We start from the raw sequence: 113,375 nt of genomic DNA on the forward strand, positions 1-113,375 counted from the left end.
CTGGCCGAAGCCACCGCTCGGCGGACCCTGCGGCGGGAAGCCGGGCTGCTGCCCCGGCGGCGGGCCGAAGCCACCGGGACCGCCGGGAGGCGGACCGAAACCACCGGGGCCACCGGGACCACCCGGGCCGCCGAAGCCGCCACCCTGCTGGCCACCGAAGGCCGACCCGTTCTCGATGCCGATCCACGGCTGGGTCTGCGGGAAGAAGCCGAGCACACCGGCACCGGCCGCGAGCAGACCGATGAACAGGTTGAAGACCAGACCACCGGCGAAGGTGTACATCGCCGCCACCACGATGGTGAAGACGATCAGCAGACCACCGGCACCGAGCAGCACGTACTGCGCGATCTTCTTCTTCATGAAGATCAGCGCCCCACCGGCGATCGCACCGGCCAGGCCGAGCAGCAGCACCACCCACATGATGATCACGCCGGCGCCGACCCCGTAGTCGACCGACATGTCCTCGCACCGCTGCTGCGCGGCACCGGACAGGCCGTCGCACGGGCTGGAGATCGTGGCCACGTCGATCAGGCTGATCAGGTTGAAGATCAGCGAGATCGCGGCCAGACCGGCCACCGCACCGGCGATGATCATGGAGATCATCTTGTTGTTGTCGTTGCCCCCACCGGGAGGCGGGCCGTAGCCGGGCTGGCCGAAGCCACCGGGGCCACCGGGAGGCGGCCCGAAGCCACCACCGGGCGGCGGGCCGAAGCCACCACCGGGGCCGCCCTGCGGCTGACCGAAACCGCCGGGACCACCCGGGCCGCCCTGCGGCTGGCCGAAGCCACCCTGCCCACCGGGCTGCTGCCCCTGCGACGGGTCGAACCCGCCCGGCGCGCCGAACCCGCCGGACGGCTGGCCGAAGGCGGCGTTCGGGTTGTCCGCCGCGCTGGGCGGCGGGGCGTACGGGATGGCGGGCGGCGGCTGCGAGCCGGGGGGCACCAGCTGGGTGGAGTCCGCACCGGGCTCACCACCACCCTGCACCGGGCTGACCACCTGGGTGGCACCGGCGTCGCCGGGCTTGGCCGGCTGGACAACCTGCGTCGGCTCGGGGGTGTCACCGAACTGGCCACCGCCGGCCGGCGGCTGGCCCGGCTGCACGACCTGGGTCGGCTCGGGCTGGCCGAACGGGTTTTCCTGTTGCGGGTTGGGACCACTCGGCGGGCCTTGAGACGGCTGCCCGCCGCCCCAAGGCTGGTCCGGTGGCTGCGGAGCACTCATGTGGGTCTTGAACCCCCTTGACGAGGACCTGGGCTATTCACTCAACTCGCGCACACGCTATCTGATGGCGGGGTGGAGTGCGCGTAACGCCCCAGCCCCGCCACACGATGGAATTCTTCTACCTACCGGCCAGGAAGGCGAGCAGGTCCTGCCTGGTCACGACCCCGGCGGGCTTGCCGTCCACCAGCACCAGCGCGCCGTCGGCGGCGGTCAGCGCGGTCATCGCCGAGCCGACCGGCTCCCCGGCGCCCATCGTGGGCAGCGGCGGGGACATGTGCGTCTCCAGCCGGTCGGCCAGCGCCGCCTTGCCGGTGAACAACGCGTCGAGCAGATCGCGCTCGTTGACCGCGCCGACCACCTCGGCCGCCATCACCGGCGGTTCCGCGCTGACCACCGGCATCTGGCTGACGCCGAACTCCCGCAGGATGGCCACCGCCTCGCCGACCGTCTCGTTGGGGTGGGTGTGCACCAGGTCGGGCAGCGAACCGTCCTTGCGCCGCAGCACGTCGCCCATGGTGGCGCCGGTGGAGTCCGGCGGCAGGAAGCCGTGGGAGGCCATCCACGGGTCGTTGAACACCTTGGTCAGGTAACCGCGGCCGCTGTCGGGCAGCAGCACCACGATCACGTCGTCCTCGGTGCCCCGCTCGGCCAGCTCCAGCGCGGCGGCCACGGCCATCCCGCACGAGCCGCCGACCAGCAGGCCCTCCTCGCGGGCCAGGCGGCGGGTGATGTGGAACGAGTCGGCGTCGGAGATCGGGATGATCTCGTCCGCCACCGACCGGTCGTAGGTCTCCGGCCAGAAGTCCTCACCGACGCCCTCGACCAGGTACGGCCGCCCCGAGCCGCCCGAGTAGACCGAGCCCTCCGGGTCCGCGCCGACGATCTTGACCCGGCCGTCGCTGACCTCCTTGAGGTAGCGGCCGGTGCCGGAGATGGTGCCGCCGGTGCCGACGCCGGCCACGAAGTGGGTGATCCGGCCGTCGGTCTGCCGCCACAGCTCGGGGCCGGTCGAGTGGTAGTGGCTGGCCGGGTTCTCCGGGTTCGCGTACTGGTTCGGCTTCCAGGCGTTCTCGATCTCGTTGACCAGCCGGTCCGAGACGTTGTAGTAGGACTCGGGGTGCTCCGGCGCGACGGCGGTCGGGCAGACCACCACCTCGGCGCCGTAGGCCTTGAGCACGTTGCGCTTGTCCTCGCTGACCTTGTCCGGGCAGACGAACACGCACTTGTAGCCCTTGCGCTGGGCGACCATGGCCAGCCCGACCCCGGTGTTGCCCGAGGTCGGCTCGACGATCGTGCCGCCGGGCTTGAGCTCGCCGGAGCGCTCGGCCGCCTCGACCATGCGCAGCGCGATGCGGTCCTTGACGCTCCCGCCGGGGTTGACGTACTCGACCTTGGCCAGCACCAGCGGCTTGAGGCCGTCGGCCAGCGCGTTCAGCTTCACCAGTGGCGTGTTGCCCACCAGATCGACGATGTGTTCGGCGTACTCCACACCCGGCTCCCTGTTCAGCGGAAAGGCACGCCCGGTCGGGGCGCGCCTCCACCCTAACCGCCGGTCGGGGCTTGCCCTGCGGCGCCGAGCGTGGAGGATGGGGTGAGCGCCCGCTTAGTTGAGATCGAAGGAGCCCCACGATGCCCGAAGCCGTGATCGTGTCCACCGCGCGTTCCCCGATCGGGCGTGCGAACAAGGGCTCACTGGTGAGCCTGCGGCCGGACGACCTGGCCGTGCAGATGGTGCGCGCCGCGCTGGACAAGGTCCCGCAGCTCGACCCCACCCAGATCGACGACCTGATGCTCGGCTGCGGCCTGCCCGGCGGCGAGTCCGGGTTCAACATGGGCCGCGCGGTGGCCGTCGAGCTCGGGTACGACCACCTGCCCGGCTGCACCGTCACCCGCTACTGCTCGTCGAGCCTGCAGACCACCCGGATGGCCCTGCACGCCATCAAGGCGGGTGAAGGCGACGTGTTCATCTCCGCCGGGGTGGAGACCGTCTCGCGGTTCTCCAAGGGCAGCTCGGACTCGTGGCCGGACACGCACAACCCGCTGTTCGCCGAGGCCGAGGCCCGCACGAAGGCGACCGCCGAGCAGGGCGCGGACAGCTGGACCGACCCGCGCGAGAACGGGCAGCTGCCCGACGTCTACATCGCCATGGGCCAGACCGCGGAGAACCTGGCGCGGCTGAAGAACGTCTCGCGCGAGGAGATGGACGAGTTCGGCGTCCGGTCGCAGAACCTGGCCGAGAAGGCGATCGCCGACGGGTTCTGGGCCAAGGACATCACGCCGGTGACGCTGCCGGACGGTTCGGTGGTGGCCAAGGACGACGGGCCGCGCGCCGGGGTCACGCTGGAGGGCGTGTCCGGGCTGAAGCCGGTGTTCCGCCCCGACGGCCGGATCACCGCGGGCAACTGCTGCCCGCTCAACGACGGTGCCGCGGCGCTGGTGATCATGTCCGACACCAAGGCGAAGGAACTGGGCATCACCCCGCTCGCGCGCGTGGTGTCCACCGGGGTTTCCGGGCTGTCGCCGGAGATCATGGGCTACGGGCCGGTCGAAGCGTCCAAGCAGGCGCTCGGCCGCGCCGGACTGTCCATCGGGGACATCGACCTGGTGGAGATCAACGAGGCGTTCGCGGCGCAGGTGATCCCGTCGTACAAGGACCTCGGGATCGACATCGAGCGGCTGAACGTCAACGGCGGCGCGATCGCGGTCGGGCACCCGTTCGGCATGACCGGCGCGCGGATCAGCTCGACGCTGATCAACTCGCTGCAGCACCACGACAAGCAGTTCGGCCTGGAAACCATGTGCGTCGGCGGCGGCCAGGGCATGGCCATGGTCCTCGAACGCCTCTCCTGACCTGAGCCCAATGCTATGAATGGGGCATTACTTGCAATCAACGCAAGTAATGCCCCATTCCTAGCGGTTGTCAGCAGATGGAGTCGGCGGGTTTCGGGTTGCCGAGGCCGAACAGCGGGCGCAGCTTGAGGCCGATCCAGGTGCCGCCGAGCGCGAACAGGCCCCACAGCCAGCCGTGCAGGCTGCCGACCGAGATGCCGCCGAGGTAGGCGCCGATGTTGCAGCCGCCGGCCAGCCGCGCGCCGATGCCCATCAGCACACCGCCCAGCACCGCGGCCAGCGCGGTGCGCCACGGGATCTGGCTGTGGATCTTCCACGCCCCGGCCGCCGCGGCGGCGATCGCGGCGCCGATCATGATGCCCACGTTGGTCAGCGTGGTCTTGTCCGTCCACACCGGACTCGCCAGCGCCTTGGCGTTGGTGCCGCTCTGCCAGAACTCCCACGCCTCCGGGTGCAGCCCGAACAGCTGCAGCACCTTCGCGCCCCACAGGGCGAAGGCGAAGGTGACGCCCCAGATCCCGCCGGACACCAGGAAAACCGCGCCGGCGAGCACGCCGAGCACCACCGCGCCGACCAGGATCGGCCACGAACCACGCAGGATCCTGGCGAAGCCGCGCGCGGTCGGCACCACGTCCACCGGCGGCGGGTTCCGCCGCGCCTGCACCAGTTTCGTCAGGTAGACGATGGCGACCAGCACGGCGATGGTGATCAGCCACGAGCCGAACCAGCCCACGTGGTCGGCCAGCAGCACGCCCGGCAGCGACGGCCAGCCGTCGAACAGCGGGAACGCCCAGGTGTAGAGCACCGAACCGGCGACGAACCCGCCGAGCGTGAGCACGATCGCCGACTGCCCGGAGCCGACCGCGAACAGCGTGCCGGAGGCGCAGGCACCGCCGAGCTGCATGCCGATCGCGAACAGCACCGCCCCGGCGAACAGGGCCAGTCCGATCGGGCCGCCGGTGGCCTTCGGCACCGAGCCGAACAAGCCGGAGCCGGTGGACACGATCAGCGCGATCAGCGTGGCCGCGGTGCCGAGCAGCAGGGTGTGCGCCCGCAGGCCCTGGCCGTTGCCGACGGCGATCAGCTGGCGCCAGGCCGAGGTGAAGCCGAAGCGGGAGTGGAACAGGGCCAGCCCGAGGCCGAGGCCGAGCGCCAGCAGGACCCCGTTCTTGGCGCCGAAGGAGGTCCAGACGTACCAGGTCAGCCCGATCGCGAGCAGCCCGGCGACGGCCAGCGGGACCACGCGGACCGGCTCCTCGGGCCGGGGTTCCGGCGCGGCGCAGGAGGTCGGGAAAGCGGGCAGGAACTTGGACTCGGTCTTGGACTCGGTCGCGGCCACCATGACTCCAGGCGATCTTCGGAGCAGAACGTCCCGAAGGTAGGCGGCGAGCCCGCCACCCGGCATCCCGTCCCACAGAGTGCGACGGACGCGCACGCGAAAAGGGCGGCACCCGGCCGGAGCCGGATGCCGCCCTTCCGAAGCGGGGAGCCGCTAGTCGCTCTGCAGGTACGAGAGCAGGCGCAGGATCTCCAGGTACAGCCAGACCAGCGTGGTCATCAGGCCGAACGCGGCGAACCAGGCCCACTTCGACGGCATGCCCTCGCGGATCATCCGGTCGGCCTGGTCGAAGTCCAGCAGGAAGCTGAACGCCGCGATGCCGATCACCACGAGGCTGAAGATGATCGCGATCGGGCCGCCGTCACGCAGCGGGTTGAAGCCGAAGAAGCTGGTCACCAGGTTGACCAGCATCAGGATCGCGGCGCCGACCACGGCACCGATGATCCACTTGGTCAGCTTGGGGGTGACCTTCACCGCGCCGGTCTTGTAGACCACCAGCATGGTGATGAACACACCGGCGGTGCCGATGATGGCCTGCAGCGCGATGCCCGGGTAGAGCATCTCGAACAGCCCGGAGATGGCACCGAGGAAAACACCCTCGGCGGCCGAGTAGGCCAGCGTCAGCGGCCCGCTCGGCTTCTGCTTGAAGATGATGACCAGCGAGATCACCAGACCGACGAGCATGCCGCCGATCATCGCGCCGAGGATCGGGCCCATCGCGTTGACCGCGGCCTGGGACTGCGCCCAGATCGCGGTGATGATCCCGGTGATGAGCGCGACGCCGAGGCTCATCCCGGTCTTGATGACGACGTCGTCGACGGTCATGGGCCGGTCGGCGGAGCCGGCCGGAGCCTGCGGCGGGCCGTAGCCCGGCACGCCACCCTGCGGCTGGCCGAAGCCCATGTTCGACCCGTACTGGGTTCCGTTGCCCACGGGCAAGCGCCGGAACGCGGGGTTGCTGCTGGAACGCACCTGATCCTCCTGGATCTACTGGCACCTTGCATCGGGTATAACGACCGCGCGTGCCGGCCGGTTCCCGTCGGGTAAAGACAACTTTACTCATACCGGACAGCGCCGGTGCACCACACACTAGGGACCTTTGATCACGGTTGTACCCCTGCCCAGGTGGCACAATGCACGTCCGGGGCGAATTCTGGAGGAAAAATGGCGACCTTCCTGGTGACCGGGGCGACCGGGCTGATCGGCCGCCACTTCACCCGGCTCCTGCTGACCCGCGAGGAGGTCGGCTCGGTCACACTCGTCGTCCGCGAGTCCTCCCGGGCCAGGCTGGCCGCGCTCGTCGACGGCTGGCCGCACGCCGAACGGGTGAAACTGGTCACCGGTGACCTCACCGAACCGCTGCTCGGCCTGGACGAAGCCACCCGCGACGAGCTCCGCGGCCAGGTCGACCACGTGATGCACCTCGCCGCGCTCTACGACCTCACCGCCGACGACGAGGAGAGCGTCCGCGCCAACGTCGAAGGCACCGCGCAGGTGCTCGCGCTGGCCGCCGACCTGCGGGCCGGCCGCCTGCACCACGTGTCCTCGGTGGCCGTCGCCGGTGACTACGACGGCGTGTTCACCGAGGAGATGTTCGACGCCGGGCAGCGCCTGCCCACGCCGTACCACCGCACCAAGTTCGAGGCCGAGCGACTGGTCCGCGAGCAGCACGAAGTGCCGTACCGGATCTACCGGCCCGCCGCGGTGGTCGGCCACTCGCGCACCGGCGAGATGGACAAGATCGACGGCCCGTACTACGTCTTCCCGGCCATCGCGCGGCTCACCTCGCTGCCGAGCCTGCCGCTGGTCGGCCCGGACATCGGCGACACCAACCTGGTCCCGGTCGACTACGTGGCCGACGCGCTGGTCGAGCTGAGCCTCAAGCCCGGGCTGGACGGCCAGGTCTTCCACCTGGTCAACCCGGAACCCCAGCCGGTCACCGACGTCTACAACGCCTTCGCCGGTGCGGCGGGCGCACCGAAGATCAGCACCGAACTCGACGAGCGCCTCTCGCGCGGGGTGCTCAAGCTGGTCCGGTTCAGCGAGAACATCCCCGGCGTGTCGATCGCGCGGGACGCGGTGCTCGAACGCCTCGGCATCCCGCCGGTGCTGCTGGACACGATGACCTTCCCGTCGGTGTTCTCCTCGGCGAGCACGCGCAAGGCGCTGGCCGGGTCCGGGGTGGAGGTGCCGCGGCTGGAGGACTACGCGCCGGCGCTGTGGCGCTACTGGCGCGAGCACCTCGACCCGTTCCGCGCGCGCAAGCACGGCCCGCGCGGGGAACTGGACGGCCGCCGCGTGGTGATCACCGGCGCGTCGTCGGGCATCGGCCGGGCGACCGCGCTGAAGGTCGCCGAGCAGGGCGGTGTGCCGCTGCTGGTGGCGCGGCGCCAGCACGAGCTGGAGGAGGTCCGCGACGAGATCATCGCCGCCGGCGGGCACGCCTCGGTGTACCCGGCGGACCTGACCGACGAGGAGTCGGTGCACAAGGCGGTCGACGCCATGCTCGCCGAGCACGGCCGGATCGACATGCTGGTCAACAACGCCGGCCGGTCGATCCGCCGGTCGATCAAGCTGTCCTACGACCGCATGCACGACTACGAGCGCGCGATGGCGATCAACTACTTCGGCGCGGTCCGGCTCATCCTCGCCGTGCTGCCGCACATGTCGGAGCGCAAGTTCGGGCACATCGTGAACGTGTCCTCGATCGGCGTGCAGGGCATCGCGCCGCGGTTCTCCGCGTACGCCGCGTCGAAGGCCGCGCTCGACTACTTCTCGCGCATCGCCGCCACCGAAACCCACGGCGACGGGATCACCTTCACCACCATCCACATGCCACTGGTGCGCACGCCGATGATCCGGCCGACCAAGATCTACGACGCGTTCCCGACGAAATCACCCGATCAGGCGGCGGACATGGTGCTCAAGGCGCTCAAGGAGCGGCCCAAGCACATCGGCACGCCGATCGGCCAGGCCATCGGGCTGGCCTACACGCTCACGCCGGGACTCACCGATGCCGTGGCGTACCAGGGTTTCCGCATCTTCCCGGACTCCGCGGCGGCCGGCGGCGAGGGCGGGCTCAAGATCGGCCGTGGCGAACGTCACCTCTCCAGGGCGGCCACCGCACTGGCGAAATTGACCAAGGGATTCCACTGGTAGGGCAGGTCGAACGCGGACGCGGTCGGCGGCGCGGGTAACGTCGAGGCCATGGCTGGAAGTGCTGGACGGTCCTCCGAACGCGAAACCGGATTCCTCCCCCTCCGTCGTGAATACGGACAGGCGTGGCACGGGTTCGATCGCAGCCAGGTGCTGCAGTACCTGGATCACGTCGAGGCACAGGTGCGCCGGGTCATGGCCGATCGCGATTCGGCCATGGCGCAGGCCAGCACGCTGTCCAGGGAGCTGGAGAACGCCCGCCGGGAGATCAGCAACCTGCACGCCAGGGTGGAGGAGCTGAAGAAGCCGCCGGAGCGGCTCGAGGACCTCGACGAGCGGATGCAGCGCTCGGTCAAGCTGGCCCAGATGCGCGCCGAGGAGATCACCCAGCGCGCGAAGGTGGCCGCCGAAAGCCACTGGACGGCCACCACCGAAGCCGCGGACAAGCTGCGCGAGCGCTACACCAAGCTGCTGGCCGAGGTGGACAAGCAGGCCGACGCCATCCAGCGCGAGCAGCGCGCCGCGCTGGACGCCACCCGCGCCGAGGTGCAGCGCCTGACCGTGGACGCCACCCGCCACCGCGAGCGGCTCGACATCGAGGCCGAGCGCAAGCGGCGCTCGCTGGAGATGGAGTTCGACGCCAAGCACGCCGCCGACCACGCGGCGCTGGAGAAGCACGTCGCCGATCAGCGCCAGGCGAGCAAGCAGCAGGCCGAGCGGCGGCTGTCCGAGGCGACCGCGGAAGCCAAGCGCCGGGTCGAGGAGGCCACCGCCGAGGCCAAGCGCCTGGTCGACGAGGCCACCCGCGACGCCGAGCGCCGCACGAACGACGCCACCACCAAGGTGAACAAGCTCTCCGAGCTGCAGCAGCAGGCGCTGGCCCGGCTGCGCGCGGCCGACGAGGTGCTCAGCCGCAACGCCGAGGCGCTCGACCCGATCGAGGACGAGGCCGACGAGTCGATCACCGCTCCCGCCGACGCGGCCAAGGACACCCCGCCCGCTCCCGCCGAGAAGAAGGAAGCGGAGAAGCCGTCGTCGAACGGGAACGGCAACGGCAACGGCAACGGCGTCAAGCCGGAACCGGAGAAGGCGAGCGCGTCGTCGTGACCGCCGGGAAGTCGACGTAACCGTCCAGCGCGGAGCCGTAGTGCTGGTGCTTGTCGACCTCCACCAGCGGCGCGCCGGAGGCGAAGCGGCCCGGTAGGTCCGGGTTGCCGATGAACAGCCTGCCGAAGGCGACCACGTCGACCAGTCCGGCCTCGACCAGCCGTTCCGCGTCCTCGCGGGTGGACGGCGGGCCCAGGTGCAGGTTGCCGATCAGCGGTCCGTGCCAGAGCGGCCGGATCACCGGGAACACCGCTTCGTCGGTGGCCACCACGTGCAGGTACGCCAGCCCGAGCCGGTTGAACTCGCGCAGCAGGTCGCCGTACACCGCCGGCCAGTCCGCCTCGACCAGGTCGTTCTCCGGGTTGCCCGGCGAGATCCGGTAGCCGACCCGGTCCGCGCCGATCGCGGCCACCACGGCTTCGGTGACCTCCAGCGGGAACCGGATCCGCTCGCCGTGGCGGTCGGTGCGCAGGTTCGTGTTGTCGGCGAGGAACTCGTGCAGCAGGTACCCGTTGGCGCCGTGCAGTTCGACGCCGTCGAAACCGGCGTCGATCGCGTTGCGCGCGGCGGTGACGAACTCCTCGGTGATCCGCGCCAGGTCGTCGGCGGTCAGCGCCCGCGGCGTGGTCGTCTCGGTCCAGCCGCCCTTGACGTAGACGCGGCCTTCGGCGCGCACCGCCGACGGCGCCACGGTCTGCTCGCCGATCAGCGACGGGTGGCTGACGCGTCCGGCGTGCCACAGCTGGGCGAAGATCCGCCCGCCCGCCGCGTGCACCGCGGTGGTCACCTCGCGCCAGCGCTCGACCTGCTCGGTGGTCACGATCCCGGGCACGCCGGGCGTGCTCTTGCCGGCGAGCACCGGCCAGATCCCCTCGGTCACGATCAATCCGGCGGAGGCGCGCTGGGCGTAGTACAGGCTGGTCAGCGGGTGCGGGACGCCGGTGGTGTCGTCGGCGCGGCCGCGGGTCATCGGGGCCATCGCGACGCGGTTCGGCAGGGCGAGCGCGCCGGTCCGGTAGGGGCGCAGCAGGGGGCTTTCGGTAGGCATGCCGCGAAGCTAAACCCTCACATCGGCGTGAGGGTCAAGCTAATCTCTCCCCATGAGGATCGGTGACCTGTCGCGGCGCACCGGGGTCAGTGTGCGGGCCCTGCGCTACTACGAGGAAGAGCACCTGCTCAAGCCCGGCCGCGACGCCAACGGGTACCGCTGCTTCCAGGAGAGCGACGTCGCCAAGGTGGTGCAGATCCAGCTGTTCTACTCGGCCGGGCTGTGCAGCAGCAAGATCGCGCAGTTGCTGCCGTGCGTGGACGGCACGGCGGAGTACATCGTGCCGGGGCCGGGACTGGCGAAGGACCTCGAGGTGGCGAAGCAGCGGATCCGCGGGCAGATCTCCGAACTGGAGACCTCGCTCGGCATCCTCGAACGCGTGCTGGCCGCGTCGAACGGTTCGGCCGACCGCTGCGTGCCGGTCACCCGCGGGCCCCGTGGCGCGGTCGACCTGAACATTAGTTGAGCTACGCTGCCCGCATGGCCGTTGCCCAGGAACTGACCATCGGGGAGATGGTCGAGCGGTGCGGGGTGCCCGCGTCGGCACTGCGCTTCTACGAGCGCGAAGGGCTCATCCGGAGCCGGCGCACCAGCGGGAACCAGCGGCGCTACGGCAGGCACGTGCTGCGGCGCGTGGCGTTCATCCGGGCTTCGCAGAGCGTCGGCATCCCGCTGGCGGTGATCCGCGAGGTGCTCGACTTCCTGCCCGCGGATTCCCCGCCCACCAAGGAGTTCTGGGAACGGGCGTCGGAGTGCTGGCGCCGGGAGCTGAACAGCCGCATCGAGAAGATGGAGCGGATGCGCGACCGGTTCACCGAGTGCATCGGCTGCGGCTGCCTGTCGTTCGACCAGTGCCAGCTGATGAACCCGGAGGACAAGCTCGCCGCGCTCGGCCCGGGTCCGCGCCGCCTTTAGGCGTTCGGGAAGAGCTGCTGGAGGGTGACCTCGCGGTTGGTCCGCACGTGTTCCAGCGCGCAGGTCCTGGCGCGTTCGGGATCGCCGGAGGCGATGGCCTCGTACAGCTCGCGGTGCTCGGCCAGCAGGTCGGACCAGTGCTCGTTCTGACTGGTCAGCCAGTGCAGCCGGTCGGCGAGCGGCTGCATCACGGTGGAGAGCAGGCTGTTGCCCGCCAGCGCGATGATCTCCTCGTGGAACCGGCTGTTCAGCTCGGCGATGCGGGCGGGCTTGTTCGCCGCGGTGGCGCGACCCGCCTGCACCAGGAGTTTTTCGAGGGCCCGCAGCCCGGCCCCGTCCGCGCGCTCGGCGGCGCGCGCGGCGGCCATGGACTCCAGCGCCTCGCGCACGTCGAACAGCTCCTCGACGTCCACTTTGGACAGCTGGCGGACGACCACCCGGCGCGGTGACTGCACCACCACGAAGCCGTCCGCCTCCAGGCTGCGGATCGCCTCACGCACCGGGACCCGCGAGACGCCGAGGTCCTCGGCGAGGTCGCGCTCGACGAGCCGGTCCCCCGGTTTCAGGCGGCCGTTGAGAATGCGCTCGCGCAGCTCGTCGCGCACGCGCTGCCGCACCGCGGCCAGCGGCTGCCGCGCCGTGTCGGTGTCCACTCGCTCCCCTGCCCCGCTCAACACGGCCGTAACCGGCCGTTACCAGAGTTTATCGCGGCGCCCATTGACGGCAGGCTTGTCGTGCGTCACATTTGGGATACCAAAGTTTGGGATACCAAACGCCCATCCGGGAAGACCGGGAGGCACTGTGACCGCTGTCGGCACCCCCGCGCCGGACCTCCGGCAGGACCCCCGCCTGTACAACGAGGACCTCGCTCCCGCCCGCGAGCGGAAGTGGAAGGTCTACGACATCTTCGCGCTGTGGATGTCGGACGTGCACAACCTCGGCAACTACACCTTCGCCGCCGGGCTCTTCGTGCTCGGCCTGTCCGCGTGGCAGGTGTTCACCGCACTGCTGTTCGGCTTCGTGATCATCTACTTCGGGATGAACCTGATGGGCCGGATCGGGCAGCGCACCGGGGTGCCGTTCCCGGTGGTGGCCAGGATCAGCTTCGGCACCTTCGGCGCCAACCTGCCCGCGTTGATCCGCGCGGTCATCGCGATCTTCTGGTACGGCATCCAGACCTATCTCGCCTCGGTGGCGATCACCGTGCTGGTGCTGGCGATCGATCCGGCGATGGAGTCGTGGACGCGGGTGAGCTTCCTCGGCCTGCACGCGCTGGGCTGGGCGTGCTTCATCGCGCTGTGGCTGGCGCAGGCGCTGGTGCTGACGCGCGGCATGGAGTCGGTGCGCAAGTTCCAGGACTGGTGCGGGCCGGCGATCTGGGTGGTGATGATCGCGCTGGCGGTGTGGATCCTGTTCGCCGCGGACTGGAACATCTCGCTGACCTCCAGCCCGACGCCGCTGTCGGTGGGTGAGCAGTTCCGCCAGTGGTTCGGCGCGGTGGGGCTGATCCTGGCCATCTACGGCACGCTGATGCTGAACTTCTGCGACTTCTCGCGGTTCACCCCGGACCAGAAAACGGTGCGGCGCGGGAACTTCTGGGGCCTGCCGATCAACTCGACGGCCTTCGCGCTGCTGTCGGTGATCGTCACCGCGGGCAGCCTGGAGGTGTTCGGCGAGGCGATCACCGACCCGGCCGCGCTGCTGGCGCGGGTGGACAACACGGCGGTGCTGGTGGTCGGCGCGCTGACCTTCGCCATCGCCACCATGGGCGTGAACATCGTGGCGAACTTCGTCTCGCCCGCCTACGACCTGGCGAACATGTGGCCGAAGCGGATCAGCTTCAAGGTCGGCGGCATGATCAGCGCGGTGGCCGCGTTGTGCGTGCTGCCGTGGAAGCTGTACTCGTCGCCGGCCGTGGTGAACTACTTCCTCGGCGGGCTCGGCGCGTTCCTCGGGCCGTTGTTCGGCATCATGATCGTCGACTACTACCTGATCAAGCGCGGTGCGGTGGACGTGGCGAAGCTGTTCGACGGATCGCCGGATTCGCCGTACCACTACCGCGGGGGCGTGAACCCGGTGGCGCTGTGGGTGTTCGTGCCGACGGCGGCGTTGAGCGCGGTGATCGCGCTGGTCCCGTTCTTCGCCCCGGCGGCGCCGTATTCGTGGTTCATCGGCACCGCGGCGGCGGGGGTGGCCTACCGGGTGCTGGCCCGATGAGGATCCTGGTGACCAACTGCAACACCACGGAGAGCATGACCAAGGAGATCGAAGCCGGGGCGCGCGCGGCGGCGAGCCCCGGTACGGAGATCGTGGCCATGACCCCGTCGTGGGGCCCGGAATCGGCGGAAGGCTGGCTGGACAGCTTTCTCAGCGCGGCCGCGGTGCTGGACCTGTTGCGGGGCATCGACGAGAGCGCGTACGACGCCGTGGTGCTGGCGGGTTTCGGTGAACACGGCCGCGAGGGCGCGCGGGAGTTGCTGGGCATTCCGGTCGTCGACATCACCGAAGCCGCCGCACACCTGGCTTGCCTGCTGGGGCGGCGGTACGGCGTTGTGACCACTTTGGACAGAACGGTGGGGATGATCGAGGACAGCCTGCACACCGCGGGCGTGTTGTCGAACTGCGTCGGCGTCGAAGGCACGGGCCTCGGGGTCCTGGAACTCGGGGATTCCCAGCGCACGACCTCGGCCCTGATCACCGCGGCGCGCCGGGTGCGCGACCGGGGCGCGGAGGTCGTGGTGCTCGGCTGTGCCGGGATGACCGGAATGGACCGCCGGATCAGCACGGAACTCGGCGTCCCGGTGGTGGACGGGGTGGCCGCCGGGATCCGCCTCGCCGAGTCGTGCGCGGCTTTGTCCCTGCGAACCAGCCGGATCGGCTCGTATGCGCCGCCCCTCCCCAAATCCCGGCGGTGGCATCCCTAGCGGCGAACCGAAAAATGGGCGTCGCTCGCGCGAGGGGTGCGAGCAACGCCCATTTTCTCGGGGCGGTGACAGCGAATCAGGCTCCGGTGCAGACAGCCACCGCGAACGGGCCGGAGGCGGTGTTCTCCGCGACCACGGCACCGTCGACGGTGATCTTGCAGGTGATGTCCCCACCGTTCTCGTCCGCCATCACGGTGAGCATGCCGCCCTTGATGATGCCCTTGTTCTCGGTCTGCTTGCTCCACGGCAGCGTGGAAACCGTCTCGCTCTGCGGGTTCAGCGCCTCGCCGTAGGTGACCTCCACATTGGACCCGGTACCGGTCACGTCGTAGGTCACCGCGGCGGTGCGGTTGTACTCGTCCTGCACCTCGTTGACCGCCGAGTTGAAGATGAAGATCCAGGCGATGCACACACCGAGGCCGAGCACCGAGGCCACGATGCCCACAATGGACAGCACCTTGTTGGTGGCCACGCCCTTGTTGACCCGCACCACACCGAGGATCGAGAAGATCAGGCCGAGGATCACCAGCGGCCAGGCGATCACGCCGATGAACGGGATCGGCGAGAAGATGAGCCCCACCAGGCCGAGCACGAAACCGGTGATGCCGATGCCGTTGCGCGGCGGCTGCTGCTGCGGCGGCTGCCCCTGGTACGGCATGGCGGGCGGGTAGGGGGTCTGCTGGGTCACGGGGATGTTCCTTTCGAATGAACTGGCGAAAAGGATGCAATCACCCGAACGGACTCCACCGCGTCGTACTGGAGCCTAACCGCGTTACGACAAAAGTCGTCACTTCTCCGCCCCGGGTAAGCCCTTTCGCTGATGAGCGGCCGCGCTTTCCCTGCGTACGCTTGATTTCATGGCCCGGCGTGTACTTGGCGTGCTGATCACCGTGCTCGCGGTGACCGCGAGCGTGATCAGCAGCATCTTCGTTTTCGCGTCGACCGGTTACCTGCCCGATGCCGACACCTTCGTGCCGAATACCTGGTCGACGCTGAGCTTCCTGACCGCCATCGCCGCGGCCGTCATGCTGTGCTGGCGGCACCAGTGGCCGCTGGTGGTCACCGGGATCGCGCTCGTGCCGTCACTCCTGCTCGGTGCGGACGCCCTCGCCGCACTGATCGCACTCGCCGCACTGGCCGCCGCCCGCCGAGACGTCTGGCTGTGGGCCGGTGCCGGTTCGGTGTACTCGGCGACCGCGCTGGCGCTGGCCAGGGACGCCAACCGGCACGAGGAGGTGTCGATCGCCGGCGCGATCGTGGGGACGCGGCACAGCCTCGGGCAGATCATCGGCATTCTCCTGCTGGCCGCGTTCATGACCGCGATCGCGCTCACCGTGGGGATCGTGCGCGGGGTGCGCGGTGATCTCGCCCGGCGCGAGGCGCAGGAACAGGAACTGCGCGCGGAAATGACGCGCCGGGCCGAGCGCACGCGGATCGCCCGCGAAATGCACGACGTGCTGGGACACCGGCTGTCCCTGTTGTCACTTCAGGCGGGAGCACTGGAAGTCAGCTCGGACGCCGAGTGTTCGAGCGAAGTCGCGCGCACCGTCCGGACCACCGCCCGACAGTCCCTTGAGGACCTTCGGCAGGTGATCGGCGTACTGCGCGACGGCCAGGGTTTCGGCGAGCAGGAGCCCGGGCCGCAGGCGCCGGAACGTCCACAACCGACACTCGCCGACCTGCCGGAGCTGATCGCCGGGGCCCGGCAGTCCGGCCTCGCGGCGAGCGCCACGATCATCCTCGACCAGGCGGCGGCCGCCCCCGTGCAGTTGGGCACCACGGTCTACCGGATCGTCCAGGAAGCACTCACCAACGTCCTGCGGCACGCGCCGGGCGCGCCCGCGGACGTGACCGTCCGTGGTGAACCCGGTGTCGGCCTGTCGATCGAGGTGGTGAACCCGCTGCCGACGGCCGCCCCCGAACCGTCGCCGGGCTCGGGGACCGGGTTGACCGGGGTGAGCGAACGGGTGTCGCTGCTGGGCGGGAGCGTGAGCGCCGGCCCGACCGAGGAGCGCCTTTTCGCCCTCCGGGCGTGGCTGCCCTGGGAGCCGCACTAGTGGTTCCGACCGCGCCCACTAGCATGACCGGGTGACCCAGCGCCCCTTACGTGTGCTGCTCGTGGACGACGACGCGATGGTCCGCACCGGGCTGTCCATGATCCTGGGCAGCACCGGGGACATCACCGTGGTCGGCGAGGCCGGGGACGGGGACGAGGCGGTCGCGAAGGTGACCGCGCACGCGCCGGACGTGGTGCTGATGGACATCCGCATGCGCCGGATGGACGGGCTGGCCGCGACCGCCGCGGTGACCGCGCTCCCCCGGCCGCCGAAGGTGCTCGTGCTGACCACCTTCGACCTGGACCAGTACGTGTTCGACGCGCTCGGCGCGGGGGCGAGCGGGTTCCTGCTGAAGGAGTGCTCCCCGCAGGAGATCATCGACGCGGTGCGCGTGGTCGGCGCCGGTGAGGCGATGCTTTCGCCGCGTGCCACCAAGAAACTGATCGGGCACTTCGTCTCGGCGCAGTCCAACCCGCGGCGCCACCGGGCGATGACCGGGTTGGGCACGCTGACCGAACGGGAGCGCGAGATCGTCACCGCGGTCGCCCAGGGAAAGCCGAACTCGGTGATCGCCGCCGAACTGCACCTGAGCGAGGCGACGGTGAAGACGCACATCACCCGCATCTTCGCCAAGATCAACGCGGCGAACCGGGTGCAGCTGACCATCTTCGCCTACGAAGCCGGGCTCGTGGTGCCCTAACCCCAGAACACGCCGTTCGGGTTGCGGTCGATCTCCTCGAGGAGCGGCACGGGCGACTCGGCCGTGGGCGCCCCGGGATAGGACAGCCACCGACCGTCGCGGTCCGCCCAGCGCACCGACCACGTCCCGGTCTCGTCGAGCCGGAGTTGCGCGATCTTCTGCTCGACCCACTCGGCGCCGGGTTCGGACCGCCACGGCGGCCGCTGCTCCACGATCGTCACCGAGCGCCCGCGCCGGGCGCACCGCACCCGGACCTGGTCCCGGACCGCGGCCGGCACCCGTTCCGCGCACCAGCGTTCGACCTGCCGGAAAGCGAAGTCCGGAATTCCAGCCATGTCCGCCCTAGTCGATCTTGGGGAGTTCCACCGTGCGCCGGCGGGGGCGGTCCCGCAGGCCCACCACCATCACCGCCAGGCAGGCGACCCCGGCGGAGATCGCGGCCTCGCCGCTCCAGCGATAGGACGGGCCCGGCCCCTGGGTCACCACCAGCACGCCGATCCCCAGGAACGCCAGCCCGAGCACCGCCGCGGCAAAACAGCGCACACCCACCATGGGCCGCATTCTCCCGACCGGGCACGGCCGGGGTCAACCAGTGCCCCCGACGGGGTTCGAACCCGCACTGGGTCGATTTTAAGTCGACTGCCTCTGCCGATTGGGCTACGGGGGCACGGCCCAGCCTAGGCGGCCGGGCCCGGCTCCCGCAGCTCAGGTCAGGACTTCGTGGCCCTGGTGAACTCGTCCTTCGGGTTGTTGATCTGCCCGAGCGACACGACCTCGCGCCGCAGGAGGCCGCCGAAGACCCAGTCGAAGAAGATCCGGATCTTCCGGTTCCACGTCGGCATCGCCTTGACGTGGTACGCGCGGTGGAAGACCCAGGCCGGGAAGCCCTTGATCTTCAGGTTCAGCGCGTCGGCCACACCCTTGTGCAGGCCCAGCCCGGCGACCGCACCGAGGTTCTTGTGGTAGTAGTCCTTCGGCTGACCACCACGCAGCACCTTGATGATGTTCTTCGCCATCAACCGCGCCTGGCGCACCGCGTGCTGCGCGTTCGGCGGGCAGGTGGCCGAGGGGTCCTCCTCGGTGCGCGCGAGGTCCGGCACCGCGGCGTTGTCGCCCGCGGTCCACACGTCGGGGTGCCCGACCACCTGCAGCGCCGCGGTCGCTTCGAGCCGGCCGCGCTTGTCCAGCGGCAGGTCCGAGTCGGCCAGCACCGGGTTGGCCTTCACGCCGGCCGTCCAGATGATCGTGTCGCTGTCGAACTCGGTGCCGTCCGAGAGCACCACGTGCCCGTTCTCGAACGACTTCGCCGCGGTCGACAGGTAGACCTCGATGCCGCGCTTCTCCAGCTGCTCCACGGTCCACACCCCGAGCGTCTCGCGGACCTCGGGCAGGATGCGGCCCGCGGCCTCGACGAGCACCCACCGGATGTCCGACGGCTCGATGTTCTCGTAGTACCTGGTCGCGAAGCGGGTCATGTCCTCGAGCTCGGCGAGCGCTTCGATGCCCGCGAACCCGCCACCGACCACGGTGAAGGTCAGCAGTCGCTTGCGCAGCTCGGGGTCGAGCGTGCTGGCCGCCTGGTCGAGCTTGGTCAGCACGTGGTTGCGGAGGTAGATCGCCTCGCCGATGGTCTTGAAGGCGATGCCCTCCTCGGCGAGCCCGGGGATGGGCAGGATGCGCGCCACCGCGCCCAGTGCGACCACCAGCACGTCGTAGGACAGCTGCTCGATGTGGCCGTCGGCCGCCTCGACGGTGACGGACTTGCGTTCGTGCTCGATCTTGGTGACGCGCGCGGTCAGCACGTGGCACCGCTTGAGCACGCGCCGCAACGGGACCACCACGTGCCGCGGCTCGATCGCACCGGCCGCCGCCTCCGGGAGGAAGGGCTGGTACGTCATGTGCGGCTGGGGGTCCACAACGGTGACGGACGCTTCGTTGGCCCGCAGCATCTTCTGGAGCCCGAACGCCGTGTACAGACCGACATATCCGCCGCCGAGGACGAGGATCCGAGCCGGTTCCGACTTCGCTGCCATGAGTCCATGGTCGCACCCATCCGGGGCCCTCGCTCGTGTACCCCGCGCTGCTGTGACCAGCGTCGCCACCGAAGATTGAACGATTCAGCACGTCGGGGCTCCGGGTAACCGGGCAACCACGGAGCGTAGATCGAGTAAGACCAGAATAAACCCGTACCGGGTGTTTTCGGGCGGTTTCACCACTCTCCGCTATCGGGTGAGCGAACTCACCCCCAGCTCCCAGACCACGTCCGTACCGGCCATCCCCGGCCGCGGTTCCTCCCTGGGCGGACGGTGCCGCGCGACCTCGGTGAAGCCCAGCCGCTGGGGTACGGCGCCGCTGTCTTCGTTGGCCTCGTCGTGCCAGATCTGGATCCGGTCGACGTCGGGCAGCGCGAACGCGACCGGCACCAGCGCCGCCACGGCCTCGGTCATCAGGCCGCGGCCGGTCCAGTCCGGGTGCAGCCAGTAGCCGATCTCGATGCCGCCGGGTCCGATGCGGCGCTCCATCCCGATCGAGCCGACGATCCGGCCGTCGACGCGCAGCGCGTAGGGATAGGCCGTACCCGCTTCCCACTGCTCGTCGACCTTGTCGAGGAAGTCGGCCGCGCGGTAGTCGCCGTAGGCCCAGACCAGCCAGGGCTTCAGGTGCTCCTGGGCCTCCTCGACCACGCGCTGCAGTTCGGTGGCGTCGCCGGTGGACCAGCGCCGCAGGTGCACGCGCTCGCCGGCGACTTCTTCCGGCGGCCTCACGGGATGCCCGCCGCGGTCTTGGCGCGGGTGAGCACCTCGCGCACCATCGCCGGGGTGAGGCGGCCGGTGAAGGTGTTCTGCTGCGAGACGTGGAAGCAGCCGAACACCTGCAGCTCCGTCGGCCCGTCCAGGACGACGCGCACGCCGTGGCCGAACTTCGGGCGCGGGCGCGGGACCTCCCACCCGGCGGCGGCCAGCACCGGCATCAGCGCCTGCCAGCCGAAACCGCCGAGCACCACGATCGCGTGCAGGGTGGGCCGCAGCAGTTCCAGCTCCCTGGCCAGCCAGCGCCCGCAGGTGTCGCGCTCGGCCGGGGTCGGCTTGTTCGCGGGCGGCGCGCAGTGCACCGGCGACGTGATGCGCGTGCCGATCAGCTCCAGGCCGTCGCCGATGTGGTGCGCCTCCGGCTGGGTGGCCAGGCCGACGTCGTACATCGCCCGGTACAGCACCTCGCCGGAGCGGTCGCCGGTGAACATGCGGCCCGTCCGGTTCGCGCCGTGGGCGGCCGGCGCCAGTCCGACGATGCCCAGCGACGCGTCGGCGGGCCCGAACCCGGGTACCGGGCGGCCCCAATACGTCTCGCCGGCGAAGGCCGCGCGCTTCGTCTCGGCCACTTGCTCGCGCCATTCGACCAACCGCGGGCAGGCCCGGCAGTCGATCAGTTCGGCGTCCATCTCGGCCAGGGTCATCCCACCATTGTGATCTAGATTCGAAGCATGCCGGAAACAGATAAAACCGAAGAGGAAACCAAGCCGCCCGAGCCCAGCGACGACCTGGTCACCACCACGCACACGCTGGGGGACCTGGCCTACACCGCCCAGACCGGCCGGATCGTGCTGAAGAAGGAGGTGCTCACCGACGGCAAGTTCGACGGGCACCTGGCCAAGGCCGAGGTCTTCCTCACCGCCTACACGCTGGACGACGCCGATCCGGCGACCCGCCCGGTGACCTTCGCGTTCAACGGCGGACCCGGTTCTTCGAGCGTCTGGCTGCACCTGGGGGTGCTGGGCCCGCGCCGGGTGATCTCCGGAGACGTCGACTCCCCCGCCCCGCCGCCGTACGGCCTCGCGGACAACCCGGAAAGCCTGCTGCGACACAGCGACCTGGTGTTCATCGACCCGGTCTCCACCGGCTACTCGCGCGCGGCGACCGGCGAGAAGCCGAAGGACTACCTCGGCTTCACCCCGGACGTGGAGTCCGTCGGCGAGATCATCCGGCTGTGGACCTCGCGCAACGGGCGCTGGCTCTCGCCGAAGTTCCTGGCCGGTGAGTCCTACGGCACGCTGCGCGCCGCGGCGCTGGCGGCGCACCTGCAGGACCGCCACAGCATGTACCTGAACGGGCTGCTGCTCATCTCGTCCGTGCTGGACATGGGCTCGATCCGGTTCACCGAGGGCAACGAGCAGGCCTACGTCAGCTTCCTGCCCACCTACGCGGCGATCGCGCACTACCACGGGTTCCACGGCGACCGGCCGCTCGACGAGGTGCTCGCCGAGGCCGAGGCGTTCGCCGCCCGCGACCTGCCGTGGGCGCTGCAGCGCGGTGCCCGGCTGACCGCCGACGAGCGGGCAGGCGCGGTGCGCGAGCTGGCCCGGCTGACCGGGCTGAGCGAGTCCTATGTGGACCGGGTCAACCTGCGGATCGAGCACGTGCGGTTCTTCACCGAGCTGCTGCGCGAGCGCGGCCTGACCGTCGGCCGGATGGACGGCCGGTTCACCACCTGGGAGCCGGACGGCGGCCGCGAGAGCATGAGCGACGACGCCTCGATCTCACGGATCATCGGCGCCTACTCGGCCGCGTTCAACCACTACGTGCGCGCCGAACTCGGTTACCAGAGCGATCTGCCGTACGAGATCCTGTCGATGAACGTGTTCCAGCAGTGGTCCTACAGCGACTTCGAGGGCCGCGCGGTGTCCGCGGTGCGCTCGCTGAGCGCGGCGATGCGGGCCAACCCGCACCTGAAGGTGCACGTCGCCTTCGGCCACTACGACGGCGCGACCCCGTACTACGGCTCGGAGAACGTGCTCGCGCACCTGGAGATCCCCGAGGAACTGCACGCCAACATCGACCGGGCGTACTACCCGGCCGGGCACATGATGTACGTGCACGAACCGTCGCGGGTGCGGCAGGCGGCCGACCTGGCCGCGTTCATCCGGTCGGCCGTGCCCGGCACCGACTAGGTGGTGGTCTTCCAGCCGACGCCCGCCAGGCCGCGGGACTTCTCGGGCTGGTTGGCGAAGAGCTCGTCCCCGTCCGGCTGCCACTGCGGCAGCCAGACGAGGCCGGGGTCGGCGAGTTCGAGGCCCTGGAAGAACGCCTCGATGTCCGGCCTCGGCCGCGGGACGGCCGGGTTGTTGGTCTGCTTGCGGTAGGCCGCCGCGACCTTGTCCCCGGCGGCGATGGTGGCCAGGTCCTTCGGGTCCACGTGGATGTGCGAGATCGCCACCATGCTCCCGGCGGGCAGCCGGTCGAGGTAGTAGCGCAGCGTCTCGTGCGGCTTGGTGTCGTCCGGCATGAAGTGCAGCAACGCCACCAGCAGCAGCGCCACCGGCTGGGTCTCGTCGATCAGCCCGGTGTTCTGCACGCGGCGCCACAGCTGCGGCCCGTCGAAGAAGTCGGCGTCGATGGCGCGGTGGCGCTCGGGGTCGGCGGTGCGTTCGAGCAGGATCTCGGCGTGCGCGCGGGCGATCGGCTCGTTGTCGATGTAGACCACCCGGCACTCGCCCGGCGCCGCCTCCTCGGCGACCTCGTGCACGTTGCCCTGGGTGGGCAGGCCCGAGCCGATGTCGACGAACTGCCGGATGCCCGAGTCCACCGCGTACCGCACCGCGCGGCCGAGGAAGGCCCGGTTGGACCTGGCGAAGCGCTTGATGTCGGGCAGCGCCTTCATCTGCTCGTCGGCGAACGCGCGGTCGGCGGCGTAGTTGTGGCTGCCGCCGAGCAGGTAGTCGTAGACGCGGCCGACGGAGACCTTGTCGATCGAGTCACCGAGGCGGGCGGCATCGCTGGCGGTCATCGGACTCCCATCCTGGACGCGGTGTGGGGACAGTTCTACCCCACAACCGGACAAAAGTCGTGGGTGCCAGTACTTCCCCGGCACCCACGACTTCTGGGGAATTCCTTACCCGCGGAGGTGCTCCTTGCCGTGCGTCACCGCGGTGTAGGCGTCGACGGCGCCGTGGCCGTAGAAGCCGTTGAACGCCGTGTCACCCGTGCAGGTGGCGGTGAAGCTCGCGTCGCGGCCCTCGTCCAGGTAGTCCACGGTCCGCGGCACCGGGCAGGCGATCTTCGCCGCGGTGCCCTCGAGCACGCGCTGCACGGCGTCCGGGTCCATGCCGAACCCGCCCCGGCCGGGCTTGCCGTACTGGGAGACGATCAGCGCGGCGACCCCGGTCGCGTGCGGTGAGGCCATCGACGTGCCCTGCAGCCACTGGTAGTAGCCGACCCGGCCGTCCGCCGCGGTCGCCTTCCGCACCCCGGCCTTGACGCCGTCCTCGGTCAGGTTGCCGTCCGCGTCGATCATGCCCTCGGCGGCCCCGACGTTGCGCGGGTAGGTCGACAGGATCTGGTTCTCCACGGTGGAGAACCACGGGGTGCCGAAGTAGTCGCGGTAGTAACCACCCGGCGCGGACACCGAGATCTGCTCGACGCCGTAGTTCGAGTAGTCCGCCTTCGCCTGCGATGGGCCGAACGCGGAGACGCCGATCGTGTGGTTGCCCTCGACCGGCAGCGTGACGCACGACGCGTTGTCGATGTCGCGCTGGTAGTTGGTGTTCGCCGGGAAGTTCGGGCTGACCTTGTCCGGCTGCGGGGCGCCGAGGTCGCTGTGCTGGTTGCCGAGCGAGACCACCTGCGTCACGCCCTTGCCGTGCGCGTAGTCCAGCGCGCGGTTGACCGCCTCGGTGATGGTGCGCTGCTCGCGCTGGCGCTCCGGCGAGTCGGCCGGGTTGGCCTGGCAGTTGTACAGCCACGGGTCCACGAAGAAGCTCATGTTGACCACGTCGAGCCGCGCGTCACCGGCGTAGGTGATCGCGTCGACCACCGGCTGCAGGAAGAAGCTGCCCGAGTCCTGGCCGGCGCGCACGTTCACGATGCTCACGTTCGGCGCGACGCCGGAGAGGCCGAAGCCGTTGGCCGCGGCGCCGATGGTGCCCGCCACGTGGGTGCCGTGCCCGCCGTCGTCGTGGTTGACCGGGTCGACGCAGCCGCGGAACTCGCACGGGCCGTCGACCACGTTGCCCGCCTCGTCGGCCGGGATGTCGCGGACGAAGTTGCGGGAGAGCGCCGCGTCGAAGTTCGGCGCGATGTCCGGGTGGGTGCCGTCGACGCCGGTGTCCAGCACGCCGACCTTGACCCGCTTGTCGCCGGGCTGGACGGTGCGCGCCAGGTCGGAGCGGACCGACTTCAGGCCCCACAGCTGCTCGTCCAGCGGGTCGGTGCCGACCGGGGCGGGCGCGTTCGGCTTGCCCTTCTTCGCCGGCTGGCCGCGCTGGGCCTCCTTCTCCACCACGTCCGCCTTGGGCGCGGCGTCGCGCACCGGGGCGTGGCCGATGGCCTGCGCTTTGGCCGCGCCGTAGACCGCGGGGTCGGCGGAAACCCGCTCGCTGAAGCCGTTCACCGGCGCGCTCGCGGTGACCAGGCCGATCGCGGCGTTGGACTTCACCACGGTGCCGCCCGCGTCGCGGACCGCCTGCTCGGCGTCGGCGGCGCTCTGCCCCGGCGCGGCCAGCACGGTGAACTCGGTCGCGGCGCCGGACAGCTCCGGCTGCGCCGAGACGGCCGGCGCGGCCAGCACCCCACCGGCCAGCGGCACGGCGAGCGCCGCGAACAGGAACTTGCTTCTCTTCACGCTGAATTCCTCCTACACAGGGAACAGGCGGAATCTACGGCGTGCAACCGAATTCGAATACCGACGAAAGTTAGAGGGTGCGCGCCCTCTCAGGGAACGACGTGGCGTTCTTCGGCGAAATGGCAGGCGCTGGAATGGCCGCCGGTGCGGAGTTCGAGTGCGGGTTCCTCGGTGGCGCAGACGTCCTGCGCCTTCCAGCAGCGTGTCCGGAATGGACAGCCGGAGGGCGGATCGACCGGGCTGGGCACATCGCCCTCCAGCCGGATGATCTGGCGGTGACCGCGCAGTGACGGGTCGGCTACCGGAACGGCGGACAACAGCGCCTGGGTGTACGGGTGGGACGGCCGGTTGTAGATGTCGTCCTCGGTGCCGATCTCCACGATCCGGCCGAGGTACATCACCGCGACCCTGGTGGACAGGTGCCGGACCACGGAAAGGTCGTGGGCGATGAACACATAGGACAATCCGAATTCGGCACGCAGGTCCTCCAGCAAGTTCATCACCTGCGCCTGGATGGACACGTCGAGCGCCGAAACGGGTTCGTCGCAGATGATCACCTTGGGCCGCAGGGCGAGCGCGCGGGCGATGCCGATGCGCTGGCGCTGACCGCCGGAGAACTGGTGGGGGTAGCGGTTGAGGTGCTCGGGGTTCAGCCCGACCACCTCCAGCAGCTCGCGCACCTTGGCCGGCCGGTCGCCCTTCGGGGCCACCTCGGGGTGGATCTCGAAGGGCTCGCCGACGATGTCGCCGACGGTCATGCGCGGGTTGAGCGAGGTGTACGGGTCCTGGAGCACGATCTGGATGTTGCGGCGGAGCCGCCGGAGCTCGGCGCCGCGCATGGCGAAGATGTCGCGCCCCTCGAAGAAGGCCTGGCCCGCCGTGGGTTCTTCGAGTCGCAAGAGGACCTGGGCGAGCGTCGACTTGCCGCAACCGGACTCGCCGACGATGCCGAGCGTCTCGCCGGGGGCGAGGTCGAAGGAGACGCCGTCGACGGCCTTGACCTGCCCGACGGTCCGCTTGACCACGACGCCGGTGCGGACCGGGAAGTACTTGACCAGGCCGGAGACCCGGAGGATGGGCTCAGTCACCGTGCATCACCTCGGTGGCGAAGTGGCAGGCGCTGTACCGGCCAGCCTCCGGCTCCGCCACGGGCGGCAGGTCCGTCGAGCACACGTGCTCCGCTCGTTTGCAGCGCGGGTGGAACGGACAACCCGGCGGGATGTCCAGCAGGCTCGGCGGCAGCCCGCTGATCGTCTCCAGGCTCTGCCCCTTCAGGTCGAGGCGGGGCAGCGAGTTCATCAGCGCCGCGGTGTACGGGTGCGCCGGGGCCCGGAACAACGTGTGCACGTCGGCCTGTTCGACGATCCGCCCGGCGTACATGACCGCGATCCGGTCGGCCACCTCGGCGACCACCCCCAGGTCGTGCGTGATCAGCACCAGGCCCATCCGGCGCTCCGCCTGGATCTCCGCCAGCAGGTCCATGATCTGCGCCTGCACGGTCACGTCCAGCGCGGTCGTCGGCTCGTCGGCGATCAGCAGTTCCGGGTCCAGCGCCAGCGCCATCGCGATCATCGCCCGCTGCCGCATCCCGCCGGAGAACTGGTGCGGGTACTCCCGCACCCGCGCCGCGGCGTTCGGGATGTGCACCTGGTCCAGCAGCTCCACCGCCCGCGCCCGCGCCGCCCGGCGGCTCAGGCCCTTGCGCAACCGCAGTTGCTCCTCGATCTGGAAGCCCACGGTGAACACCGGGTTCAACGCGGACAGCGCGTCCTGGAAGATCATCGCGATGCCGCCACCGCGCACCTCCCGGCGGCGACGGGCACCCACCGCCAGCAGGTCCTCGCCGTGGAACCGGATCGCGCCACCGGTGACCACCGCCGGCGGCGTGTCCAGGATCCCCAGCACCGCCTGCGCGGTCACGCTCTTGCCCGACCCCGACTCCCCCAGCACGGCCAGGGTCTCCCCCGCGTCCACGTGGTAGCTCACCCCGTTGAGCACGCTCGCCACCCCGTCGGGCGTGCGGAACTCCACGCGCAGGTCGTCGATCTCCAGCAGTCTGTCCATTGTGGATCACCGGGTCCGCGGGTCGAGGGCTTCGCGCACCGCGTCGCCGAGCATGACGAAGGCCAGCACGGTGGTGACCAGGAAACCGGCCGGGAACAGCAGCAGGTGCGGGGCGGCGCGCACGTAGTTCCGCGCGTCGTTGATCATCACGCCCCACGAGACCACCGGCGGCCGCAGCCCGATGCCCAGGTAGGACAGCGTCGCCTCGACGCCGATGAACGCGCCGAGCGCGATGGTCGCGTAGACCAGCACCGGCGCCAGGCAGTTCGGCAGCAGGTGGCGGAAGATGATCCGCCCGCCGCTCGCGCCCAGCGCCCGCGCCGCCTTCACGTAGTCCTGCTGCTTCGCGGTGATCGCCGCCGAGCGCATGATCCGCAGCGACACCGGCCAAGACAGCAACGCGATCGACAGCACCACCTGCACCACGATCCGCACCGCGCCGGCGTCCCCGGCGGAGTTCAGCGTGGTCAGGATGACGATCGCGCCGAGCACGAACGGCAGCCCGAAGAACACGTCCGCGATCCGCGAGATCACCGTGTCCAGCCAGCCGCCGTAGTACCCGGCCAGGATGCCGAACACGCCGCCGAGCAGCACCACGCCCAGCGTGGCCAGCACACCGACCACAATGGACGCCCGCGCGCCATGGATCACCCGCGCGTAGATGTCGTAACCCTGGTTGTCGTAACCGAACCAGGCCGCCGACGAGGGTGCCTGCCGCTGCCGCCCCAGATCGCCGAGGTTCGGGTCGGCCGAGGTGAACAGCGTCGGGAACAACGCCATCACCACGATCAGCAGGATCACCGACGAGGAGATCCAGAACATCGGCCGCCGCCGCAGTTCGCGCCACGCGTCGCTGAACAGGCCGCGGGGGCGGGACGACACCCCGGTCGCCGCGGTGGCCGGGTCAGTCATAGCGGATCCTCGGGTCGAGCACGCCGTAGAGCAGGTCGACGAGCAGGTTCATCACCAGGTAGACCAGCACCAGCAGGACCACCAGCCCGGTCACCGTGGCGCCCTCCTTGGACTGGATGGACTTGAAGATCAGCCCGCCGATGCCGGGGATGTTGAAGATGCCCTCGGTGACGATCGCGCCGCCCATGAACGCGCCGAGATCGGTGCCGAGGAAGGTGATCACCGGCAGCGCCGCGTTGCGCAGCATGTGCACACCGACCACCCGCGACTGCGGCAGGCCCTTCGCCACCGCCGTGCGCACGTAGTCCGCGCGGCGCGTCTCGGCGATGCTCGCCCTGGTCAGCCGGGCCACGTAGGCCATGGACAGGCTGGCCAGCACGAACCCGGGCACGATCAGCTCACCGAAACCCGCCTTCGACGAGACGGTCGGGTTGATGATCCCCCACTCCAGCCCGAGCAGCAGCTGCAGCACGTACCCGGTGACGAAAACCGGGATGGAGATCAGGAACAGCGTGGACACCAGCACCAGGCTGTCCAGGAAACCCCGCCGCCGCAGGCCGGTGACCACGCCGGCGGTGACCCCGATCAGCGCCTCGACCGCCAGCGCCACCAGTGCCAGCCGCAGCGTCACCGGGTAGGCGTTGGCGATCAGCTCGCTCACCGGCACCCCGGAGAAGGTCTCGCCGAAGTCCCCGCGCAGCAGGTTCCACAGGTACTTCCCGTACTGCACGAAGATCGTGTCGTCCAGGTTGTACTTCTCGTTCATCGCCGCGACGAAGGAGTCCGGGCAGTCCCGTTCCCCGCACTTCCCGGCGAACGGATCGCCGGGAAGCGCCCACACCAGCAGGTAGATGCCGAAGGTGGTGCCGAGGAACACCGGCACCATCTGCAGCAGCCGCCGCAGCACGTACCGGCCCAACTCAGGCCACTTCGACGCTGGTCAGGTCCAGCTTCCGGAACGCGCTGAGCTTGGCCGAGGACAGCCGGTCGCTCTTGCCGCCGATGGTGTTCTGCGTCCACAGTGGAACGAACGGCAGGTCGTTCAGGATCATCTTCTCGGCCTCGAGGTAGAGCTTGATGCTCTCCTCCTCCGAGGACGCGGTGTCCGCGGCGGCCAGTTTCGCGTCGACCTCGGGGTTCGAGTACTCGCCGTCGTTCGACGAGGCCCCGGTCCGGTAGATCGGGTTGAGGAAGTTCTCGATCGACGGGTAGTCGGCGACCCAGCCGGCGCGGTACATGTCGGTCATCTCGCGGGCGTTGATCTTCCCGCGGAAGTCGCCGAGGCTGGTGGCCGGTTCGAAGACGCACTCGATGCCGAGCGTGTTCTTGATGCTGTTCGCCGCCGCGGTGGCCCATTCGCTGTGCCCGCCGTCGGAGTTGCTGATGATCTTCAGCGTGCCGGTGAAGCCGGACTTCGCCAGGTGCTCGCGCGCCTTCTCCGGGTTGAACGTGCACAGCTCGCCGCACTGGCCCTTCTGGTACCCCTTGAGCAGCGGGTGCACCAGGCCGTCGGCGGGCTGGCGGCTGCCCTCGTAGATGCGGGTGGTGATCTCCTCGCGGTTGATCGCCATCGAGATCGCCTTGCGCAGGTCGGGGTTCTTGTACTTCTCCTGGTACAGCGGGAAGGCCAGCGTCTGGTTGATCAGCGAGTCGCGCTCGACCACGCGGTCGCCGAGGTCGGTCTTGTGCTGCTGCCCGGCCAGCGCGTTCGGCGGCAGCTCCTCGATGAAGTCGAGCTGGTTGCCGACCAGGTCCGGGTAGGCGGCCTCACGGCTCTGGTAGACGCGGAAGGTCAGGTCCTTGAACTTCGGCTTGTCCATGCCCGCGTACTCGTCGAACCTGGTCAGCTTGACGTCGGCGCCGACCTGGCGCGAGACGAACTTGAACGGCCCGTTGCCGATCGGCTTGGCCTCGAAGGCGGCCTTGTCGGCGAAGAACGAGTCCGGCAGCGGCGAGTACACCTCGTAGCCCAGCTTGACCTTGAACACCGGCGACGAGTTCTTCAGCGTCACCTCGAAGGTGGTGTCGTCGATGACCTTGAGCCCGGACATCTTGTCCGTGGTCGGCGCCGGGGCCGGCTGCGGGCCGCTCTTGCCGTCCGGGTCGGCCGGGTTGACCTCGTCGTAGCCCTGGATGTCGGAGAAGAACGGCGCGCCCTGCGTGGCGTTGGGGCCGTAGGCGGTCCAGTTCCACGCGTCGACGAAGTTCTTCGCCTTGACGTCGGTGCCGTCGTGGAACTTCCAGCCCGGCTTCAGCTTGAAGGTGTAGACCTTCGAGTCCACGTCGGTGATCGAGTCGGCGACCGCGTTCTTCACCTCGGTCGTCTGCTGGTCGTAGTCGATCAGGCCGGTGAACATCGCGTCCATCACCTGCCCGCCACCGAATTCGGTGGTGTTGCCGGGAACCAGCGGGTTCTCCGGTTCGGTGTTGAACACCGAAATCGCCCCTTCGGTGTTCCCCGTGCCCGGCGCGTCGTCCCCGCCGCCACCGCACGAACTCAGCAGCAGGGTCGCCGCCGCCAAGACCACCGTCGTCCGCATTCGCGCCTTCATGAACCGGCAGGCTAGCCCGGTGGGTGAGCCAGACCACAGACGCAAATCATTGCGAAAGAATCACGATGATCCACATTGCTCCGTCAGCATTACACCAACGGAGCAACGTGAACCCGCTGAATGCCGTAAACCGTTTACCGCACTTGTCACACCAGCGAAAGCGCGATCCCGTCGAGGATGTCGTGCTCGCTGACGACCAGCTCGGCCGGGCCGCCGCGGGCGGCGAACTGCTCGGCCAGCGCCCGCACGATCACCGCGCCCCCGCCGATCACGTCCACCCGGCCCGGGTGGATCACCGGGTTCGCCGCCCGCACCGCGTGGTCCACGCTCAGCAGGTTCTCGGCGAGGCGGTCGATGTCGGCACGGGACAGCTTCGACAGGTGCACGCGCTCGTTGTCGTACTGCGGGAGTTCCTGCGCCACCGCGGAAAGCGTGGTGACGGTGCCCGCGACGCCGATCCAGGAGTTCGCCCGCGACACGTCCACCGCTTCGAACGCCTCGGTGAGCACCTCGGTGGCCAGCTTGTGCGCCGCGGTGATCTCGTCGGCGGTCGGCGGGTCCGACTTCAGCGTGCGCTCGGTGATCCGCACGCAGCCGATGTCCACCGAACGCGCGGCGAGCACCTCGGCGCGCTTGCCGTCCCAGGTGCCCAGCACCAGCTCGGTCGAGCCACCGCCGACGTCGACCACCAGGAACGGGCCGTCCTCGGGGTCCTGCTCGCCCACCGCGCCGGTGAAGGACAGGCGGGCCTCCTCGTCGCCGCTGATGACCTCGGCCTCGGTGCCCAGCACCTCGCGGGTCATCGCGAAGAACTCGTCGCGGTTGCTCGCGTCGCGGGTGGCCGAGGTGGCCACCATCCGCACCTTCTCCACGCCCTTGCGGCGAGCGGCGACGGTGTAGTCGGCCAGCGCGGCACGCGTGCGCTCCAGTGCTTCCGGGGCGAGCCTGCCGGTGGCGTCCACCCCCTGCCCGAGCCGCACGATGCGCATCTCGCGGTGCAGGTCGCGCAGGTCGACCGTGCCGTCGTGGCGTTCGGTCAGCTCGGCGACGAGCAGGCGGATGGAGTTGGTCCCACAGTCGATGGCGGCAACACGAGGCATGGGACCACCCTAACGACGAATGCCCACCGGCCCGTGCGGGCTGGTGGGCATTCGCCCTACCGAGTTCTCAGGGAGTCGGCGCCTCGGAGGAGGTGTCCTCGCACAACGGCGGCTCGCCCTCGGCGGGCGGTTCCGGCGTGGTGCCGGGCTCCGGCGTCACGCAGTCCGGCGGCGTGGTCGTCTCCGGCGGCGTGCTCGACGGCGGGTTCGAGGACGACGGCGGGTTCGACGAGCTGGGCGGGTTGCTGCTGGACGGCGGGTTCGTCGTGCTCGGGATCGACGGGTTGCTGCTCGAAGGCGGGTTGCCGCTCGACGGCGGGTTCGAGGTCGACGGCGGGCTGGTCGGGCCGGTCGACGGCGGAACCTGCGGCACCGGCACCTCACCCGGCGCGCCGCCACCCGACGGGGCCTGCGGGGCGGCGAGGATCGGGCCCTGGTGGTCCGTGGTCGGGTGCACGCCCTTCGCGTACGCCTCGGCCCAGGTGAGCACCGTGCGCACGTACGAGTCGGAGTGGTTGTAGCGGAACACCGCGGTGGCGCGCTGGGCCGGGTCGGCGGTGTTCAGCCCGCCCGAGCACAGGTAGCGACCGGCGCCGAGGGTGGCGTCGTAGATGTTGTTCGGGTTGCGCTCGCCGTCGCCGTTGCCGTCGGAGGCGTAGCCCTGCCAGGTCGACGGGATGAACTGCATCGGGCCGACCGCGCGGTCCCAGACGGTGTCGCCGTCGTAGGCGCCGCCGTCGGTGTCGCTGATCGCGGCCACCGGGCCGACGCCGTTCAGCACCGGCCCGAGGATCGGCGCCCTGGTGTGCCCGGCGACGTCGACGTTGCCGCCGCGCGCGTGCCCGGATTCGATGCGGCCGATGCTGGCCAGCAGCGACCAGTGCATGTTGCAGCTGGGCTGGCTGGCCGCCAGGTGGTCGGCGGCCCGCGTGTACGCCTTCAGCGCGGAACCGGGGATGCCGAGCGGGCCCGATGGCAGGCCGGCGTTGCCGTTCAGCGCGTCGGCGTTGGCCGCGTCGGCGAGCAGCTGCTCACCGATGGAGTCGCCGTTGGGCAGGCTGCCGTTCACGCTGAGCGGATTGCCCTGCGCGTCCACCGGCTGGCCCTGCGCGTTCAGGTAGCGGGCGGGGCCGGTCTCCTGGCCGAGCAGGCTGAGCCCGCTGATCCCGCTGGCGGGCACGATGAGCGGCAACGCCAGTAGCGGTGCCCCCCAAGCCATCGCCCGCGTCCGTCGTCTGCTCTGTCCGGCGCGTGTCCCGCGCCTCTGCCACACCCGCACCCGGAAGACCTCCACGTCCGCGCCGTCACCGCACTTGGTAGCTCAGCATGCCGGATGTGAAGTGGGCGAAAACACCGGCAACGCGCAAAAGCCCGCGGCTCTGTCAGATTTCCACAAACCCGGCGCTTCCGTTCATCGAACGGCAACAATCGGCGGCCGAATGGCCCAGTACTTTCGTTGTACAGACCCGCAACCGGGTACTTAGGGTACCGACCCAGCCGAACTCGGTGACGACGAAGGCGGCGTGCTCGGTTCACACGGCGGCAGCGAGGACGACGGGGGCGGCGTGCTCGAAGACGGCGGTGCCGACGAACTCGGCGGCGTCGATTCGCAGGTGGGCGGCGGTTCGCTCTGCGACGGCGGGAGGGACGGGCCCGGCTCGCCCGGTCCCGGCGGGTTCGACGGCCCCGGCACCGAGGGGTCCACCGGTGCGGGCGGCGGGGTGACCGGTGCGGGCGCGGGCGCGGAGGCGACCGGGTCCCCCGCGGCGCCCACCGGGACCTCGCTGTCCGGGAGCGGGGTCACCCCGGTGCGGTAGGCCTCCGCCCAGCGGATCACCGTGGCCACGTAGGTGTCGGAGTTGTTGTAGCGGAAGATCGCGGTGCGCAACTGCTCCGGGTTCGCCAGGTCCATGCCACCCGAGCAGAGGTAGCGACCGGAACCGAGGGTGGCGTCGTAGATGTTGTTCGGGTCGGTCACGCCGTCGGCGTTGCCGTCCGAGGCGTAGCCCTGCCAGGTCGACGGGATGAACTGGGTGGGCCCGACCGCCCGGTCCCACACCACGTCCCCGTCGTAGCGGCCGCCGTCGGTGTCGCGGATCGCGGCCACCGGGCCGACGCCGTCCAGCACCGGGCCCAGGATCGGTTCGAGCGTGTTGCCCTTCTCGTCGAGATAACCGCCGCGCGCGTGGTTCGACTCGATCCGGCCGATGCTGGCGATCAGCGCCCAGTCGATGTGGCAGGCGGGCTGCTCGGAGGCGAGGATGTTCGCGGCGTTCTGGTAGGCGCGCAGGGCGGAACCGGGGATGCCGAGCTGACCCGGCGGCGGTGTGTCGACGAGCAGCGCCTCGGGATCGGGCGGCTGCGGCAGGCTGCCGTCCACGCCGACGAGGCCGGTGCCCGGATCACCACCACCGGTCGGCGGCACGATCTGCCCGACGTTGTCGAGCCAGCCCTCGGTCCCGCCGGTCAGCCCGAAGGTGGGCGCGACCGCGATGAGGCCACCGAGCACGGCGAAGGCCGTGCGGTGGCGCAGACCGAATTCCTGGGACACCTCACCGGCCGCGCCGGAGACCGCGAACAACCGCACGCCGAGAACGCCTTTCCCTGCAGATCCCTACCCGGTTGAGTTATCTCCGACCGGCCCGCCGCCGTTACTGTCCTTTTGCGACAGACGCGCAGTCACCGGACGGCCAGCCTTCGGCTTGCAACAGCGCCAAAGTCTCGTCGCCGAACGGGTTCACGCCCGGCCCGCAGGCCAGCGTGTGCGCGAGGTGGACGTGCAGGCACTTGACCCGCCCCGGCATACCGCCCGCGGTGACCTCGTGGCCCAGCGGTTCGATGGCGTCGCGCTGCGCCAGGTAGGACTGGTGCGCTCGAAGGTAGGCGGCGGCCAGTTCCTCGTCCTCGCCGAGCCGGTCGGTCATCTCCTTCATCAGTCCCGACGCCTCCAGCCGCCCGACCATCGAGGCCAGGCGCGGGCAGGTCAGGTAGTACAGCGTGGGGAACGGGGTGCCGTTCTCCAGTTTCGGACTGGTCTGCACCACCGAGGGGTGCCCGCTCGGGCAGCGGGCGGCCACCGCGCGCAGGGCCCGCGGCGGGCGCCCGAGCTGCTCGGCGATCACCGCCTTGTCCTGCTCGGTGACGGGTTCGAAGTGGGGGGTTTCGGTGCTGCTCACGGCGGTCAGCGTAACTACCCCGTCGCCTGGTCCCACAGGCGCTCGTACCACGGCCCCGATGGCGGCGGTGCCTGCTCGGCCGGGCCCTGGTTCGGTGCCTGCTGCTTGTCCTCCGGCAGCTGCACCATGTACGGGGTCTCGCCCGGCATCACGTAGCGCAGCCGGCGCCGCGCCTCGGCCTGCACCTGGGCCGGATCGGCCAGCTCGGCCTTGCGGGCCTCCAGCTGGGCGACCTCGTCACGCAGCCGCTCGCGCTGCTGCTGTTGCTCGGAGACCTCCGAGCGCTGGGTGAGGTAGGTGCGCAGCGGCACGGCGATGGTGAAGGCGAGCGCGCAGACCACGATCGCCACCACCGCCGCGCGCCGGGTGTTCGACAGGCCGAGCACGCGGGCGGCACCCGAAGCGCGTTTCGCGCTCCAGCCCCGCCGCAGCCGGGCCCGCCTGCCCTCCCGGTGCACGCGCTCCGGCCGGCGGGCGTAGGTCTTCCTCGCCCGCCCGCCGGTGCGCTCCCGGCTTCTTCCGCCGCGCTCGGCCATGCTGGATCAGGACTCCGGGGTGAACCTCGGGAAGGCCAGGTCACCGGCGTACCTGGCCGCGTCGGCCAGCGTCTCCTCGATGCGGAGCAGCTGGTTGTACTTGGCGATGCGCTCACCGCGGGCGGGCGCGCCGGTCTTGATCTGGCCGACGCCGGTGGCGACCGCCAGGTCCGCGATGAAGGTGTCCTCGGTCTCGCCGGACCGGTGGCTCATCATCGACTTGTAGCCGTAGGAAGTGGCCAGCGACACCGCGTCCAGCGTTTCGGACAGGGTGCCGATCTGGTTGACCTTCACCAGCAGCGCGTTCGCCGCGCGGCGGGTGATGCCGTCCTCGAGGCGCTCCGGGTTGGTCACGAACAGGTCGTCGCCGACCAGCTGGACGCGCTCGCCCAGTTCGGCGGTCAGCCGGACCCAGCCGTCCCAGTCGTCCTCGCCCAGCGGGTCCTCGATGGAGACCAGCGGGTAGGCGTCGACCAGTTCGGTGTAGTAGCCGATCAGCTGCTCGGCGCTCTTCTTCGCGCCCTCGAAGCTGTAGGCGCCGTCGCCGAAGAACTCGGTGGCCGCCACGTCCAGCGCGAGCGCGACGTCGCGACCGGGCGCGTAACCCGCCTTCTCGATCGCGGTGATGATCAGGTCCAGCGCCTCGCGGTTGTTCTTCAGGCTCGGCGCGAAACCGCCCTCATCACCGAGGCCGGTGGCCAGGCCGCGGCCCTTGAGCACGGACTTGAGCGAGTGGTAGACCTCGGTGCCCCAGCGCAGCGCCTCGCGGAAGGACTCCGCGCCGATCGGGGCGATCATGAACTCCTGGATGTCCACGTCGGTGTCGGCGTGCGCGCCACCGTTGAGGATGTTCAGCATCGGCACCGGCAGCACGTGCGCGTTCGGCCCGCCGAGGTAGCGGAACAGCTCCAGCTCGGCCGAGTCCGCGGCGGCCTTGGCCACCGCGAGCGACACACCGAGAATGGCGTTCGCGCCCAGGCGGGACTTGTCCGGCGTGCCGTCCAGGTCCACCAGCTTCTGGTCGACGATGCGCTGGTCGACCGCGTCCACCCCGGCCAGGTCGGGGCCGATCTCGTCGAGCACCGCGGCGACCGCGCGCTCCACGCCCTTGCCGCCGTAGCGGGCGGTGTCACCGTCACGCAGCTCGACGGCTTCGTACTCACCGGTCGACGCACCCGACGGGACCGCGGCCCGCGCGAGCGTGCCGTCGTCGAGGGCCACCTCCACCTCGACCGTCGGGTTGCCGCGCGAATCCAGAATCTCGCGCGCGCCTACCTGCTCGATTACCGCCACGCCTTGCTCCTCGTCCGGTTGTCCCAGCCTCGACGCCGCCCAGCGTAGCCGTTGCCGGGGGTCACCCGTTGGAGGCTCACGTCACCCGTTGCGGATGACCTGCCAGCCCGCCGGCAGCTCGACCTGGTCGGACACCTGCTGCCAGAAGGTCCAGCTGTTGCCACCGCAGTCGGGCACGGTGAACACGCGCGCACCGTACGGCTGGTCCTGCGGCGGGGCCACGTCGGCGTCCTCGCCCAGCGCCGCGCAGACCCGGGTGTACTGCGCGTCGACGTCGTCCACGTAGACGATGTTGAGCTGGCCGACCGGGCCGTCCACGCCCTTCGACTCCCAGTAGTCCGAGCCGGCGCCCGCCAGCTGCACGTCGGCGTCGCCTGCCTGGAGGGTGGCCTGGAAGACCACGCCGGAGGCGTCGACGAACCGCACCTTCTCGGTGAAGCCGAACACCCTGACCAGCCAGTCCAGCGCCTCGGTGGCGTCGGTGTAGTAGAGGTACGGGGCCAGCCCGAGGTACCGCGGCCCTTGTTCGTGCCCATCGCTCATGACCGGTTAGTCCACCATGGGAAAGCCCGGCGCGCGGCACACCCCCTCCTCCGTGCCAGGTTGATCACCAGCTCGGCCGTCGCGCGGGTCCGGGAGCGCGGGTACCGTCGAACGGACCATGGTTGCGCACGAGCAGGACCCGGCCGAGGACCGTTTCGCGGCGTTCCGCGAAGCGGAGCACCTGGTCGGGGCGCGCCGCCCGCTCGAAGCGCTGAAGCTGCTGGAGCCGGTGCTCGCGGCCGAACCGGACAAGCCGAGCGTGCAGTTGCTGGCCGGGCGCGCCTACTTCCTGTCCGCCCAGCTGCGCCACGCCGAAGCCGCGCTGACCAGGGTGGTCGAGCTGGACCCGACCGACCACTACGCGCGGTTCGTGCTGGGGCGCACGCTGCAGCGCCTGGGCAGGCTCGCCGAAGCGCTCGGGCAGATGCGCATGGCGAACGCGATGTACCCGGTGGCCGACTACCAGGACGGCGTGTCCGAACTGACCGCCCGCCTGGCGCTGCGTGAGGACAACGCCTAGCGCGGAGCCGCCTTCGCCCGCAGGTGCGCGCGTTCGCCCTGCTTGCCGAACAGCGAGAGCAGCTCGACCGGGTAGTCACCGGCCGCGCCGAACCAGTGCGGCACGCGCGTGTCGAACTCGGCGGCCTCCCCCGGCCCGAGCACCATGTCGCGGTCACCGAGGATCAGCCGCAGCTTGCCGTCCAGCACGAACATCCACTCGTACCCCTCGTGGACCGCCAGGTCCGGCTCGTACCGCGGCGGCACGATCAGCTTGTACGCCTGCGGCTGGCCGGGCCGCTTGCTCAGCGCCATCATGGTCATGCCGTTGGCCTGCTTCGCCTCGATGCGCACCCGCGGATCACCCACGGCCGGCGCGCCGACCAGGTCGTCCAGCGGGACCTGGTACGCCCTGGCCAGCGGCAGCAGCAGCTCCAGGGTGGCCCGCCGCCGGCCGGACTCCAGCCGCGACAGCGTGCTCTGCCCGATACCGGTCGCCTCGGCCAGCGCGCCGAGCGTCATCCGCCGCTCGCGGCGCAGCGCCTTCAGTCGCGGGCCGACTCCGCTGAGTACCTGCTCGATCTCGGACATCCCCCGATTTTGCCAGAACGGCAAAGTTCTTTGCCAGATTCTCCGGGGCTGCGGATGCTCGGGGACATGAGCGAATACGACGTGGTGATCATCGGCGGCGGGCCGGCCGGGTTGAACGCGGCCCAGGTGCTGGCGCGGGCGCGAAGGCGGGTGGCCGTGGTCGACGGGGGCAATCCCCGGAACGCCCCGGCCGACGGTGTGCACGGCTTCTTCACCAGGGACGGCGTGCCGCCCGGTGAGCTGCTCGCCATCGGACGGTCCGAAGTGGAGGGTTACGGCGGTGAGGTGGTCGACGGGGTGGTGCGGCGGGTGCGGCACGACCGGACCGTCGAACTGGCCGACGGGCGGCAGCTGGCGGCCAAGCGGCTGCTGGTGACCACCGGGCTGACCGACGAGTTGCCGGAACTGCCCGGCGTGCGCGAGCTGTGGGCGATCGACGTGCACCACTGCCCGTACTGCCACGGCTGGGAGGTCCGCGACCAGCGGATCGGCGTGCTCGGCACGTCGCCGAACTCGGTGCACCACGCCGAACTGCTGCGCGAGTGGAGTGACGACGTGGTGTTCTTCGGGCACCAGAACCCGCCGGACGCCGACGGGCTGGCCCGGCTGAGCGCCCGTGGCGTGAAGGTGGTCTCCGGGCCGGTGTCCCGGCTGGTCACCGCGGAGCACCGGCTGCGCGGGGTGGAGTTGACCGACGGCACGGTGGTCGAGCGGGACGCGGTGTTCCTGGCGCCGAAGTTCGTGCCGAAGGACCGGATCCTGACCGGACTCGGGTGCGCCCACGGCGAGGACGGGCTCGTCGAGGTGGACGGGAGCGGGCGCACCAGCGTGAAGTGGGTGTGGGCGGCGGGCAACGTGGTCGACCTGCGCGCGCAGGTGATCACCGCCGCCGGGGACGGCGCGCGGGCGGCCGTCGCGATGCACGCGGACCTGATCGGAGCGGGTGAATGAGCCAGGCGATCGAATTCTGGGAGGACTTCTACGCCGAGCGCGAGGTGTGGTCGGGTCAGCCGAACGCGCTGCTGGTGCGGGAGGCGGCCGACCTGCCGCCGTCCACCGCGCTGGACCTCGGCTGCGGTGAGGGCGCCGACGTGATCTGGCTGGCGTCGCTGGGCTGGCGGGCCACCGGGGTCGACGCCTCGGCCACCGCGTTGAAGCGGGCCGCCGCGCACGCCGCCGACGCCGGGGTCACCGAGCGGGTCGCCTGGCAGCAGCACGATCTGTCACTGTCCTATCCGGACGGCGAGTTCGACCTGGTCACCGCCGCGTTCCTGCACTCACCGGTGGCCGGGGACGGCGAGCGGAACCGGATTCTGGCGCAGGCGGCGAAGGCGGCGGTGGCTCCTGGCGGGCTGCTGCTGATCATCGGGCACGCCGGGGAGCACCCGAAGCACGGGCCGCTGCCCACCACCGCCGAGGTGCTGGCCGATCTCGCGCTCGGCCCGGACTGGACGATCGAGAAGGACGAGGTGGTGTCCCGGCCGGAGAGCAAGGCGGGTACCGGCCTGGACAACCTGCTCCGCCTGCGGCGTCAGGGTTTGCGGCCGTAGACCAGGAAGACCACGCGGTCGTCGGCCTCCCAGCGCCGCACCCGCACCTCGGCGAAGCCGGCCGCGACCGCGGCCGCTTCGTCCACATCGGACGGAATGGGCAGGTCGGCGGCGACGTGCTCGGCGATCGGCCCGGACGGGTTGAAGGTCCCGGCATACGGCAGCGTGAACGCGACCCGGCCGCCGGGCTTCAGCACGCGCAGCCAGTCTTCCAGTGCTGGCAGGCCGAGGAAGTGCAGCGAGGAGGCGCAGAGCACCAGGTCCACTTCGGACACCGGCGCCGGGACGGCGGACCCGGTGCGCCAGTCGATCCGGCCCGCCGGGTCGAGTTCGGCGGCACGCTGCTTCGCGCGTTCGATCATGCCGCCGGAGAGATCGACCGCGGTGACGCGTGCCGGGTCGAGCAGCCGCAACGCGGCGAAGGCGGCAGCTCCGGTACCGGTGGCCGCGTCGAGCACGTGCTCGGCGGGCGGTTCGAGACCGGCGACCAACTCGGTGGCGACCAGGTCGTGGAAACCGTTGGCGTCGTAGGCGGGTGCTTGCTCGTCGAACAGGAATGCGGGCCCCATGATCGGAATCCTACTGAGCGGGGATCGCGGCGGCGTAGGCGTCGGCGCCGCTGAACACGTCCTGGCCGTAGGAGACCGATTCGTTGTAGGTGAGCACGGCCTTCCACCAGCCGTCCGGTTTGCTCAGGTCACCGCCGGACGAGCAGAGGTAGCGGGCGGCGGTCAACGCGGCGTCGTCGATGTTCTGCGGGTCGGGGGTGCCGCCGTCACCGGCCGCGCGGGCGGCGTGGCGCTGCCAGGTGGTGGGCAGGAACTGCATCGGGCCGACGGCGCGGTCCCACTGGGTGTCGCCGTCGAGCTTGCCGCCGTCGGTGTCCGGGATGGCCTTGACGCCGGGCGACCCGTCGAGCGGGATGCCGATGATCGGCTTGGTCACGCGGCCGTCGGGGCCCACCTCGGCACCCCCGAACCCGGCGTGCTGCGACTCGACGCGGCCGATGCCGGCCAGCATGGCCCAGGAGATGTGGCAGCCGGGTTGTTGCGAGCGCATCCACATCTCGGCCTTGCCGTACCCGGCGAGCACGCGTTCGGGCACCGAGGTCGCGCGGCCCACCCGTTGCGCCCAGGCGTCGAGCTCGGCCTGGTCGGAGGCGTTGAGGCGGTCCTCGGGGGCCGGGAGGGCGGCCTTGGGCACGGCCACCCCGGGCTGGGGACGCTGGTCGGGGACCGGCAGGGGCGGGGTGTTCTCGGGATCCCGTTGCTCGTTGCGGGTCACGCCGATGGTGAGCACGAGCACCAGCCCAGCCACGACCAGCGTCGCCACCAGCGCAAGCCGCGGCAGCAACCCACCGCGCCGAGGCCGCGGCGACCGAGGCAACGCCTCAACAGAGGAGGAGGGTTCGACCACCCGTTCAGGTTACGTGCCCCACCCCCACCGCGGCCCAGCAATGCTGCGAGTAGCCCCTCGTCCCCCACCCGAGCGATGTCACGAATGTGGCTTTCGAGACGCCAGATGCCTCGAAAGCCACATTCGTGACAGGACGCGCCCGAGCGGACGTGACCCGACCCGACCTGACATGACGCGACCCGAGCAGACGCGACCCGACCCGACCCGAGCAGACGCGACCCGAGCGGACGTGACGCAACCCGAACGGCGTTAACGCACCCCGAGCGGCCATCACGCAACCCGGCGACGACAACCGACCACCTACGAGCCCAGACCTCCCCATCCCCGATCCACAGCCCAAAACACGGCGAAGGCCTCGATGTCAAGGCATCTTTCCCGCCTTGACATCGAGGCCTTCGCCGTAGTCACACTAAAAATCGGGGTGGCCCCCCGCCCCGCCACACGTCACCGAGGCCAGAACCGACGCCACCCCTCCGCCTCCAACGTCAACGGCTCGATCCCCGCCGCCTTCGCCGCCACTTCCGCCGCCCGCACATCCGCCGCGAACCGCTTCGCGACCTCCCGAAGAGCGCCCTCCGGATCCACCCCGCCCCGCCGCGCCCCGGCGGCCAGCCGGAACAGCCTCTCCGCCTCACCGTCCCCCGCCGGGAACAGGTCGTACGGCAACCCGGCCCGCCCGGTCCGCTGCCCCAGCTTCCCCGCCAGCGCCACCGCAGGCTGCCCCAGCGCCACACCATCCACAATGGACTCCCGGCGCTTCTCGGTCTGCTTCAGCTCCTCCCACCGGACCTGCTGGTGCTCCGCGGTGTGGACCACCTCGTCCCCGGCGAACACGTGCGGGTGCCGCCCGACGAGCTTCGCCACCAGCTCCCCCGCGACGTCCTCGATGTCGAACGGGTCCTCCGCCGACTCCGCCGCCACGCGCGCGTGGAACAACACCTGCAGCAGCACGTCGCCGAGTTCCTCGCGCAGCGCCGCCCGGTCGCCGTCCTCGATGGCCTCCAGCAGTTCGTAGGTCTCCTCGACCAGGTACTGCCGCAGCGAATCGTGCGTCTGCGCGGCGTCCCACGGGCAACCACCCGGCGACCGCAGCTTGTCCATCACGGCCACCGCGTCCACCACCGCGGGCACCGGCACCGAGACCAGCGCCGCCCCCGCGCGCAGCAGGGCCGCCGCCCCCGGTTCCGCGCGATCCGCCACCACCAGCACCACGGAACCGGTGGTGCGCAACAGTTCCTCCGGCGCCGGAGCGGCTTTCGCGTCCAGCGCCACCCGGGTCACCTCGGGCAGGTCACCACCCGCGTAGACCACGTCGGCCGCCCGCAGCGCGGGCCACGCGGCGGCGGGCAGAACAGCGGGCAGTGCCGCGGGTGCCAGGATGACCGTCGCGCGCGAAGGGCTCATGGACGCAATGGTTGCACGGCCTTCGCCGGGAACTGGTAGCCCGTCGCCTCGTCGGCGTTCGGCAGCACCGACATGCTCGCCACGTCCCACACGCCGTACCGCGGGTTCACCCGCACGCCCAGCTCCTCCGCGATCGGCTGCAGCAGCCGCTTGCCGAGCTGATAGACCGCCTCCGAGTCCGGCGCGATCGGGGTCTGCGGCGCCGGGGTCGCGGTGTTGCGACCCTTGACCAGCGCCACCAGCCAGCCCGCCTGCTGCTGGCTCGGCTGCACCGCGACCACCGTGCCCGGCTTCGCGCCGAACAACGCGCTGCCCGGCAGCGCCTCGGCACCGCCCTGCTCGCCCTGGGTCGCGGCCACGCTCAGCGGCTGGTCCAGCACCCGGTAGTTCGACTCGCTGATCACCTCACCGGCCCGCTCCGGCTGCTCGGCGATCTTCTTCGCCAGCGCCAGCGCCTGGTCCTTCGCGGTCGAGCCCGGCGACTCCTCGGTGATCACCGTGCCGACCACGTCGACCGACAGCGTCCCCGCGTACTTCGCGCCCAGCTGCTGGGTCAGCAGGAAGTCGGAAACGAACTCGGGCACCCGGTCGGCCGAGGTGTTCACCCGCGGCGCGATGGCCGCGGCGCCGCCGCTGCGCTCGATGAGTTCGTTGACCTGCACCGGGTCCGCGCGCAGGCCTTCGCGCTGCGCGGCGATCGTGATCAGCTCGTGCTGGATGCGGCCGTCGACCACCATGCGGGCGTTCAGGTCGAGCTTGCGCTGCTGCTGCGCCTGCTGCGCGTCCGGCGAGTTGTCCAGCAGCCAGCCGATCTCCTGCTGCACCGCCTCCAGCGGCACCGACCGGTCCCCGACGATCGCGGCCGAGTCCACCTGGCTCGGCCCGGCACCGCAGCCGGCCAGCAGAACTCCCGTGGTCAGAACGGCGAACAGCGCCCGCGGGCGACCCATGATCCGCATCACAGCGCCTACCCTCTCACATCAGTTCACCGCTGGGGAACGACCGGTTCGTCAACCGACCGCGGCGGGCGCCTTCGCCAGCGACTCCAGCAGTTTGGTGCACCAGTCCAGCAGCGGTTCGTCACGCAGCGGCGGCGCGCCCATCCGCCCGCCCGCCGGGCCCTCGGTCGGCTTGGGCACCGACACGGTGTGCGTCACCGCCTTGTACATCGCCTTGGGGTACAAGCGCTTCAACCGCACCAGCTGCGAATCCGCCAGCGGCAGCGGGGCGAACCGGATGCTGTTGCCCTGGGTGGACACCTCGGTCACGCCCGCCGCGCGGCAGGCGTGCCGGAACCGCGCCACCGCCAGCAACCGGCCCACCGACGCGGGCGGCTGCCCGTACCGGTCGACCAGTTCCTCGCGGACCGCGTCCAGCGCCGCGCCGTCGGTGGCCGCGGCGATCTTGCGGTACGCCTCCAGCCGCAGCCGCTCGCCGGGCACGTAGTCGTGCGGGATGTGCGCGTCCACCGGCAGGTCCACCCGTACCTCGGCGGGTGCCTCGTCCTCCAGCGGCTCCGCGCCCGCGCTGCGGCGGAACACGTCCACCGCCTCGCCGACCAGCCGCACGTACAGGTCGAAGCCGACGCCCGCGATGTGGCCGGACTGCTCGGCGCCCAGGATGTTGCCCGCGCCGCGGATCTCCAGGTCCTTCATCGCGACCGCCATGCCCGCACCGAGCTCGGTGTTCTGCGCGATGGTGGCGAGCCGGTCGTGCGCGGTCTCGGTGAGCGGCGCCTCGGCCGGGTACAGGAAGTACGCGTACCCGCGCTCGCGCCCGCGGCCGACGCGCCCGCGCAACTGGTGCAGCTGGGCCAGGCCGAGCAGGTCGCCGCGCTCGACGATCAGCGTGTTCGCGTTGGAGATGTCCAGCCCGGTCTCGACGATCGTCGTGCACACCAGCACGTCGAACTCGCGCTCCCAGAACCCGGCGATGATCTTTTCGAGCTTCTCCTCGTTCATCTGCCCGTGCGCGGTGACCACCCGCGCCTCCGGCACCAGCTCGCGGATCCGCTTCGCCGCCTTCTCGATCGACGAAACCCGGTTGTGCACGTAGAACACCTGGCCGTCGCGCAGCAGTTCGCGGCGGATGGCGGCGCCGACCTGCTTGTCGTCGTAACCGCCGACGTAGGTCAGGATCGGGTGCCGGTCTTCCGGCGGGGTGAGGATGGTGGACATCTCGCGGATGCCGGCCAGCGACATCTCCAGCGTGCGCGGGATCGGCGTCGCCGACATGGTCAGCACGTCGACGTGCGTGCGCAGGGCCTTGATGTGCTCCTTGTGCTCGACGCCGAACCGCTGCTCCTCGTCCACGATCACCAGGCCGAGGTCCTTGTAGCGGATACCGGTCTGCAGCAGGCGGTGCGTGCCGATGACGATGTCCACCTCGCCCGCGGCCAGCCCTTCGAGCACCAGGTCCGACTCGGCCTTCGAGGTGAACCGCGACAGGCCCTTGATGGTCACCGGGAACGCCTGCATGCGCTCGGCGAAGGTGCTCAGGTGCTGCTGCGCGAGGAGCGTGGTCGGTACCAGCACGGCCACCTGCTTGCCGTCCTGCACCGCCTTGAACGCCGCCCGCACGGCGATCTCGGTCTTGCCGTAGCCGACGTCACCGCAGATCACCCGGTCCATCGGGACCCCGCGCTGCATGTCGGTCTTGACCTCGTCGATGGCGGCGAGCTGGTCGTTGGTCTCGGTGAACGGGAAGGCGTCCTCGAGCTCGCTCTGCCACGGCGTGTCCGGGCCGAAGGCGTGGCCGGGCGCGGCCTGGCGGGCGGCGTAGAGCTGGACCAGCTCGGCGGCGATCTCCTTGACCGCCTTCCGGGCCTTGACCTTGGTGTTCTTCCAGTCGGAGCCGCCGAGCTTGTTCAACGTGGGCAGCTCACCGCCGACGTAGCGCGAGACCTCGTCGAGCTGGTCGGTCGGCACGAACAACCGGTCGCCGGGGTGGCCGCGCTTGGACGAGGCGTACTCCAGCAGCAGGTACTCGCGGGTGGCGCCGGCCACCGTGCGCTGCACCATCTCCACGAACCGGCCGATGCCGTGCTGGTCGTGGACCACGTAGTCGCCCGCCTTGAGCGCGATCGGGTCGACCGCGTTGCGGCGCCGCGAGGGCATCTTGGTGTTGAGGTCCCTTGTGGACGTTCCGGCGCCGGCGCCGCGGCCGGTCAGGTCCGCCTCGCTGAGCACCACCAGCGCCTGCTCCGGCAGCACGAAGCCGTCGACCAGGCCACCGCAGGTGATCGTCACGAAGCCGGTCTCCGGCGCCTTCTCCAGCCGGTCCACCTGGCGCGCGGGCACCTCGGCGGCCCCGAGCTGCTCGGTCACCCGGCTGGCCGTGCCGTGCCCGGCGACCACCACCACCGCCGCGCCACCGGCCGCGGTGTGCGCGCGGAGGTCGGTGATCGCGCGCTCGAACTCCCCGCGGTAGGCGGGTGCGGCCTCGGCCGCGACGTGCACCACGTCCTCGCCCTCGGTGGTCAGCTGCGACAGCGTCCACCACGGGCGCTTGGTGTCCTGTGCGTGCGCGGCCACCTCGGAGAGGTCTCGGTAGGCGGAGGCGCCGAGGTCGATCGGCGCCGAGCCGCCGACGGCGGCCGTGGTCCACGAGGCTTCGAGGAACTCCTGTCCGGTGCGGACCAGGTCGTGCGCCCGCGCGCGGATCTTCTCCGGGTCGGCGAGCAGGACGTGGGTCCCGGCGGGCATCGCGTCGGTGAGCAGCTCCAGTTCGCCGGCGCACAGCACCGGGATGAGCGCTTCCATTCCCTCACAAGGGATCCCGTCGGCGAGCTTGGTGAGCATCTCGGCCAGCTGGGCGTCCGCGGCGTGGGTCTGCGCCAGCTCGGCGGCCCGCGCCTTGACCTCCGGGGTGAGCAGCAGCTCACGGCACGGCGGCGCGACCACGGCGGCGATCTCACCGGGCAGCGACCGCTGGTCCGACACCGCGAAGGCACGGATCTCGCTGACCTCGTCACCCCAGAACTCGACGCGGTGCGGGTGCTCGGCGGTCGGCGGGAAGACGTCCAGAATGCCGCCGCGCACGGCGAACTCCCCGCGCTTCTCCACCATGTCGACCCGGGTGTAGGCCAGCTCGACCAGGCGCGCGAGCACGCCCTCGAACTCCTGCTCCTCGCCCACGGTCAGCTCGACCGGGGCCAGCGTGCCCAGTCCGGGTGCCATCGGCTGGATCAGGCTGCGCACGGTGGCCACCACCACGCGCAGGCCGCCCTGGTCGGGGCCGTTGAGCCGGTGCAGCACCTCGAGGCGGCGGCCGACGGTGTCCGCGCGCGGCGAGAGCCGTTCGTGCGGGAGCGTCTCCCAGGACGGGAAGTCGACGACCGCGTCCGGGCCGAGCATCGCGGAGAGGGCGGAGGTCAGTTCGTCGGCCTCGCGGCCGGTGGCGGTGACCGCGAGCACCGGCCTGCCCGCCCCGCCCGGCGCGGCGAGCACGGCCGCGACCAGCTGCCGCGCCGCCGTCGGACCCTGCAGTTCGAGCAGCGGGGCACCGGCGCGCTCCAGCACGGGGCGCAGCGCGGAACCGGACAGGGTGGACTCGACGAGACCGGACAAAACGGCGTCGCTCACCGGAAACTTCCCCTCACCTGGTGCGTCCTGACCAGCCTACGTGCCCCGGACGACACTTTCGCGGCCGGTCACCACCGGGCATGCTGGGCGCCATGCCCGCACGAAAAGTCGGAATCGCGATGATCGGCGCACTGGTCGCCCTCACCTCGGCCTGCACGGACGCGCCGCCCGCACCCGAAGCCGCCACCCCAACGCCACCGCCGTCCAACGCCGCCCCCGCGGGCAAGGCGGGCAGCAGGGCGCTGAAGGTCGAGGAGGTCACCAGCGGCCTCACGCACGGCTGGGACATCGGCTTCCTGCCCGACGGCAAGGCGCTGGTCACCCAGCGGCCCGGCAAGATCGCGCTGGTCTCCGGGCTCCAGCCGGGCGCCACCGCGACCGAGGTGAAGGCCGACTTCGGCGACCTGTTCGTGGAGCACGAGAGCGGCCTGCTCGGCCTGGTCGTCCACCCCGACTTCGCGCAGTCGCGCGAGTTCACCACCTGCCAGAACTTCAAGCAGGGCGAGACGCCGACCGACGTCCGGCTGATCACCTGGACGCTGTCCGCCGACGGCGCCTCGGCGCAGCGCGTGCGGACCGTGCTCACCGGCATGCCGGTGAACCCGAACGGCAGGCACAGCGGCTGCCGCCCGACCATCGCCGAGGACGGCGCGCTGCTCGTCGGCACCGGTGACGCGGCCGACGACCCGGACGTGCCGCAGGACCGGACGAACCTCGGCGGCAAGGTGCTGCGGATCGACCTGAAGACCGGGGAGGGCCTGCCGGACAACCCGTTCACCTCCTCGGCGAACGCGAACGAGCGGCGCGTCTACACCTACGGCCACCGGAACGTGCAGGGCGTGGCCGTGCGCACCGGCACCGGGCAGGTTTTCGTCTCCGAGCACGGCCCGACGAACTTCGACGAGCTGAGCCTGGTCAAGGCGGGCGGCAACTACGGCTGGGACCCGTCGCAGGGCGGCACGGTGGACGAGTACGACGAAAGCGTGCCGATGACCGACCTGGAGCGGTTCCCGGACGCCGTGCCGCAGGCGTGGACCTCGGGCAAGACCACCGAGGCGCCGTCGGGCGCGGCCTTCCTGACCGGGCCGCAGTGGGGCGACCTGGACGGGCGGATGGTGCTGGCCGCGCTGCGCGGGCAGAAGCTGCTGGTGTTCACCATGGACGGTCCGGGCGCGGTGACCGACGTGTACCTGCCGCCGGAGTTCAACTCCGAGTTCGGCCGCCTGCGCGGCGTCCGCACCGGCCCGGACGGCGCCCTCTACGTCACCACCTCCACCGGCGACAACGACAAGCTCCTGCGGGTCACCCTGGCCTGAGCCCCGGCCATTGCTATGAGTGGGGCATTACTTGCGTTGAATGCAAGTAATGCCCCACTCATAGCATTCAGGAGCCGAGGTGGGCGCCGCCGTTGACGTGGAGCACCTGGCCGGTGATGTGGCCGGCGCCCGCCCCCGCCAGGAAGATGATCGCGTCGGCCACCTCGTCCGGCTGGCCGGCGCGCTGGTTGATCGCCACCGAGGTCCGGCTCTTCAGCCACTGCTCGTCCAGCGTGCCCTGGAAGAACTCGGTGTCCAGCACCACGCCCGGCGCGACGATGTTCGCCGTGGCGCCCGAGGTGCCCAGCTGCTTGGCCAGGTTGACGTTCCACGACTCCAGCGCCGCCTTCGCCGCGCCGTACGAACCGGAGCCCGCCTTCGCCGCGATCGAACCGATGGTCACCACCCGCGCCCGCTCGGCGAGCCGCGGCTGCAGCGCGGTGGTCACCAGCACCGCGGTCAGCACGTTCGCCTCGTAGTTCGCCCGCCAGGCGTCCGCCACCCCGGCCAGGTCGGTGGCCTTCTCCCGGATCCGGTCGGTGTTGCCGCCGGCGTTGTTCACCAGCACGTCCACGCGTTCCGGCAGTTCCGCCAGCGCCCGCTCGACCGCGGTGGCGTCCGCGGCGTCGAAGGCCACGTACTTCGCGCCGAGCAACGCGGCCGACTCGGCCAGCACGTCCTCGCGGCGCCCGGTGATCGTCACGCTCTCCCCCGCCGCGGCGAACTTCGCGGCCACGGCGTACCCGATCCCGGTACCACCGCCGGTGACGACGATTTCCCTGCTCTGCCCCATCGGTATTCCCCTAGCTCTCTGAGTAAGCGCTTTCAATGGCGGCGGCAGCAGCGACGATACCGGATCACCCCTACCCTGCGCCCATGATCTTTTCCCCGGCCACCACCGCACTGGTACTCGTCGACCTGCAGGCGCGCACCCTGGGCATGCTGCCGTGGCAGCCGTACCCCGGCGAGCGCGTGGCCGCCGTCGCACTCGAGGTGCGCGCGGCCTTCCACGCCGCGGGCGCGCCGGTTTTCGTGGTCCAGCACCACTATCCGGACGGCGACGGCGCCGAGTTGGTGTTCACCGTGGACGAGCGCGAAAAGCTGATCACCAAACGGACCGTCGGCGCCTTCCACCGCACCGGGCTCGACGAGGCACTGCGCGCGGCGAACGTGGAAACCGTCGTGTTCGCCGGGATCGCCACGAATTTCGGCGTGGAATCGAGCCTGCGCGCCGCACTCGACCTCGGTTACGAAGTGGTCGCCGTTTCCGACGCGATGACGTCGATCGACGCCGAAAGCCACGACGTGGCGGTGTCGAAGATCTTCCCGCACCTCGGCCGCGTGGTCACCGCCGCCGAACTGCTACGGGCTCAGCCGTAGCTTCGGCTTGTGCTCCAGGTGCGACAGCCCGTTCCAGGCGAGGTTGACCAGGTGCGCGGCCACCTCGTCCCGCTTCGGCTTGCGCGCGTCGAGCCACCACTGCCCGGTCAGCGCGACCATGCCCACCAGCGACTGCGCGTACAGCGCGGCGAGCTTGTCGTCGTACCCGCGCGCGGTGAACTGCTGGCCGAGGATGTGCTCGACCTGGCTGGCGATGTCGTTGAGCAGGGTGGAGAAGGTGCCGGTGGAACTGGCCACCGGGGAATCGCGGACCAGGATGCGGAACCCGTCGTGGGAGTCCTCGACGTAGGACAGCAGCGCGATCGCCGCCTGCTCCAGCATCACCCTCGGGTGCCCACCGTGCAAAGTGGACACCATGCGGTCCAGCAGCAGCTGGGTCTCGCGGTCCACCACCACCGCGTAAATGCCCTCTTTGCCGCCGAAGTGCTCGTACACCACGGGTTTCGAGACGTTGGCGCGATGCGCGATCTCCTCGATCGACGCGCCCTCGAAGCCCTTTTCGGCGAACAGGGCCCGCGCCACGTCCAGCAGTTGCTGGCGGCGTTCGGCCCCGGTCATCCGGACACGGGTCACCGGGGCGCTGGGACGCGCCCCGGTGATCACTTCACGTTTCCCCCGACGTTTGGCCGCCACCGGGGAAGCCTACCGTCCGGGGGTGAGCGTTATTTGGACTCCGTCGAAAGCCGGGCCAAACGCTGCGGGGTCGGCCACCGCACGCTGTGCGCCCAGCCGAGCTTTTCGAAGATCCAGATCAGCCGCGCGGAGATGTCGATCTGCCCGCGCTGCACGCCGTGGCGCGCCGAGGTCGGGTCGGCGTGGTGCAGGTTGTGCCACGACTCGCCGAAGCTGAAGATGGCCAGCGGCCAGAAGTTCGCCGACCGGTCGCGCGCGGTGAACGGGCGCTCACCGATCATGTGGCAGATCGAGTTGACCGACCAGGTCACGTGGTGCAGCACGCAGACGCGGACCAGCCCGGCCCAGAAGAACGCGGTCACCGCGCCCCAGAACGACCAGGTGATCAGGCCGCCGAGCAGGCCGGGACCGGCCAGGCTGACCAGGGTCCACAGGCCGAACTGGCGGTTCACCCGCGCGATGGCCGGGTCGTTGACCAGGTCCGGGGCGAAGCGCTCGGCGTTGGTCTGGTCGCGCTCGAACAGCCAGCCCATGTGCGCGTGCCAGAAGCCCTTCGCCACCGCCAGCGGGGTGGTGCCGAAGGCCCACGGCGAGTGCGGGTCGCCGTCGCGGTCGGAGAAGGCGTGGTGGCGGCGGTGGTCGGCGACCCAGGTGATCACCGGGCCCTGCAGCGCCATGCTGCCGGCGATGGCCAGCACCACCCGCAGCCACGGCTTCGCCTTGAACGAGCCGTGGGTGAAGTAGCGGTGGTAGGAGACGGTGATCCCCAGCCCGCTGATGCAGTAGAAGAGCACGAAGAGCCCGACGTCCACCCAGCTGAGGCCCCACCCCCAGGCGAAGGGAACCGCGACCAGCAGCGCCAGCAGGGGCAGGATCACCCCGAGGTAGACCGAGAACTGGATGGGAAAGGACCGCTGGCCGCTGAGGACCGGTTTGGGGCCTTTCGCCGCTGGGGAATCGCCAGAGGGGGAACGGTCAAGGGTGGCCGTCATACACGTCACTTCTTCCTACGGTGGAACCCTCATCACCAAGGGTGTCCTTACCTACGATGCCGTAAGTTACGGTACCGGAAGTTGTGCTCACTGGGGAGAGTCCAATGGCGTGTGACAGTGCCCACCAGGCATGATCGCGCGCGAGGCCAACCCGTGTGGCCCGGCCTGGTCCGGGCTGTCTATCCTGACCAGGCACGATCCGCCGTAGTGTAATTGGCAGCACTTCAGATTTTGGTTCTGACAGTTCAGGTTCGAATCCTGGCGGCGGAGCACGCGCGCCCGATCGGAGACAGCCGAGGGGGTTGAAACCACTGCACGACGACGTGAGTGAGCCCAGACAGCAGGCCCGGCGCCCGGCGCTGATCGAGATGTCGGACGCCTGGCTGGTCGGCCGTGCCCGCGAACTCATCGCCACCGTGCAGCGCAGCGACTACGCCGAGCAGGTCGCCATCATCGAGACCCTCGACGAGCTGCTGGGGGAGACCCAGCGCCGCGGTGAGCCGATCCTGGTCGCCCAGCTGCTCCGGTCGGTCTGCCTGGCCAAGCTGGTCACCAAGGGCATGGCCGCCGACGCCGAGCCCACGCTCGACGAGATGCTCGCGCACACCCGCAGGCACGGACTGGCCCTGCTGCGGGCCGACGCGCACGCCCTGCGCGGACGGCGCATGGTGATGGCCGAGCAGGAGGACGCGGCGCTCACCGAGATCGCCAGGGCACTGGCCATCCTGGACGACTCCGCCACCCCGGACGTGCAGCTCGGCCGCCGCGCCTGGGACAAGCTGCTCGCCAGCGCGCTGATCGACTGCTGGGTGGTGCTCAACCAGCTGGGCGTCTACGAGGCCGCCGAGGAGGTCATCTCCCGCGCGCACCAGGCCGTCCGCGACAGCGCCGGCCCGCACGAGATCACCCTGCAGCTGATCAACCGGGTCAAGATGATGCTCGGCTGGGGCCTGCGGCTCGAACGCGTCGGCAGCTACGACGAGGCGGTGGAGAAGTTCCGCACCGCGGCGTCGATGGCGGTGGCCGCCGAGGCGCCGTTCGCCGAGTCCCTGTTCCCGCGCAAGAGCGGGGTCCCGGCGATCGACCAGGTCGGCGTGCTGGCCGCGGCGCTCGCGCTGTCCTCGCCCGAGGCTGCCCACCTCGACCGCCTGCGCGGCCTGCTCACCGAGCCCGGCTACCCGCACGAGCAGGTCCTCGTGACCATCGCGCTGGCCAGGTGCCTCGACCACATCGGCCGCCGCGACGAGGCGCTGGAGGTGCTGAACGCGGCCCGCGCGGGTGCCGCCGAGGACACGTCCAACCCGTCGATGCGACTGAACCTGGTGCGCGAGCTGGCGAAGCTGGAGACGCACCAGAACGAGGACCTGGCCAAGGAGTCGGACAGCCCGGCCTCGGCCCCCACGCTGCTGCTGAACTACGCGGGCGCGCTGGAGGCCGAGCTGTGGACGCTGCGCGAGTCGCAGATCGCCACGCTCACCGCGCGCCGCGAGCACGAGCGGCTGACCGCCGAGCACGGCGAGATGACCCAGCAGGCGCTGCAGGACCCGCTCACCGGCCTGCCCAACCGCCGCGCGCTCGACGAGCGGCTGCGCGCGCTGGCTTCGTCGGCAACGTCACACCCGCTCGCCGTCGCGCTGGTCGACCTCGACGGGTTCAAGGGCGTCAACGACCGGCATTCGCACGCGGAGGGTGACGACGTGCTGCGCGTGGTCGCCAGCACGCTGCGGGACGCCCTGCGTGGTGACGACATCGTCGCGCGCTACGGCGGGGACGAGTTCATCGTGCTGCTGCCCGGCGCCCCGGTCTCCGCGGCGACGCAGGCGCTCAGCCGCGCTGTGACGGCCGTCGCGTCCCTCCCGCACCACCTGTCGCACGGGGTAACCCTCTCGGTCGGTCTTGTCTCGATCCGCGCGCAGGAACGCGCCGAGCAGGTGCTCTCCCGCGCCGATGCCGCCATGTACCAGGCAAAACGCCGGGGCGGGAACCAGGTCGCCTCGGCCTATCTGGAAGCCGGCGAGTCCGCCGCGGACTGGCCGGGCGAGCCCGCCGACACCGACCCGGCGTGGGGACTGCGAGAGCACACGTAGGATCGGGCCCCGGCGGAAACGCACACGAGGAACGCTAGGAGCGTTGTGACCGGGCCTTTGACAACCCTGATCCTCGCCGCGGGCGAGGGCACCCGCATGCGGTCGACCACCCCGAAGGTGCTGCACCCGATCGCCGGGCGGCCGCTCGTCGAGCACGCGGTGCGCGCGGCGGCCGGGCTCGACCCGGAGCACCTCGTCGTGGTCGTCGGCCACGGCCGGGACGCGGTCGGCGGGCACCTGGACGAGGTGGCCAAGCTGCTCGGCCGCCCGGTCGGCACGGCGGTGCAGGAGGCGCAGAACGGCACCGGGCACGCGGTCTCGTGCGCGCTGGCCACGCTGCCCCCGCAGCTCACCGGCACGGTGGTGGTCAGCTACGGCGACGTGCCGCTGCTCGACACCGAGACGCTGGGCGCGCTGCTCGCCGAGCACACCGAGACCGGCAACGCGGTCACCGTGCTGACCTCGGTGGTCACCGACCCGACCGGCTACGGCCGGATCGTGCGCGACGCACAGGGCGCGGTCACCGCGATCGTCGAGCAGAAGGACGCCGACGAGGCGCAGCTGGCGATCACCGAGATCAACTCGGGCGTGTACGCCTTCGACGCGGCCGTGCTGGCCGACGGCCTGTCCCGGCTGTCCACCGACAACGCGCAGGGCGAGCTGTACCTGACCGACGTGCTGGGCATCGCCCGCGGCGACGGCCGGGCGGTCGGCGCGCTGGTGGCCGGGGACCCGTGGCTGACCGAGGGCGTGAACGACCGGGTGCAGCTGTCGGTGCTGGGTGCCGAGCTGAACCGCCGGATCGTGCGCCGCTGGCAGCGGGCCGGGGTGACCGTGGTCGACCCGGCCACCACCTGGCTCGACGCCGGGGTGGTGCTGGCCCAGGACGTGCGCATCGAGCCGGGGGTGCAGCTCAAGGGCGCCACCACGGTCGGCGAGGGCGCGACCGTCGGCCCGGACACCACGCTGACCGACGTCGAGGTCGGTGCCGGCGCCAAGGTGGTCCGCACGCACGGTTCGGAGTCGGTGCTCGGCGAGAACGTCAGCGTCGGCCCGTTCGCCTACCTGCGGCCCGGTACCCGGCTCGGGGACAAGGGCAAGATCGGCACCTTCGTCGAGACCAAGAACGCCGACATCGGCAAGGGCACCAAGGTGCCGCACCTGAGCTACGTCGGCGACGCCACCATCGGCGAGCAGAGCAACATCGGCGCGGCCAGCGTCTTCGTCAACTACGACGGCGTCAACAAGCACCACACCACGATCGGCTCCCACGTCCGGATGGGCTCGGACAACATGTACGTCGCTCCGGTGACCGTCGGCGACGGCGCCGCTAGCGGCGCGGGTGCGGTGATCCGCCGGGACGTCCCGCCCGGCGCGCTGGCGGTTTCCGGGGGACCGCAGCGCAACATCGAAGGCTGGGTGGCCCGGAAGCGACCGGGCACTCCCGCGGCGGAGGCGGCCGAGGCGGCACTCGCCCGAAACGAAGTGGAAAACGACGGGGAGTCGCAGAAATGAGCCCGAAGTCCGGTACACCGAAGAAGAACCTGATGCTCTTCTCCGGCCGCGCCCACCCAGAACTGGCCGAAGAGGTGGCCAAGCACCTCAACATCACCATCACTCCCCAGACCGCGCACAACTTCGCCAACGGCGAGATCTTCGTCCGGTTCCAGGAGTCGGTGCGCGGGTGTGACGCCTTCGTGCTGCAGAGCCACCCGCAGCCGATCAACGAGTGGGTGATGGAGCAGCTGATCATGGTGGACGCGCTCAAGCGCGCCAGCGCCAAGCGCATCACCGTGATCATGCCGTTCTACCCGTACGCGCGGCAGGACAAGAAGCACAAGGGCCGCGAGCCGATCTCGGCGCGGCTGATCGCGGACCTGTTCAAGACGGCGGGGGCCGACCGGATCATGACGGTCGACCTGCACACCGCGCAGATCCAGGGCTTCTTCGACGGGCCGGTCGACCACCTGCTCGCGCAGAGCGTGCTGGCCGACCACATCAACAACACCTACGCCGAGCACGAGATCACCGTGGTGTCGCCGGACTCGGGCCGCGTGCGCCTGGCGGAGAAGTGGGCCGAGCAGCTCGGCAACAAGCCGATCGCCTTCATCCACAAGACCCGGGACCCGGACAAGCCCAACCAGGCGGTGGCCAACCGCGTGGTCGGCAAGGTCGAGGGCAGGCTGTGCGTGCTGATCGACGACATGATCGACACCGGTGGCACGATCGTGAAGGCGACGGAGGCCCTGCTCAACGAAGGCGCCTCGGACGTGGTGATCGCCTCGACCCACGGAATCCTCTCGGACCCGGCGACCGACCGCCTGTCGAACTGCAAGGCACGCGAGGTCATCCTGACCAACACGCTGCCCATCCCCGAGGAGAAGCGCTTCCCCGGCCTCACGGTCCTCTCGATCGCCCCCCTGCTGGCCCGCGCCATCCAGCAGGTCTTCGAAGACGGCTCGGTCACCAGCCTGTTCGACGGCCAGGCCTGACCCCCACGGCCCAGGACACGAATGTGGCTTTCGGGGCGGATTTCGCTGTGAAAGCCACATTCGTGTCCCCAGGTGCCGTGAACGCCACATTCACGGCACTAAAGAATCGGGGTGGCGGCCCAAAAGCTAACCACCCAAAGACGCGAACTCCGCCTCGATCTTCTGCTTGATCGCCCCCACGTCCACCGCCGCGATCGCCTCGCCCGTTGCCGACGGCATCGACGTGACCTGGTAGGACGCCGTCCGGTTCGGCACGCTGAACCGGACCGTGCAAGGCACATCCACCACCGAGTTGGGCGCCGCCGTGGCTTCCGCGGTACAGGTCTGGCTCCCCAGCCCCGGCGCGCTCACCTCCGCCTTCGCCAGGATGCGCACCCCGGACACCCGCCCGTCCGCCCCGGTAACCGAATTGCGCACCTTGATGTTCGACGTACAGGACCCGCTCGTCGCGCACTGGAGATCGTTGCCGTCCACCAGCACCACCAGCTCGGCCGCGTAGTCGAAGGCCTGCGCGAACGCGTCCACCGCCCCGCCGAGCCCGTTCTTGAACTGCGCCAACGCGTCTCCGGTGAGCCCGCCGGGGCTGACCACGGTGCCCGCGCCGAACGCCTTGCCCGTGCCATCGACCAGCCCGGCGTCGAACGACACCACCCGGTGCGGTTTGGCCGCGGTGATCTGCAGCTTGCCCTTGGGCAGCGCGAGCTCGTAGACCTCGGTGCCGTCCGCGAGCCGCGTCTTCACCGGGTCGGCGAGCTGGTCCAGACCGAGCGAAGCGTCGTAGAGCGCGTTGCGGATCTCGCGCGGGGTGAGCACCTGGCTCGCTCGCAGCGGCAGGTCCGAGTCCTCGACGAACATCCAGCGCTTGCCGTACTCCTCGGCCTGCCCGTCGTCCACGCCCTGGGTCTTCCAGTACGCGGGCGGCGCGGACAGGTACGGCTTGCCGTCCGCCTCGACCAGGTTCACCACCTGCCCGCCGACGCCGACCGCGCCGTAGGTGGTGCCGTTCTTGGTCACGCTCAACGCGAGGTCGACCAGTTCACCGGCGTCGTTGCGCAACTGGCTCCGGTAGGCGATGGCCTCCTGCTCGGCGAGGTCGTCGACGGCGGCCTTGACCGCGTCGCGCTGTGCGGTACGGGCGTCGGCCTTCGCCTGGTCCGCCGCGGCGGGACCGGCCGCGCCGATGGTGGACACTTCGCAGCCGGCCAGCACCAGCGCTGCCCCGGCGGCGAGCACGGCGAACCCCCGCACCCGGCTCCTCCCCATGACGGCCCTCGCTTTCGTTTCGCCTGACGAAATGTACTCATCCGACGCCACCGTTGGATAACGGTTCCCGCTCCCCCGCCGCCAAGCCACCGGACCGGCTTGCTCTACACTGTGCGGGTTGTCTCGGCGAGGCGGACTCCACGAGCACCCGGTGGTGTCCGACGTGATCGACGCGGCGGCTTGAGTCGCCACGCGTCCAGGTCACGTCGTGGGATTCGCCGCCGGCGCAGCCGAGATGGTCCCCAGACCTCACCACCTGTTTTTGACGAAGATTTGTAAGGAGTGCTTCACCGTGTCCGAGGTACGTCTGTCCGTCGAACCGCGCACCGAGTTCGGCAAGGGCGCCGCGCGTCGCACGCGGCGCGCCGGCAAGATCCCCGCGGTTCTCTATGGTCACGGCTCGGACCCGCGGCACCTGTCGCTGCCGGCCATCGAGTTCGCCCGCGTCGTCCGTGAGAACGGCACCAACGCCGTGATCACCCTGGACGTGGACAGCTCCAGCGAGCTGGCCCTGACCAAGACCATCGTGGTCCACCCGCTGAAGAACTACATCGAGCACGTCGACCTGCTCGTGGTCAAGCGCGGCGAGAAGGTCACCGTGGACGTGCCGGTGGTCGTCACCGGCGACGCCGCCCCGGGCACCCTGGTCTCCCAGGACCTGGACACGCTGACCGTCGAGGTCGAGGCGCTGCACATCCCCGACCAGTTCGAGGTCTCCGTCGAGGGCCTCGAGGCAGGCACCCAGATCCTCGCCTCCCAGGTCGAGCTGCCCCAGGGCGCCGAGCTGGTGACCGACGGCGAGTACCTGGTCGTCGCGGTGAACGAGGCCCCGAACGAGGCGGCCATGGAGAGCCAGGTCGACGCGGACGGCGCCGGGGTGGTCGAGGACCAGCCCGAGTCCACCGAGGAGTAATTCCCTCGTGGAAACCGACCTGCCCGGGGCCGGCGAGCAGATCGTGCTCGCCGGCCTCGGCAATCCGGGCCCCCGGTACGCGGGCAACCGGCACAACGCCGGTTTCCTGGTGCTGGACGAACTGGCCGCGCGCATGGGCGGCAAGTTCAAGGCGCACAAGACCGGCGGCGAGGTGCTCGAAGGCCGCCTCGCCGGGCGACGGGTGGCGCTGGTCAAGCCCCGCTCGTTCATGAACCTCTCCGGCGGTCCGGTCGCCGGTGCCGCGCGCTTCTTCAAGGTCGGCGCGGACGGCGTAGTCGTCGTGCACGACGAACTCGACCTGCCCTACGGCGCGCTGAAGCTCAAGTTCGGCGGCGGCGACAACGGGCACAACGGCCTTCGCTCGATCACCAAGTCCCTGGGCACCAAGGACTACTTCCGGGTCCGCTTCGGCGTCGACCGCCCGCCCGGCCGGATGGACCCGGCGGACTACGTGCTCAAGGACTTCTCCACGGTGGAGCGCAAGGAACTCGCGCTGAACCTCGACCGCTGCGCCGACGCCGTCGAAGCGCTGGTCGCCAACGGCCTCCTGGCTGCTCAGAACGCCTTCCACGCCGGCTGATCGGCTGTGACCTGTGCCTCGGCGGTAAGGGTGACGATCGACACCCTCAGTACCCGATTGCTCACCCAAAGGCGTGGGCTCCCGCCCCTGTTCGAGTAGCAGGGCTTCCGCGTGCCGCCTCCGGCGCACTAGGACGGATAGGGGACGTAACCGAAACCCTAGGGAGACCCCTCATGTCCTTGAGCGCCGATGACGCCCGGAGCACTGCCTTCGGGAACGCCCCGATCGGCCGCCGCGGTTACGCCAAGAACGAGGTGGACGACTTCGTTCAGCGGATCGCCGCGACCCTCGACGGGCAGGACGACCTGACCGCCGCCGAGGTGCACCACGTGGTGTTCGGCAAGCCGCTGATCGGGAAGCGCGGGTACGACGAGCGCGAGGTCGACGAGTTCCTCGACACCGCGGAGGAGGCGCTGCTGTCCCACTTCGGCGCCGACTGGCGGGCGCACCAGGTGCCCGCCGCGCGCGAAGCCGCGCAGGCCACGGATGCTCCTTTTGCCCGCTCGGCCCCGGCCGACCAGTACCTGGAGCGATGATGACCATCTCCGGAGCGGACGCGCTGACCATCCAGTTCCACCGGGCGCCGATCGGCACGCGGGGCTACAGCGAGGCGGACGTGGACAAGTTCCTCGACCGGGTCGCCAAAACCCTCGACGGCGAGGACCACCTGACCGCCGCGCAGGTGCACGAGGTGTCGTTCGGCAGGCCCGCGCTCGGGAAGCGGGGCTACGACCAGCAGGAGGTCGACGCCTTCCTTCGCCAGGTGGAGAGCACGCTGGCCGCCCGGGAAGGCTGGACCCCGCACGCGACGAACGCCATCATCGCCCCGGCGCTGGAGCACAGCCACTGCCGCAAGTCCCTGTGGCGCCGAGTCCGCCGCTGAACGCTATGAATGGGGCATTACTTGCATTCAACGCTAGTAATGCCCCATTCATAGCATTGGTCAGCGGCCCGCCTGCTCGATCTGGTCGGCGTACCGGGAAGCGGTGGCCGCGCGCTTGACCTTGCCCGACGGGGTTTTCGGCAGGCTCCCGGCGGGCAGCACCACCACGGCGAACGGGCGCACGTCCACCGCGTCGCGGACGCGGCCGGCGACCTCCTTGGCCAGCCGCCGTTCCTCGGCCTCGTCACCGGACAGTTTGGACTCCAGCACCACGGCGAACCGCTCGCGCCTGCTGCCCGCGTCGATCCGGACCGCGACCGCGTTGCCCAGCCGCACGCCGTCGACCGAGGTGGCCGCGCGCTCGATGTCGGTCGGGTAGATGTTCCGGCCGCCCATGATGATCACGTCCTTGCGGCGGCCGCAGATGACGATCTGACCGTCCACCAGGTACCCGAGGTCGCCGGTGTCGATCCAGCCCTCGGCGTCCTGTGTCTCCAAAGGACCGTCCACAGTGAAGTACCCCGGCGTGACCGCGGGCCCGCGCAGGCGGATTTCGCCGACCTCGCGCTCGCCGAGCACCTTGCCGGAGTCGTCGGCGATCTGCGCTTCGAGGCCGTCGAGCGGGCGGCCGAGCACGGCGAACGAGCGCACCTCCTCGGTCCCGCGCCGCGGGTCGTCCTCGGGCACCGGCACCGCGCGGTTGTGCGCCTCCAGCGCCTCGGCCTCCACCACGTCCAGCGTCAGCCCGGTGAACAGCGGCGCGAACGACACCGCGAGCGTCGCCTCCGCCATGCCGTAGGCCGGGAACACGCACTCCGGCGGCATCTTGAACCGCGCCCCGGCGTCCACAAAGGTCTGCACGGCGGTCTCGTCGATCGGCTCGGCGCCGTTCAGCGCGATCCGCAGCTTGGACAGGTCGAAGTCCTCATCGGCGCGCGCCATCCGCTTGCCGACCACCGCGTAGGCGAAGTTCGGCGCGGCGGTGGTGGTGCCGCCGTACTTGGTGATCAGCCGCGGCCAGATCAGCGGCCCGGTGAGGAACTCGACCGGGGTGATCTTGACCAGCTCCACGCCGAAGGTCATCGGCACGGTGAGGAAGCCGACCATGCCCATGTCGTGGAAGGTGGGCAGCCACGAGACCATCACGTCGGTGCCGAAGTCGAACTCGGCGCGCTCGACCATCGCCTTGACGTTGGTGTACAGGTTGCCGTGGGTGATCCGCACGGCCTTCGGCTCGGCGGTGGAGCCGCTGGTCAGCTGGAGCAGCGCGAGGTCGTCCTCGCCGACCGGCACCGGCTCGGTGATCGGTTCGCCCGCGTCCAGCTCGGTGATCGCGTGGAAGGCGATGCCGTGCTCGGTGAGCACCGGCGCCAGCTGGTCGAACGGCTCGCCGAGCAGCACCAGCTCCGAGCCGATCATGCGCAGCACGCGCAGCGTGTCCTCGGCCCATTCGGCGAGGTCGGTGCGCGGGGTCGGCTGGTGCAGCATGGTCACGCTGCCCCCGGCCAGCCAGACGGCCTGCACGGTGGGCGCGATCAGCGAGGGCGCGGCGGCCAGCACGGCGACCGCGCTGCCCGGCTCCAGCCCGCGGTGGATGAGCTCGCCCGCGAAGCGCTTCGCCTGCTCGTGGACCTCCGCCCAGGTGCGGCGAACCGGTTCCTTCGGCTCCCCAGTGACCATGCCCCGCTGCTGACCGCCCCCGGCCGCGGTGGCGACCAGGGTGTCCACGAACCGACTCATGGGCTCACTTTAGAGGGACGCGCTCCGCCGAGCGCCCCGGAGGTCTCGGCGCGGATGTCACGAATGTGGCTTTCGAGACGCGTACCGTCCCGAAAGCCACGTTCGTGACATCGCGGCTGGGCTACTCGATCGCTTCGGAGGTTTCCAGCCAGCGCTGCTCGACCTCGTCCTTTTCCGCCTGCACGGTCTTCAGCTGGGCGTTCAGGTCCATCAGCTTCGCCGGGTCGGTGGCCGCTTCGAGCAGCTGCGCGTGCAGCTTCTGCTCCCTGTCGTGCAACTGGTCCAGCTTGCGCTCCAGCCGCGACAGCTCCTTGCCGAGCGCCCGAACCTCGGCCGAGGACAGCTTCGGCGCCTCATCGACCGGCGCCGGCTTCTTGGCCACGGGCCGTTGCTCGGCGGCGGCCGCGGCCAGGCGCCGCGTCAGGTACTCCTCGATGCCGCCGGGCAGGTGCGTGATGCGCCCGTCGCCGAACAGCGCGTAGACCGCGTCGCAGACCCGTTCGGTCAGGTACCGGTCGTGCGAGACGACCACCATGGTGCCCGGCCACGAGTCGAGCAGGTCCTCCAGCTGCTGCAGGGTGTCGATGTCCAGGTCGTTCGTCGGCTCGTCGAGCAGCAGCACGTTCGGCTCGGCCATCAGCAGGCGGACCAGCTGCAGCCGCCGCCGCTCGCCGCCGGAGAGGTCCTCGACCGGCGTCCACTGCCGCGCCGGCGGGAAGCCCAGCTTCTCGGCCAGCTGCGACGCGGACAGCTCGTGCTTGCCCAGCACCACGCGCCCGGCGACCTGCTCGACCGCCTCCAGCACGCGGAGGTGCCCCGGCAGGTCCTCGAGTTCCTGCGTCAGGTGCGCCAGGCTGACCGTCTTGCCCTGGATCCGGCGGCCCCCGGCCAGCTCGGTCTCCCCCGCCAGCGCCTTGAGCAAGGTGGTCTTGCCGGAGCCGTTCACCCCGACCAGGCCGATCCGGTCCCCCGGGCCGATCCGCCAGGTCACGTTGTCCAGCAACGCTTTCTCCCCGGCGGCCAGGGTCACGTCCTCCAGCTCGACCACGGTCTTGCCCAGCCGCCGCCGGGCGAAGCTCATCAGCTCGACGGAATCCCGCGGCGGTGGCACGTCGGAGATCAGCGCCTCGGCGGCTTCGATCCGGTAGCGCGGCTTGGACGTGCGCGCCTTCGCCCCGCGCTGCAACCAGGCGAGTTCCTTGCGCGCCAGGTTCTGCCGCTTCTCCTCCAGCGTCGCGGCCAGCCGCGCGCGTTCGGCCCGCGCGAAAACCCAGTCGGCGTAACCACCTTCGTACTGCTCGACCCGCCCGCCGACGACCTCCCAGGTCCGGCCGCAGACGGTGTCCAGGAACCAGCGGTCGTGCGTGACCACCACCAGCGCGGTCTTCCGCGCGAGCAGGTGGTCGGCCAGCCAGCGCACGCCTTCGACGTCGAGGTGGTTGGTCGGCTCGTCGAGCACGACCAGGTCCAGTTCGCCGACCAGCGCGGCGGCCAGTGCCACCCGGCGGCGTTCCCCACCGGACAGCGTGGCGGTCGGGTTGTCCAGGCCCAGCGCGGTGATCCCCAGACCCTCCACAATGGACCGCACGCGGGCGTCGGCGGCCCATTCGTGGTCGGCGTCGTAGGCGGCCAGCGCGGCGTCGCGCACGGTCTCGCCGACCAGTTCGGTGCGCTGGGTGACCACGGCCATCCGCAGCCCGCGCACCTGGCTGACCCGGCCGCTGTCCGGTTCCGCGATGCCGGTGAGCACTTCGAGCAGGGTGGTCTTGCCACCGCCGTTGAGCCCGACGACGCCGATGCGCTCGCCCTCGCCGACACCGAGCGAGACGGCGTCCAGCAGCGGGCGGACGCCGTAGGACTTGGAGACCGATTCGAGGTTGACCAGGTTGACCATTACGCGTGCACCTGCGGCGGGACGGGACGGGGATCGGTGTCGCCGCCGACCGTCCTGGCGCCGGGCACCGGCCCGTGCGCCACGCGCACGGTGCGGCAGACCCCGGCCCCGGACAGCTCGGCCGCGACTTCGAGCGCGGATTCGGCGTCCTCGCAGAGGAACGCGCAGGTCGGGCCGGAACCGGAGACCGTGCCCGCCAGCGCACCGGCGTTCACCCCGGCCCGCAGCGTGCGGCGCAGGCCAGGGCGCAGCGAGACGGCCGCGGCCTGAAGATCGTTGCCCAGCAAGAGGGCCAGCTGCCTCGGATCACCGGAGGCGAGCGCTTCGACCACCGGGGCGTGCGAGCCGATCCTCGGTGGATCGCCCTCCTCGCGCAGCCGGTCGAGTTCGCTGAACACCCTCGGGGTGGACAGGCCCTTCTGGTCGAACGCGAGCACCCAGTGGAAGGTGTGGCGCGAGAGCACGGGCACCAGGCGCTCCCCGCGGCCGGTACCGAGCGCGGTGCCGCCGTAGAGCGCGAACGGCACGTCGCTGCCGAGCTTCGCGGCGACCTCGGCGAGTTCGTCGCGGGTGATCTCCAGCTTCCACAGCGAGGCCAGCCCGACCAGGGTGGCCGCCGCGTCGGCGCTGCCACCGGCCATGCCGCCGGCCACCGGGATGCCCTTGCGCAGCACCACCCGGATCTTCGGCTCGCTCTCCGCGCGGCCCACGTGCGCGGCCAGCGCCTGCACCGCGCGCCAGGCCAGGTTGTTCGCCCCGGTGGGCACGGACTTCTCGCCCTCGCCGTACACCTCGACGCCGGGGTCCTCGGTCACCGCCACGGTCACCTCGTCGGCCAGCGACAACGCCTGGAACACGGTCACCAGCTCGTGGAAACCGTCCTCGCGCAGGTCACCGACCGCCAGGTGCAGGTTGATCTTCGACGGCACCCGGACGGTGACTGGAGGCGGGACGACAGCGAGCACGGGGTCAAGCCTACGTGGCGGCAAAAAAGTCGTGCGTGCGTAGTGCCGTTCCGGCCCCGCGCACGCACGACTGGAGTTGCTTCAGGCCGCGACGCCCTGCGGGCCGCTGACCGGGTGCGTCACGTGCGCCCCGCGCTCGGCGATCCAGGCCAGCGCGCCGTCGGCCTGGTCCCCGCGGAGGCCGATGCGGAACCGGCCGACCGGGGTGTCGCCGATCCGGGTCAGGCCGCCGCCGATGGTGGCGATGTCGGTGCCGAACCGGGTGGCGGCCTCGGGCAACAGCGCGCCGACCGAGGCGAAGCCGATCAGCACCACGTCGACCGCGCGGTCGTAGCGGGCCGACTGCGCGCGGGTGGTCTCGATGGCGGGCAGCAGCGCCTGGGCGGTGCGGCTCGACGGGTCGACCAGCAGCGAGAGCACGTTGCCGTTCTCCACCACCTTGCCGTCCTCCAGCACCGCGACGTCGTCGCAGATGCGGCGGACCACGCCGGCGTCGGGCGTGGTGACGAGCACGGTCAGGCCCAGCTCGGCACGGGCGCGGTCGAGCGCGGTGAGCACACCGGCCGCGTCGTCGCCGTTGAGCCCGGCGGTCGGGTCGTCGGCGAGCAGGACGGCGGGCGAGGTGGCCAGTGCCTTGGCCACGGCCACCCGGCGGCGCTGCCCGGGGTTCAGCTCGGCGGGGTGCTGGCCGCCGCGCTGGGTCAGGCCGACGAGGTCGAGCAGGTTGCCGACGCGGGTGCGGCGGCGCGGGCCCTCGACGCCGAGCTGCTCCAGCGGCGAGGCCACGTTCCCGGCGACCGTGCGCTCGGGCTGCAGCGCGACGCGGGAGTCGACGATGCCGACCTGGCGGCGGATCTCCCGCAGGCGGCGGCCGTCGAGCGTGCCGGTGTTCAGCCCGTCCAGGCGGACCACGCCGCGGTCGGGGCGCTCCTGCAGCGCGACGCAGCGGGCCAGGGTGGACTTGCCGGAGCCCGCCGCGCCGACCACCCCGTAGAGCGAGCCGGCGTTGATGTCGAAGTTGACGTCGCGCAGCGCGTGAACGGGCGCGGCGTCGCCGGGGAAGGACTTGGTCAGGTTTTCGAGCGTGATCACGTGAATGCTCCAACAGCTGGGCGCGGACGCGCGCCGACCACAAGGAAGCACCGTCTGTTTCGACGGTGTGGCGTAAACCGGAAAGCGGCGAAGTGGGTACTGGGTCAGTCGTTGGAGCGACGACACGCACTTACCGTGCGGCGACCTTCATCCACTACTCGGCGTCGAGTCAGCATTCGCGACCGGTACACAGGATTCCTCCATCGGTCCTGGCGTTAGCACCTGCCCTCTCGGGTGGTTGCTGCGACTTCGGCGAGCCAGGCCTCTCAGTCGCTCGGGATGGATGCACAAGGAGTACACCCGATCCGGCTCGCGAAACGCAAGTCCGTAGTCGGAGATCACACGAACAGCCGCGTTATCCCTCGTTTTCGGCGGCCGCGGCGATGCGGGCGAAATCCTCGACGGTGAGTTGTTCACCCCGGGTCCGTGGATCGATACCGGCCGCGGTCAGCAGGTCCCCGGCGCGTTCGGCCGAGCCCGCCCAACCGGCGAGTGCCGCGCGGAGGGTCTTGCGGCGTTGCGAGAAGGCTGCGTCGACCACGGCGAAGACGGTCTTCCGCTCGGCGGGCCGGGTGGTGGGCACGCGCTCGAAGGCGACCAGCGCGGAGTCGACGTTGGGCACCGGCCAGAAGACGGCACGCGGCACCGCGGCCACCTTCTTCGCCCGGCCGTACCAGGCGAGCTTGACGCTGGGCACGCCGTAGGTCCGGCTGCCGGGGCCGGCCGCCATCCGGTCGGCCACCTCGGTCTGGACCATGACGAGACCGCGGGTGAGGGACGGCAGCTCGGCGAGCAGGTGCAGGACGACGGGGACGGCGACGTTGTAGGGCAGGTTCGCGACGAGCGCGGTGGGCTCGCCGACGTCGGCCTGGTGGACCCTGAGCGCGTCGGCGGGGACGACTTGGAGTTTGCCGGCCGCGTCGGGTGCGTGCTCGGCGACGGTCTCGGGGAGGCGGTTCGCCAGGACGGGGTCGATCTCGACGGCGACCACGCGGGAGCCGGTGGCGAGCAGGCCGAGGGTGAGCGAGCCGAGCCCGGGGCCGACTTCCAGGACGAGGTCGTCTTCGGTGACCTTTCCGAGCTCGGCGATCCGGCGCACGGTGTTGGGGTCGTGGACGAAGTTCTGGCCGAGCTTCTTGGTCGGCCGCACGTCGAGTTCGGCCGCCAGGCCGCGGATCTCGGCGGGGCCGAGGAGCCCGGCTGGTTTGGTCACCAGTGGATTCTAGGTGGCCCCGGGCTTCGGCTCCGACCTGGACCGAGTGTCACGCGGACCCGGGAACGGAAACGGCCCCCGGTGACGTGCGCACCGGGGGCCCTTTCAAGAAAACTGCGATCAGGGCAGGCCGAGCTTCTTCTGGCAGTGCGGCCAGGCGCTGTAGCCGCCGCGGGCGTCGCGGAGCTTGGTGGCGACGGCGATCTGCTCTTCCCGGCTGGCCTGGTGCGGCAGCGGGGCGTACTGCGTGCCGCCGTAGGCCTTCCAGGTGCTGGCGTTGAACTGCAGCCCGCCGTAGTAGCCGTTGCCGGAGTTGATGGCCCAGTTGCCGGTGGACTCGCAGTGCGCGAGCTTGTCCCACACCGCACCACCGCTGATCGGCGGAACGGCCGACTTCTTGGTGCCGACCCGGACCTTCTTCGGCTTGGCTTCCTTGGTGATCTCCTCGGAGATCTTCTCGCGGGCGACTTCCTTGTCGTTCTCCTTCGTCACCCGGTAGGTGACGTTCTTCGAACCGGCTTCGCCCTGCTCCTCGACGACGGTCTTGCCCTTGTCGAGGGTGTCGTCCTCGATCTCCTCGACCGGCGGCGGGATCTCTTCGTTCTCGTTGACCACCGACACGCCGGTGCGGCTGACGTGCACCTCGGCACCGTCGGTCAGCTTGTAGTCCATGCCGCCGTCGACCTTGTCCTCCGGGCCGATCGTCAGCTGCAGCTCGCCGAAGAACTCCTTGGCGGTCACCGCGTTGGTCTGCACCTGGCGGGGTTCGTTGCCGCCGTCGTACAGGGTCACGTTCTTCAGGGTCTTGACCTCGAGGGTCATCCCCTCGAGCGGGATCTGGCCGTCGCCACCGACGGACATCCAGGTGCCGGGCTTGGCCGCCTCGGCGAGACCGAGCTGGGTCATCGCCTCGGACACCGTGGTCGCGCGCACCCACGCCTCGCGGGGGCTGCCGTCCACGATCAGGTTCAGCTGGCGCCCGCGCTCCAGGGTGATGACCGTGTCGTCGGCCACCGCGGCGTCCGGCGACGGCGAGATCGCGTCGTGCGCGCCGATCTGGTAGCCGGCGTCCTTGAGCACCTCGCCGACGGTGCCGCCGAAGGTGTTGACCGTCTGCTGCGCGCCGTCGACGTCGACGGTGACGCTCTTGTTCATCGCCATCGCGGCGGCGCCGCCACCGGTCAGGGTGATCAGGACGGCCAGCACGGCGCCCTTGAGGAAGCGCTTCTTCCAGGTCTTCGCCGCCTTGACCACACCGTCTTCGACGGGCAGCGGCGCGCCCCGCGCGACCCGGTCCTCGCTGATCTCATCCGGGATGATGATCGGCGGGAGCATCGTGGTCTCGGCGTTGATCAGCCGGATCAGCTCGTCGACGTCGACGTTGGCCTCGGCCATCAGCGCGTCGGCGTCGGGGCCGAGCACCGTCAGCACGTCGTGCTGGGTGACGTTCAGGTCGTCGGAGAAGTCCAGCTCGCCCTCGGGGTTGGGCCAGTCGAGCGTACCGACGCCGCCCCCGGAGGAGGCGAACATGCTCGTCGGGTTGTCCTGGCGCGCGTATTCGCCGCGCCTGTAACCACCAGTCACTGGGTCGATCCCTTTCAGAAAAAGGCCGTTGCCTTCATTTCGGCGCCGGAGCGCCAGTTATCCGGCTCCCGCAGCCAGCGCCATCCAAGTCCGCCCGGGCTTCGGGGGCCCGGTCGCACTTCCCCGACGTGCACTGACGTGACTGTGGGTGTCCCGGCGACGGCCCCTCTGCGGGCAATCGACCGGCACGATCACGGGACAGTAACGAAGACTCGGAGGTTGCGCAAACACCCCCCGCAGTGCCGTGATCTGCATCACTCCTCAGATGGCCCAGCAGGCCGGATCTTTTGTCGCAATGCGTCAAACCCTAAGTAACGGTGGGGAGTTGAAAGACCCGTTCGGCGGTCTCGCGCACCGCGTTCGAGATCGTCTCCACGGACTCTTCCCGCAGCTCAGCGAGGTTACGCACGGTGTACGCCGTGCAGTAGGGCTCGTTCGGCCGTCCACGGAAGGGATGGGGGGTCAAAAATGGTGCATCCGTCTCGACCACGAATTGACCGAGTGGCGAGATCCGGGCCGCGTCGTGCAGTCCGCGCGCGTTCTTGAAGGTCACCGTGCCGGCGAACGAGAGCACGTACCCGGCGTCCAGGCACTTCCGGGCGAACTCTCCGTCACCGGAGAAGCAGTGGAAGACCACCGTCTCCGGCGCGCCCTCCTCGGCCAGGATCCGGAGCACGTCGTCGTGCGCGTCGCGGTCGTGGATCATCAGCGTCTTGCCGAGCCGCTTGGCCAGGTCGATGTGCCACCGGAACGCCTCCTGCTGGGCGTCGTGCGGGGCGTAGTCCCAGTAGTAGTCGAGCCCGGTCTCGCCGACCGCCACCACCCGCTCGCCGCGGGCCAGGCGCTCCACTTCGGACCGTTCCGCCTCGCCGAAGTCCTTGGTGCGCGTGGGGTGCACCGCCACCGCGGCGAACACCCGGCTGTCCCAAGTGGACGCCTCGGCGGCCCAGCGGGCGGCGGCGAGGTCGTCCGCGACGGTGACCACGCGGGCCACCCCGGCCGCCTCGGCGCGATCGGCCATGGCGGTCACGTCGGCCGCGGTGACCGCCCCGCAGGCGTCCATGTGCGTGTGCGCGTCGACCACCGGTGCCGGGAGCTTCTCCGGCACCGGTGGCAGTTCCTTCTTGCTCACGGCTCGATCGGCGCCCAGTCCGGACCGGTCTCGGCCAGCTTGGCGTCGAGCTTGGCGAACAGCGGCGACGGCTTGGCCAGCGGACGGCCCACCTCGATCGGGGTGGACGACCACGAGGCCTGCTCGGCCGCGTAGTCCCCGGTGAGGATCGGGTTCACCCGGCCGTCGATGTCCAGGTCGTCGACGTCGGTCAGCTCCGGCTGGGCGGCCCAGACCCCGGTGCCGCCGAGCGCCTCGTGCACCTTCTGCGCCGAGTGCGGCAGGAACGGGGTCAGCATGGTGTTGGCGTCGGAGACCACCTGCAGCGCGGTGTGCAGCACGCTGTCGCGCCGGGCGGTGTCCTCCTTCAGCTTCCACGGCTCCTGGTCGGACAGGTACTTGTTGGCCGCCGAGACCACCCGCATCGCCTCGCCGAGCGCCTGCTTGAACCGCGAGCGCCCGAGGTGCGCGCCGACCGTCTCGAACGCCTGCCGCGACAGCGCCTTCAGCTCCTCGTCGGCCGGGGCCGGCGCGGACGGCGCGGGCACGCCGCCGTTGTTCTTGTGCGCCATCGAGATCGACCGGTTGACCAGGTTGCCCCACTCGTTGGCCAGCTCGAAGTTCGTGCGCCGGACGAACTCGTCCCAGGTGAACGCGGTGTCCTGGGTCTCGGGACCGGCCGCGGCGATGAAGTACCGCAGCGTGTCCGGGCCGTACTCGCGCAGGAAGTCGTTGACGTAGATGACCGTGCCGCGCGAGGTGGAGAACTTCGAGCCGCTCATGGTGAGGAACTCGCTGGAGACGATCTCGCTGGGCAGGTTCAGCTCGCCGTACGGGCCGGGCTCGCCGCCCTTGTCGCCCTGGCCGTTGTGCCCCATCAGCAGCGCGGGCCAGATCTGCGCGTGGAAGGTGATGTTGTCCTTGCCCATGAAGTAGTACGACCGGGCGTCCGGGTTGTTCCACCACTGCTGCCACGCGTCCGGGTCACCGGAGCGGCGCGCCCACTCGACGCTGGCCGAGAAGTAGCCGATGACCGCGTCGAACCACACGTAGAACCGCTTCATGCCCTGGTCGCGCCAGCCGTCCAGGGGGATCTTCACGCCCCAGTCGAGGTCGCGGGTGATCGCCCTCGGCCGCATGTCGTCGACCAGGTTCTTGGTGAAGTTGAGGACGTTGGGCCGCCAGTCGGTCTTGGTGGACAGCCAGTCCCCGAGCGTCCGGGTGAACGCGGGCAGGTCGAGGAAGTAGTGCTCGGTCTCGACGAACTTCGGCGTCTCGCCGTTGATCCGGGACTTCGGGTTGATCAGCTCCGCGGCGTCGAGCTGGTTGCCGCAGTTGTCGCACTGGTCGCCGCGGGCGCCGTCGTAACCGCAGATCGGGCAGGTGCCCTCGACGTACCGGTCGGGCAGGGTGCGCCCGGTGGACGGGCTGATCGCGCCGCGCGTGGTCTTCGGCACCACGTACCCGTTGCGGTGCAGGGCCAGGAAGATCTGCTGGGTGACCGCGGCGTGGTTGCCGGTGCTGGTGCGGGTGAACAGGTCGTAGGTCAGGCCGAGGCCGCGCAGGTCCTCGCCGATCTGCCGGGTGTACTTGTCCGCCGTCTGCTGGGCGGTCAGGCCCTCCTTGTCGGCCTGGACGGTGATCGGCGTGCCGTGTTCGTCGGTACCGGAGACCATGAGCACCCGGTTGCCGGCCATTCGCTGGTAGCGGGAGAAGACGTCGGACGGAACGCCGAATCCGGACACGTGGCCGATGTGGCGGGGGCCGTTGGCGTAGGGCCAGGCCACCGCGGTCAACACAGGGGTGCTCATACCCGATTAGCCTACGGAAGCTGTCACTTGCGTTTTGTCCTGGGAGGCCCGTTGTCCGCGACCCGCTTGCTGGTGCTCGGCGTGGTGCGGATCAGCGGCCGCGCCCACGGCTACCAGGTGCGGCGGGAGCTGCTCAACTGGCGCGCGGACAGCTGGGCCAACGTGCAGCCGGGGTCGATCTACCACGCGCTGAAGAAGATGGCGGCCGAGGAGCTGCTGGAGGAGGTCAGCACCGAGTCCGGCCGCGGCCCGGACCGGGTGGCCTACCAGCTCACCGAGGCCGGGGAGGTCGAGTTCTACCGGCTGCTGACCGGCGCGCTCACCGACGCCGACATCACCGGGCACCTGCTGTCCGCCGGCATCGTGCTGATGCCGATGCTGGAGCGCGCCCGCGCCGTCGAACTGCTGAAGCTGCTCGAGGTCCGGCTCGAAGGCGCGACCGCGGAGACCGCGCACACCGCGGCGCACGCGCGGGACTGGGGCCACCCGCCGCACGTGGTGCGGATGTACGGGCTCTGGGGCGGGCTCACCGAAACCGTGCGCTCCTGGGTGCACGACCTGGTCGCCGCGCTGGAGGCGGGCGAGTACCGGATGGCCGACGACACCGAGCCGACCTTCCCGATCAGTCGGTAATCACGTTTGACCTGATGGCGATAGGTAGGGGAACATACTGCTCGCTTCACTAGTCAAATTTGATTACCGAGAGGGGATTCCATGATCACCGCACGCGGCCTCGCCCGGCGGTTCACCGCCCGTGGCCGCACGGTCGACGCGGTCAAGGGCGTCGACATCGAGGTCGCCGAGGGGGAACTGGTCGGCTTCCTCGGCCCGAACGGAGCGGGCAAGACCACCACGCTCCGGATGCTCACCACGTTGCTCAAGCCGACCTCCGGCCAGGCCACCGTCGGTGGCTGCGACCTGCTGACCGATCCGGTCGGCGTCCGGCGCCGGATCGGCTACGTCGCCCAGGCGGGCGGCACCTGGCAGGACTGCAAGGTGATCGAGGAGATCGAGATCCAGGGCAGGCTGTACGGGCTGAGCAAGGCCGACGCGCTGGCGCGCGGCGCCGAGCTGGCCGAGCGGCTGGACCTGGCCAGCCTGGACCAGCGGCAGACCAAAACGCTCTCCGGCGGCCAGCGCCGCCGCCTCGACATCGTGCTCGGCCTGATCCACCGCCCCGGCCTGGTCTTCCTGGACGAGCCGACCACCGCGCTCGACCCGCAGAGCCGGGCGAACCTGTGGGAGCACATCCGCGCGCTGCGCTCCGAGCACGGCGTCACCGTCTTCCTCACCACGCACTACCTCGACGAGGCCGACTCGCTGTGCGACCGGGTGCTGGTCATCGACAACGGCGAGATCGTCGCCGAGGGCACCCCGGACTCGCTCAAGGCGCGCGTCTCCGGCGACGGCGTGACCGTCGGCGTGCCCGCCGAGTCGGCCGCCGCCGCGGCGGAGATCGCCGGACGGCTGACCGGCGCGCACGAGGTGTCCATTGTGGAGGACTCGGTGAGCTTCCGGGTGCCGCGCGGCGACGTGGCCATGCCGGAGCTGCTGCGCGCGCTGGACGGGGCGGGCATCGCGATGCAGTCGATGCAGGTGCACCGGCCCACGCTGGACGACGTCTTCCTGACCCTGACCGGCCGCTCGCTGCGCGACGCCGAAGCCGCGACGCCCGAACCGGAGGCCGCTCGTGTTCCGTGACATCTGGTTGATCTTCAAGCGGGACATGTCGCTGTCCCTGCGCAATCCGGCGTGGGTGCTGATCGGCATCATGCAGCCGCTGCTCTACCTGTTCTTCTTCGGGCCGCTGATGGAGAAGGTCGTGGAGAACACGCCGGGCTTCCCGCCCGGCAACTCGTGGGCGGTGCTCACGCCGGCGATCATGGTGCAGACCGCGTTGTTCGGCACCTCGTTCGCCGGGTTCGGCCTGCTCGCCGAGTACCGCGCCGGGGTCACCGAGCGGTTCCGCGTCACGCCGGTCAGCCGCGCCGCGCTGCTGCTGGGCAAGTTGTTCGCGGCCAGTTTCCAGGCGGTGGTGCAGGCACTGCTGATCATCGTGGTGGCGTTCCTGGTGTTCCCGCTGAACGCGCCGGTGGCCGGGGTGCTGCTGAGCCTGCTGATCGTGGCGCTGCTGGCGATCACGCTCGGCTCGGCGTCCTATTCGGTGGCCCTGCTGATCAAGAGCGAGACGGCTTTCCCGGCGCTGCTGAACGCGGTGCTGATGCCGTTGCTGCTGCTGTCCGGAATCCTGGTGCCGATCACCACCGGGCTGGCGCCCGCGTGGCTGTACAACCTTTCGCGGATCAACCCGTTCTCCCACGTGGTCGACGCGGAGCGCGCGGCGTTCCGCGGGGACATCACCATGGACGCGTTGTTCACCGGGTGCGTCGCGCTGTTGGTGATGGCGGTGCTCTCGCTGTTCTGGGGCGTGCGCACGTTCCAGAAGGAGAACGCGTGACGAGCTGACATTTTCGGACACGCTGGACGGTGAGGCCGCCATATGTGCTGATCGCACGTATGGTGGCCTTTCACTTACCTCGGGGGGAGGAGGCGAATGCGCGAACCCGAGCCCGAGCGCGGGATCAACCTGTCCCACCACGAAACCGTGGACGACTGGAAAACCGTGCGCGCCCACGGGGTGCTGTTCTCCAGCGTGACGATCACCGAAAGCACGAACTGGAGCGATACAGCGGCCATTCGCAACGTCCAGGCCGCCCAGACGGCCGGGCTGCACACCGGCGCCCGCCACTTCGCCCGCCCCGGATCGGTGCACGAACAGGTGACGCACTTCCTGCGCACGGCGACTCCGCTCGGGGTGTTCGCCCCGGGTTCGCTGGCCCCGTCGCTGGACGTCCGCGCGCCCGGCATCAGCGATCGCTTCATCAAGTCCTGGATCCGCGGGGTCCGCCACGCCGCGAACATCAAGCGGGTGCTGGTGTACGCGGGTTACGAGCAGTGGCTGCACGAGTTGCACCCGGACAAGTGGGCCGACTCCGAGGTGGTGCTGTGGCTGGCGCGGCACAACGGGATTCCGGGCAGGCCCGGCTGGTTCCACTCGCGACTCGGCGTGCACCAGCACGGCAGCGGCGACGACGCCCCTGGCTTCCACGGCGAGATCGGTTACGACGCCGTGGTGTACCCGTTCGTCCTCGCGGACCTACTGCTCTAGCTTCGTCTTGAACAGGAACACGTTGTACGGCCCCCACTGCGAGACGAGGTAGTAGATCTCGTCGCCGTCGAGCGCCCACGGGTGCAGGTAACCGCCGTAGAGCGCGGGCCAGTCCTGTCCGGACACCACCACCTGACCGTCCGACCACGGACCTTCCAGCCGGTCCGCGGTGCGCAGCACGATCGCCGCGCGGTGCTCGTCGAGGTGCATGGCCAGCCAGCATCCGAAGTGGACGCTGTACTCCACGGACAGCTCACCGACCGGCCCCGGCAGCACGGGCGCGGCGGCGAACTCGTCGCGGCCCCAGCCCTCGCCGGTCCAGTAGCGGTAGGCCGCTGGTTCAAGTAGCGACGACGGATCGACCCGCGCCAGGTAGGCCGGTCCGAAGCGGCCGTTGGTGGTGCCGAACAGGTACACGTGGTTTTCCGCGCGGGCGAACGAGCCGATCTGGAAGGGGTGGTCGCGTTCGGCGCGGTTGATCCAGCGCGCCCGGCCCGGCTGGTCCCAGGTGGTGCCGCCGTCAGCGGAGACCGCGATGCCGCCGTAGTTCGTGTGCCACTGTCCGGGTGGGCCCCAGGCGCGGACGGACATGTACTGCACGTACTGCTTGCCGTCGACCGCGATGCCCGCGTTGGGAATGATCGTCACCTCGTCGCGCGCGGAGGCGAGCACCTGCGCGGCCAGGCCGTCTTCGCGGGCGACCACCCCGTCGAGCACAAGCCCGGCCGAGAGGTCGCGTTGGGACGAATGGGCGAGCACGTTGCACCGCCAGTCCGCTTCGGGCGGTCCGGCGCCGTCGCCGCCCCAGCCCCGGCCGTAGGTGTCGCCGAAGAGCACCAGCACCCGGCCGTCGCCGTCGTCCCAGAGAATGCCGAGATCGGTGGCGTGGATGCCGAACCGCTCGTCGGTGCCCGTCCCCGCCCCGGTGATCTGTGCCACTCGCGTGGTTTCCACTGCTCGGACCATGTCTCGACCGTAGGTCACAATGGCCGCCATGCGGTTGGTGCGCGCGGCGATGCACTCGACGGTGGCGCCCGAGGCGGCGCTGTCGCTGCTCGACGCGCGCGCCCGCGCCCTCGGGCTGCCGCCGCCCGCCGCGTTGTCCGGTGAGTGGTTCGGCTCGCGCGCGGTGCTCGCGCCGAGCGTGTCGATCGCCGAGGTGGGTGCCGGTTCGGCGTATTCGCTGCCGCTGCCCGCGGTCGACGACGCGGTGCCCGGCGCCATCGGCGGCGGCTGGTTCGGTTACCTGTCCTACGACCTGACCGATCCCAGCGGCCGGCGCACGCCACTGCCCCAGGCCGCTTGGGGCTGGGCGGATCACGTGTTGCGTTTGGACGGTGACGGCACGTGGTGGTTCGAAGCGCTGGTCGACGGCGACGACCCGGACGAACTGCGGCAGGAACTCGAAGCGGTGTTGCGCGGGGTGCCGGTCCGGCGCGGCTGGACGGCGGCCGAGCTGAACCGGCCGCTGCCCGCCGAGCACCACGACGCGGTGAAGGCGTGCGTGCACGCGATCGAAGCCGGGGAACTGTTCCAGGCGAACATCTGCACGCGGTTCTCGACCTCGTTCGACGGGAACGCCGCCGAGCTGTTCGGCGAGGGAACCCGGCGGCTGGCACCGCGGCGGGCCGCGTTCCTCAGCGGCGGCTGGGGTGCGGTGGTGTCGCTGTCGCCGGAGCTCTTCCTGGCGCGGCACGGCGATCTCGTCCGCTCGACGCCGATCAAGGGCACCCTCCCCCGCCGCGGTCCCGCCGACGACCACCTCGCCGGGCGGCTGCGGCAGTCCGAAAAGGACGTCGCGGAGAACGTGATGATCACCGACTTGGTGCGCAACGACCTCGGGCGGGTGTGCGCGGTGGGCAGCGTCCGGGTGCCCTCGTTGCTGGAAGTCCGCCCGGCGCCGGGGGTGTGGCACCTGGAGTCCACAGTGGAGGGACGGGTGGTGACCGGGGACGCGGAGCTGCTGGCCGCGACGTTCCCGCCGGGTTCGGTCACCGGGGCGCCGAAGATCCGCGCGCTCGACCTGATCGCGGAGCTCGAGCCCACCGCGCGCGGGGTCTACACCGGCGCGATGGGCTTGGTGTCACCGGTGGCCGGGCTCGAGCTGAACGTCGCGATCCGCACCTTCGAACTGCACGCGGGCCTGCTCTCGCTGGGCGTCGGCGGCGGCATCACCGCCGACTCCGACCCGGCGCGGGAATGGCAGGAATGCCTCCACAAGGCGGCGCCACTGGAGCACCTGCTGGCCACGCCCTGGGACTGACCGCCCGCCACCGGCACCTGCGGGAGAGCCTGCTTGCCGGCGGTCGCGCGCCAGTGAGCCGGGCGGTCCTGCCTAGGCCCGCGCGTTGAGCAGCAGCTTGCCGGTCGTCGCGCGGGAGCGGAGGTCTTCGTGGGCCTGGCGCGCGTCGGCCAGGGCGTACTCGCCGCCGTTGATGGCCTTGATCTGCCCGCTCCCGGCCAGCTCGAACAGCTCCGCCAGGCCCCGCTCGAACAGCTTGCCCGGCAACCGCAGCGCGTGCGGCAGCCACACCCCGGAGATCGTGGTCGAGTGGCCGAGCAGGTTGCGCAGCTCCACCGGCTTCGGCTGCTCGCGGCTGGCCATCCCGTAGAACGCGAGCCTGCCGAACGGCGCCAGCGCGGCGATGCTCTGGTCGGTGATGCGGCCACCGGTCATGTCGAGCACGATGTCCACCCGCTTGCCGCCGTTGGCCTCGCGCAGCACGTCGGTCATGTCCTCGGCGCGCGAGTCCACCGCCACGTCGGCACCGAGGTCGAGCGCCAGCTTGCGCTTGTCCTCGGAACTCGCGGTGGCGATCACCCGCCCGGCGCCCCACGCCTTCGCCAACTGCACCGCGAGCGAACCGACGCCGCCCGCCGCCGCGTGCACGACCACCGACTCGCCCGCCTCCAGGTGCGCGTTCTTGCGCAGCAACAGCCACGCGGTCATGCCCTGGGCGATGAACGCGAGCGCGGTGTTGTCGTCGATGCCGTCGGGGATGTCGTAGACGGTCGCCGCCGGGGCGAGCGCCTTCTCCGCGTACCCGCCCGACTTGTGCAGCAGCGCCACCACGCGCCTGCCGTCCGGCGTGCGGCCGGCGACCTCACCGCCGGGCACGAGCGGCAGCTCGGTGGGCGCGAGGTAGGTGTTCTCCGCCGCGTGCGTGTCGGCGTAGTTGATGCCGGCGTGGTCGACCTCGATCAGCACCTCACCGGGGCCGGGCTCCGGATCGGGCAGCTCCACCAGCTTCAGGACCTCGGGTCCGCCGAACTCGGTCACCTGCACAGCACGCATTCCAGCCAGCCTTTCCCTCGTCGGATGAGACGATTCTATCGATCGTCTCATCATGAGACAATGCCGTGTTATGTTCCATACGTGGTAGCCACCAAACCGGACGTGACGGACGCGTTCAGCCTGGCGCGACAGTGGTTCCTGGCCGGGCGGCGGATCGACATGCAGGAGCTGGCCGCCGAGCTGAAGGTGGGCCGCGCCACCCTGTTCCGCTGGGTGGGCAACCGGGAGCAGCTGCTCGGCGAGGTCATCTGGTCGATCACCGAACGCGCCTTCGACCGGCACAACCGGGCGGTCGACGGTTCGGGTGGCGCGCGGATCGCCGAGGTCGTCGGCACGTACGTGCGCACGGTCAACAACGACGAGCCGTTCCGCGAGTTCCTGCGGCGCGAGCCGGAGCGCGCGCTGCGGCTGCTCACCACGAAGGCCAGCCTCGTGCAGCGGCGCACCATCGCGGCGGTCGAGTCGATGCTGACCGAGGAGATCGACCGGGGCGCACTGGAACCGCCGTTGCCGGTGCACGACCTGGCCTACCTGATCGTGCGGATCGCCGAGTCGTTCATCTACACCGACATCATCTCCGGCGAGGAGCCCGACGCGGACAAGGCGCGCGAGGCCGTCGCCGCGCTACTTCGCTGACTTGCGCGCGGCGAGCACCGCGTCGTACAGCTCCTTCTTCGAAACGCCGGTGGCCTCGGCGACCTCGGCCGCGGCCGACTTGAGGCGTTCCCCGGCGGCGACGCGGTCCGCGACCTCGGCGACCAGGTCCTCGACCCCGATCTCGCGGGGCGGCGCGGGCGCGAGGACCACGGTGATCTCCCCGCGGACGCCCTCGTCGGCCCAGTCCGCCAGCTCGCCGAGTGAACCGCGCTTGACCTCTTCGTAGGTCTTGGTCAGCTCGCGGCACACGGCCGCCCGGCGGTCGGCACCGAGCACCTCGACCGCGTCGCGGAGCGTGCTCGCCAGCCGGTGCGGTGATTCGAAGAAGACGGTGGTCCGTGGTTCAGTGGCCAGGCCACTCAGCCACTTGGCCTTTTCGCCACTTTTCCGCGGCGCGAAGCCCTCGAAGCAGAACCGGTCGGAGGCCAGGCCGGACAGCGCCAGCGCGGTGGTCACCGCGGAGGGGCCGGGCAGGCAGGTGACCGGCAGATCCTCCTCGACGCAGGCCGCGACCAAGCGGTAGCCGGGGTCGGAGACGCTGGGCATGCCGGCGTCGGTGACCAGGAGCACGGTCTCGCCGTGGCGGATCGACTCCAGGAGCTTCGGCAGGCGCGCGGTCTCGACGTCCTCGTAGAAGCTGACCACCCGGCCCCGCGGCGTGACCTCCAACGCGGCGGCGAGGCCGCGCAACCTCCGCGTGTCCTCGGCGGCGATCACTTCGGCCGTGGCCAGCGCCTCGACCAGCCGCCGGGACGCGTCACCCACATCCCCCAGCGGTGTCGCGGCGAGCACCAGCCGCCCGGTCTCGGACATGGCGGCGAGCCTAACCGCCGTTGCCCGCACCCCACACAGCACGGCGCCCTGTCACGAATGTGGCTTTCGAGACGTCGCGCGTCCCGAAGGCCACATTCGAGACACCCGGCGCGCACTCGCAGCCACCACGCGGCACGGCACCCGGGGCGCCATCAGCCACCACACAGCACGCACCCGGGGCGCCATCAGCCACCACGCGGCACCGCACCCGGGGCGCCATCAGCCACCACGCGGCACCGCACAGAGCGCCACCAGCCACCACACCTCGGGCGCTCGCGACGAGCTAACACCCCGGCGCCTAGGATCGGGACCCGTGACCGCACTCCTCACGCGCCCGTTCGGTGACGGCGCGTACCCGGATCCGGTCGACCAGCACGCCCCCCGCTCCGACCGCGAGGCGGTCCTCCTCGGCCGCCCCATGCCGACCGATCGGCTCCGCGGCTGGGTGGTCACGCTCGTCCTGGTGGTCATCGGCGGCTTCCTCCGCTTCCAGAACCTCGGCTCCCCGACCGACAAGGGCACCCCGGTCTTCGACGAGAAGCACTACGTGCCGCAGGCCTGGCAGATGCTGCGCAACGGCGGCTACGAGGACAACTACGGCTACGAGCTGATCGTCCACCCGCCCGTCGCCAAGCAGCTGATCGCGATCGGCGAGTGGCTCTTCGGCTACAACGGCTGGGGCTGGCGCTTCTCCGCCGCGCTGGCCGGGACCGTGCTCATCCTGCTGGTCATCCGCATCGCCCGGCGGCTGACCCGGTCCACCTTCCTCGGCGGCGTGGCCGGCGTGCTGGTCATCTGCGACGGCGTCCTCCACCTGCAGTCGCGCATGGGCATGCTCGACATCTTCAGCGCCCTCTTCGTGGTCGCCGCCTTCGGCTGCCTCCTGCTCGACCGCGACCAGGTGCGCGAGCGGATGGCACTGGCCGTCCGCGAGGGCTGGGCCGGCGAATCGCCGTTCGGCCCGCGACTCGGCTTCCGCTGGTGGCGGTTCACCGGCGGCGTGATGATCGGGCTCTCGCTCGGCGTCAAGTGGTCCGGCCTCTACTACATCATCGCGTTCGGCCTGCTCTGCGTCGCCTTCGACGTGGCGGCGCGGCGCGCCGCCGGCGTGACCCGGCCCTGGGTGGGCACGCTGCGGCGCGACGTCGCCCCCGCGCTGTGGGGCCTGGTCGCCATCCCGGTGCTGGTCTACCTCGGCACCTGGGCGTTCTGGTTCGCCAGCGAGACCGGCACCGACCGCCACCTGGTCGAACTGGACAACATCCAGCCGTGGTGGGTCTTCGGCTGGGTGCCCGACGCGCTGGCCTCGCTCGTGCACTACTCGCTCCACGTGCTCGACTTCCACTCCAGCCTGAAGACCCCGGAGAACGACCCGCACCCGTGGGAGTCGAAGCCCTGGACCTGGCCGATGGGCCTGCGCCCGATGCTCTACTCCTACGAATCCGGCGCCGCGGCGGCCGGCTGCGGGGAAGCCGAGTGCGTGCGCGCCACCATGCTGATCGGCACCCCGGCGATGTGGTGGCTGGCGCTGCCGGTGCTCGGCTGGGGCCTGTGGCGCTCGATCTTCCGCGCCGACTGGCGCTACGCCGCCGTGGTGGTCACCTACCTGGCCGGGCTGCTCCCCTGGTTCGTCAACCTCGACCGCCAGATGTACTTCTTCTACGCCACGCCGATGGCCCCGTTCCTGGCGCTCGGCCTGACCCTGGTGCTCGGGCAGATCCTCGGCAGGGTCCAGCAGGGCTTCGAGCGAAGAGGCACCGGTCTGCTCGTGGTGTCGCTGTACGTCGGCATGGTGGTGGCGAACTTCGCCTGGCTGTGGCCGATCCTGAACGGCGACTCGATCACCAACGAGCACTGGCAGGCCGAGCTGTGGCTGCCGTCCTGGCGCTGACCCCCTACTTGAAGGCGTCGGCGTGCTCGGCCGCCCACCGCGCGAACGTCCGCGCCGGGCGCCCGGTGACCCGCTCGACGGTGTCCACCACGGTGTAACCCTCGACCGGCGGGTCGGCGTACCAGCCGATCACGTGGTCGACGGCTTCCGGTGACGCGCCCATGTCCCGCAGGCGCGCCCTGGCCTGGGCCTCGGTCAGCTCGATGAACCGGATCTCCCGGCCGACGGCCTGGCTGAGCTGCTCGATCTTGTCGGACACGGTCAGCACCTCCGGTCCGCTGAGCACGTACTCGCGGCCTTCGTGACCGGTACCGAGGAGAGTCTCCACCGCGACGGCGGCGATGTCGGCCTCGTGCACCATCGCACTGCGCAACCCGGCGAACGGATCCCTGGCCACGCCTTCGGCGCGGATCGATTCCGCCCACAGCAGCGTGTTCGACATGAACTCGACCGGCTGCAACGTGGTCCACGACAGCCCGCTGGCCGCGATATCCGCTTCGAACGGGCCGGGCTGCCCGCTCCACAGCATGGTCACGTGCCGGACGCCGGCCGCGAGCGCGAGCTTGGCGATCTGCGGTCCGGTGGTCAGCGCGGCGCCGTCGGCACCGTCGAAGGTGATCAGGTAGGCGGCGGTCACGCCGTCGAAGGCCGGTTCGAGCGTCTCGGGCGCGGCCAGGTCACCGGCCACCACCTCGACCCCGGCCGGCAGCTTCGCGGCCGCCGGGTTCCTGGTCAGCGCCCGCACCGGCGCACCGAGGTCGAGCAGCTGGCGGAGCACGTGGCCACCCACGTTGCCGGTCGCGCCGGTCACCAGAATCGTCATCGGGAATCCCTTCTCCGTGGTGTTGGGCGCGAAGTTATTTGCTCCAGTCGGCTCGAGGTCAAGTTGCGATCTTCCGTAATGGACCAGACCATAGGTGCATTGGTTTAGACCACAAGTCGCCGAAGGAGCCGACATGTTCCCCCGGAAGTCCCCACTCGCCGTCCTGGTCGGGGTGGTGTTGCTGCTGCTCGCCGGGCTGCCCGCCACCGCGGGCGCGGCGGTGCCGAACAAGCACCTGACCGGTTACTGGCAGAACTTCGTCAACGGGGCGAAGGCGCAGAAGCTCGCCGACGTCCCGGCCGCCTACGACGTGATCGTGCTGGCGTTCGCCAACTCCGACCCGGCCAGACCGGGTGCGGTGACCTTCGGCGTGGACCCGGGCCTGGCCAGTGCGGTCGGCGGGTACACCGACGCCGACCTGAAGGCCGACATCGCCGCGAAGAAGGCGGCGGGCAAGTCGATCGTGTTGTCCATCGGCGGGGAGAAGGGCAACGTCGACCTCAGCTCCCCGTCGAAGGTGACCGCCTTCGTCGACACCTTCGCCGGGATCGCGCAGTCGTTCGGCATCCAGGGCCTCGACGTGGACCTGGAGCACGGGCTGAACGTGGCGAACACGGCGAGCGCGATCAAGCAGCTGCGCTCCCGCCTCGGTGACGGGTTCCTGCTGACCATGGCGCCGCAGACGATCGACGTGCAGCCCGGCGGGCGGTACCTGCAGCTGATCGAGCAGACCAAGGACCTGATCACCGTGGTGCACACGCAGTACTACAACTCGGGCAGCATGCTCGGCTGCAACGACCAGGTGGTGCACCAGGGCAGCGTCGACTTCATCACCGCGCAGGCGTGCTTCCTGCTGCGCACGCTGCGGCCGGACCAGGTGTCGCTGGGCCTGCCCGCCTCACCGTCGGCGGCGGGCAGCGGGTACGTGAACCCGACCGTGGTGAACAACGCGCTGAGCTGCCTGGCCAAGCGCACCAACTGCGGTGGTTACGTGCCGGCGACGGCGTTCCCGGGGATCGGCGGCGTGATGACCTGGTCCACCAACTGGGACGCCACCAGCGGCGGCGCCTTCTCGACCCCGGTGCGCGCGCACCTGAACTCGCTGCGCTGACCGCACCCCAACGCAGTGAATGTGGCTTTCACAGCGTCTGACGCTGTGAAAGCCACATTCACTGCACGAGATCAGCGGGCTCGCGGGACCACTCGGGTGACCGGGCCGTCCGGCGACTTGCCCGCCCGCGAAAGCCAGCCTTCGACTTCCTTCCGGACCGAGGCCAGCGTCGGCCGGCGACGCGGTTCCGGGTCCAGCGAAGCGATCAGCAACCGCGAGTGCACGCTCCGCTGCGGCAGCTTGTTCGCCGGTTCCGCGCGGGCCGCGGCCATCAGCGCCGCCATCGGCGTCTCCCGGGTGCCGCGCGGCGGCTGGCCCGACAACGCGTAGCTGACCGTCGCGGCCAGCTGCCAGGCGTCCGACGCCGGGGAGGCGGGCTGCCCGGCGGCCGTCTCCGGCGCGGTGAAGTCCGGCGTCCCGATCATCATGCCGGTGGCCGTGAGCTGCGAGTCACCCTTGCTCCGCGCGATGCCGAAGTCGATCAGGTGCGCGATGCCGCCCGGGTCGAGGATCACGTTCGACGGCTTCACGTCCCGGTGCAGCACACCCTTCTCGTGCGCCGCCGACAGCGCACCGGCCATGGTCGCCCACAGCCGTCCCGCGGCCACGTCGTCCAGCGGGCCGCCGGTGTCCACGGCGGCACCCAGCGGCTGCCCCTCCAGGTACTCCATCACCAGTGCGAGCCCGTCCGGCTCCTCGACCAGGTCGTAGACCTTCACGCAGTTCGGGTGGTTCACCACGGCCAGCGCCCGCGCCTCGCGCTGCATGCGCTCCACCGTGTCGCGGTCCGGCGCGTGCGCGATCTTCAGCGCGATCGTGCGGCCGAGCTGGTTGTCGACGGCCTCCCACACGGTGCCGAAGCCACCGTGCCCCAGCCGCCGGACCCGGCGGTACCGGCCGCTGCTCGCGGAACTGCTCGACCCGGGCGGGACCGGCATCGGGCCCGGCGTGTTGGCCAGGCCGGGGCTCGGACTCTCCGCGGAGACCGGCTCGGGCGCCTGCGCGAGCGCGGTCTTCGGGTACTCCTTCGGCGGTTGCGGCGGGGGCAGCTGCCGCTGCTGCGAAGCGCCCGGCGGCACGTACGGCGGCGGCTGCTGCCGCGGCGGCTCCACCGGCCGCCGCTCCGGGGGCCGTTCCGAGCGCTGCAGCGTCGACCAGGCAGGCGGCCCGACCAGCGCCACCGGGATGATGCCCAGCACGATCACCGGCAGGAAGCCCAGCCACAGGTGCACCGCGGTGTTCGCGGAGACCCCGATGCTGAAGAAGAACATCAGCACGAACGGGATCCAGAAGAACCGGGCAGGCCACTTCGGACCGCGGCGCAGCGCGGTGCGGGCCAGCAGCATGGTGAAGAGCAGGGTGAGCGCGGGAAGGCCGATCAGCGCGCCGAGGTAGTAGCCGTAGGCGAGCCCGCCCGCCGGGTAGAACAGCGCCTCGTAGACGTTCTGCCCACCGCCGAGGTAGTCGGCCTGCTTGCCGATGAAGTCGCACCGCGAGATGTCCAGCTCCGTGGCCAGGCTCGCGGACAGGCCGACGTTCTCGCCACCGCGAAAGGCGCTGTAGTTGCTCGACACCCCGATGAACAACAGCCACGGCATGATCAGCGTGAAGAAGCCCGCGACCAGGCCGATCACGGCCATCATCGTCGGGTCGTACCGGTTCCCGGTGAACTTCCGGATCAGCGCCACGATCACCGCGCCCGCCACCGGGAACAACGCGATCAGCGCGCCCGCCATGCTGGTCGCCCACACCGCGCCACCCGGGCAGAAACCAGGCCCGAACACCTCGTATGCGAACGACAGCAACGAGCTCGCGAATGAATCCACTCCCCGCTCCTTGTCGTTGCCGTGCTACCCGACTCCAGTATGTCGGGTCTGTCGTTGGACGCGGTCGTGGCCCGCCAGGTTCATCACGGCCCGGACTCATCCGCTTCCACCGCGCCACCGGTGAACCGGCCACGATACCCGCGGCGTACCGCGTTTCCCCTGGTGGCGCGCGTTCGTTTCGCTCGCGTTCGCCAACCGGTACAAGATGGGCGTGCCGGTCGACGACGAGGAGGTCACCATGGCCCTGTACGCCGAAACCTATCAGCGGAGCATGAGCGACCCCGAGGGTTTCTGGCTGGCCGCCGCCGAGGGGATCGACTGGACCCGGAAGCCCTCGCGGGCGCTGGACGACTCGGCCGCACCGCTCTACCGCTGGTTCCCGGACGGTGAGCTGAACACCTCCTACAACGCGCTCGACCGGCACCTGGCCGAGCGCGGTGAGCAGACCGCGCTCATCCACGACTCCGCCGTCACCGGCACGATCAGCCGCTACACCTACCGCGAACTGCACGCGGCCGTCGCCCGGTTCGCCGGCGCGCTGCGTTCACTCGGCGTCGCCCAGGGTGATCGCGTGATCATCTACATGCCGATGGTGCCCGAGGCGGTGATCGCCATGCTGGCGTGCGCGCGGCTCGGCGCGGTGCACTCGGTGGTCTTCGGCGGCTTCGCCCCGAAGGAGCTGGCGGCCCGTGTCGAGGACGCCAAGCCCAAGGTCATCGTGGCCGCCTCCTGCGGCATCGAGCCGACGCGGGTGGTCGAGTACAAGCCGATCATCGAGGACGCGCTGCGCGGGACCGAGCACCAGCCGGACAGCGTCGTGGTGCTCCAGCGCGACGCCGCCCCCGCCGAACTCGGTGAGCGCGACGTCGACTGGCACGAGCTGGTGGAGGGCGCGGAACCGGTGGACGCGGTGCCGGTCGCCGCGACCGATCCGCTGTACGTCCTCTACACCTCGGGCACCACCGGCAAGCCGAAGGGCGTGGTGCGCGACACCGGCGGGCACGCGGTCGCGCTGGCCTGGTCGATGAGCGCGATCTACGACATCCACCCCGGCGACGTCTGGTGGACCGCCTCCGACGTCGGCTGGGTGGTCGGGCACTCCTACATCGTCTACGCGCCGCTGCTGATCGGCGCCACGACCGTGCTCTACGAAGGGAAACCGGTGGGCACGCCGGACGCGGGCGCGTTCTGGCGGGTGCTCGCCCAGCACGGGGTCAAGGCGTTGTTCACCGCACCGACCGCGTTGCGCGCGATCAAGAAGGTCGACCCGGACGCGAAGGAACTGGCCGAGTACGACCTCTCGAAGTTCGACACGCTGTTCCTGGCGGGCGAACGCCTCGATCCCGAGACCTACCACTGGGCGAAAGAAAAGCTCGGCACCCCGGTGATCGACCACTGGTGGCAGACCGAGACCGGCTGGCCGATTTCGGCAAACCCGCGCGGCATCGAGCCGATGCCGGTGAAACCGGGTTCGTCGACCGTGCCGGTGCCCGGGTACGACGTGCGCGTCCTGGACCAGGAGGGCAACGACCTGCCGGCCGGGCAAGAAGGCGCCATCGCCATCAAACTCCCGTTGCCGCCGGGCACTTTGCCGACGCTCTGGGGTGACGACGACCGGTACGTCGAGGCCTACCTCTCGCGGTACGAAGGCCATTACCTCACCGGCGATTCCGGTTTCCTCGACGAGGACGGCTACCTCTTCGTCATGGGCCGCACCGACGACGTGATCAACGTGGCCGGGCACCGGTTGTCCACCGGCTCGATGGAGGCCGTGCTGGCCGCGCACCCGGCGGTCGCCGAATGCGCGGTGATCGGCGTGCGCGACGCGCTGAAAGGCCAGCTGCCCAGGGGTTTTGTCGTGCTCAAGTCCGGTGTGGACATCGAACCCGAGCAACTGCGCGAGGAACTGGTCGCCGCGGTGCGCCGCGATATCGGCCCGGTGGCGGCATTCCGCGACGTGTCCGTGGTGGACGCGCTGCCGAAAACCCGGTCCGGCAAGATTCTCCGCAAGACCATGCGGGGGATCGCGGACGGCCGCGACGAGCCGGTCCCCTCGACCATCGAGGACCCGGCGGTCCTTGACGCGCTGCGGTCCGTCCTGCGCAGCGAGTGATCATCCGGTTACGCATTCTCCTTTTCGGCGGGCGCGGCGAAATTCGTTGACCCCACCAACGGCCGTTGTGCTGGCCGAATTATTGGTCTATACCTTTACTCACTCTGAATCTCCCCTTGCCGGAGGTGCTCCGTGAGGAAGCGTTTGTCCTTGTCCGCCTTACTCGGGGCGGCCGTGCTGGCCGTGTCGACGGTGGCCACGACCGGGGCCGCCACCGCGGCCCCCGAAACCGCGGCGGCCCAGTCGAACTCGGGCGGAACCCAGCTGGCCGACGTGCTGCCCGCGCCGGTCGAAATCACGCCCAACGGGCAGTCCAAGTTCTGGCTGACCCCGCTCAGCCGCATCCGCACCCAGCCGGGCTCGAAGGAGGCCAAGCAGGTCGGCGACTACCTGGCCGGCCTGCTGCGCCCGGCCACCGGGTACCCGCTCAAGGTCAGCTCGGCGCCGTCCTGGGTGCCCGGCATCTCGCTGCTGCTCGGCGGGGCCGACCAGCGCATCGGTGACCAGGGCTACCAGCTCGACTCGAACATCACCGGGGTGACCATCCGGGCCAACTCGGCCGCCGGGCTGTTCAACGGCGTGCAGTCGCTGCGCCAGCTGTTCGGCACCAAGATCGAGGCCAAGACCCCGCAGCGCACCGCCTGGTCGGTGGCCGGCGGGCGGATCGTGGACTACCCGCGCTTCGGCTACCGCGGCGCGTTCCTGGACCTGGCCCGGCACTTCCACACGCCGGACGAGATCCGCACCTACATCGACCACGTGGCCCAGTACAAGATCAACTACCTGCACCTGCACCTGACCGACGACCAGGGCTGGCGCATCCAGATCGACAGCTGGCCGAAGCTGACCACGGTCGGCGGCGGACCGGGCACCGGCGTGGACGGCGTCGGCGAGGGCTACCTGACCAAGGCCGACTACGCGGCGCTGAACAAGTACGCGGCCGAGCGGCAGATCACCATCGTGCCCGAGATCGACATGCCGGGGCACACCAACGCCGCCCAGTCCACCTACGCCGAGCTGAACTGCGACGGGGTCGCCCCGCCGCCGCGCACGGACATCGAGGTCGGCTACTCCTCGCTGTGCATCGACGACGAGCTGACCTACAAGTTCGTCGAGGACGTCATCCGCGAGCTGTCGGCGATGACCCCCGGCCCGTACATCCACATCGGCGGCGACGAGGCCCACGCGACCACGGACGAGGACTTCAAGAAGTTCATGGAGCGCGTGATCCCGATGGCGGCCAAGTACGGCAAGAAGCCGTTCGGCTGGCACGAGATCGCCAAGGCCAACTCCCCGGCCACCACCACCCCGCAGTACTGGTGGAGCACGCCGGACGGCGACGCCGCGGTGGCCGAAGCGGTCAAGCGGGGCAGCAAGGTCCTGGTCTCGCCTGCCAACAAGGCGTACCTGGACATGAAGTACGACGAGAACACCAAGCTGGGCCTGAAGTGGGCCGGCTACATCGAGGCGAAGACCGCCTACGACTGGAACCCGGGCACCTTCGTCCCCGGTGTGCCCGAGTCGTCGGTGCTCGGCGTGGAAGCCCCGCTGTGGTCGGAAACCCTGCGCAACATCAACGACATCGAGTTCATGGCGTTCCCGCGGCTGACCGCGATCGCCGAGCTCGGCTGGTCGCCGCAGGCCAAGCACAACTGGGAGAACTACCGCGACCGGGTGGCCAAGCAGGGCCCGCGGTGGACCGCCCAGGGCATCGACTTCTACCGATCGCCGCAGATCGACTGGAAGTGAGCTAGCGCAAGGAATCCAGGCGGGCGCGGATCCCGATCCGCGCCCGCCTGTATGCGTCGGAACCGCCGTGCAGCACGGAAAACGCGTTCGCCGTGCGCACCAGCGCCTCGCTCTCGAAGACGAGTTGCTCGGCGTCGTCGAGACCGTCGAGGGAATCCACCAGGAACCGCGTCCAGTTCCGGCTTCGCGCGACCAGCGCGTCGTGCACCCGCCCGTCCCGCGCGTCGAACTCCGCGGACGTGTGGAAGAAGAAGCAGCCACCGGGGAACACCCGGTCCTCCGAGTAGTCCAGCCAGCGCTCGCACAACGCGCTGAACCGGTCCAGACCACTCAGCGTCGCCGGTACCGGGTCGACCACGTGCTCGGTGAAGATCGCGTTCGCCGCGTCGATCGCGGCGAGCTGCAACTCCTCCTTCGAGCCGAAGTGCGCGAAGACCCCGCTCTTGCTCAGGTCCAGTTCCTTGGCGAGCCTGCCGATGGACAGGCCGTCGAGCCCCTCCACCGAGGCGATGTCCACCGCGCGCCGGAGCACCGCGGCACGGGTCACGTCACCGCGCGCCAGCCGCCCGTCAACCGGCATCGCGCGCCTCCATCCGGAGCAGCTTGCCGGTCAGGCCGTGGCGGAACTGCTCGGCCAGCGCGGGCGCCTTCACCGCCCGGCGCGCCAGTTCCAGGTAGGCCGCGCGCTGCTCGGCGTCCAGGTTCGCCGGGTTGGCGTAGAGGATGAGGTACAGCTCGGCGATCGTCGGGCTCGCCTCGTCCCGTTCGACCAGGGTGAGCGCGCCGGTGGTGGGCACCGTGCCGGGCTGCCGGACGCGCAGGTACCAGCCGCTGCGACCGGAGTCGATCATCGCCGGGATGATGTCGCGGCGCTGCGTCCGCATGCCGAGCTTGTAGCACGGCGTGCGCGGCTGGGACACCTCGACGAGGGCGTCGCCCCAGGTCCAGACGTCGCCGATGCGGATGGTCGATTCGTCGGCACCGGTCAGGGAGAGGTTCTCGCCGACCGAGCCGGGCGCCAGGTCGAAGGCATCGGCGACCCAGCCGCGGTAGTGCTCGGCCGGGTAGGCGTAGACCGCCTTGTCCGGGCCGCCGTGCACGCTGAGGTCGGCCTGGGCGTCACCGGCGAGGTTCACCTCCGACAGCTCGAGGTGCGCCTCGCCGGTGCGCTCCTTGGTGATGCCGCTGAGCACGGGTTCCCCGCGCTGGTGCCCCAGCACGCTCGGCCGCCCGACAAAGACCCCGTTGATCAGCAGTTCCGTCATGGTTGAGAAAATAGCACGACCGTTCGTACTACTCCAGCAACCGCGACCGGATCAGGAAGCGCACACCCTCCGGTGCCTCCAGGGAGAACCCGCTGCCCCGGCCCGGCACCACGTCGATGGTCAGGTGCGTGTGCTTCCAGTACTCGAACTGCGGTCCGGACATCCACACCGGCACGTCGTCGATGCCGTCCACCCCGAGGTCCCCGAGGTGGACGTCCGACGCGCCGATGCGGAACTCCCCGGCGGGGTAACACATCGGCGCGCTGCCGTCGCAGCAGCCGCCGGACTGGTGGAACATCACCGGGCCGTGTTGTTCCACCAGCTTCCGCAGCAGGTCGGCGGCCTCTTCGGTGAGCGCCACGCGGTCCATCAGAAGAAGCCGAGCGCGTTGTCCGAGTAGCTGACCAGCAGGTTCTTGGTCTGCTGGTAGTGGTCGAGCATCATCTTGTGGTTCTCGCGCCCGATGCCGGAGGCCTTGTACCCGCCGAACGCCGCGTGCGCCGGGTACGCGTGGTAGTTGTTCACCCAGACCCGGCCCGCCTGGATCTCGCGGCCCGCGCGGAAGGCGGTGTTGCCGTCCCGCGACCACACGCCGGCGCCGAGGCCGTAGAGCGTGTCGTTGGCGATCTTCATCGCGTCGGCGTAGTCGTCGAACTTCGCCACCGAGACCACCGGGCCGAAGATCTCCTCCTGGAAGATGCGCATCTTGTTGTGGCCCTCGAACACCGTCGGCTGCACGTAGTACCCGCCGGACAGGTCGCCGTCCAGCTCGACGCGCTCGCCGCCGGTGAGCACCTTCGCGCCCTCCTGCTTGCCGATGTCGATGTAGGAGAGGATCTTCTCCAGCTGGTCGTTCGAAGCCTGCGCGCCGATCTGGGTGTCGGTGTCCAGCGGGTCGCCCTGCTTGATCTTCTTCACCCGTTCCACGGCGTCGCCGAGGAACTTGTCGTAGATGCCGGACTGGATCAGCGCGCGCGACGGGCAGGTGCACACCTCGCCCTGGTTCAGCGCGAACAGCGCGAAGCCCTCCTGCGCCTTGTCGTAGAAGGCGTCGTTGGCCGCGGCGACGTCGTCGAAGAAGATGTTCGGGCTCTTGCCGCCCAGCTCCACGGTCACCGGGATGATGTTCTCGCTGGCGTACTGCAGGATCAGCCGCCCGGTGGTGGTCTCGCCGGTGAACGCCACCTTCCGCACGCGCCCGCTCGACGCGAGCGGCTTGCCCGCCTCCACGCCGAAGCCGTTGACCACGTTCAGCACGCCCGGCGGGATCAGGTCGCCGATCAGCGAGAGCAGCAGGTGGATCGACGCCGGGGTCTGCTCGGCGGGCTTGAGCACGATCGCGTTGCCCGCGGCCAGCGCCGGGGCCAGCTTCCAGGTGGCCATCAGCAGCGGGAAGTTCCACGGGATGATCTGGCCGACCACGCCCAGCGGTTCCTTGAAGTGGTACGCCACGGTGTCCGCGTCGATCTGCGAGATGCCGCCCTCCTGGGCCCGTAGCGCGCCGGCGAAGTAGCGGAAGTGGTCGATGGCCAGCGGGATGTCCGCGGCCAGCGTCTCGCGGACCGGCTTGCCGTTCTCCCAGCTCTCGGCGACCGCGATCTTCTCGAGGTTCTGCTCCATCCGGTCGGCGATCTTGAGCAGCACGCCGGCGCGTTCCTCCGGCGAGGTCCTGGCCCACGCCGGTGCCGCGCCCTCGGCGGCGTCGAGCGCCTTCTCGATGTCGTCGGCGGTGCCGCGGGCGATCTCGGTGAACGCCTTGCCGGTGACCGGGCTCGGGTTCTCGAAGTACTGGCCCTTGGCCGGCGCCACGTACTCGCCGCCGATGTAGTGGTCGTACCGCGTCTCGTAGCTGACGACGCTGCCTTCGGTGTTCGGTGCCGCGTACCTGGTCATCTGGGCTCTGACCTCCTGCTTCGCTGCCGGATCGGTGGTGGCGGCGAAGGTAGGCGCGGTGACGTTGCACGGACGTTGCAGCGCCGTGACGGCGGTCACTACGCTCGTACAGATGGCGGATCTGCTGCGCGACCCCATCGAGTACGCGCGACTGCTGCGTGCCGTGCACGAGGCCGTGCTGTCCGGGGTCCCGTCACCGCGGTCACCGCGCTCGCTGGTCTCCGAATCCTGGGACCGTTCGCTCGCCGCGCGGGTCGATCCGGACCGCAAGCTGCCGCCGGTGGTCTACCAGCGGGACGAGGTCGCCGACCTGCGGGACGCGCACCCGCTGGCGCCGATCCTGCCGCTGCTGCGCCAGACGCTGGTCAGCATCGCCGACGACGCCGAGCACATCATGATCGTCACCGACGCGGACGGGCTGATCCTGTGGCGCGAGGGTGCCAGCGACGTGTGCCGCCGCGCCGACGAGGTCCGGCTGGCCGAGGGCACGCGCTGGACCGAGGACGTGATCGGCACCAACGCCATGGGCACCGCGCTGGCCACCGGCGAGGCCGTGCAGATCTACTCCGCCGAGCACCTGGTGCGCACCTACCACACCTGGACCTGCGCGGCGGCGCCGTTGCGCGACCCGGACACCGGCGCGCTGCTGGGCGCGATCGACGTCAGCGGGCCGTTGCGCACGGTCCACCCGGCGATGTTGGCGCTGGTCACCGCCTCCGCGAGCCTGGCCGAGGGTCAGCTGCGCGCGCAGCTGGCCGTTCGCGACGAACGCACGCGGCGGGCCAACATGCCGCACCTGGCCGCGCTGCGCGGGGAACCCGGCGCGCTGCTGTCGGCGAGCGGCCGGGTGCTGGCCACCGAGTCGTGCGAACTGCCGTCCACAGTGGACATCCGACGTGCCGGTGGTGCGGTGGCGCTGCCGGACGGGCGGCTCGGCACGGTCGAGCCGCTGCCCGACGGTTTCCTGCTGCGGGTCAAGCGCGGCACCAGGGTGACGCGCGCGCCGAAGCTGTCGCTCCGGTTCCTCGATTCCCTTTTCGCCACTGTGGACGGTCGTGAAGTGCCGATCACCCTGCGGCACGCGGAAATCCTCACCCTGCTGGCGTTGCACCCGGCCGGGCTGACCGCGGACAAACTGGCCTGGCAGCTCTACGGGGACGCGGGCAACCCGGTCACCGTGCGCGCCGAGATCCACCGGCTGCGGGGCCAGCTCGGCCCGGACGCCGTGCGCACGCGACCGTACCGGCTGGCGGCCGAGCTGGACGCCGACTTCCTGCGGGCCAGGACCGCCGCGCGAGGGGGTGCCACGCCCGACTTCCCCGGCCCGCTCCTGCCGGAGTCGGAGTCACCCGCCGTCCGGGAGGAGCGCGAGTCGCTGACCGCGCTGGTGCGCCACGTCCACCTGACCACCGGCGACGCCGAGGCCCTCTGGTCCTATTGGGACACTTCCTGCGGCGTGGACGACACCGAGATCATGGACGCGCTCCTGGACGCCCTCCCCCTCGACGACCCGCGACGCTCACTGGTCCACACCCACCGAGCCCGCCTCGCCTAGTCCTCCCGCAGGAACGGCAGCAGGGCCCCCAGCAACGCCGCCGGGTTGTCCTCCTGGACGAGGTGCCCGGCACCCGGGATGAGCTTCAGCCGCGCGTTCGGCACCAACCCGGCCAGTTCGGTGGCCTTCGCCGCCGGGATCCACTGGTCGTCGGCACCCCAGCAGACCAGGAACGGCAGGTCCAGCTCGGGGTACCGGGGCTGCACCTCGTCGGTGTACCGCTGGTCGGCCTGCGCGATCTGCCGGTAGAACGCGGGCTGCCCGGCCTCCCCCAGCCAGGGCGCGGTCAAGCTCGTCAGCACGTCGTCGTGCAGGCCCGGCGAGCTGGCCGAGTTGATGTACTCCCGCACCAGCGCCTCGTGCAGGAACGGCGGCAGTTGCTCGAAGACCGCCGCGTTCTCCCGCACCAGCCGGAAGAACGGCGAACCCCACGGCGCCAGCGCCACCGGGTCCACCACCGCGAGCCGCGAGTACGCGTGCCCGTGCAGCAGGTGCGCCCGCAGCGAGACGGCCCCGCCGAAGTCGTGCGCGACCACCGTCGGCCGGTCCAGTCCCCAGTGCTCCAGCAGCTCGCCGAACACCCGCGCCTGCGCGGCCAGCGAGACGTCCTGGCCGTCGAACTTGGCGGAGACCCCGTACCCCGGCATGTCCCAGACGTGGACCCGCCACCACTCGGACAGCACCTCGGCGAAGCGCCGCCAGACGAACGACGAGAACGGCGTCCCGTGCAGCAGGACCAGCGGCGGGCCGTCGCCGAAGCTCGCCCACCGCACCTCACCGGTCGAACCCTCGAACCGCTCAGTCAGCTCCATGCGACCACCCAAGCAGAGCCGAAGTAGACACCGTCTACATCGGTTTGCTACAAAGTGGGACCCGGTTGAACAGATGGTGACGGAGAGATGAATGGGCTACGAACGCTTTGTCGCGCTCGGCGACAGCTGCACGGAAGGGCTCGACGACCCGCATCCGGCGGACGGGCGCTACCGCGGCTGGGCCGACCTCGTCGCGGCCCGCCTCGCCATGGACGCACCCGGGTTCCGCTACGCCAACCTCGGCGTGCGCGGCCGTCGGCTGGACCAGATCACCGCCGAGCAGGTACCCGCGCTCAGCGTGCTCGAACCCGATCTGGTGGCGTTGTTCGGCGGCGCCAACGACGTGCTCGCCGGCTCCGGCCCGGCCGAACTGGCCCACCGCGTGGACACCGCAGTCCGCCGGGTCACCGGGCTGGCGCCGAAGGTCGTGCTGTTCACGCTGAGCGACATCTCGCACCGGATGCCGTTCGGCAAACGCTTGCGCCCCCGCATCGAGGCACTCAACGACGCCATTCGCGAAGCCGCCGTCAGCTACGGCACCGAATTGGTCGACCTCTGGCCCGACCGCGCCGCCGACGACCTGCGTTACTTCGGCCGCGACCGCCTGCACCTGTCCGAACTCGGCCACCGCCGCCTCGCCGCACACCTGCTGACCGCGCTCGACGTGCCGTTCGAGCCGAGCTGGCTGGCGGACCTGCCCGGCGCGCCGACCCGACCGGACGCCCGCGCGCACGCCGAATGGCTGTGGCACGTGGTGCGCCCGGTCGCGGTCACCCGCCTCCGCAACCGCCTGATCGGCCGCTCCCCCGGCGACGGCTTCCTGCCCAAGCGCCCGGAACTGCTGCCGGTCTCGACCGACGAGATCAGGGCATGGATCTCCGCCCCGCTCCCCGGCAACGCCTGATCGCCGGCGCGATCGAACTGCTCGGCGCCGACGGCGTCGAGGCGGTGACGTTGCGCGGCATCGCGAAGCACACCGGCGTCTCGCACGGGGCACCGCTGCGGCACTTCGCCGGGCGCGCCGAACTGCTCTCGGCGGTCGCGGCCACCGGGTTCGCCGAGTTGTACGCCCGCCGCGAAGCGCTGCCCGCCGGTCCACCGCGCGACCGGCTGGTCGCCGCCTGCCGCGGGTACATCGACTTCGCGCTGGGCAACCCGGCGATGTTCGAGCTGATGTTCCGGCACGACCTGCTGGACACCGGCGACGCCGAACTCACGCGTGCCAGCAGCGCGGTCTTCGACTTCTTCGCGGACCTGACCGCGGCGGCGTCGACCAAGGACACCGACCCGCGCCTGATCGCCGCGTCGTTGTGGGCGGCACTGCACGGACTGGCCCAGCTGTGGTTGTGGGGCGGGTTGTCCCGGGCCAGCTTCGCGCCCTCGATCGACCTGCCGCTGGCCGTCACGCTGGACGCCTATCTCGGCTCATAGATCGCGAAGAGGCGAAAGGATCCGTCGCCCCGTGTACTCGCACCGGGGGATCGTGCTACCGCTCCAGCGCCACCTTCGGCAGCCGCCGATCCAGCCACGACGGCAGCCACCAGGCCCGCGCCCCGAACAACCGCATCACCGCGGGCACGATCAGGCAGCGGATGACCACCGCGTCCAGCAGCACCGCGACCGCCAGGCCGAGGCCGAACTGCTGGAGCATCCGGTCCGAGCTGAGCACGAACGCGCCGAACACCACGATCATGATCCCGGCCGCCGCGGTGATCACCCCGCCGGTGTTCGCCAGCCCCTCCCGGACCGCACGGGCCGCGTCCCCGGAGCGCCGCCACTCCTCGTGCATCCGCGAAACCAGGAACACCTCGTAGTCCATGGACAACCCGAAGACGATGGCGAAGATCATCACCGGCACGAAGGCCTCGATCGGCCCCGGCTGCGCGCCGAACCAGCCCTCCTGGAACACCAGCGTCATCACCCCGAGCGAAGCCCCGATGCTCAGCAGGTTCAGCACCGCCGCCTTCAACGGCACCAGGATCGACCGGAACACCACGAGCAGCAGCAACGCCGACAACCCGACCACCACCCCGATGAACACCGGCAGCCGCTCACCGATCGCGGTGGCGAAGTCGTCGGCCGCCGCGGTGGCCCCGCCGACCAGGTACTCACCACCGGTCCGCGCCTCCAGCGCGGGGATCACCTCGGCCCGCAGCCTGGTCACCAGCTCGTGCGTGGCCTCGTCCTGCGGGCCGCTGTCCGGGAACACCAGCGTGGTCGACACCGCCCCGCCCGACGGCGGCGTGGTGCTGGTGGCCACGCCGGGCGTGTTCGCCAGCGCCTGCCCGAGCGCGGCCGGGTCCCCACCGTCGGACAACACGATCAGCGGGCCGTTGAAGCCCGGCCCGAAGCCCTCGGCGAGCAGGTCGTATGCCTGACGCGTGGTCTGCTCGGGCGCCTCGGTCCCGGCGTCGGCGAACCCGAGCCGCATGCCCAGCGCGGGCAGGGAAAGCACGCCGAGCGCGGCCACCGCGAACAGCAGCGGCGCCCACGGGCGGCGCTGCACCAGCGCACCCCACTTCCGCCAGCGGTCGCCGTGTGCCTTGCCGCGCTTGGTGACCGCCTTCTCGATGCGACGGCCGAACACGGTCAGCAGCGCGGGCAGCAAAGTCACCGCGGCGATCATGGTCAGCAGCACCGTCATCCCGACCGCCAGCGCGACCCCACGCAGCGAACCGAGCCCCAGCACCAGCAACCCGGCCAGCGCGATGATCACCGTCAGCCCGGCGAACAACACCGACCGGCCCGCCGTGTCCAGCGCCTTCCTGGTCGCCTCGTCCCGCTCCGCGCCGCTCAGGATTTCCGTGCGGTAGCGGGAGAAGATCAGCAGGGCGTAGTCGATGCCGACGCCGAGACCGACCAGCATCATCAGGTACGGCACGTAGCTCGGCAGCGTGAACACCTGCGACGCCAGCACGATCACGCCGAGCGAACTGCCGACCGCGAACACCGCGGTGAGCACCGGCAGGCTCGCCGCCAGGAACGAGCCGAACATGAAGACCAGGATCACCAGCGACGCCAGCAAACCCGCCCCTTCCGCCGGTCCGCCACCGCCTTCCGCCGCCTCCCGGATCGCGCCGCCACCCAGATCGACGGTCAGCCCGTCGCCTTCCGCGGCCTTCGCGGTGTCGATGATCCGGCGGGTGTCCTCGACCGGGATGTCCTTGGCCAGCGGCACGGTCGCGTAGGCGGTGTGGCCGTCCTCGGAGAACTGCAGCGGGCTCGGCGGCCCGGCGAGGTGCGGCAACTGCGCGAGCATCCGCTCCACCCGGTCGGCCGGGATCCCGCCGTCGTGGCGGACCACGATCTGCGCGGCTTCCCCGACCTCGCCGCCGAAGCGGTCCTGCAGCTGCTGGGATTCCGTGCCCGGCAGCGCGTGGTCGTCCTCGTAGGCGCTGCCGACGGCCTGCGAGGCGAAGGTGATCGCGGCGAGCACCACGATCCACAGCACGATGGCCAGCCGGCGGTGCCGTTGCGACCATTCCGCGAGCCGCTCGAACCGGCTCCGTTCCACCACTGTTGTGTTCACGGCGAACAGGTTCCGGCAGCGACCCCGGTCGCGTCGTCATGCTCGCGAGCCGACTTCGCCTACCCCGGGAGTTGTTCCCTACGGGCGATCCCGTACTACCCGGGTTGCGTCCACCGGGGGCTCACCACGGCCGACTCGTAGGCGAGCACCACCAGCTGCGCCCGATCGCGAACGTCCACTTTGGTCATGATCCGGCTGACGTGGGTCTTGGCGGTGGCCGGGCTGAGCACCAGCCGCCGGGCGATCTCGTCGTTCGACAGCCCGGCCGCGACCAGCACCAGCACCTCGCGCTCGCGTTCGGTCAGCGAGTTCAGCCGCGGGCTCGGCTCCGGCCGGGTGACCCGCCCGGCGAACTCGGCGATCAGCCGCCGGGTGACCGCGGGCGCGAGCAGCGCGTCCCCGCGCGCGACCACCCGCACGCCGTGGATCAGCTCGGTCGGTTCGGTGTCCTTGACCAGGAACCCGCTGGCACCGGCGCGCAACGCGCCGTAGACGTACTCGTCGAGGTCGAAGGTGGTCAGGATGATCACCTTCGCCCCGTGGTCGCGGGCGAGCAGCTGCCGGGTGGCCGCCAGCCCGTCCAGGCGCGGCATGCGAACGTCCATCAGCACCACGTCCGGGCGGAGTTCGGCGGCCAGGCCGAGCACCGCCTCGCCGTCGGCCGCCTCGCCAACCACGGTGATGTCCGACTCTCCGTCCAAAATGGACTTGAACCCGGCGCGGACCAGGGTCTGGTCGTCGGCCAGCAGGACCCGGATCACCGGCGGCCGCCGATCGGCAGCCGGGCGTGCACGGCCAGGCCGGTTTCCCTGGCGGGCATGGTCAGCTCGCCACCGGCGGCCCGCACCCGCTCGCGCATGCCGCGGATGCCACCGCCCGGCGTGATCGGCCCGCCGGAACCGTTGTCCTCGATCTCCACGCGCACCTCGTCGTCGCCGTACCGGATCCGCACCACGACGGTACTCGCGCCGGAGTGGCGGATCGTGTTGGTCAGCGCCTCCTGCACGATCCGGTACCCGGCGAGCCCGAGCTCCGGCGGCACCGGCCGCGGTTCGCCGAGTTCGGCGGTCACCTCCAGGCCCATCGCCCGCGCGTGGTCGAGCAGTTCGCCGACGCGGTCGAGCCCCGGCGTGGCGTCCACCGGCGCGCGCAGCACCCCGAGCGTGGAGCGCAGCTCCCGCAGTGCCTGCTTGCTCGCGTCCTTGATCGCGCTCAGCGCACCGGTCGACTGCTCGGGGTCGCCGGCGTGGAGCGCGGCGCCGGCCTGGACGGTGATCAGCGAAAGGTGGTGCCCCAGCGCGTCGTGCAGTTCGCGCGCGATGCGCAGGCGTTCCTCGGTGGCCCGGCGGCGCGCCTCTTCCTCACGCCCCAGCTCCACCTGCCGCTTGACCCGGCCGAGCGCCAGCATCGCGACGATCCAGCCCAGCAGCATGAACATCGCGACGTCGTCGACGTGCCGCTTCGCGCTGGCCAGCTCACCGGCCAGGGTGGCGAACACGGTGATCCCGGCAACCACCGCGGCCGCGCGCAGGCGGCCCTCCGCCGACAGCGTGTACAACGCGAGCATCAACGTCAGCAGCACCGGACTGCCCGCACCGACCAGCGGGTAGTACAGCCCGACGCCGACCATGGTGGCCACCGCGACCGCCACCGGGTACCGGCGGCGCACCGCCAGCACCCCGCAACTGAACACGATCAGGCCGAGCCCGAACCACCCCGGCGGCTCGGGCTGCCCGAGGGTGTAGCTCAGCACGAGCACCAGCACGAGCCCGGCCAGCACCACATCGCCTGCCGGGCCCTTCGGCCACCACCGGTTCACCCGGTCATCGAACCACCGGGCGGTAGATGATGCGGACCGCACCGCCGGGGAACTGCTCGGACTCGACCACCTCGAAGTTCACCTGGGTGTCGTCGAACAGGCGCTCGCCCTTGCCCAGCACGGTCGGGTGGACCAGGAGCTCCAGCTCGTCGAGCAGGCCCTCGGCCAGCAGCCAGCGCACCACGCTGACGCTGCCGGAGACCAGGATGTCCCCGCCGTCGCGGGCCTTCTCCTCGGCCAGCTTCGCCGCCGCGTCCTCGTTCAGCAGCGTGGACCCGGCCCAGTCGACCGAGGTCAGCGTGGTGGACAGGACCAGCTTCGGCACGCTGTTCAGCACGCCGGCCAGCGCGTCCTCGGTCTCGTTCGGCCAGTGGCCGGCGAAGATCTCGTAGGTCTTGCGGCCGAGCAGGAGCGCGCCGGCCTCGGTGAAGCGCGAGCCGGTGACCTCCCCCATCCGGTCGTCGAAGAACGGTCCCTGCCAGGTCTCCGGTGCCTCGACCACCCCGTCCAGCGAGATGAAGAGGCTCGCAACAATCTTTCGCATGCAGGCAGCGTCACGGACGGTGCTCTACGCGCGCTCGAGAAGCCCCAAACCCCGCAGCAAGGTGTGCACCCAGGTCTCGGCGAGTTTCCGCCGAGTGGGTTCGTCCTCGTGCTGCTGGTCGAAGTTGCTCAGGAAACCCTGTTGCAGGCAGGCGCCGAGCAGCAGGTCCGCCGCCGCCCGCGGGTCGGCCGTCACGCTGATCCGGCCGAGGCGCTGCTCGGCTTCGAGGTACTCGGCGAGCATGTCGCCGACGTGGCGCGGGCCTTTGCCCCGGTCGTGCACCACCTCGCGGTGCGCGGTGAGCAGGTGCGGGTCGGAGAACAGCGAGGCGGCGATCGGGAAGGTCCGCCCGTAGAAGGCGATCGCGGCGTAGGCGAACTCGGTCAGCACCTGTTCGACCGGGTCCCCGCCGACGCGCTTCGGCAGCCCGCCGATCAGGATGCCGAGGCCGGTCGGCATCCGCTCCTCCAGCACCGCGAGGAACAGGTCGGTCTTGTCGCGGAAGTGCTTGTACAGCGCGGCTTCGGAGAAACCGGCCGCCTTGGCGATCTCCTTGGTGGTCGCCTTGGCGAGCCCGTGGGTGCGCATCACCTGCGCGGCCGCGTCGAGGATCCGGTCCCGCGTGGTCAAGGCGCCTCCTGGTTGACACGTAAGTGAGTGCTCACCCACTATAGTGGTTAGTGAGCACTCACCAACCTGGAGGGACCATGAAGATCACCGTTTTCGGGGCCACCGGCGCCACCGGACAGCACGTGCTCGAGCAGGCCCGCGCGGCCGGGCACCAGGTCACGGCCGTGGTGAGGGACCCGTCGAAGGTGCGCGGAACCGACCTGACCGTGGTCGAAGCCGACACCATGGACCCCGCCGCGATCGAGCCCGCGGTGGCCGGCGCCGACGCGGTGATCTCGGCACTGGGCACCCGGAACGGCCGCGGCCCCACCACCGTCTGCACCGACGGCGCGACCAGCATCGTGCGCGCGATGACCGCCGCGGGCACCCGGCGGCTGGTCGTGGTCAGCGCCGCCGGCCTGGCCAAGGACAACGACGACCCGTTCACCCGCGTGCTGGTCAAGCCGATCGTGCAGCGGATGCTGCGGCACCCGTTCGCCGACATGACCCGGATGGAGGCGCTGGTCCGCGCCAGCGACCTCGACTGGACGATCATCCGCCCGCCGATGCTCACCGAGGGCCCGCGCGGCGCGTACCGGACCGAGGTCGACACCGGCGTGCGCAGCGGCATGCGGATTTCGCGGGCGAACCTCGCCCACGCCATCCTGCTCGCCACCCCCGACGAGCGGACCGTCGGGAAAGTTCTCACCGTCGCGCGATGAGTTCCCGCGAGTCGCCGGGTTACAGGGGTGAACGCACTCGGCGAAAGGACTTTGGGCGATGAACGAGATCCGGCCCCTGATCGAGCAGTGGGTGGCGGCGGTGAACCGGGGCGACCTCGACAGCGTGCTCGCGGAGCACACCGAGGACGTGGTCATGTTCGACGTGCCGGAACCGCAGGACGGCGTGCGCGGCATCGAGGCCTACCGCGAGACCTGGCCGCCGTTCTTCGGCTGGCTGGCCAGTGGCGCGATCTTCGAGCTGGTGTCGCTGGAGGTGACGGCCGGCGCCGACGTGGCGTTCGCCTTCGCCCTGCTGCGCTGCGGCAGGCCCGAGGAGATCGGCGACCAGCGGCTCCGGATCAGCTTCGGCCTGCGCAAGGTCGACGGGCGGTGGCTGATCGCGCACGAACACCACTCGTTCCCGCTGGTCGTGGACGGGGAGCAGCGGGTACGCGCGATCCACGAGGAGTGGTTCGACGGGACCGCGCGCAAGGACCTCGACGGCATGATGGGCCACATCGCCGACGACGTGGTGTCCTACGAACACGAGTCGGAGGTCGACGGCGTTTCGGCGGTCCGCGAGGTCTGCCGCGCGGGGCTGGAGCAGAGCACCGGGAAGGTCGAATGGCACGTGCCGGAGCTCCGGGTGCTGACCGGTGACGGCCTCGCGGTGGCGTGGGGCATCAACCACATGCGGGCCGAGCAGCCGGACGGCAGCTTCGCCGAAAGCGAGTCACGCGGCACGCGGGTTTTCGAGCGCCGTGACGGTCGGTGGCAGCTGGTTCACCAACACGTGTCCTTCCCCGTCGAACCCGCCGATATGGCACGATTTCGCAGGTGAGCAGTAGTAGACCCGCGGCGACGCAGCACCTGCGCGACCTCGCGCGGCTGCGTCGCGTCCGCGACCGCATCGACCGCGAGTACGCGCAGCCGCTGGACGTCGAAGCGCTGGCGCGGGGGGCCAACATGTCGGCCGGGCACCTCAGCCGCCAGTTCCGCGCCGCCTACGGCGAGTCGCCGTACTCCTATCTGATGACCCGGCGCATCGAACGGGCGATGGCCCTGCTCCGGCGAGGCGACCTCAGCGTCACCGAGGTCTGCTTCGAGGTCGGCTGCTCGTCGCTGGGTACCTTCAGCAGCCGCTTCACCGAGCTGGTCGGGGTGCCACCCAGCGTGTACAAGCGCGAGGCGGAGAGCGCCACCGCGGGCATGCCGTCGTGCGTGTCCAAACAGGTGACCAGACCGATCAGGAATCGAGAAGCGCCCGCGGACAGCCTCACCTAGCGTGACGGCCATGGACCTCAACATTCATTCGAGCTTCCTCCCGCACGACGATCCGGACGCCGCGCTGGCGTTCTACCGCGACACGCTCGGTTTCGAAGTCCGCAACGACGTCGGGTACGACGGGATGCGCTGGATCACCGTCGGCCCGAAGGGGCAGCCCGCCTCGATCGTGCTGCACCCGCCCGCCGCCGATCCCGGGATCACCGAGGACGAGCGCCGCACCATCACCGAGATGATGGCGAAGGGCACCTACGGCGGCATCAACCTGTCCACGCACGACCTCGACGAGGTCTTCACCCGGTTGCAGGCGGGGGACGCCGACGTGGTGCAGGAGCCGACCGAGCAGCCGTACGGCGTGCGCGACTGCGCGTTCCGCGACCCGGCGGGCAACATGATCCGCATCCAGGAGCTGAGCTGAGCATGCTCACCCTCGACGCGGTCGAAGTCGGGGTGCCGCGGGAGTTCCACGACGACCTGCGCCTGGCCGATCAGGTGGTCGCGGAGGTCCAGGGTCCCGACGGCGGGCTGTGCGTGCTGACCTACGTGGTCGACCAGCCGAGCGAGGTCGAAACCGTGCTGGCCACCGCCGTCCGCCACGGCGCGCAGGTGCTCAAGCCGCCGAAGAAGTCGCTGTTCGCCGGGTTCGCCGCGTCCTGCCGGGCGCCGGGCGGTTCGGTGTGGAAGCTGACCGCACCGACCAGGAAGGACACCGGCCCGGCCGCGGAGTCGCCGTCGCCGACCGAGCTGGTGGCCATTCTCGGTGTCGCGGATCCCCCGGCGTCCAAGGCTTTCTACGAAGCGCTGGGCATGAAGGTGGACCGGGACTACGGTGCCAAGTTCATCGACTTCCAGCTGACGCCGGGCCTGCCGCGGCTGGGCCTGATGAACCGGGCGGCGTTGGCCAAGGACGCGGGCGCCGGCGCTTCCCCCGCGGTCCTCACCTGCACGGTCGACTCCCGTTCGGCGGTCGAAGCCATCCTGACGACGGCGAACTCCGCGGGCGGCCGAAGCGCCGACGGGGAGTTCACCGATCCCGACGGTTACCTGTGGAAAGTTCGAGTCGCACCCTAGGAGAACGCATGAGCACGAGGACGGACCAGCCGTCGTCGCACCCCGCCGACAGCCATGATCTGATCCGCGTGCACGGTGCGCGCGTGAACAACCTGAAGGACGTCACGGTCGAGATCCCGAAGCGCCGGCTGACGGTGTTCACCGGAGTTTCGGGGTCCGGCAAGAGTTCACTGGTGTTCAGCACGATCGCCGCCGAGTCGCAGCGGATGATCAACGAGACCTACAGCGCCTTTGTGCAGGGGTTCATGCCGACGCTGGCGCGGCCGGAAGCCGATCTGCTGGAGGGGCTGACCACGGCGATCATCGTCGACCAGGAGCGGATGGGCGCGAACCCGCGGTCCACTGTGGGCACCGCGACCGACGCGAACGCGTTGCTGCGCATCCTGTTCAGCCGTCTCGGCAAGCCGCACATCGGTTCGCCGAACGCGTATTCGTTCAACGTGCCGTCGGTGAAGGCCAGCGGCGCGATCACCATCGAACGCGGCAACAAGAAGACGGTGAAGGCCACCTTCAACCAGACCGGCGGCATGTGCCCGCGCTGCGAAGGTCGCGGGGACGTCAACGACATCGATCTGACCCAGCTCTACGACGAGTCGAAGTCACTCGCCGAAGGCGCGATCACCGTGCCCGGCTACAACCCCGACGGCTGGACGGTCCGCTATTTCTCCGCCTCGGGCTTTCTCGACGCGGACAAGCCGATCCGGAAGTACACGAAGCGGGAACTGCACGACTTCCTGTACAAAGAGCCGACCAAGGTGAAGATCGAGAACACGAACATCACCTATGAAGGCCTGGTGCCGCGGATCCAGAAGTCGTTCCTGTCCAAGGACAAGGAAGCGATGCAGCCTCACATCCGCGCCTTCGTCGAGCGGGCGGTCACCTTCACCACCTGCCCCGAATGTGAGGGAACGCGACTGAGCGAAGGCGCCCGCTCCTCGAAGATCAACGGCAAGAGCATCGCGGACCTGTGCGCCATGCAAATCAGCGACCTCGCCGAATGGGTGCGTTCCCTGAAAAAGCCGACCGTCGCACCACTGCTTTCGACGCTGCAGCACACTCTCGACTCGTTCACCGAAATCGGCCTGGGCTACCTGTCGCTGGACCGCCCAGCCGGAACCCTGTCCGGCGGTGAAGCCCAGCGCACCAAACTCATCCGCCACCTCGGCTCCGCGCTGACCGACGTCACCTACGTCTTCGACGAACCCACCATCGGCCTGCACCCCCACGACATCCAGCAAATGAACGACCTGCTGCTCCGCCTGCGCGACAAAGGCAACACCGTGCTCGTCGTCGAACACAAACCCGAAACCATCGCCATCGCCGACCACGTCATCGACCTCGGCCCCGGCGCCGGCAGCAACGGCGGCACCATCACCTACCAAGGCCCCCTGAACGGCCTGCGCGCCAGCAACACCCTCACCGGCCGCCACCTCGACGACCGCGCCACCCTCAAACCCACCGTCCGCCAACCCACCGGCGCCCTCGAAATCCGCAACGCCACCACCCACAACCTCCAGAACGTCAACGTCGACATCCCCCTCGGCGTGCTCTGCGTCATCACCGGCGTCGCCGGCTCCGGCAAAAGCTCCCTCCTCCACCGCTCCCTGCCCTCAGACGCCGGAGTCATCACCGTCGACCAAACCCCCATCCGCGGCTCCCGCCGCAGCAACCCCGCCACCTACACCGGCCTGCTCGACCCCATCCGCAAAGCCTTCGCCAAAACCAACAACGTCAAACCCGCCCTCTTCAGCGCCAACTCCGAAGGCGCCTGCCAAGTCTGCAACGGCGCCGGCGTCCTCTACACCGACCTCGGCATCATGGCCAGCATCACCACCACCTGCGAAGAATGCGACGGCAAACGCTTCCAACCCGCCGTCCTCGACTACCACCTCGCCGGCCACGACATCAGCGAAGTCCTCGCCATGTCCACCGCCGAAGCCCTCGACTTCTTCGGCGACGGCGAAGCCCGCACCCCCGCCGCCCACACCATCCTCACCCGCCTGGTCGACGTCGGCCTCGGCTACCTCAAACTCGGCCAACCCCTCACCACCCTGTCCGGCGGCGAACGCCAACGCCTCAAACTCGCCACCCACATGAGCGACAACGGCGGCACCTACCTCCTCGACGAACCCACCACCGGCCTCCACCTCGCCGACGTCGAACAACTACTCGGCCTACTCGACCGCCTCGTCGACAGCGGCAAATCCGTCATCGTCATCGAACACCACCAAGCCGTCATGGCCCACGCAGACTGGCTCATCGACCTCGGCCCCGGCGCCGGCCACGACGGCGGCCGCATCACCTACCAAGGCACCCCCGCCACCCTGGTCGCCAACCCCACCACCCTCACCGGCAAACACCTCGCCGACTACGTCAGCAGCTGAGGGGCCACCATGCAGTGAATGTGGCTTTCACTGCGGAATCCGCTGTGAAAGCCACATTCACTGCACACGGGCCGAGGCGGCGAGGATATTTCCCGGAGATGCATTAGACAATTCGACGGGCCGAGTCCTTCGAACGGCCCAACCGCACAACGGACACCGTGTGGACAATAATTTTCGCTGGTTGCCTTCGACACCTGGTTTCTGCGAAAGTCGTCAGGCAAGATCGGCGAGCAAATTGATCATCTGCCCACCGGCATCGTCGAACACGAGAGCACCGGGGAGACGCGCATGCGGGTCGTGGCGGTCATGAACTACAAGGGCGGCGTGGGAAAAACGACGCTCACCGCGAACCTCGGCGCGGTCGCCGCCAGCCGGGGCCTGCGGGTACTGCTCCTCGATCTTGATCCACAGACGAATTTGACCTTCTCCTTCTTCTCCATCGACGATTGGCATGATCGGCTCAAGGACGGCCGCACGATCAAGCAGTGGTACGACAGTGAAATGCCCGGACGTGACGTGGCACTGGCGGACCTCGTCGTCACTCCCGAGCGGGTCAACAAGGCGCTCAAGAACCCACCCGGCCAGCTCGATCTGATCTCTTCCCACCTCGGCCTCATCGACATAGATCTCGAACTCGCCGCCCGGCTGGGCGGGACCACCACCCTCGACGGTTCGAAGCGGAAATTCCTGGACCTGCACAGTTGTCTGCGCCGGGCGCTCGAGGACAGCCACTTCGGCACCTACGACCTGGTGCTCATCGACTGCGCGCCGAACTTCGGCTTGGTCACCAAGACGGCGATCGTCGCCAGCGAGCGGATCCTCGTGCCCGCCAAGGCGGATTACCTGTCCACGCTGGGCTTGGACTACCTGGCGGGCAACTGCGCGAACCTGGTGCAGCAGTTCAACGACTTCGTCAACCACAAGCGCGGTGCGGGCGACTACCGACCGATCGATCCGACCTTTCTCGGCGTGGTCTTCACCATGGTGCAGATCTACTCGCAACAGGTCACCCTCGCCCAGCACCCCTACATCGAGGAAGCGCGCCTGAACTCCCAAGTGCCGGTGCTCGAGAGCAAAGTTCGCAACAGCCCACGCCACTTCGGCGACGCCGGCGAGAGCGGCGTACCGGCGATGCTGCGGACTTCCAGCAAGGACGAGGTCGTCAAGGAATTCGATCAGTTGGCGGACGAGGTGCTGGGGGAACTCGCGTTGACAGGTGGTCGGCCGTGAAGGAGTTGAGAGAGCTCATCGTCCTGCAGGCCCGCTTGTCCGAGTTCCTGGCGCAGCAGGATGATGCCACGCTGCAGGCCCTCATTCAGGGAACCGCGCAGCTGGCCGTTGTTCATTCCGACGGAGCACGGGAAGACACCCCAGCTGCTCCACCAGCATCGACGAACCTCGCCGTAAGGCCTTCCAGTGATCCACTGCAGGCTGCCCGAGATCTTCCGGTGTTGCCCTCGCAGCATGAACGACGGCTCTACCTGAATGCGGCCGGGTTACCGGCGACAGGGCTGCGCCGGGTGGCCAAGCTGCTGGGCCTGACGCAGTACAGCTCCCTCAAGAAGGCCGAGCTCCTGGATCTGCTGGCCGGTACCGGCAAGAGTCCATCGGACTTGCGCGACAACTCGACGGCCGAACGACAACAGGCCCCCGAGGTCGAGCACCCCTCGGATGCGCGCCCCGATCCTCAAGCGACGGCCATCGCGTCGCACCTCCGCGAAATCGAGACCGAGGAAGAGGGCGCCACCTACCTCCGTGCTCAGCGGTTGAGCCGGGAGGACTTGCTCGCAGTCGCCGCCGAGTTGCAACTCACCCGTGTGGAACGCCTGAAGCCGACAGAGCTGGAGAAGCGAGTGATCAAGCAGGCGATCGGCGCTCGGCGCAAGTTCGCCGGCCTGAGGACGTGGTGAGCGGTAGTGACCAGCGAGACGTTGGAAGAATCGAGCGGCCGCACGATGCACCTGCTCGGCGGTCGCCGCGTCACGGTTTCCGACCTGCTGGAGGCCGGTCTGATCCGGGTCGGCACAAAGCTCCGGTTCAGGCGCAATCGCATCGGGGTGACCTACGACGCCACCGTGACCGAGCGGGGGCGGATCCGGCTCGAACCCGAGGGGGAAGAGTTCCGTTCGCCTTCACGAGCGGCCATGGTCGCCGCCGGCATGCGGGCGGTCGATGGTTGGCACGCGTGGCTGGTGGTCGAGCAGAACCGATCGCTGGACGCCGTGCGCCAGGAACTGCTCGACCAGGCGATCTCCAGTGCCGCCGCGGCAGCCCACCGGCAGACCGAGGACACCGCGCGTCAACGCATCCACGAGCGCCTGAGGCAGGCACGCGGTCGCGCGGAGGAACGTGCCCCGGAACGCATGTCCGTGCGCGAACTCCTGTCGCTCTGGGGCGCGAAGGAGCGCGGTGACCAGGTCAGCCAGATCGAAGCGGACCTGGCCAACCACGGCTTGGTGACCTCGCCGAGCTTCCGGGCGGTGACCCTGGACACGATGGTTTCGTTGACCACCCCGCTCGACGAGGCGGACGGGACCGCGACGGAGGAACAGCCCGAGATGGTCGACCTGCCGGTCGCGGGAGACGAGGAGGGCGGCGGAGACCTGGATGTCCGCCTCATGGTGGGGAACCTGTCTCCCCTTCTGGGCGTAGAGGCCGTCAACCCCAACAGCACGATCGAAGAAGCGATCACCAAGATGCTGATCAACGACTACTCGCAACTCGCCGTCCTCAACGGCCCTCGCAACCTGCGCGGCGCGATCACCTGGCGCTCGATCGCGCAGGCGATGCACCAGAGGTCCACCCCCAGCCTCGGCGATGCGATCGACCCGCACGTGGAAGTGGTCGCCTACGACCGTGACCTCTTCGAAGTCCTGCCCACGCTGCAGCAGCGCGAGTTCGTGTTCGTCTGGGACGAGACCAAGGAGATCAAGGGCATCGTCACCACTTCCGACGTGGCTCAGCGCTACGGCGAGATGGCCACCCCGTTCTTCCAGCTGGGCGAAGTGGACCAGACCCTCCGGTGGATCTTGAACCGCTCGTTCGACGTGGAAACGCTCCAGCAGGCCTGCAACCGGACGATCACCAGCGTCGACCGCCTCACCTTCGGCGACTACCAGCGCGTGCTGGAGAACAAGGACTGCTGGGCGCGGCTGGGCTGGCCGCTCGACCGCCCCACCTTCGTCTCCCGATTGGAGGAGATCCGCCGGATCCGCAACAAGGTGATGCACTTCCACCCGGACCCCGTAGCCGAGGACGCGGTCGACATCCTGCGGAGGTTCAACAACATGCTGCACCACTACCGCGACTTGGCGTAGTCCGAGATACATCTCGAACAAGGCGACCATGGCAGGGGGTCCAGGGGGCAGAGCCCCCTGGCGGGGGTTTGGGGGTTCGACCCCCAAGGCGATTACGAAGAGAGCCCTGTTTGCGTGTTCTGCAAACAGGGCTCTCTCACGAACGGAGTGGAGCTGAGGGGAATCGAACCCCTGACCTTCTCGATGCGAACGAGACGCGCTACCAACTGCGCTACAGCCCCTTAAAGCTCGTTCAGCATAACAGTGGCTGCCTGCTGCCCGAGCCGGGGGGTCCTATTCGCCGGCTGCCCGGCGGAAGGACCGCTGACCTGGGTCGTCGAGTTCGTGGAAGGCCGGGTCCTCGTCCTCCGGGTCGACCACGACGGCGTGCCGCCGCAGGCGCGAGGTGGGCGACGGCTTGCGCTCGGCACCCGGGATCTCGCGCCGCGGTCGCGGCGGGGCCGCCACGGGCGGAGCCTCGGCCGACTCCTCCACCGGTCGCCGCGTGACGCGCGTGCCCGAGTTCAGCCGCGACGAACGCCGCTGCCGGATCTCGTTCTCGATCCGCACCTGCCGCCGCAGGTACGCGAGGTACCCGACGAGCACCAGGTCGATCGCCCCGTGCGCCCACCACACCAGCGGCGTCAGGAACGCGGCCAGCGCGGCGGTGACCACGGCGAGCACGAGCAGGATGACCACCACGCGCTGCCGGTAGGCGTACTTCGCCCTGGCCGCGATCTCGGCGGCCTCCGGGTCGTAGCCACCGCGGCCCGGCCGGTACTGGCGGCCGCCTTCGCTCGGCTGCGGCAGCGGCGGCAGGTCTCTGCCCACCGGAGCGGGTTCCACGTCGTCGAGGTCGTCGAGGTCGTCCACCTCGTCTTCGAGTTCGGCATCGACCTCGTCGAACTCGTCGTTGGCGTCATGGTCGTCGCGCGCCTGCGGCTTGCCGGTCTCGGACATCGCGAACTCCTCTCGCCCCTCGTGGCGTGTGCTCCCGCTCCGCACGACCCTGGCGGCCAACGCGGAGTCGGCGGTGCGCGCGATCTCCTGGCGCTTGCGCGCGATCATGGGAACGAGGACGACGAGCCATGCCGCGGCCAGCGCGACGATGATCAACGAGCTTGGCATCTCCCGTCACCTCCCCCGACGTGAACTCCTACGTTCGTCACGTTAGTCACAGGAGTAACAGATCTCGGGAAGGCTCGCCGGGTCTTATTCCGGAACTTGTCACTGAATTAGGTGAAAACAGCCCGATGTGGTAACGGGCCACCGCAAGGTCACGCGTAGTCAGCGTGCCCGGCGGCGATCAGCCGTGCGGTGAGCCCGGGGCCGGTTTCCTCGACGGTCATCCCGAAGAGCAGGTGGTCGCGCCAGTCACCTGCCACGTCGAGGTAGCGCTGGAGCAGGCCCTCCTGCCGGAACCCCGCCTTGGTCAGCACCCGGACGCTCGCGACGTTCTCCGGCCGCACGGTCGCCTCGATGCGGTGCATCCCGGCCACGCGGAAGGCGTGGTCCACCACCAGCGCCACGGCCGCGGTGGCCACCCCGCCCCGAACGGCCGAAGTGGACACCCAGTACCCGACCCACGCGGACCGCAGCGAGGCCCTGATCACATTTCCCACGGTGATCTGCCCGGCGAACTCGCCGTCCACGGTGATCGTGAACGGCAGGCACTGGCCGCGCCGGGCCAGCGAACGCAGCGCTGACCACTGCGGCGGCCACGACCACAGCGAGTTCCGCTCGTCCCAGGTACCGGTGCCGCTGGGCTCCCACTCCTCCAGGTGCTCGCGATCGCGCAGCCGCGCCCGGCTCCACGCGCCGCCGTCGCGCAACCGCACCGGCCGCACGACCACCACCCCGGCCTTCACCCGGAGCGGGCCGAGCTTCGCCGGCCAGCCGGGGTGCCGGCCTTCGACGCCGTAGACCTGCGACACCCGCTCAGCCGCGCTGCGCCAGGAAGGTCACCTTGACCTCGTCACCCGCGGCCACCTCGGTGAGGTCCTCATCGATATTGATCAGGCAGTTCGCCTCCGCCAGCGAGGCCAGCAGGTGCGCGCCGGAGGTGCCGAGCGGCTGCACCAGGTACTCGCCGTTGCCCTCGTCGCGCAGCAGTTGCCCGCGCAGGAAGCCCTTCCGCCCCTTGGTGGAGGTGATCGGCGACAGCAGTCGCGCGCCGACCATGCGGCGGTGCGGGTTCCGCGTGCCGCGCGCCGCGCGGATCAGCGGGCGCACCAGCACCTCGAAGACCACCAGCGCGCTCATCGGATTGCCCGGGATCAGGAAGGTCGGCACCGCGTCCGGGCCGAGCCTGCCGAAGCCCTGCACCGAACCGGGGTGCATGGCGATCCGCGTCAGGTCGATCCGGCCCAGCTCGGACAGCGCCGCGTGCACCTCGTCGCCCGAGCTGCCGCCCGCCCCACCGGCCACGACGACCACTTCGGACATCAGCAGCCTGCCCTCGACCACCTCGCGCAGCCGCTTCGGATCGCTCGCCACGATCCCGACCCGGCTCACCTCGGCGCCGGCGTCGCGGGCCGCGGCCGCCAGGGCGTACGAGTTCACGTCGTAGACCTGGCCGACCGACGGCGTGCGATCGATGTCCACCAGCTCGTCGCCGACGGACACAATGGACACCCGCGGGCGCGGGTAGACCAGCACCTTGGCCTTGCCCACCGCGGCGAGCAGGCCCACCTGCGCCGAGCCGATGGTGTCGCCCTGGCGCACCGCGACGTCGCCGATCTGCACGTCCTCGCCGGTCCGCCGGACGTACCCGGCCGACGGCACCGGCTTGTGCACGGTCACCTTGGCGTGGTGGCCGTCGGTGTAGGCGGTCGGCACGACGGCGTCGGCGAGCGTGGGCAGCGGCGCGCCGGTCGCCACGCGCACGGCCTGGCCTGGTTGCAACCGGCGCGGCTGCCGCGAACCGGCCGGGATCTCCCCGACCACCGGCAGCTGCACCGGTTCCTGCCCGGCCGTGCGCACGTCCACGCTGCGCACCGCGTACCCGTCGACGGCTGCCTGGTCGAACCCGGGCAGCGCGTGCTCGGCGACGACCTCCTCGGCGCACAACAGCCCCTGCGCCTCCGAGATCGCCACCCGCACCGGCCGTGGGCGGACCGCGGCCTCCAGTGCGAGGGCGATCTGGGCGTCCACGGAGCGGAACTCGGCGTGTTCCTCCGCGACGCCCTCCGCGGGCGCGGCAGGGGTCGGCGCGTCGGGGACGTCAGGCGCGTCTGGGGCGGTCATCGGCTCGCGTTCTCGATTCGTTCGGTCAGCCAGGTGCGCAGCGACGGCCCGTACTCGGGGTCGTCGAGCGCGAAGTCGACGGCCGCCCGAAGGAAACCGCCGGGGTTGCCGAGATCGTGCCTGCCACCGCGGTGGACCACCACATGAACCGGGTGGCCCTCGGCGATCAGCAACGCGACCGCGTCGGTCAGCTGGAGCTCCCCGCCGGAGCCGGGGGTGATCCGGCGCAGCGCGTCGAAAATGGCCCTGTCCAGCAGGTATCGCCCGGCCGCGGCGTAGGTGGACGGCGCGTCCTCCGGCTTCGGCTTCTCCACCATGCCGTGCACGCGCTTCACATCGGGGTCCTCCGTGTCGGTCACGTCGAACACCCCATAGGGGGAGATCTGCTCGCGCGGGATGTCGAAGGCGCACAGCACGCTGCCGCCCTTCTCGGCGCGCACCGCGGCCATCCTGGACAGCACCCCGGTCGGCAGCACGAGGTCGTCCGGCAGCAGCACGGCGACGGCCTCGTCCTCGTCGGTCAGGTTCGGCTCGGCCTGGGCGACCGCGTGGCCGAGGCCCAGCGCCTGCTTCTGGATCGCGACGTCGACTTCGAGCAGGGCGGGGGCGCGGCGGATCTTGTCCAGCAGATCGGTCTTGCCCTTGGCGGACAGGGTTTCTTCCAGTTCGGGGGCGGCGCGGAAGTAGTCGACCACCGACTCCTTGCCCGGCGAGGTGACGATCACCAGGCGCTGCGCGCCCGCTTCGGCGGCCTCCTCG

At 70.3% G+C, this 113,375-nt stretch carries 107 protein-coding genes, 3 tRNA genes and 1 riboswitch (2 of these 111 cut by a window edge); of the genes, 45 read left to right on the forward strand and 65 right to left on the reverse strand.

Translation table 11 applies throughout. The annotated features are described in order from the left end of the window. A protein-coding gene (locus JYK18_RS06850) for a hypothetical protein (RefSeq protein ID WP_206801306.1) crosses the window boundary here: on the reverse strand, positions 1-1,221 show its 5' portion. The gene continues 171 nt to the left of window position 1, outside the view; the window shows 1,221 of its 1,392 coding nt (coding positions 1-1,221); it begins with the start codon at positions 1,219-1,221; its stop codon lies beyond the left edge, outside the window. A 118-nt stretch (positions 1,222-1,339) separates the two neighbouring features. Next, entirely contained in the window at positions 1,340-2,710 is a 1,371-nt protein-coding gene (locus tag JYK18_RS06855) for a cystathionine beta-synthase (protein WP_206801307.1), read from the reverse strand. 140 nt (positions 2,711-2,850) lie between these two features. Between JYK18_RS06855 and JYK18_RS06860 the strand changes: the two genes are divergently transcribed. Further along, positions 2,851-4,071, forward strand: a complete 1,221-nt coding sequence (locus JYK18_RS06860; RefSeq protein WP_206801308.1) for an acetyl-CoA C-acetyltransferase — start codon at positions 2,851-2,853, stop codon at positions 4,069-4,071. 70 nt (positions 4,072-4,141) lie between these two features. Here JYK18_RS06860 and JYK18_RS06865 read toward each other — a convergent pair whose 3' ends face one another. Further along, entirely contained in the window at positions 4,142-5,413 is a 1,272-nt protein-coding gene (locus tag JYK18_RS06865) for a YeeE/YedE family protein (protein WP_206801309.1), read from the reverse strand. A 150-nt stretch (positions 5,414-5,563) separates the two neighbouring features. After that, positions 5,564-6,382 carry a Bax inhibitor-1/YccA family protein gene (locus JYK18_RS06870; RefSeq protein WP_206801310.1) on the reverse strand — a complete coding sequence of 273 codons (819 nt, stop codon included), beginning with the start codon at positions 6,380-6,382 and terminating at the stop codon, positions 5,564-5,566. 192 nt (positions 6,383-6,574) lie between these two features. On the opposite strand from JYK18_RS06870, the gene JYK18_RS06875 reads away from it, so the two are divergent. Further along, the gene (locus JYK18_RS06875) at positions 6,575-8,569 is read left to right on the forward strand and encodes an SDR family oxidoreductase (protein ID WP_206801311.1); all 1,995 of its coding nucleotides are present in this window, start codon (positions 6,575-6,577) and stop codon (positions 8,567-8,569) included. 48 nt (positions 8,570-8,617) lie between these two features. Further along, complete coding sequence (locus tag JYK18_RS06880; protein ID WP_206801312.1) at positions 8,618-9,673, forward strand: cell division protein DivIVA; 1,056 nt, start codon at positions 8,618-8,620, stop codon at positions 9,671-9,673. Here JYK18_RS06880 and JYK18_RS06885 read toward each other — a convergent pair. Next, on the reverse strand, positions 9,636-10,721 hold the full coding sequence (locus tag JYK18_RS06885) for an alkene reductase (protein ID WP_206801313.1): 1,086 nt from the start codon (positions 10,719-10,721) through the stop codon (positions 9,636-9,638). The two genes, JYK18_RS06880 and JYK18_RS06885, sit on opposite strands and share 38 nt — an antisense overlap. Before the next feature lie 52 nt (positions 10,722-10,773). Here JYK18_RS06885 and JYK18_RS06890 point away from each other — a divergent pair, with 52 nt between their 5' ends. Together JYK18_RS06890 and soxR are read left to right on the forward strand one after the other, a co-directional pair. Next, positions 10,774-11,187 carry a MerR family transcriptional regulator gene (locus JYK18_RS06890; protein ID WP_206801314.1) on the forward strand — a complete coding sequence of 138 codons (414 nt, stop codon included), beginning with the start codon at positions 10,774-10,776 and terminating at the stop codon, positions 11,185-11,187. Between the two features lie 14 nt (positions 11,188-11,201). Continuing rightward, positions 11,202-11,636 (forward strand): redox-sensitive transcriptional activator SoxR, encoded by a 435-nt coding sequence (gene soxR / locus JYK18_RS06895; RefSeq protein WP_206801315.1) that lies wholly within the window; start codon positions 11,202-11,204, stop codon positions 11,634-11,636. Here soxR and JYK18_RS06900 read toward each other — a convergent pair. Beyond that, a complete protein-coding gene (locus JYK18_RS06900; protein WP_206801316.1) occupies positions 11,633-12,289 on the reverse strand; it encodes a GntR family transcriptional regulator in 657 nt (218 codons plus the stop codon). The two genes, soxR and JYK18_RS06900, sit on opposite strands and share 4 nt — an antisense overlap. Positions 12,290-12,437: 148 nt before the next feature. Here JYK18_RS06900 and JYK18_RS06905 point away from each other — a divergent pair, with 148 nt between their 5' ends. Both JYK18_RS06905 and JYK18_RS06910 read left to right on the forward strand, forming a co-directional pair. After that, positions 12,438-13,853 carry an NCS1 family nucleobase:cation symporter-1 gene (locus tag JYK18_RS06905; protein WP_206801317.1) on the forward strand — a complete coding sequence of 472 codons (1,416 nt, stop codon included), beginning with the start codon at positions 12,438-12,440 and terminating at the stop codon, positions 13,851-13,853. Next, on the forward strand, positions 13,850-14,560 hold the full coding sequence (locus JYK18_RS06910; RefSeq protein WP_206801318.1) for an aspartate/glutamate racemase family protein: 711 nt from the start codon (positions 13,850-13,852) through the stop codon (positions 14,558-14,560). The genes JYK18_RS06905 and JYK18_RS06910 overlap by 4 nt, the downstream gene beginning before the upstream one ends. Before the next feature lie 76 nt (positions 14,561-14,636). Here the strand turns inward: JYK18_RS06910 and JYK18_RS06915 are convergent, their stop codons facing one another. Beyond that, on the reverse strand, positions 14,637-15,248 hold the full coding sequence (locus tag JYK18_RS06915; protein WP_307795801.1) for an MmpS family transport accessory protein: 612 nt from the start codon (positions 15,246-15,248) through the stop codon (positions 14,637-14,639). Between the two features lie 169 nt (positions 15,249-15,417). Between JYK18_RS06915 and JYK18_RS06920 the strand changes: the two genes are divergently transcribed. Together JYK18_RS06920 and JYK18_RS06925 are read left to right on the forward strand one after the other, a co-directional pair. Next, on the forward strand, positions 15,418-16,617 hold the full coding sequence (locus tag JYK18_RS06920; protein ID WP_206801319.1) for a sensor histidine kinase: 1,200 nt from the start codon (positions 15,418-15,420) through the stop codon (positions 16,615-16,617). A gap of 52 nt (positions 16,618-16,669) precedes the next feature. Further along, positions 16,670-17,317: a response regulator transcription factor gene (locus JYK18_RS06925; protein WP_206804057.1), complete on the forward strand. Its 648-nt coding sequence runs from the start codon at positions 16,670-16,672 to the stop codon at positions 17,315-17,317. Here the strand turns inward: JYK18_RS06925 and JYK18_RS06930 are convergent. From JYK18_RS06930 to JYK18_RS06955, 6 genes are all read right to left on the reverse strand, one after another. Beyond that, positions 17,314-17,652, reverse strand: coding sequence for a DUF3024 domain-containing protein (locus tag JYK18_RS06930; protein WP_206801320.1), 339 nt, complete (start codon positions 17,650-17,652; stop codon positions 17,314-17,316). The two genes, JYK18_RS06925 and JYK18_RS06930, sit on opposite strands and share 4 nt — an antisense overlap. A gap of 7 nt (positions 17,653-17,659) precedes the next feature. Continuing rightward, complete coding sequence (locus JYK18_RS06935) at positions 17,660-17,869, reverse strand: hypothetical protein (protein ID WP_206801321.1); 210 nt, start codon at positions 17,867-17,869, stop codon at positions 17,660-17,662. Between the two features lie 41 nt (positions 17,870-17,910). After that, a tRNA-Leu gene (locus JYK18_RS06940) sits at positions 17,911-17,984 on the reverse strand. 43 nt (positions 17,985-18,027) lie between these two features. Continuing rightward, a complete protein-coding gene (locus JYK18_RS06945; protein ID WP_206801322.1) occupies positions 18,028-19,350 on the reverse strand; it encodes an NAD(P)/FAD-dependent oxidoreductase in 1,323 nt (440 codons plus the stop codon). 189 nt (positions 19,351-19,539) lie between these two features. Further along, on the reverse strand, positions 19,540-20,082 hold the full coding sequence (locus JYK18_RS06950) for a GNAT family N-acetyltransferase (protein ID WP_206801323.1): 543 nt from the start codon (positions 20,080-20,082) through the stop codon (positions 19,540-19,542). Then, complete coding sequence (locus JYK18_RS06955) at positions 20,079-20,771, reverse strand: uracil-DNA glycosylase (protein ID WP_206801324.1); 693 nt, start codon at positions 20,769-20,771, stop codon at positions 20,079-20,081. Before JYK18_RS06955 ends, JYK18_RS06950 begins: the two co-directional genes overlap by 4 nt. Positions 20,772-20,798: 27 nt before the next feature. On the opposite strand from JYK18_RS06955, the gene JYK18_RS06960 reads away from it, so the two are divergent. Beyond that, a complete protein-coding gene (locus JYK18_RS06960) occupies positions 20,799-22,262 on the forward strand; it encodes a S10 family peptidase (protein ID WP_206801325.1) in 1,464 nt (487 codons plus the stop codon). Here the strand turns inward: JYK18_RS06960 and JYK18_RS06965 are convergent. The 14 genes from JYK18_RS06965 to JYK18_RS07030 all read right to left on the reverse strand — a co-directional run bounded on the left by JYK18_RS06965 (position 22,259) and on the right by JYK18_RS07030 (position 37,107). After that, positions 22,259-23,098: an SAM-dependent methyltransferase gene (locus JYK18_RS06965; RefSeq protein ID WP_206801326.1), complete on the reverse strand. Its 840-nt coding sequence runs from the start codon at positions 23,096-23,098 to the stop codon at positions 22,259-22,261. The genes JYK18_RS06960 and JYK18_RS06965 overlap by 4 nt on opposite strands. A 105-nt stretch (positions 23,099-23,203) precedes the next feature. Continuing rightward, on the reverse strand, positions 23,204-24,931 hold the full coding sequence (locus JYK18_RS06970; RefSeq protein WP_307795802.1) for a S8 family serine peptidase: 1,728 nt from the start codon (positions 24,929-24,931) through the stop codon (positions 23,204-23,206). 89 nt (positions 24,932-25,020) lie between these two features. Then, complete coding sequence (locus tag JYK18_RS06975; RefSeq protein WP_206801327.1) at positions 25,021-26,019, reverse strand: ABC transporter ATP-binding protein; 999 nt, start codon at positions 26,017-26,019, stop codon at positions 25,021-25,023. Further along, the gene (locus tag JYK18_RS06980; RefSeq protein WP_206801328.1) at positions 26,012-26,995 is read right to left on the reverse strand and encodes an ABC transporter ATP-binding protein; all 984 of its coding nucleotides are present in this window, start codon (positions 26,993-26,995) and stop codon (positions 26,012-26,014) included. The genes JYK18_RS06975 and JYK18_RS06980 overlap by 8 nt, the downstream gene beginning before the upstream one ends. 6 nt (positions 26,996-27,001) lie before the next feature. Continuing rightward, positions 27,002-27,907, reverse strand: a complete 906-nt coding sequence (locus JYK18_RS06985) for an ABC transporter permease (RefSeq protein ID WP_206801329.1) — start codon at positions 27,905-27,907, stop codon at positions 27,002-27,004. After that, the gene (locus JYK18_RS06990; protein ID WP_206801330.1) at positions 27,900-28,826 is read right to left on the reverse strand and encodes an ABC transporter permease; all 927 of its coding nucleotides are present in this window, start codon (positions 28,824-28,826) and stop codon (positions 27,900-27,902) included. Before JYK18_RS06990 ends, JYK18_RS06985 begins: the two co-directional genes overlap by 8 nt. Position 28,827: 1 nt before the next feature. Next, complete coding sequence (locus JYK18_RS06995; protein ID WP_242578990.1) at positions 28,828-30,459, reverse strand: ABC transporter substrate-binding protein; 1,632 nt, start codon at positions 30,457-30,459, stop codon at positions 28,828-28,830. A gap of 146 nt (positions 30,460-30,605) precedes the next feature. Next, positions 30,606-31,559 carry a Ppx/GppA phosphatase family protein gene (locus tag JYK18_RS07000; RefSeq protein ID WP_206801331.1) on the reverse strand — a complete coding sequence of 318 codons (954 nt, stop codon included), beginning with the start codon at positions 31,557-31,559 and terminating at the stop codon, positions 30,606-30,608. Positions 31,560-31,626: 67 nt separating this feature from the next. Continuing rightward, the gene (locus JYK18_RS07005) at positions 31,627-32,778 is read right to left on the reverse strand and encodes a lytic transglycosylase domain-containing protein (RefSeq protein WP_206801332.1); all 1,152 of its coding nucleotides are present in this window, start codon (positions 32,776-32,778) and stop codon (positions 31,627-31,629) included. 261 nt (positions 32,779-33,039) lie between these two features. Next, complete coding sequence (locus JYK18_RS07010; RefSeq protein WP_307795803.1) at positions 33,040-34,146, reverse strand: lytic murein transglycosylase; 1,107 nt, start codon at positions 34,144-34,146, stop codon at positions 33,040-33,042. 64 nt (positions 34,147-34,210) lie between these two features. After that, entirely contained in the window at positions 34,211-34,735 is a 525-nt protein-coding gene (locus JYK18_RS07015) for a DUF501 domain-containing protein (RefSeq protein WP_206801333.1), read from the reverse strand. Positions 34,736-34,749: 14 nt separating this feature from the next. After that, positions 34,750-35,271, reverse strand: coding sequence for a septum formation initiator family protein (locus JYK18_RS07020; RefSeq protein ID WP_206801334.1), 522 nt, complete (start codon positions 35,269-35,271; stop codon positions 34,750-34,752). 6 nt (positions 35,272-35,277) lie between these two features. After that, complete coding sequence (gene eno / locus JYK18_RS07025) at positions 35,278-36,564, reverse strand: phosphopyruvate hydratase (RefSeq protein WP_153029174.1); 1,287 nt, start codon at positions 36,562-36,564, stop codon at positions 35,278-35,280. A gap of 81 nt (positions 36,565-36,645) precedes the next feature. Beyond that, positions 36,646-37,107: a glyoxalase/bleomycin resistance/extradiol dioxygenase family protein gene (locus JYK18_RS07030; protein ID WP_206801335.1), complete on the reverse strand. Its 462-nt coding sequence runs from the start codon at positions 37,105-37,107 to the stop codon at positions 36,646-36,648. A 118-nt stretch (positions 37,108-37,225) separates the two neighbouring features. On the opposite strand from JYK18_RS07030, the gene JYK18_RS07035 reads away from it, so the two are divergent. Further along, positions 37,226-37,627, forward strand: a complete 402-nt coding sequence (locus JYK18_RS07035; protein ID WP_206801336.1) for a tetratricopeptide repeat protein — start codon at positions 37,226-37,228, stop codon at positions 37,625-37,627. On the opposite strand, the gene JYK18_RS07040 is transcribed toward JYK18_RS07035, so the two are convergent. Then, positions 37,624-38,196, reverse strand: a complete 573-nt coding sequence (locus tag JYK18_RS07040; protein WP_206801337.1) for a helix-turn-helix domain-containing protein — start codon at positions 38,194-38,196, stop codon at positions 37,624-37,626. The genes JYK18_RS07035 and JYK18_RS07040 overlap by 4 nt on opposite strands. 66 nt (positions 38,197-38,262) lie before the next feature. Between JYK18_RS07040 and JYK18_RS07045 the strand changes: the two genes are divergently transcribed. Together JYK18_RS07045 and JYK18_RS07050 are read left to right on the forward strand one after the other, a co-directional pair. Beyond that, positions 38,263-39,147 carry an NAD(P)/FAD-dependent oxidoreductase gene (locus JYK18_RS07045; RefSeq protein ID WP_242578991.1) on the forward strand — a complete coding sequence of 295 codons (885 nt, stop codon included), beginning with the start codon at positions 38,263-38,265 and terminating at the stop codon, positions 39,145-39,147. Continuing rightward, the gene (locus JYK18_RS07050; RefSeq protein WP_206801338.1) at positions 39,144-39,746 is read left to right on the forward strand and encodes a class I SAM-dependent methyltransferase; all 603 of its coding nucleotides are present in this window, start codon (positions 39,144-39,146) and stop codon (positions 39,744-39,746) included. Before JYK18_RS07045 ends, JYK18_RS07050 begins: the two co-directional genes overlap by 4 nt. Here the strand turns inward: JYK18_RS07050 and JYK18_RS07055 are convergent. The 5 genes from JYK18_RS07055 to mfd all read right to left on the reverse strand — a co-directional run bounded on the left by JYK18_RS07055 (position 39,728) and on the right by mfd (position 47,149). Further along, the gene (locus JYK18_RS07055) at positions 39,728-40,315 is read right to left on the reverse strand and encodes a class I SAM-dependent methyltransferase (protein ID WP_206801339.1); all 588 of its coding nucleotides are present in this window, start codon (positions 40,313-40,315) and stop codon (positions 39,728-39,730) included. The genes JYK18_RS07050 and JYK18_RS07055 overlap by 19 nt on opposite strands. Positions 40,316-40,325: 10 nt before the next feature. Then, positions 40,326-41,162, reverse strand: coding sequence for a murein transglycosylase (locus JYK18_RS07060; protein ID WP_374194995.1), 837 nt, complete (start codon positions 41,160-41,162; stop codon positions 40,326-40,328). 444 nt (positions 41,163-41,606) lie between these two features. Next, entirely contained in the window at positions 41,607-42,566 is a 960-nt protein-coding gene (locus JYK18_RS07065) for a MazG family protein (protein WP_206801340.1), read from the reverse strand. Further along, positions 42,563-43,525 carry a hypothetical protein gene (locus JYK18_RS07070; protein WP_242578992.1) on the reverse strand — a complete coding sequence of 321 codons (963 nt, stop codon included), beginning with the start codon at positions 43,523-43,525 and terminating at the stop codon, positions 42,563-42,565. Before JYK18_RS07070 ends, JYK18_RS07065 begins: the two co-directional genes overlap by 4 nt. 51 nt (positions 43,526-43,576) lie before the next feature. Then, on the reverse strand, positions 43,577-47,149 hold the full coding sequence (gene mfd / locus JYK18_RS07075; protein ID WP_374194996.1) for a transcription-repair coupling factor: 3,573 nt from the start codon (positions 47,147-47,149) through the stop codon (positions 43,577-43,579). A gap of 92 nt (positions 47,150-47,241) precedes the next feature. Here mfd and JYK18_RS07080 point away from each other — a divergent pair, with 92 nt between their 5' ends. Then, positions 47,242-48,465, forward strand: a complete 1,224-nt coding sequence (locus JYK18_RS07080; RefSeq protein WP_206801342.1) for a sorbosone dehydrogenase family protein — start codon at positions 47,242-47,244, stop codon at positions 48,463-48,465. A gap of 67 nt (positions 48,466-48,532) precedes the next feature. Here JYK18_RS07080 and JYK18_RS07085 read toward each other — a convergent pair whose 3' ends face one another. Continuing rightward, on the reverse strand, positions 48,533-49,258 hold the full coding sequence (locus JYK18_RS07085; protein WP_206801343.1) for an SDR family NAD(P)-dependent oxidoreductase: 726 nt from the start codon (positions 49,256-49,258) through the stop codon (positions 48,533-48,535). 83 nt (positions 49,259-49,341) lie between these two features. Between JYK18_RS07085 and JYK18_RS07090 the strand changes: the two genes are divergently transcribed. Beyond that, positions 49,342-49,845: a cysteine hydrolase family protein gene (locus JYK18_RS07090; RefSeq protein WP_206801344.1), complete on the forward strand. Its 504-nt coding sequence runs from the start codon at positions 49,342-49,344 to the stop codon at positions 49,843-49,845. On the opposite strand, the gene JYK18_RS07095 is transcribed toward JYK18_RS07090, so the two are convergent. Together JYK18_RS07095 and JYK18_RS07100 are read right to left on the reverse strand one after the other, a co-directional pair. Then, positions 49,828-50,424, reverse strand: a complete 597-nt coding sequence (locus JYK18_RS07095; protein WP_206804064.1) for a TetR/AcrR family transcriptional regulator — start codon at positions 50,422-50,424, stop codon at positions 49,828-49,830. The two genes, JYK18_RS07090 and JYK18_RS07095, sit on opposite strands and share 18 nt — an antisense overlap. Before the next feature lie 104 nt (positions 50,425-50,528). Beyond that, positions 50,529-51,491, reverse strand: a complete 963-nt coding sequence (locus JYK18_RS07100; protein WP_206801345.1) for an acyl-CoA desaturase — start codon at positions 51,489-51,491, stop codon at positions 50,529-50,531. Between the two features lie 198 nt (positions 51,492-51,689). Here JYK18_RS07100 and JYK18_RS07105 point away from each other — a divergent pair. From JYK18_RS07105 to JYK18_RS07120, 4 genes are all read left to right on the forward strand, one after another. Next, positions 51,690-51,761, forward strand: a tRNA-Gln gene (locus JYK18_RS07105). Positions 51,762-51,859: 98 nt separating this feature from the next. Continuing rightward, positions 51,860-53,578 (forward strand): diguanylate cyclase, encoded by a 1,719-nt coding sequence (locus JYK18_RS07110; protein WP_206804065.1) that lies wholly within the window; start codon positions 51,860-51,862, stop codon positions 53,576-53,578. 45 nt (positions 53,579-53,623) lie between these two features. Beyond that, positions 53,624-55,093 (forward strand): bifunctional UDP-N-acetylglucosamine diphosphorylase/glucosamine-1-phosphate N-acetyltransferase GlmU, encoded by a 1,470-nt coding sequence (glmU, locus tag JYK18_RS07115; protein WP_206801346.1) that lies wholly within the window; start codon positions 53,624-53,626, stop codon positions 55,091-55,093. Continuing rightward, positions 55,090-56,070, forward strand: a complete 981-nt coding sequence (locus JYK18_RS07120) for a ribose-phosphate diphosphokinase (RefSeq protein WP_206801347.1) — start codon at positions 55,090-55,092, stop codon at positions 56,068-56,070. The genes glmU and JYK18_RS07120 overlap by 4 nt, the downstream gene beginning before the upstream one ends. A gap of 126 nt (positions 56,071-56,196) precedes the next feature. Here JYK18_RS07120 and JYK18_RS07125 read toward each other — a convergent pair whose 3' ends face one another. Next, positions 56,197-57,333, reverse strand: a complete 1,137-nt coding sequence (locus JYK18_RS07125; RefSeq protein WP_206801348.1) for a hypothetical protein — start codon at positions 57,331-57,333, stop codon at positions 56,197-56,199. Between the two features lie 292 nt (positions 57,334-57,625). Between JYK18_RS07125 and JYK18_RS07130 the strand changes: the two genes are divergently transcribed. From JYK18_RS07130 to JYK18_RS07145, 4 genes are all read left to right on the forward strand, one after another. Next, positions 57,626-58,246 carry a 50S ribosomal protein L25/general stress protein Ctc gene (locus JYK18_RS07130; protein ID WP_206801349.1) on the forward strand — a complete coding sequence of 207 codons (621 nt, stop codon included), beginning with the start codon at positions 57,626-57,628 and terminating at the stop codon, positions 58,244-58,246. Positions 58,247-58,253: 7 nt separating this feature from the next. After that, positions 58,254-58,847, forward strand: a complete 594-nt coding sequence (pth, locus tag JYK18_RS07135) for an aminoacyl-tRNA hydrolase (protein ID WP_206801350.1) — start codon at positions 58,254-58,256, stop codon at positions 58,845-58,847. Between the two features lie 173 nt (positions 58,848-59,020). After that, on the forward strand, positions 59,021-59,383 hold the full coding sequence (locus JYK18_RS07140; protein WP_206801351.1) for a DivIVA domain-containing protein: 363 nt from the start codon (positions 59,021-59,023) through the stop codon (positions 59,381-59,383). After that, positions 59,383-59,730: a DivIVA domain-containing protein gene (locus JYK18_RS07145; protein ID WP_206801352.1), complete on the forward strand. Its 348-nt coding sequence runs from the start codon at positions 59,383-59,385 to the stop codon at positions 59,728-59,730. Before JYK18_RS07140 ends, JYK18_RS07145 begins: the two co-directional genes overlap by 1 nt. Positions 59,731-59,790: 60 nt before the next feature. Here the strand turns inward: JYK18_RS07145 and JYK18_RS07150 are convergent, their stop codons facing one another. From JYK18_RS07150 to metG, 8 genes are all read right to left on the reverse strand, one after another. Beyond that, positions 59,791-61,470 carry a fatty acyl-AMP ligase gene (locus JYK18_RS07150; protein WP_206801353.1) on the reverse strand — a complete coding sequence of 560 codons (1,680 nt, stop codon included), beginning with the start codon at positions 61,468-61,470 and terminating at the stop codon, positions 59,791-59,793. Between the two features lie 121 nt (positions 61,471-61,591). Further along, the gene (locus JYK18_RS07155) at positions 61,592-63,364 is read right to left on the reverse strand and encodes an ABC-F family ATP-binding cassette domain-containing protein (RefSeq protein WP_206801354.1); all 1,773 of its coding nucleotides are present in this window, start codon (positions 63,362-63,364) and stop codon (positions 61,592-61,594) included. Continuing rightward, the gene (locus JYK18_RS07160; protein WP_206801355.1) at positions 63,364-64,329 is read right to left on the reverse strand and encodes a 4-(cytidine 5'-diphospho)-2-C-methyl-D-erythritol kinase; all 966 of its coding nucleotides are present in this window, start codon (positions 64,327-64,329) and stop codon (positions 63,364-63,366) included. Before JYK18_RS07160 ends, JYK18_RS07155 begins: the two co-directional genes overlap by 1 nt. 81 nt (positions 64,330-64,410) lie before the next feature. Continuing rightward, positions 64,411-65,421, reverse strand: a complete 1,011-nt coding sequence (locus tag JYK18_RS07165; RefSeq protein WP_206801356.1) for a methionine ABC transporter ATP-binding protein — start codon at positions 65,419-65,421, stop codon at positions 64,411-64,413. Between the two features lie 197 nt (positions 65,422-65,618). Beyond that, positions 65,619-65,707: riboswitch (SAM riboswitch) on the reverse strand. 69 nt (positions 65,708-65,776) lie between these two features. After that, complete coding sequence (gene rsmA, locus JYK18_RS07170) at positions 65,777-66,634, reverse strand: 16S rRNA (adenine(1518)-N(6)/adenine(1519)-N(6))-dimethyltransferase RsmA (protein WP_206801357.1); 858 nt, start codon at positions 66,632-66,634, stop codon at positions 65,777-65,779. Positions 66,635-66,754: 120 nt separating this feature from the next. Continuing rightward, positions 66,755-68,164 carry a resuscitation-promoting factor gene (locus JYK18_RS07175; RefSeq protein WP_206804066.1) on the reverse strand — a complete coding sequence of 470 codons (1,410 nt, stop codon included), beginning with the start codon at positions 68,162-68,164 and terminating at the stop codon, positions 66,755-66,757. Positions 68,165-68,525: 361 nt separating this feature from the next. Beyond that, positions 68,526-69,350: a TatD family hydrolase gene (locus JYK18_RS07180; protein WP_206801358.1), complete on the reverse strand. Its 825-nt coding sequence runs from the start codon at positions 69,348-69,350 to the stop codon at positions 68,526-68,528. Next, positions 69,347-71,140, reverse strand: coding sequence for a methionine--tRNA ligase (metG, locus tag JYK18_RS07185; RefSeq protein WP_206801359.1), 1,794 nt, complete (start codon positions 71,138-71,140; stop codon positions 69,347-69,349). Before metG ends, JYK18_RS07180 begins: the two co-directional genes overlap by 4 nt. A gap of 51 nt (positions 71,141-71,191) precedes the next feature. Between metG and JYK18_RS07190 the strand changes: the two genes are divergently transcribed. The 4 genes from JYK18_RS07190 (at position 71,192) to JYK18_RS07205 (ending at position 74,309) form a co-directional block, all read left to right on the forward strand. Next, entirely contained in the window at positions 71,192-71,773 is a 582-nt protein-coding gene (locus JYK18_RS07190) for a PadR family transcriptional regulator (RefSeq protein ID WP_206801360.1), read from the forward strand. Between the two features lie 81 nt (positions 71,774-71,854). Continuing rightward, the gene (locus JYK18_RS07195) at positions 71,855-72,841 is read left to right on the forward strand and encodes an ATP-binding cassette domain-containing protein (protein WP_206801361.1); all 987 of its coding nucleotides are present in this window, start codon (positions 71,855-71,857) and stop codon (positions 72,839-72,841) included. After that, complete coding sequence (locus JYK18_RS07200; RefSeq protein WP_206801362.1) at positions 72,831-73,598, forward strand: ABC transporter permease; 768 nt, start codon at positions 72,831-72,833, stop codon at positions 73,596-73,598. The genes JYK18_RS07195 and JYK18_RS07200 overlap by 11 nt, the downstream gene beginning before the upstream one ends. Before the next feature lie 96 nt (positions 73,599-73,694). Then, a complete protein-coding gene (locus JYK18_RS07205; RefSeq protein ID WP_206801363.1) occupies positions 73,695-74,309 on the forward strand; it encodes a GH25 family lysozyme in 615 nt (204 codons plus the stop codon). Here the strand turns inward: JYK18_RS07205 and JYK18_RS07210 are convergent. Next, entirely contained in the window at positions 74,298-75,275 is a 978-nt protein-coding gene (locus JYK18_RS07210) for a DUF4185 domain-containing protein (protein ID WP_206801364.1), read from the reverse strand. The genes JYK18_RS07205 and JYK18_RS07210 overlap by 12 nt on opposite strands. A gap of 28 nt (positions 75,276-75,303) precedes the next feature. Here JYK18_RS07210 and JYK18_RS07215 point away from each other — a divergent pair, with 28 nt between their 5' ends. Beyond that, positions 75,304-76,572, forward strand: coding sequence for an aminodeoxychorismate synthase component I (locus JYK18_RS07215; protein ID WP_206801365.1), 1,269 nt, complete (start codon positions 75,304-75,306; stop codon positions 76,570-76,572). A gap of 72 nt (positions 76,573-76,644) precedes the next feature. On the opposite strand, the gene JYK18_RS07220 is transcribed toward JYK18_RS07215, so the two are convergent. Next, positions 76,645-77,604 carry an NADPH:quinone oxidoreductase family protein gene (locus tag JYK18_RS07220; protein ID WP_206801366.1) on the reverse strand — a complete coding sequence of 320 codons (960 nt, stop codon included), beginning with the start codon at positions 77,602-77,604 and terminating at the stop codon, positions 76,645-76,647. 81 nt (positions 77,605-77,685) lie between these two features. Here JYK18_RS07220 and JYK18_RS07225 point away from each other — a divergent pair, with 81 nt between their 5' ends. Continuing rightward, on the forward strand, positions 77,686-78,240 hold the full coding sequence (locus JYK18_RS07225; protein WP_307795804.1) for a QsdR family transcriptional regulator: 555 nt from the start codon (positions 77,686-77,688) through the stop codon (positions 78,238-78,240). Here JYK18_RS07225 and rsmI read toward each other — a convergent pair. Next, positions 78,229-79,074, reverse strand: a complete 846-nt coding sequence (gene rsmI / locus JYK18_RS07230; protein WP_206801367.1) for a 16S rRNA (cytidine(1402)-2'-O)-methyltransferase — start codon at positions 79,072-79,074, stop codon at positions 78,229-78,231. The two genes, JYK18_RS07225 and rsmI, sit on opposite strands and share 12 nt — an antisense overlap. Positions 79,075-79,387: 313 nt before the next feature. On the opposite strand from rsmI, the gene JYK18_RS07235 reads away from it, so the two are divergent. Then, on the forward strand, positions 79,388-80,965 hold the full coding sequence (locus JYK18_RS07235; RefSeq protein WP_206801368.1) for a dolichyl-phosphate-mannose--protein mannosyltransferase: 1,578 nt from the start codon (positions 79,388-79,390) through the stop codon (positions 80,963-80,965). Between the two features lie 4 nt (positions 80,966-80,969). Here the strand turns inward: JYK18_RS07235 and JYK18_RS07240 are convergent, their stop codons facing one another. Continuing rightward, positions 80,970-81,788 (reverse strand): NmrA family NAD(P)-binding protein, encoded by an 819-nt coding sequence (locus JYK18_RS07240; RefSeq protein ID WP_206801369.1) that lies wholly within the window; start codon positions 81,786-81,788, stop codon positions 80,970-80,972. Positions 81,789-81,921: 133 nt separating this feature from the next. Between JYK18_RS07240 and JYK18_RS07245 the strand changes: the two genes are divergently transcribed. Next, on the forward strand, positions 81,922-82,899 hold the full coding sequence (locus tag JYK18_RS07245; RefSeq protein ID WP_206801370.1) for a chitinase: 978 nt from the start codon (positions 81,922-81,924) through the stop codon (positions 82,897-82,899). A 71-nt stretch (positions 82,900-82,970) separates the two neighbouring features. On the opposite strand, the gene JYK18_RS07250 is transcribed toward JYK18_RS07245, so the two are convergent. Beyond that, on the reverse strand, positions 82,971-84,725 hold the full coding sequence (locus JYK18_RS07250; protein WP_206801371.1) for a serine/threonine-protein kinase: 1,755 nt from the start codon (positions 84,723-84,725) through the stop codon (positions 82,971-82,973). A gap of 238 nt (positions 84,726-84,963) precedes the next feature. Here JYK18_RS07250 and JYK18_RS07255 point away from each other — a divergent pair, with 238 nt between their 5' ends. Together JYK18_RS07255 and JYK18_RS07260 are read left to right on the forward strand one after the other, a co-directional pair. Then, entirely contained in the window at positions 84,964-86,838 is a 1,875-nt protein-coding gene (locus JYK18_RS07255; protein WP_206804068.1) for a propionyl-CoA synthetase, read from the forward strand. Between the two features lie 132 nt (positions 86,839-86,970). Beyond that, complete coding sequence (locus JYK18_RS07260) at positions 86,971-88,587, forward strand: beta-N-acetylhexosaminidase (protein WP_206801372.1); 1,617 nt, start codon at positions 86,971-86,973, stop codon at positions 88,585-88,587. A gap of 1 nt (position 88,588) precedes the next feature. Here the strand turns inward: JYK18_RS07260 and JYK18_RS07265 are convergent, their stop codons facing one another. Genes JYK18_RS07265 through JYK18_RS07280 form a run of 4 tightly spaced genes read right to left on the reverse strand, consistent with a single transcriptional unit; the run spans position 88,589 to position 91,745 of the window. Further along, positions 88,589-89,167 carry a TetR/AcrR family transcriptional regulator gene (locus JYK18_RS07265; RefSeq protein ID WP_206801373.1) on the reverse strand — a complete coding sequence of 193 codons (579 nt, stop codon included), beginning with the start codon at positions 89,165-89,167 and terminating at the stop codon, positions 88,589-88,591. Next, positions 89,157-89,852, reverse strand: a complete 696-nt coding sequence (locus tag JYK18_RS07270) for an MOSC domain-containing protein (RefSeq protein ID WP_206801374.1) — start codon at positions 89,850-89,852, stop codon at positions 89,157-89,159. Before JYK18_RS07270 ends, JYK18_RS07265 begins: the two co-directional genes overlap by 11 nt. Before the next feature lie 28 nt (positions 89,853-89,880). Beyond that, positions 89,881-90,225 carry a DUF779 domain-containing protein gene (locus JYK18_RS07275; RefSeq protein WP_206804069.1) on the reverse strand — a complete coding sequence of 115 codons (345 nt, stop codon included), beginning with the start codon at positions 90,223-90,225 and terminating at the stop codon, positions 89,881-89,883. Continuing rightward, complete coding sequence (locus JYK18_RS07280; protein WP_206804070.1) at positions 90,222-91,745, reverse strand: aldehyde dehydrogenase family protein; 1,524 nt, start codon at positions 91,743-91,745, stop codon at positions 90,222-90,224. The genes JYK18_RS07275 and JYK18_RS07280 overlap by 4 nt, the downstream gene beginning before the upstream one ends. 112 nt (positions 91,746-91,857) lie before the next feature. Between JYK18_RS07280 and JYK18_RS07285 the strand changes: the two genes are divergently transcribed. Next, positions 91,858-93,300, forward strand: coding sequence for a helix-turn-helix domain-containing protein (locus tag JYK18_RS07285; protein WP_206801375.1), 1,443 nt, complete (start codon positions 91,858-91,860; stop codon positions 93,298-93,300). Here JYK18_RS07285 and JYK18_RS07290 read toward each other — a convergent pair. Continuing rightward, positions 93,297-94,112 carry an alpha/beta fold hydrolase gene (locus JYK18_RS07290; RefSeq protein ID WP_206801376.1) on the reverse strand — a complete coding sequence of 272 codons (816 nt, stop codon included), beginning with the start codon at positions 94,110-94,112 and terminating at the stop codon, positions 93,297-93,299. The genes JYK18_RS07285 and JYK18_RS07290 overlap by 4 nt on opposite strands. A 91-nt stretch (positions 94,113-94,203) precedes the next feature. Between JYK18_RS07290 and JYK18_RS07295 the strand changes: the two genes are divergently transcribed. Next, a complete protein-coding gene (locus tag JYK18_RS07295) occupies positions 94,204-95,016 on the forward strand; it encodes an SGNH/GDSL hydrolase family protein (RefSeq protein WP_206801377.1) in 813 nt (270 codons plus the stop codon). Further along, complete coding sequence (locus JYK18_RS07300; protein ID WP_206801378.1) at positions 94,983-95,543, forward strand: TetR/AcrR family transcriptional regulator; 561 nt, start codon at positions 94,983-94,985, stop codon at positions 95,541-95,543. The genes JYK18_RS07295 and JYK18_RS07300 overlap by 34 nt, the downstream gene beginning before the upstream one ends. A 55-nt stretch (positions 95,544-95,598) precedes the next feature. Here JYK18_RS07300 and JYK18_RS07305 read toward each other — a convergent pair whose 3' ends face one another. The 5 genes from JYK18_RS07305 to JYK18_RS07325 form a co-directional block, all read right to left on the reverse strand. Beyond that, positions 95,599-97,641 carry an MMPL family transporter gene (locus JYK18_RS07305; RefSeq protein WP_206801379.1) on the reverse strand — a complete coding sequence of 681 codons (2,043 nt, stop codon included), beginning with the start codon at positions 97,639-97,641 and terminating at the stop codon, positions 95,599-95,601. A 95-nt stretch (positions 97,642-97,736) separates the two neighbouring features. Next, on the reverse strand, positions 97,737-98,402 hold the full coding sequence (locus JYK18_RS07310) for a response regulator transcription factor (RefSeq protein WP_206801380.1): 666 nt from the start codon (positions 98,400-98,402) through the stop codon (positions 97,737-97,739). Beyond that, positions 98,399-99,460, reverse strand: a complete 1,062-nt coding sequence (locus tag JYK18_RS47950) for a sensor histidine kinase (protein ID WP_206801381.1) — start codon at positions 99,458-99,460, stop codon at positions 98,399-98,401. Before JYK18_RS47950 ends, JYK18_RS07310 begins: the two co-directional genes overlap by 4 nt. A 4-nt stretch (positions 99,461-99,464) precedes the next feature. Further along, complete coding sequence (locus JYK18_RS07320; protein WP_206801382.1) at positions 99,465-100,004, reverse strand: dihydrofolate reductase family protein; 540 nt, start codon at positions 100,002-100,004, stop codon at positions 99,465-99,467. A gap of 24 nt (positions 100,005-100,028) precedes the next feature. Then, positions 100,029-100,634 carry a TetR/AcrR family transcriptional regulator gene (locus JYK18_RS07325; RefSeq protein WP_206801383.1) on the reverse strand — a complete coding sequence of 202 codons (606 nt, stop codon included), beginning with the start codon at positions 100,632-100,634 and terminating at the stop codon, positions 100,029-100,031. A 77-nt stretch (positions 100,635-100,711) separates the two neighbouring features. On the opposite strand from JYK18_RS07325, the gene JYK18_RS07330 reads away from it, so the two are divergent. From JYK18_RS07330 to JYK18_RS07370, 9 genes are all read left to right on the forward strand, one after another. Continuing rightward, on the forward strand, positions 100,712-101,335 hold the full coding sequence (locus JYK18_RS07330) for an NAD(P)-dependent oxidoreductase (RefSeq protein ID WP_206801384.1): 624 nt from the start codon (positions 100,712-100,714) through the stop codon (positions 101,333-101,335). 58 nt (positions 101,336-101,393) lie between these two features. Further along, entirely contained in the window at positions 101,394-102,176 is a 783-nt protein-coding gene (locus tag JYK18_RS07335) for an SgcJ/EcaC family oxidoreductase (RefSeq protein WP_206801385.1), read from the forward strand. Beyond that, positions 102,173-102,619, forward strand: a complete 447-nt coding sequence (locus tag JYK18_RS07340; RefSeq protein WP_206801386.1) for a helix-turn-helix transcriptional regulator — start codon at positions 102,173-102,175, stop codon at positions 102,617-102,619. The genes JYK18_RS07335 and JYK18_RS07340 overlap by 4 nt, the downstream gene beginning before the upstream one ends. Before the next feature lie 10 nt (positions 102,620-102,629). Continuing rightward, on the forward strand, positions 102,630-103,037 hold the full coding sequence (locus tag JYK18_RS07345) for a VOC family protein (protein ID WP_206801387.1): 408 nt from the start codon (positions 102,630-102,632) through the stop codon (positions 103,035-103,037). A 2-nt stretch (positions 103,038-103,039) separates the two neighbouring features. Continuing rightward, positions 103,040-103,690, forward strand: a complete 651-nt coding sequence (locus JYK18_RS07350; protein ID WP_206801388.1) for a glyoxalase — start codon at positions 103,040-103,042, stop codon at positions 103,688-103,690. Positions 103,691-103,698: 8 nt separating this feature from the next. Further along, complete coding sequence (locus JYK18_RS07355) at positions 103,699-106,074, forward strand: excinuclease ABC subunit UvrA (protein ID WP_206801389.1); 2,376 nt, start codon at positions 103,699-103,701, stop codon at positions 106,072-106,074. A gap of 288 nt (positions 106,075-106,362) precedes the next feature. Then, positions 106,363-107,304, forward strand: a complete 942-nt coding sequence (locus JYK18_RS07360) for a ParA family protein (RefSeq protein WP_206801390.1) — start codon at positions 106,363-106,365, stop codon at positions 107,302-107,304. Continuing rightward, on the forward strand, positions 107,301-107,984 hold the full coding sequence (locus JYK18_RS07365) for a hypothetical protein (protein WP_206801391.1): 684 nt from the start codon (positions 107,301-107,303) through the stop codon (positions 107,982-107,984). The genes JYK18_RS07360 and JYK18_RS07365 overlap by 4 nt, the downstream gene beginning before the upstream one ends. A 6-nt stretch (positions 107,985-107,990) precedes the next feature. Then, positions 107,991-109,391 (forward strand): CBS domain-containing protein, encoded by a 1,401-nt coding sequence (locus JYK18_RS07370; protein ID WP_307795805.1) that lies wholly within the window; start codon positions 107,991-107,993, stop codon positions 109,389-109,391. Positions 109,392-109,539: 148 nt separating this feature from the next. On the opposite strand, the gene JYK18_RS07375 is transcribed toward JYK18_RS07370, so the two are convergent. The 5 genes from JYK18_RS07375 to JYK18_RS07395 all read right to left on the reverse strand — a co-directional run. Next, positions 109,540-109,612, reverse strand: a tRNA-Ala gene (locus tag JYK18_RS07375). Positions 109,613-109,664: 52 nt separating this feature from the next. Beyond that, a complete protein-coding gene (glpR, locus tag JYK18_RS07380) occupies positions 109,665-110,498 on the reverse strand; it encodes a gephyrin-like molybdotransferase receptor GlpR (protein ID WP_206801392.1) in 834 nt (277 codons plus the stop codon). 149 nt (positions 110,499-110,647) lie between these two features. Next, a complete protein-coding gene (locus JYK18_RS07385) occupies positions 110,648-111,304 on the reverse strand; it encodes a GNAT family N-acetyltransferase (protein WP_206801393.1) in 657 nt (218 codons plus the stop codon). A gap of 4 nt (positions 111,305-111,308) precedes the next feature. Further along, positions 111,309-112,616: a gephyrin-like molybdotransferase Glp gene (glp, locus tag JYK18_RS07390; protein ID WP_242578995.1), complete on the reverse strand. Its 1,308-nt coding sequence runs from the start codon at positions 112,614-112,616 to the stop codon at positions 111,309-111,311. Beyond that, positions 112,613-113,375, reverse strand: partial view of a UTP--glucose-1-phosphate uridylyltransferase gene (locus JYK18_RS07395; RefSeq protein ID WP_206801394.1) — the 3' portion only. The gene runs 143 nt beyond the window's last position; the window shows 763 of its 906 coding nt (coding positions 144-906); its start codon lies off the right edge, out of view; its stop codon occupies positions 112,613-112,615. The genes glp and JYK18_RS07395 overlap by 4 nt, the downstream gene beginning before the upstream one ends.

The sequence above is a fragment of the Amycolatopsis sp. 195334CR genome (assembly GCF_017309385.1).
Lineage (GTDB): Bacteria > Actinomycetota > Actinomycetes > Mycobacteriales > Pseudonocardiaceae > Amycolatopsis.

Coding starts and splice junctions, on each gene's coding strand:
- JYK18_RS07175 (WP_206804066.1), bottom strand. CDS start 68,164: ATGTTCGCCTCCTCCGGGGGCGGCGTCGGTACGCTCGACTGGCCCAAC.
- JYK18_RS07070 (WP_242578992.1), bottom strand. CDS start 43,525: ATGCGGATCATGGGTCGCCCGCGGGCGCTGTTCGCCGTTCTGACCACG.
- JYK18_RS07035 (WP_206801336.1), top strand. CDS start 37,226: ATGGTTGCGCACGAGCAGGACCCGGCCGAGGACCGTTTCGCGGCGTTC.
- JYK18_RS07090 (WP_206801344.1), top strand. CDS start 49,342: ATGATCTTTTCCCCGGCCACCACCGCACTGGTACTCGTCGACCTGCAG.
- JYK18_RS07240 (WP_206801369.1), bottom strand. CDS start 81,788: ATGACGATTCTGGTGACCGGCGCGACCGGCAACGTGGGTGGCCACGTG.
- JYK18_RS07030 (WP_206801335.1), bottom strand. CDS start 37,107: ATGAGCGATGGGCACGAACAAGGGCCGCGGTACCTCGGGCTGGCCCCG.
- JYK18_RS07220 (WP_206801366.1), bottom strand. CDS start 77,604: ATGCGTGCTGTGCAGGTGACCGAGTTCGGCGGACCCGAGGTCCTGAAG.
- JYK18_RS07320 (WP_206801382.1), bottom strand. CDS start 100,004: ATGCGAAAGATTGTTGCGAGCCTCTTCATCTCGCTGGACGGGGTGGTC.
- JYK18_RS07215 (WP_206801365.1), top strand. CDS start 75,304: ATGCGGTTGGTGCGCGCGGCGATGCACTCGACGGTGGCGCCCGAGGCG.
- JYK18_RS07125 (WP_206801348.1), bottom strand. CDS start 57,333: ATGGGGAGGAGCCGGGTGCGGGGGTTCGCCGTGCTCGCCGCCGGGGCA.
- JYK18_RS07145 (WP_206801352.1), top strand. CDS start 59,383: ATGACCATCTCCGGAGCGGACGCGCTGACCATCCAGTTCCACCGGGCG.
- JYK18_RS06910 (WP_206801318.1), top strand. CDS start 13,850: ATGAGGATCCTGGTGACCAACTGCAACACCACGGAGAGCATGACCAAG.
- JYK18_RS07330 (WP_206801384.1), top strand. CDS start 100,712: ATGAAGATCACCGTTTTCGGGGCCACCGGCGCCACCGGACAGCACGTG.
- JYK18_RS07080 (WP_206801342.1), top strand. CDS start 47,242: ATGCCCGCACGAAAAGTCGGAATCGCGATGATCGGCGCACTGGTCGCC.
- JYK18_RS06985 (WP_206801329.1), bottom strand. CDS start 27,907: ATGACTGACCCGGCCACCGCGGCGACCGGGGTGTCGTCCCGCCCCCGC.
- soxR (WP_206801315.1), top strand. CDS start 11,202: ATGGCCGTTGCCCAGGAACTGACCATCGGGGAGATGGTCGAGCGGTGC.
- JYK18_RS06860 (WP_206801308.1), top strand. CDS start 2,851: ATGCCCGAAGCCGTGATCGTGTCCACCGCGCGTTCCCCGATCGGGCGT.
- JYK18_RS07245 (WP_206801370.1), top strand. CDS start 81,922: ATGTTCCCCCGGAAGTCCCCACTCGCCGTCCTGGTCGGGGTGGTGTTG.
- rsmI (WP_206801367.1), bottom strand. CDS start 79,074: ATGTCCGAGACCGGGCGGCTGGTGCTCGCCGCGACACCGCTGGGGGAT.
- JYK18_RS06885 (WP_206801313.1), bottom strand. CDS start 10,721: ATGCCTACCGAAAGCCCCCTGCTGCGCCCCTACCGGACCGGCGCGCTC.
- JYK18_RS07110 (WP_206804065.1), top strand. CDS start 51,860: ATGTCGGACGCCTGGCTGGTCGGCCGTGCCCGCGAACTCATCGCCACC.
- JYK18_RS07050 (WP_206801338.1), top strand. CDS start 39,144: ATGAGCCAGGCGATCGAATTCTGGGAGGACTTCTACGCCGAGCGCGAG.
- JYK18_RS06965 (WP_206801326.1), bottom strand. CDS start 23,098: ATGACCGCCAGCGATGCCGCCCGCCTCGGTGACTCGATCGACAAGGTC.
- JYK18_RS07205 (WP_206801363.1), top strand. CDS start 73,695: ATGCGCGAACCCGAGCCCGAGCGCGGGATCAACCTGTCCCACCACGAA.
- JYK18_RS06955 (WP_206801324.1), bottom strand. CDS start 20,771: ATGACCCTGGCCGAGATGGACGCCGAACTGATCGACTGCCGGGCCTGC.
- JYK18_RS07065 (WP_206801340.1), bottom strand. CDS start 42,566: ATGAGCCCTTCGCGCGCGACGGTCATCCTGGCACCCGCGGCACTGCCC.
- JYK18_RS07150 (WP_206801353.1), bottom strand. CDS start 61,470: ATGAGTCGGTTCGTGGACACCCTGGTCGCCACCGCGGCCGGGGGCGGT.
- JYK18_RS06945 (WP_206801322.1), bottom strand. CDS start 19,350: ATGGCAGCGAAGTCGGAACCGGCTCGGATCCTCGTCCTCGGCGGCGGA.
- JYK18_RS07055 (WP_206801339.1), bottom strand. CDS start 40,315: ATGGGGCCCGCATTCCTGTTCGACGAGCAAGCACCCGCCTACGACGCC.
- JYK18_RS07295 (WP_206801377.1), top strand. CDS start 94,204: ATGGGCTACGAACGCTTTGTCGCGCTCGGCGACAGCTGCACGGAAGGG.
- JYK18_RS07085 (WP_206801343.1), bottom strand. CDS start 49,258: ATGGGGCAGAGCAGGGAAATCGTCGTCACCGGCGGTGGTACCGGGATC.
- JYK18_RS07095 (WP_206804064.1), bottom strand. CDS start 50,424: ATGACCGGGGCCGAACGCCGCCAGCAACTGCTGGACGTGGCGCGGGCC.
- JYK18_RS07345 (WP_206801387.1), top strand. CDS start 102,630: ATGGACCTCAACATTCATTCGAGCTTCCTCCCGCACGACGATCCGGAC.
- JYK18_RS06865 (WP_206801309.1), bottom strand. CDS start 5,413: ATGGTGGCCGCGACCGAGTCCAAGACCGAGTCCAAGTTCCTGCCCGCT.
- JYK18_RS07335 (WP_206801385.1), top strand. CDS start 101,394: ATGAACGAGATCCGGCCCCTGATCGAGCAGTGGGTGGCGGCGGTGAAC.
- JYK18_RS07255 (WP_206804068.1), top strand. CDS start 84,964: ATGGCCCTGTACGCCGAAACCTATCAGCGGAGCATGAGCGACCCCGAG.
- JYK18_RS07290 (WP_206801376.1), bottom strand. CDS start 94,112: ATGGAGCTGACTGAGCGGTTCGAGGGTTCGACCGGTGAGGTGCGGTGG.
- JYK18_RS06980 (WP_206801328.1), bottom strand. CDS start 26,995: ATGGACAGACTGCTGGAGATCGACGACCTGCGCGTGGAGTTCCGCACG.
- JYK18_RS07270 (WP_206801374.1), bottom strand. CDS start 89,852: ATGACGGAACTGCTGATCAACGGGGTCTTTGTCGGGCGGCCGAGCGTG.
- JYK18_RS07120 (WP_206801347.1), top strand. CDS start 55,090: ATGAGCCCGAAGTCCGGTACACCGAAGAAGAACCTGATGCTCTTCTCC.
- JYK18_RS06890 (WP_206801314.1), top strand. CDS start 10,774: ATGAGGATCGGTGACCTGTCGCGGCGCACCGGGGTCAGTGTGCGGGCC.
- JYK18_RS07140 (WP_206801351.1), top strand. CDS start 59,021: ATGTCCTTGAGCGCCGATGACGCCCGGAGCACTGCCTTCGGGAACGCC.
- JYK18_RS07355 (WP_206801389.1), top strand. CDS start 103,699: ATGAGCACGAGGACGGACCAGCCGTCGTCGCACCCCGCCGACAGCCAT.
- glpR (WP_206801392.1), bottom strand. CDS start 110,498: ATGCCAAGCTCGTTGATCATCGTCGCGCTGGCCGCGGCATGGCTCGTC.
- JYK18_RS06880 (WP_206801312.1), top strand. CDS start 8,618: ATGGCTGGAAGTGCTGGACGGTCCTCCGAACGCGAAACCGGATTCCTC.
- JYK18_RS07040 (WP_206801337.1), bottom strand. CDS start 38,196: ATGTCCGAGATCGAGCAGGTACTCAGCGGAGTCGGCCCGCGACTGAAG.
- JYK18_RS06920 (WP_206801319.1), top strand. CDS start 15,418: ATGGCCCGGCGTGTACTTGGCGTGCTGATCACCGTGCTCGCGGTGACC.
- JYK18_RS06995 (WP_242578990.1), bottom strand. CDS start 30,459: ATGAAGGCGCGAATGCGGACGACGGTGGTCTTGGCGGCGGCGACCCTG.
- JYK18_RS06935 (WP_206801321.1), bottom strand. CDS start 17,869: ATGGTGGGTGTGCGCTGTTTTGCCGCGGCGGTGCTCGGGCTGGCGTTC.
- metG (WP_206801359.1), bottom strand. CDS start 71,140: ATGAGCACCCCTGTGTTGACCGCGGTGGCCTGGCCCTACGCCAACGGC.
- JYK18_RS07155 (WP_206801354.1), bottom strand. CDS start 63,364: ATGGTCAACCTGGTCAACCTCGAATCGGTCTCCAAGTCCTACGGCGTC.
- JYK18_RS06960 (WP_206801325.1), top strand. CDS start 20,799: ATGCCGGAAACAGATAAAACCGAAGAGGAAACCAAGCCGCCCGAGCCC.
- JYK18_RS07265 (WP_206801373.1), bottom strand. CDS start 89,167: ATGCCGGTTGACGGGCGGCTGGCGCGCGGTGACGTGACCCGTGCCGCG.
- JYK18_RS07000 (WP_206801331.1), bottom strand. CDS start 31,559: ATGCCTCGTGTTGCCGCCATCGACTGTGGGACCAACTCCATCCGCCTG.
- JYK18_RS06875 (WP_206801311.1), top strand. CDS start 6,575: ATGGCGACCTTCCTGGTGACCGGGGCGACCGGGCTGATCGGCCGCCAC.
- JYK18_RS07100 (WP_206801345.1), bottom strand. CDS start 51,491: ATGACGGCCACCCTTGACCGTTCCCCCTCTGGCGATTCCCCAGCGGCG.
- JYK18_RS07300 (WP_206801378.1), top strand. CDS start 94,983: ATGGATCTCCGCCCCGCTCCCCGGCAACGCCTGATCGCCGGCGCGATC.
- JYK18_RS07045 (WP_242578991.1), top strand. CDS start 38,263: ATGAGCGAATACGACGTGGTGATCATCGGCGGCGGGCCGGCCGGGTTG.
- JYK18_RS07020 (WP_206801334.1), bottom strand. CDS start 35,271: ATGGCCGAGCGCGGCGGAAGAAGCCGGGAGCGCACCGGCGGGCGGGCG.
- JYK18_RS06930 (WP_206801320.1), bottom strand. CDS start 17,652: ATGGCTGGAATTCCGGACTTCGCTTTCCGGCAGGTCGAACGCTGGTGC.
- glp (WP_242578995.1), bottom strand. CDS start 112,616: ATGACCGCCCCAGACGCGCCTGACGTCCCCGACGCGCCGACCCCTGCC.
- JYK18_RS07210 (WP_206801364.1), bottom strand. CDS start 75,275: ATGGTCCGAGCAGTGGAAACCACGCGAGTGGCACAGATCACCGGGGCG.
- JYK18_RS07360 (WP_206801390.1), top strand. CDS start 106,363: ATGCGGGTCGTGGCGGTCATGAACTACAAGGGCGGCGTGGGAAAAACG.
- JYK18_RS07195 (WP_206801361.1), top strand. CDS start 71,855: ATGATCACCGCACGCGGCCTCGCCCGGCGGTTCACCGCCCGTGGCCGC.
- JYK18_RS07350 (WP_206801388.1), top strand. CDS start 103,040: ATGCTCACCCTCGACGCGGTCGAAGTCGGGGTGCCGCGGGAGTTCCAC.
- JYK18_RS07005 (WP_206801332.1), bottom strand. CDS start 32,778: ATGGCTTGGGGGGCACCGCTACTGGCGTTGCCGCTCATCGTGCCCGCC.
- JYK18_RS07280 (WP_206804070.1), bottom strand. CDS start 91,745: ATGACCAGGTACGCGGCACCGAACACCGAAGGCAGCGTCGTCAGCTAC.
- JYK18_RS07285 (WP_206801375.1), top strand. CDS start 91,858: ATGGCGGATCTGCTGCGCGACCCCATCGAGTACGCGCGACTGCTGCGT.